The 114,023-nt window shown below is 71.2% G+C and carries 95 protein-coding genes and 2 pseudogenes (1 of these 97 cut by a window edge); 49 read left to right on the forward strand and 48 right to left on the reverse strand.

Annotation, left to right across the window (positions count from 1 at the left end; genetic code table 11):
* From AC07AG_RS31005 to AC07AG_RS31015, 3 genes are all read left to right on the forward strand, one after another.
* Positions 1-459, forward strand: partial view of a glycosyltransferase family 4 protein gene (locus AC07AG_RS31005; RefSeq protein ID WP_478759448.1) — the end only. It extends 822 nt beyond the left edge of the window; only the last 459 of its 1,281 coding nucleotides appear in the window; its start codon lies beyond the left edge, outside the window; it ends in the stop codon at positions 457-459.
* A complete protein-coding gene (locus AC07AG_RS31010; RefSeq protein ID WP_478759449.1) occupies positions 456-1,331 on the forward strand; it encodes a hypothetical protein in 876 nt (291 codons plus the stop codon). Before AC07AG_RS31005 ends, AC07AG_RS31010 begins: the two co-directional genes overlap by 4 nt.
* 91 nt (positions 1,332-1,422) lie before the next feature.
* A complete protein-coding gene (locus AC07AG_RS31015; protein ID WP_478759450.1) occupies positions 1,423-2,493 on the forward strand; it encodes a helix-turn-helix transcriptional regulator in 1,071 nt (356 codons plus the stop codon).
* A gap of 1 nt (position 2,494) precedes the next feature.
* Here the strand turns inward: AC07AG_RS31015 and ctaD are convergent.
* A pseudogene (gene ctaD, locus AC07AG_RS31020) lies at positions 2,495-4,066 on the reverse strand (aa3-type cytochrome oxidase subunit I); the annotation flags it as partial.
* Positions 4,067-4,484: 418 nt separating this feature from the next.
* Between ctaD and AC07AG_RS31025 the strand changes: the two are divergent.
* Positions 4,485-4,700: an I78 family peptidase inhibitor gene (locus AC07AG_RS31025; RefSeq protein WP_478759451.1), complete on the forward strand. Its 216-nt coding sequence runs from the start codon at positions 4,485-4,487 to the stop codon at positions 4,698-4,700.
* Between the two features lie 116 nt (positions 4,701-4,816).
* Here AC07AG_RS31025 and AC07AG_RS31030 read toward each other — a convergent pair whose 3' ends face one another.
* Together AC07AG_RS31030 and AC07AG_RS31035 are read right to left on the reverse strand one after the other, a co-directional pair.
* Positions 4,817-5,836: a phosphatase PAP2 family protein gene (locus tag AC07AG_RS31030; RefSeq protein WP_478759452.1), complete on the reverse strand. Its 1,020-nt coding sequence runs from the start codon at positions 5,834-5,836 to the stop codon at positions 4,817-4,819.
* A 237-nt stretch (positions 5,837-6,073) separates the two neighbouring features.
* Positions 6,074-7,234, reverse strand: a complete 1,161-nt coding sequence (locus tag AC07AG_RS31035; RefSeq protein WP_478759453.1) for a glycosyltransferase family 39 protein — start codon at positions 7,232-7,234, stop codon at positions 6,074-6,076.
* 230 nt (positions 7,235-7,464) lie between these two features.
* Here AC07AG_RS31035 and AC07AG_RS31040 point away from each other — a divergent pair, with 230 nt between their 5' ends.
* On the forward strand, positions 7,465-9,090 hold the full coding sequence (locus tag AC07AG_RS31040) for an MFS transporter (protein ID WP_478759454.1): 1,626 nt from the start codon (positions 7,465-7,467) through the stop codon (positions 9,088-9,090).
* Between the two features lie 132 nt (positions 9,091-9,222).
* The gene (locus AC07AG_RS31045) at positions 9,223-10,419 is read left to right on the forward strand and encodes an acyl-CoA dehydrogenase family protein (RefSeq protein WP_478759455.1); all 1,197 of its coding nucleotides are present in this window, start codon (positions 9,223-9,225) and stop codon (positions 10,417-10,419) included.
* Between the two features lie 13 nt (positions 10,420-10,432).
* Here the strand turns inward: AC07AG_RS31045 and AC07AG_RS31050 are convergent, their stop codons facing one another.
* Positions 10,433-10,876 carry a cell division protein SepF gene (locus AC07AG_RS31050; RefSeq protein ID WP_249590824.1) on the reverse strand — a complete coding sequence of 148 codons (444 nt, stop codon included), beginning with the start codon at positions 10,874-10,876 and terminating at the stop codon, positions 10,433-10,435.
* A gap of 289 nt (positions 10,877-11,165) precedes the next feature.
* Between AC07AG_RS31050 and AC07AG_RS31055 the strand changes: the two genes are divergently transcribed.
* Complete coding sequence (locus AC07AG_RS31055) at positions 11,166-12,428, forward strand: DUF5685 family protein (RefSeq protein WP_478759456.1); 1,263 nt, start codon at positions 11,166-11,168, stop codon at positions 12,426-12,428.
* Between the two features lie 39 nt (positions 12,429-12,467).
* Here the strand turns inward: AC07AG_RS31055 and AC07AG_RS31060 are convergent, their stop codons facing one another.
* Positions 12,468-13,457 (reverse strand): ABC transporter substrate-binding protein, encoded by a 990-nt coding sequence (locus AC07AG_RS31060; protein ID WP_478759457.1) that lies wholly within the window; start codon positions 13,455-13,457, stop codon positions 12,468-12,470.
* A gap of 447 nt (positions 13,458-13,904) precedes the next feature.
* Between AC07AG_RS31060 and AC07AG_RS31065 the strand changes: the two genes are divergently transcribed.
* The 9 genes from AC07AG_RS31065 to adhE all read left to right on the forward strand — a co-directional run bounded on the left by AC07AG_RS31065 (position 13,905) and on the right by adhE (position 24,707).
* Positions 13,905-14,762: an amino acid ABC transporter permease gene (locus AC07AG_RS31065; RefSeq protein WP_478759458.1), complete on the forward strand. Its 858-nt coding sequence runs from the start codon at positions 13,905-13,907 to the stop codon at positions 14,760-14,762.
* Positions 14,759-15,637 carry an amino acid ABC transporter permease gene (locus tag AC07AG_RS31070; RefSeq protein ID WP_478759459.1) on the forward strand — a complete coding sequence of 293 codons (879 nt, stop codon included), beginning with the start codon at positions 14,759-14,761 and terminating at the stop codon, positions 15,635-15,637. The genes AC07AG_RS31065 and AC07AG_RS31070 overlap by 4 nt, the downstream gene beginning before the upstream one ends.
* Positions 15,634-16,395: an amino acid ABC transporter ATP-binding protein gene (locus AC07AG_RS31075; RefSeq protein WP_478759460.1), complete on the forward strand. Its 762-nt coding sequence runs from the start codon at positions 15,634-15,636 to the stop codon at positions 16,393-16,395. The genes AC07AG_RS31070 and AC07AG_RS31075 overlap by 4 nt, the downstream gene beginning before the upstream one ends.
* 34 nt (positions 16,396-16,429) lie before the next feature.
* The gene (locus AC07AG_RS31080; RefSeq protein ID WP_478759461.1) at positions 16,430-17,401 is read left to right on the forward strand and encodes an ABC transporter substrate-binding protein; all 972 of its coding nucleotides are present in this window, start codon (positions 16,430-16,432) and stop codon (positions 17,399-17,401) included.
* A gap of 70 nt (positions 17,402-17,471) precedes the next feature.
* Positions 17,472-18,302 (forward strand): DUF1684 domain-containing protein, encoded by an 831-nt coding sequence (locus AC07AG_RS31085; protein WP_478759462.1) that lies wholly within the window; start codon positions 17,472-17,474, stop codon positions 18,300-18,302.
* A gap of 257 nt (positions 18,303-18,559) precedes the next feature.
* Positions 18,560-19,459 carry a S1 family peptidase gene (locus tag AC07AG_RS31090; protein ID WP_478759463.1) on the forward strand — a complete coding sequence of 300 codons (900 nt, stop codon included), beginning with the start codon at positions 18,560-18,562 and terminating at the stop codon, positions 19,457-19,459.
* Positions 19,460-19,620: 161 nt separating this feature from the next.
* Complete coding sequence (locus tag AC07AG_RS31095; protein WP_478759464.1) at positions 19,621-20,523, forward strand: slipin family protein; 903 nt, start codon at positions 19,621-19,623, stop codon at positions 20,521-20,523.
* 285 nt (positions 20,524-20,808) lie between these two features.
* Positions 20,809-21,894: a S1 family peptidase gene (locus tag AC07AG_RS31100; protein ID WP_478759465.1), complete on the forward strand. Its 1,086-nt coding sequence runs from the start codon at positions 20,809-20,811 to the stop codon at positions 21,892-21,894.
* 206 nt (positions 21,895-22,100) lie between these two features.
* A complete protein-coding gene (adhE, locus tag AC07AG_RS31105; RefSeq protein WP_478759466.1) occupies positions 22,101-24,707 on the forward strand; it encodes a bifunctional acetaldehyde-CoA/alcohol dehydrogenase in 2,607 nt (868 codons plus the stop codon).
* A 68-nt stretch (positions 24,708-24,775) separates the two neighbouring features.
* Here adhE and AC07AG_RS31110 read toward each other — a convergent pair whose 3' ends face one another.
* Positions 24,776-25,924, reverse strand: coding sequence for an AAA family ATPase (locus AC07AG_RS31110; protein WP_478759467.1), 1,149 nt, complete (start codon positions 25,922-25,924; stop codon positions 24,776-24,778).
* Positions 25,925-25,986: 62 nt separating this feature from the next.
* The gene (locus tag AC07AG_RS31115; protein WP_478759468.1) at positions 25,987-27,042 is read right to left on the reverse strand and encodes an ABC transporter permease; all 1,056 of its coding nucleotides are present in this window, start codon (positions 27,040-27,042) and stop codon (positions 25,987-25,989) included.
* A 186-nt stretch (positions 27,043-27,228) separates the two neighbouring features.
* On the opposite strand from AC07AG_RS31115, the gene AC07AG_RS31120 reads away from it, so the two are divergent.
* Together AC07AG_RS31120 and AC07AG_RS31125 are read left to right on the forward strand one after the other, a co-directional pair.
* Entirely contained in the window at positions 27,229-30,741 is a 3,513-nt protein-coding gene (locus AC07AG_RS31120; protein WP_478759469.1) for a DNA polymerase III subunit alpha, read from the forward strand.
* Positions 30,738-31,712 (forward strand): DNA polymerase Y family protein, encoded by a 975-nt coding sequence (locus AC07AG_RS31125; RefSeq protein WP_478759470.1) that lies wholly within the window; start codon positions 30,738-30,740, stop codon positions 31,710-31,712. The genes AC07AG_RS31120 and AC07AG_RS31125 overlap by 4 nt, the downstream gene beginning before the upstream one ends.
* Positions 31,713-31,727: 15 nt before the next feature.
* Here the strand turns inward: AC07AG_RS31125 and AC07AG_RS31130 are convergent, their stop codons facing one another.
* Together AC07AG_RS31130 and AC07AG_RS31135 are read right to left on the reverse strand one after the other, a co-directional pair.
* Positions 31,728-32,579, reverse strand: a complete 852-nt coding sequence (locus AC07AG_RS31130) for an ABC transporter permease (protein WP_478759471.1) — start codon at positions 32,577-32,579, stop codon at positions 31,728-31,730.
* Entirely contained in the window at positions 32,576-33,484 is a 909-nt protein-coding gene (locus tag AC07AG_RS31135) for an ABC transporter ATP-binding protein (RefSeq protein WP_478759472.1), read from the reverse strand. Before AC07AG_RS31135 ends, AC07AG_RS31130 begins: the two co-directional genes overlap by 4 nt.
* A 134-nt stretch (positions 33,485-33,618) precedes the next feature.
* Here AC07AG_RS31135 and AC07AG_RS31140 point away from each other — a divergent pair, with 134 nt between their 5' ends.
* From AC07AG_RS31140 to AC07AG_RS31150, 3 genes are all read left to right on the forward strand, one after another.
* On the forward strand, positions 33,619-34,938 hold the full coding sequence (locus AC07AG_RS31140) for a sensor histidine kinase (RefSeq protein ID WP_478759473.1): 1,320 nt from the start codon (positions 33,619-33,621) through the stop codon (positions 34,936-34,938).
* A complete protein-coding gene (locus AC07AG_RS31145) occupies positions 34,935-35,603 on the forward strand; it encodes a response regulator (RefSeq protein WP_478759474.1) in 669 nt (222 codons plus the stop codon). The genes AC07AG_RS31140 and AC07AG_RS31145 overlap by 4 nt, the downstream gene beginning before the upstream one ends.
* A 162-nt stretch (positions 35,604-35,765) precedes the next feature.
* Positions 35,766-36,629, forward strand: coding sequence for an esterase/lipase family protein (locus AC07AG_RS31150; RefSeq protein ID WP_478759475.1), 864 nt, complete (start codon positions 35,766-35,768; stop codon positions 36,627-36,629).
* 65 nt (positions 36,630-36,694) lie between these two features.
* On the opposite strand, the gene AC07AG_RS31155 is transcribed toward AC07AG_RS31150, so the two are convergent.
* On the reverse strand, positions 36,695-37,690 hold the full coding sequence (locus AC07AG_RS31155; protein WP_478759476.1) for a lytic polysaccharide monooxygenase auxiliary activity family 9 protein: 996 nt from the start codon (positions 37,688-37,690) through the stop codon (positions 36,695-36,697).
* A gap of 250 nt (positions 37,691-37,940) precedes the next feature.
* Positions 37,941-38,627 (reverse strand): response regulator, encoded by a 687-nt coding sequence (locus AC07AG_RS31160; protein ID WP_478759477.1) that lies wholly within the window; start codon positions 38,625-38,627, stop codon positions 37,941-37,943.
* A 247-nt stretch (positions 38,628-38,874) separates the two neighbouring features.
* Here AC07AG_RS31160 and AC07AG_RS31165 point away from each other — a divergent pair, with 247 nt between their 5' ends.
* Genes AC07AG_RS31165 through AC07AG_RS31180 form a run of 4 tightly spaced genes read left to right on the forward strand, consistent with a single transcriptional unit; the run spans position 38,875 to position 42,344 of the window.
* Positions 38,875-39,858, forward strand: a complete 984-nt coding sequence (locus AC07AG_RS31165; RefSeq protein WP_478759933.1) for a Bug family tripartite tricarboxylate transporter substrate binding protein — start codon at positions 38,875-38,877, stop codon at positions 39,856-39,858.
* Positions 39,855-40,394 carry a tripartite tricarboxylate transporter TctB family protein gene (locus AC07AG_RS31170; protein ID WP_478759478.1) on the forward strand — a complete coding sequence of 180 codons (540 nt, stop codon included), beginning with the start codon at positions 39,855-39,857 and terminating at the stop codon, positions 40,392-40,394. The genes AC07AG_RS31165 and AC07AG_RS31170 overlap by 4 nt, the downstream gene beginning before the upstream one ends.
* A 1-nt stretch (position 40,395) precedes the next feature.
* Positions 40,396-41,904 (forward strand): tripartite tricarboxylate transporter permease, encoded by a 1,509-nt coding sequence (locus tag AC07AG_RS31175; RefSeq protein WP_478759479.1) that lies wholly within the window; start codon positions 40,396-40,398, stop codon positions 41,902-41,904.
* Positions 41,901-42,344: a GNAT family N-acetyltransferase gene (locus AC07AG_RS31180; RefSeq protein ID WP_478759480.1), complete on the forward strand. Its 444-nt coding sequence runs from the start codon at positions 41,901-41,903 to the stop codon at positions 42,342-42,344. The genes AC07AG_RS31175 and AC07AG_RS31180 overlap by 4 nt, the downstream gene beginning before the upstream one ends.
* A 33-nt stretch (positions 42,345-42,377) precedes the next feature.
* Here the strand turns inward: AC07AG_RS31180 and AC07AG_RS31185 are convergent, their stop codons facing one another.
* Entirely contained in the window at positions 42,378-42,518 is a 141-nt protein-coding gene (locus AC07AG_RS31185; RefSeq protein ID WP_478759481.1) for a hypothetical protein, read from the reverse strand.
* A 108-nt stretch (positions 42,519-42,626) separates the two neighbouring features.
* Here AC07AG_RS31185 and AC07AG_RS31190 point away from each other — a divergent pair, with 108 nt between their 5' ends.
* Positions 42,627-43,727, forward strand: a complete 1,101-nt coding sequence (locus AC07AG_RS31190) for a methyltransferase domain-containing protein (protein ID WP_478759482.1) — start codon at positions 42,627-42,629, stop codon at positions 43,725-43,727.
* Between the two features lie 53 nt (positions 43,728-43,780).
* On the opposite strand, the gene AC07AG_RS31195 is transcribed toward AC07AG_RS31190, so the two are convergent.
* Both AC07AG_RS31195 and AC07AG_RS31200 read right to left on the reverse strand, forming a co-directional pair.
* Positions 43,781-44,320, reverse strand: coding sequence for a ribonuclease FAU-1 family protein (locus tag AC07AG_RS31195; protein ID WP_478759483.1), 540 nt, complete (start codon positions 44,318-44,320; stop codon positions 43,781-43,783).
* Positions 44,301-45,230 carry an N-acetyltransferase family protein gene (locus tag AC07AG_RS31200; protein WP_478759484.1) on the reverse strand — a complete coding sequence of 310 codons (930 nt, stop codon included), beginning with the start codon at positions 45,228-45,230 and terminating at the stop codon, positions 44,301-44,303. The genes AC07AG_RS31195 and AC07AG_RS31200 overlap by 20 nt, the downstream gene beginning before the upstream one ends.
* Before the next feature lie 70 nt (positions 45,231-45,300).
* On the opposite strand from AC07AG_RS31200, the gene AC07AG_RS31205 reads away from it, so the two are divergent.
* Positions 45,301-45,690, forward strand: coding sequence for a GntR family transcriptional regulator (locus AC07AG_RS31205; RefSeq protein WP_478759485.1), 390 nt, complete (start codon positions 45,301-45,303; stop codon positions 45,688-45,690).
* 144 nt (positions 45,691-45,834) lie between these two features.
* Here the strand turns inward: AC07AG_RS31205 and AC07AG_RS31210 are convergent, their stop codons facing one another.
* Entirely contained in the window at positions 45,835-46,929 is a 1,095-nt protein-coding gene (locus tag AC07AG_RS31210) for a DUF5925 domain-containing protein (RefSeq protein WP_478759486.1), read from the reverse strand.
* A gap of 173 nt (positions 46,930-47,102) precedes the next feature.
* Between AC07AG_RS31210 and AC07AG_RS31215 the strand changes: the two genes are divergently transcribed.
* Complete coding sequence (locus tag AC07AG_RS31215) at positions 47,103-48,527, forward strand: GH39 family glycosyl hydrolase (RefSeq protein ID WP_478759487.1); 1,425 nt, start codon at positions 47,103-47,105, stop codon at positions 48,525-48,527.
* 28 nt (positions 48,528-48,555) lie between these two features.
* Here the strand turns inward: AC07AG_RS31215 and AC07AG_RS31220 are convergent, their stop codons facing one another.
* The 6 genes from AC07AG_RS31220 to AC07AG_RS31245 all read right to left on the reverse strand — a co-directional run bounded on the left by AC07AG_RS31220 (position 48,556) and on the right by AC07AG_RS31245 (position 57,046).
* Positions 48,556-52,443, reverse strand: coding sequence for a lipopolysaccharide biosynthesis protein (locus AC07AG_RS31220; RefSeq protein ID WP_478759488.1), 3,888 nt, complete (start codon positions 52,441-52,443; stop codon positions 48,556-48,558).
* Positions 52,436-53,236 carry a polysaccharide deacetylase family protein gene (locus tag AC07AG_RS31225; RefSeq protein ID WP_478759489.1) on the reverse strand — a complete coding sequence of 267 codons (801 nt, stop codon included), beginning with the start codon at positions 53,234-53,236 and terminating at the stop codon, positions 52,436-52,438. Before AC07AG_RS31225 ends, AC07AG_RS31220 begins: the two co-directional genes overlap by 8 nt.
* A gap of 31 nt (positions 53,237-53,267) precedes the next feature.
* A complete protein-coding gene (locus AC07AG_RS31230; protein ID WP_478759490.1) occupies positions 53,268-54,302 on the reverse strand; it encodes a glycosyltransferase family 2 protein in 1,035 nt (344 codons plus the stop codon).
* Positions 54,299-55,132 carry a glycosyltransferase family 2 protein gene (locus AC07AG_RS31235; RefSeq protein ID WP_478759491.1) on the reverse strand — a complete coding sequence of 278 codons (834 nt, stop codon included), beginning with the start codon at positions 55,130-55,132 and terminating at the stop codon, positions 54,299-54,301. The genes AC07AG_RS31230 and AC07AG_RS31235 overlap by 4 nt, the downstream gene beginning before the upstream one ends.
* A gap of 380 nt (positions 55,133-55,512) precedes the next feature.
* On the reverse strand, positions 55,513-56,613 hold the full coding sequence (locus AC07AG_RS31240; protein ID WP_478759492.1) for a GNAT family N-acetyltransferase: 1,101 nt from the start codon (positions 56,611-56,613) through the stop codon (positions 55,513-55,515).
* Position 56,614: 1 nt separating this feature from the next.
* A complete protein-coding gene (locus tag AC07AG_RS31245) occupies positions 56,615-57,046 on the reverse strand; it encodes a hypothetical protein (protein ID WP_478759493.1) in 432 nt (143 codons plus the stop codon).
* Positions 57,047-57,280: 234 nt separating this feature from the next.
* Between AC07AG_RS31245 and AC07AG_RS31250 the strand changes: the two genes are divergently transcribed.
* The gene (locus AC07AG_RS31250) at positions 57,281-58,105 is read left to right on the forward strand and encodes an SGNH/GDSL hydrolase family protein (RefSeq protein ID WP_478759494.1); all 825 of its coding nucleotides are present in this window, start codon (positions 57,281-57,283) and stop codon (positions 58,103-58,105) included.
* Here the strand turns inward: AC07AG_RS31250 and AC07AG_RS31255 are convergent.
* From AC07AG_RS31255 to AC07AG_RS31270, 4 genes are all read right to left on the reverse strand, one after another.
* Positions 58,072-59,709 carry a serine/threonine-protein kinase gene (locus AC07AG_RS31255; RefSeq protein WP_478759935.1) on the reverse strand — a complete coding sequence of 546 codons (1,638 nt, stop codon included), beginning with the start codon at positions 59,707-59,709 and terminating at the stop codon, positions 58,072-58,074. The two genes, AC07AG_RS31250 and AC07AG_RS31255, sit on opposite strands and share 34 nt — an antisense overlap.
* Before the next feature lie 110 nt (positions 59,710-59,819).
* Positions 59,820-61,175, reverse strand: coding sequence for a nickel transporter (locus AC07AG_RS31260; protein WP_478759495.1), 1,356 nt, complete (start codon positions 61,173-61,175; stop codon positions 59,820-59,822).
* A 326-nt stretch (positions 61,176-61,501) separates the two neighbouring features.
* Positions 61,502-62,827 (reverse strand): tetratricopeptide repeat protein, encoded by a 1,326-nt coding sequence (locus tag AC07AG_RS31265; RefSeq protein ID WP_478759496.1) that lies wholly within the window; start codon positions 62,825-62,827, stop codon positions 61,502-61,504.
* A 178-nt stretch (positions 62,828-63,005) separates the two neighbouring features.
* A complete protein-coding gene (locus AC07AG_RS31270; RefSeq protein WP_478759497.1) occupies positions 63,006-64,583 on the reverse strand; it encodes a DUF4331 domain-containing protein in 1,578 nt (525 codons plus the stop codon).
* A gap of 129 nt (positions 64,584-64,712) precedes the next feature.
* On the opposite strand from AC07AG_RS31270, the gene AC07AG_RS31275 reads away from it, so the two are divergent.
* From AC07AG_RS31275 to AC07AG_RS31290, 4 genes are all read left to right on the forward strand, one after another.
* Positions 64,713-65,339, forward strand: a complete 627-nt coding sequence (locus AC07AG_RS31275) for a sigma-70 family RNA polymerase sigma factor (protein WP_478759937.1) — start codon at positions 64,713-64,715, stop codon at positions 65,337-65,339.
* Positions 65,340-65,347: 8 nt separating this feature from the next.
* A complete protein-coding gene (locus AC07AG_RS31280; protein ID WP_478759498.1) occupies positions 65,348-66,268 on the forward strand; it encodes an anti-sigma factor in 921 nt (306 codons plus the stop codon).
* Positions 66,269-66,384: 116 nt separating this feature from the next.
* A complete protein-coding gene (locus AC07AG_RS31285; protein ID WP_160504136.1) occupies positions 66,385-66,651 on the forward strand; it encodes a hypothetical protein in 267 nt (88 codons plus the stop codon).
* A 199-nt stretch (positions 66,652-66,850) separates the two neighbouring features.
* On the forward strand, positions 66,851-68,578 hold the full coding sequence (locus AC07AG_RS31290; RefSeq protein ID WP_478759499.1) for an amidohydrolase: 1,728 nt from the start codon (positions 66,851-66,853) through the stop codon (positions 68,576-68,578).
* A gap of 31 nt (positions 68,579-68,609) precedes the next feature.
* Here AC07AG_RS31290 and AC07AG_RS31295 read toward each other — a convergent pair whose 3' ends face one another.
* Together AC07AG_RS31295 and AC07AG_RS31300 are read right to left on the reverse strand one after the other, a co-directional pair.
* Positions 68,610-69,392: an ABC transporter permease gene (locus AC07AG_RS31295; RefSeq protein ID WP_478759500.1), complete on the reverse strand. Its 783-nt coding sequence runs from the start codon at positions 69,390-69,392 to the stop codon at positions 68,610-68,612.
* A 115-nt stretch (positions 69,393-69,507) separates the two neighbouring features.
* Entirely contained in the window at positions 69,508-70,446 is a 939-nt protein-coding gene (locus AC07AG_RS31300) for an ATP-binding cassette domain-containing protein (protein ID WP_478759501.1), read from the reverse strand.
* 63 nt (positions 70,447-70,509) lie between these two features.
* On the opposite strand from AC07AG_RS31300, the gene AC07AG_RS31305 reads away from it, so the two are divergent.
* Positions 70,510-71,220 carry a TetR/AcrR family transcriptional regulator gene (locus AC07AG_RS31305; protein WP_478759502.1) on the forward strand — a complete coding sequence of 237 codons (711 nt, stop codon included), beginning with the start codon at positions 70,510-70,512 and terminating at the stop codon, positions 71,218-71,220.
* 28 nt (positions 71,221-71,248) lie between these two features.
* On the opposite strand, the gene AC07AG_RS31310 is transcribed toward AC07AG_RS31305, so the two are convergent.
* The 4 genes from AC07AG_RS31310 to AC07AG_RS31325 form a co-directional block, all read right to left on the reverse strand.
* Positions 71,249-74,023, reverse strand: a complete 2,775-nt coding sequence (locus AC07AG_RS31310) for a helix-turn-helix transcriptional regulator (RefSeq protein ID WP_478759503.1) — start codon at positions 74,021-74,023, stop codon at positions 71,249-71,251.
* A 308-nt stretch (positions 74,024-74,331) separates the two neighbouring features.
* Entirely contained in the window at positions 74,332-75,270 is a 939-nt protein-coding gene (locus AC07AG_RS31315) for an NADP-dependent oxidoreductase (RefSeq protein ID WP_478759504.1), read from the reverse strand.
* Positions 75,271-75,325: 55 nt separating this feature from the next.
* Entirely contained in the window at positions 75,326-76,309 is a 984-nt protein-coding gene (locus AC07AG_RS31320; RefSeq protein ID WP_478759505.1) for a zinc-binding dehydrogenase, read from the reverse strand.
* 50 nt (positions 76,310-76,359) lie between these two features.
* The gene (locus AC07AG_RS31325; protein ID WP_478759506.1) at positions 76,360-76,938 is read right to left on the reverse strand and encodes an NADPH-dependent FMN reductase; all 579 of its coding nucleotides are present in this window, start codon (positions 76,936-76,938) and stop codon (positions 76,360-76,362) included.
* Between the two features lie 210 nt (positions 76,939-77,148).
* Between AC07AG_RS31325 and AC07AG_RS31330 the strand changes: the two genes are divergently transcribed.
* The gene (locus AC07AG_RS31330) at positions 77,149-78,537 is read left to right on the forward strand and encodes an MFS transporter (protein ID WP_478759507.1); all 1,389 of its coding nucleotides are present in this window, start codon (positions 77,149-77,151) and stop codon (positions 78,535-78,537) included.
* 62 nt (positions 78,538-78,599) lie between these two features.
* On the opposite strand, the gene AC07AG_RS31335 is transcribed toward AC07AG_RS31330, so the two are convergent.
* Genes AC07AG_RS31335 through hmgA form a run of 3 tightly spaced genes read right to left on the reverse strand, consistent with a single transcriptional unit; the run spans position 78,600 to position 81,935 of the window.
* Positions 78,600-79,808 (reverse strand): type ISP restriction/modification enzyme, encoded by a 1,209-nt coding sequence (locus AC07AG_RS31335; protein ID WP_478759508.1) that lies wholly within the window; start codon positions 79,806-79,808, stop codon positions 78,600-78,602.
* 15 nt (positions 79,809-79,823) lie between these two features.
* Complete coding sequence (locus tag AC07AG_RS31340; RefSeq protein ID WP_478759509.1) at positions 79,824-80,573, reverse strand: GntR family transcriptional regulator; 750 nt, start codon at positions 80,571-80,573, stop codon at positions 79,824-79,826.
* A 12-nt stretch (positions 80,574-80,585) separates the two neighbouring features.
* The gene (hmgA, locus tag AC07AG_RS31345) at positions 80,586-81,935 is read right to left on the reverse strand and encodes a homogentisate 1,2-dioxygenase (RefSeq protein ID WP_478759939.1); all 1,350 of its coding nucleotides are present in this window, start codon (positions 81,933-81,935) and stop codon (positions 80,586-80,588) included.
* Positions 81,936-82,037: 102 nt separating this feature from the next.
* On the opposite strand from hmgA, the gene AC07AG_RS31350 reads away from it, so the two are divergent.
* From AC07AG_RS31350 to AC07AG_RS31365, 4 genes are all read left to right on the forward strand, one after another.
* Positions 82,038-82,670, forward strand: a complete 633-nt coding sequence (locus tag AC07AG_RS31350; RefSeq protein ID WP_478759510.1) for a TetR/AcrR family transcriptional regulator — start codon at positions 82,038-82,040, stop codon at positions 82,668-82,670.
* A 146-nt stretch (positions 82,671-82,816) separates the two neighbouring features.
* Positions 82,817-85,123: a molybdopterin-dependent oxidoreductase gene (locus AC07AG_RS31355; protein ID WP_478759511.1), complete on the forward strand. Its 2,307-nt coding sequence runs from the start codon at positions 82,817-82,819 to the stop codon at positions 85,121-85,123.
* A 129-nt stretch (positions 85,124-85,252) separates the two neighbouring features.
* Positions 85,253-86,695, forward strand: a complete 1,443-nt coding sequence (locus tag AC07AG_RS31360) for a CitMHS family transporter (protein ID WP_478759512.1) — start codon at positions 85,253-85,255, stop codon at positions 86,693-86,695.
* A complete protein-coding gene (locus tag AC07AG_RS31365; RefSeq protein ID WP_478759513.1) occupies positions 86,695-87,936 on the forward strand; it encodes an MFS transporter in 1,242 nt (413 codons plus the stop codon). The genes AC07AG_RS31360 and AC07AG_RS31365 overlap by 1 nt, the downstream gene beginning before the upstream one ends.
* A 76-nt stretch (positions 87,937-88,012) precedes the next feature.
* Here the strand turns inward: AC07AG_RS31365 and AC07AG_RS31370 are convergent, their stop codons facing one another.
* The 5 genes from AC07AG_RS31370 to AC07AG_RS31390 form a co-directional block, all read right to left on the reverse strand.
* A complete protein-coding gene (locus tag AC07AG_RS31370; RefSeq protein WP_478759514.1) occupies positions 88,013-90,229 on the reverse strand; it encodes a beta-xylosidase/alpha-l-arabinosidase in 2,217 nt (738 codons plus the stop codon).
* 13 nt (positions 90,230-90,242) lie between these two features.
* Positions 90,243-91,130 (reverse strand): carbohydrate ABC transporter permease, encoded by an 888-nt coding sequence (locus tag AC07AG_RS31375; protein WP_478759515.1) that lies wholly within the window; start codon positions 91,128-91,130, stop codon positions 90,243-90,245.
* Positions 91,127-92,029 carry a carbohydrate ABC transporter permease gene (locus tag AC07AG_RS31380; RefSeq protein ID WP_478759516.1) on the reverse strand — a complete coding sequence of 301 codons (903 nt, stop codon included), beginning with the start codon at positions 92,027-92,029 and terminating at the stop codon, positions 91,127-91,129. The genes AC07AG_RS31375 and AC07AG_RS31380 overlap by 4 nt, the downstream gene beginning before the upstream one ends.
* A complete protein-coding gene (locus AC07AG_RS31385) occupies positions 92,026-93,351 on the reverse strand; it encodes an ABC transporter substrate-binding protein (RefSeq protein WP_478759517.1) in 1,326 nt (441 codons plus the stop codon). The genes AC07AG_RS31380 and AC07AG_RS31385 overlap by 4 nt, the downstream gene beginning before the upstream one ends.
* A 138-nt stretch (positions 93,352-93,489) precedes the next feature.
* Positions 93,490-94,482 carry a LacI family DNA-binding transcriptional regulator gene (locus tag AC07AG_RS31390; protein ID WP_478759518.1) on the reverse strand — a complete coding sequence of 331 codons (993 nt, stop codon included), beginning with the start codon at positions 94,480-94,482 and terminating at the stop codon, positions 93,490-93,492.
* Between the two features lie 142 nt (positions 94,483-94,624).
* Here AC07AG_RS31390 and AC07AG_RS31395 point away from each other — a divergent pair.
* A pseudogene (locus tag AC07AG_RS31395) lies at positions 94,625-95,665 on the forward strand (endo-1,4-beta-xylanase); the annotation flags it as partial.
* A gap of 124 nt (positions 95,666-95,789) precedes the next feature.
* Here the strand turns inward: AC07AG_RS31395 and AC07AG_RS31400 are convergent.
* Positions 95,790-97,004: a S8 family peptidase gene (locus AC07AG_RS31400; protein ID WP_478759519.1), complete on the reverse strand. Its 1,215-nt coding sequence runs from the start codon at positions 97,002-97,004 to the stop codon at positions 95,790-95,792.
* 339 nt (positions 97,005-97,343) lie between these two features.
* On the opposite strand from AC07AG_RS31400, the gene AC07AG_RS31405 reads away from it, so the two are divergent.
* The 3 genes from AC07AG_RS31405 (at position 97,344) to AC07AG_RS31415 (ending at position 101,538) form a co-directional block, all read left to right on the forward strand.
* The gene (locus AC07AG_RS31405; protein ID WP_478759520.1) at positions 97,344-98,732 is read left to right on the forward strand and encodes an aldehyde dehydrogenase family protein; all 1,389 of its coding nucleotides are present in this window, start codon (positions 97,344-97,346) and stop codon (positions 98,730-98,732) included.
* Positions 98,733-98,832: 100 nt separating this feature from the next.
* Positions 98,833-99,915: a Zn-dependent alcohol dehydrogenase gene (locus tag AC07AG_RS31410; RefSeq protein WP_478759521.1), complete on the forward strand. Its 1,083-nt coding sequence runs from the start codon at positions 98,833-98,835 to the stop codon at positions 99,913-99,915.
* Positions 99,916-100,182: 267 nt separating this feature from the next.
* A complete protein-coding gene (locus AC07AG_RS31415) occupies positions 100,183-101,538 on the forward strand; it encodes an MFS transporter (protein WP_478759522.1) in 1,356 nt (451 codons plus the stop codon).
* On the opposite strand, the gene AC07AG_RS31420 is transcribed toward AC07AG_RS31415, so the two are convergent.
* The 3 genes from AC07AG_RS31420 to AC07AG_RS31430 form a co-directional block, all read right to left on the reverse strand.
* Complete coding sequence (locus AC07AG_RS31420; protein ID WP_478759523.1) at positions 101,504-102,544, reverse strand: urea transporter; 1,041 nt, start codon at positions 102,542-102,544, stop codon at positions 101,504-101,506. The genes AC07AG_RS31415 and AC07AG_RS31420 overlap by 35 nt on opposite strands.
* A 68-nt stretch (positions 102,545-102,612) precedes the next feature.
* Positions 102,613-103,320, reverse strand: a complete 708-nt coding sequence (locus AC07AG_RS31425; RefSeq protein WP_478759524.1) for an ArsR/SmtB family transcription factor — start codon at positions 103,318-103,320, stop codon at positions 102,613-102,615.
* 117 nt (positions 103,321-103,437) lie between these two features.
* A complete protein-coding gene (locus AC07AG_RS31430; protein WP_478759525.1) occupies positions 103,438-104,088 on the reverse strand; it encodes a TetR/AcrR family transcriptional regulator in 651 nt (216 codons plus the stop codon).
* A gap of 84 nt (positions 104,089-104,172) precedes the next feature.
* Here AC07AG_RS31430 and AC07AG_RS31435 point away from each other — a divergent pair, with 84 nt between their 5' ends.
* The 3 genes from AC07AG_RS31435 to AC07AG_RS31445 all read left to right on the forward strand — a co-directional run bounded on the left by AC07AG_RS31435 (position 104,173) and on the right by AC07AG_RS31445 (position 106,430).
* Positions 104,173-105,324 (forward strand): acyl-CoA dehydrogenase family protein, encoded by a 1,152-nt coding sequence (locus AC07AG_RS31435; protein WP_478759526.1) that lies wholly within the window; start codon positions 104,173-104,175, stop codon positions 105,322-105,324.
* A 110-nt stretch (positions 105,325-105,434) separates the two neighbouring features.
* Entirely contained in the window at positions 105,435-105,725 is a 291-nt protein-coding gene (locus AC07AG_RS31440) for a YiaA/YiaB family inner membrane protein (protein WP_249590892.1), read from the forward strand.
* A gap of 69 nt (positions 105,726-105,794) precedes the next feature.
* Entirely contained in the window at positions 105,795-106,430 is a 636-nt protein-coding gene (locus AC07AG_RS31445; RefSeq protein ID WP_478759527.1) for a TetR/AcrR family transcriptional regulator, read from the forward strand.
* A 7-nt stretch (positions 106,431-106,437) separates the two neighbouring features.
* On the opposite strand, the gene AC07AG_RS31450 is transcribed toward AC07AG_RS31445, so the two are convergent.
* Positions 106,438-106,902, reverse strand: coding sequence for a MaoC family dehydratase (locus AC07AG_RS31450; RefSeq protein ID WP_478759528.1), 465 nt, complete (start codon positions 106,900-106,902; stop codon positions 106,438-106,440).
* A gap of 141 nt (positions 106,903-107,043) precedes the next feature.
* Here AC07AG_RS31450 and soxR point away from each other — a divergent pair, with 141 nt between their 5' ends.
* Positions 107,044-107,511: a redox-sensitive transcriptional activator SoxR gene (gene soxR / locus AC07AG_RS31455; protein ID WP_478759529.1), complete on the forward strand. Its 468-nt coding sequence runs from the start codon at positions 107,044-107,046 to the stop codon at positions 107,509-107,511.
* On the opposite strand, the gene AC07AG_RS31460 is transcribed toward soxR, so the two are convergent.
* Both AC07AG_RS31460 and AC07AG_RS31465 read right to left on the reverse strand, forming a co-directional pair.
* Positions 107,468-108,856 (reverse strand): uracil-xanthine permease family protein, encoded by a 1,389-nt coding sequence (locus tag AC07AG_RS31460; protein WP_478759530.1) that lies wholly within the window; start codon positions 108,854-108,856, stop codon positions 107,468-107,470. The genes soxR and AC07AG_RS31460 overlap by 44 nt on opposite strands.
* Positions 108,857-108,860: 4 nt before the next feature.
* Positions 108,861-110,000 carry an aryl-sulfate sulfotransferase gene (locus AC07AG_RS31465; RefSeq protein ID WP_478759531.1) on the reverse strand — a complete coding sequence of 380 codons (1,140 nt, stop codon included), beginning with the start codon at positions 109,998-110,000 and terminating at the stop codon, positions 108,861-108,863.
* A gap of 80 nt (positions 110,001-110,080) precedes the next feature.
* Here AC07AG_RS31465 and AC07AG_RS31470 point away from each other — a divergent pair, with 80 nt between their 5' ends.
* Entirely contained in the window at positions 110,081-110,695 is a 615-nt protein-coding gene (locus tag AC07AG_RS31470) for a helix-turn-helix domain-containing protein (protein WP_478759532.1), read from the forward strand.
* Positions 110,696-111,560: 865 nt separating this feature from the next.
* On the opposite strand, the gene AC07AG_RS31475 is transcribed toward AC07AG_RS31470, so the two are convergent.
* Positions 111,561-112,631 carry an RNA ligase (ATP) gene (locus AC07AG_RS31475; RefSeq protein ID WP_478759533.1) on the reverse strand — a complete coding sequence of 357 codons (1,071 nt, stop codon included), beginning with the start codon at positions 112,629-112,631 and terminating at the stop codon, positions 111,561-111,563.
* 102 nt (positions 112,632-112,733) lie between these two features.
* Positions 112,734-113,456: a 3-keto-5-aminohexanoate cleavage protein gene (locus tag AC07AG_RS31480; protein ID WP_478759534.1), complete on the reverse strand. Its 723-nt coding sequence runs from the start codon at positions 113,454-113,456 to the stop codon at positions 112,734-112,736.
* Positions 113,457-113,496: 40 nt separating this feature from the next.
* Here AC07AG_RS31480 and AC07AG_RS31485 point away from each other — a divergent pair, with 40 nt between their 5' ends.
* A complete protein-coding gene (locus AC07AG_RS31485; RefSeq protein WP_478759535.1) occupies positions 113,497-114,015 on the forward strand; it encodes a hypothetical protein in 519 nt (172 codons plus the stop codon).
* Positions 114,016-114,023 lie beyond the last annotated feature (8 nt).

A 114,023-nucleotide genomic window follows, 5' to 3' on the forward strand; every position in this document is an offset into this window, starting at 1 on the left:
TGGGCCAAGGGCTCCATCGCGGCCGTCACCTCCAGCCTGGAGTCCTTCGGCATGACGATCGTCGAGGCGATGCGCTGCGGCCTGCCCGTCGTCGCCACCGACTGCCCGCACGGGCCCGGCGAGATCATCGACAACGGTGTCGACGGACGCCTCGTCGAGGTCGGCAACCCCGACGCGATAGCGGGCGGACTGCTCGAACTGATCAACAACGACTCACTGCGCCAGCGGATGGCGGGCGCCGCGCTCCATGACTCCGAGCGCTTCGACCCGGCCCGCATCGCCGAGCGCTACGACGCGATGTTCACCGGGATGCTCGCCCGCGGCGGCTCCTTCGGCGGCCGGGTGCGCGGCACGCTGCACCGCACCCGTGGCGCGCTCCTCGGCGGCGCGTACGCGGTACGGGACATGGGACACGGGGTACCGACCAGCGGCATACAGACGAAGGGATCCACCGCATGACGGCCTTGGCCACCTCGGACGCCTCATCGCCCTGCGACGCCGGTACCGATCAGGACGTCGCCGCGGCACCGCGCGCCGACTGCATAGCCGACTCCGCGGGTGGCCTCACCTTCGACGTCACCGACCCCGGCGGCAAGGGCGCCGCCTACCTGCTGCTGCGCCGCCGTGACGCCGCGTCCGCCGACGAGGACGTGCGCCTGCCGCTGTCCCCGGCCGCCGACGGCAGGCTGCGGGCCGCGCTCCCCAGCAGCGTCGAGCTGGCCGAGGGACGCTGGAACGCCTACGCGGAGGTCGGGGGCGGCACCCCCCGCCGCCTCGCGCCCGGCGTCAACGACCTGCGCTCGCTGGTCGACCGCGCCCCCAGCGGGGCCCGCGGCCACATCGCCGTACGCATTCCGTACGCGACCAAGCAGGGCAACCTCTCCGTACGCAGCTGGCTGCGCGCCCCGCACGCGGAGATCGGCGAGCTGCGGATCTCCGGCACCGCGGTGACCGCTCAGGGCCGCGTGTACGGCACCGCGCTGACCGGCGCCGCCTACGCCGAGGCGTCCCTGCGCGCCGAGCCCGACCGGATCGAGCGCTCCGAACTGACCGCGGAGGGCGTGGAGTTCAGCTTCGGACTGCACTGCGACGTGCTCGCCGACAGCGGCCCGGGGCCCTGGGACCTGTGGCTGCGCCCGGCGGGGGAGAGCGGGCCGCGGATCCGGCTCGCCCGGCTCCTGGACGACGTGCCGGACAAGAAGCAGATCTTCACCTACCCGGCGGTGCGGCTCGACACCGCGGTGCACGGACCGCTCGACGCGGGGCCGTACTACACGAACGACAACGACCTCTCGGTCCGGATCCGCGAGGCGAACGCGATCGAGGACTGATCCAGGGGCACGTCGTCACGAGCTGACGTCATCACGAGCTGGACGTCATCGCGGACCGTGGCTGTCCGCGACGCCGTGCACAATCGGCCCCATGTTGGAGACCTCCGCACGACTGCTCCGCCTGCTCTCGCTGCTGCAGGCCCACCGCGACTGGTCGGGCGCGGACCTGGCCGACCGGCTCGGCGTCACCCCGCGCACCGTGCGCCGTGACGTGGACCGGCTCCGCGAGCTCGGCTACCCCGTCAACGCGAGCCCCGGCACGGGCGGCGGCTACCAGCTGGGCGCGGGCGCGGAGCTGCCGCCGCTGCTCCTGGACGACGACGAGGCGGTCGCCGTGGCCGTCGGCCTGCGCACCGCCGCGGGGCAGGGCATCGAGGGCATCGGCGAGACCTCCGTGCGCGCCCTGACCAAGCTGGAGCAGGTCCTGCCGAGCAGGCTGCGGCGCCGGGTCGGAGCCCTCACGGCGTTCACCGTGCCGATGCTCAGAACCCCGCAGCAGCAGGGCGTCGACCCCTCGGTCCTGACCGAACTCGCCCACGCCTGCCGGGACGCGGAGCGCCTGCGCTTCGACTACCGCGACCACGGCGGCAGTTCGACCCGCCGCACCGTCGAACCGCACCGCATCGTCTGCACCGAGCGCCGGTGGTACCTGGTCGCGTGGGACGTCGACCGCGACGACTGGCGTACGTTCCGCGCGGACCGCATCACACCGAGGCCGCCGCACGGACCGCGCTTCGCGCCGCGCACCCCGCCCGCCGATGATCTCGCCGCGTACGTCTCCAAGGGCGTCTCCACCCGCGCGTACGCCGCCCAGGCGGTGTTCCGGCTCCTGGTGCCCCTGGAGGATGCGGCCCAGCGGGTCACCCCGTCGGACGGCACGCTGGAGGCCGAGACCGGGAGCAGCTGCCTGTTGCGCACGGGCGCCATGAGCCTGGACGTCATGGTGATCCATGTGCTCCTGATGGGCTTCGAGTTCGAGGTCGTCGAGCCCGCGGACTTCACCGAGCGGATCAGCTCGGCGAGGGACCTCCTGAGCCGGGCCCTGGACCGGGGTGTTCGGTCTGCGGATCCGGGTGCTGTGTCCCCGGCGGCTGGAACGCCGCGTACTCGGGATGGTGCAGATCGAACGCCGGGGACTCGGAGCGGATCCGGGGCAGCGTGACGAAGTTGTGGCGCGGCGCCGGGCAGGCGGTGGCCCACTCCAGGGAGCGGCCGAAGCCCCAGGGGTCGTCGACGTCGACCTTCTCGCCGTACTTGGCGGTCTTCCAGATGTTGTAGAGGAACGGCAGCGTGGACATGCCGAGCAGGAACGCCCCGATGGACGAGATGGTGTTGAGCGCCGTGAAGCCGTCCGCCGCCAGATAGTCCGCGTAGCGCCGTGGCATGCCCTCGGCGCCCAGCCAGTGCTGGACGAGGAACGTCACGTGGAAGCCGACGAAGAGCGTCCAGAAGTGGATCTTGCCGAGCCGCTCGTCGAGCAGCTTCCCGGTGAGCTTGGGCCACCAGAAGTAGAAGCCGCCGAAGGTCGCGAAGACGACGGTGCCGAACACCACGTAGTGGAAGTGCGCCACGACGAAGTACGAGTCGGTGACGTGGAAGTCGAGCGGCGGCGAGGCCAGGATGACGCCGGTGAGCCCGCCGAAGAGGAAGCTCACCAGGAAGCCGACCGCCCACAGCATCGGCGTCTCGAACGACAGCGAGCCCTTGAGCATCGTTCCCGTCCAGTTGAAGAACTTCACGCCGGTGGGGATCGCGATGAGGAAGGACATGAAGGAGAAGAAGGGCAGGAGCACCGCGCCCGTCGCGAACATGTGGTGCGCCCACACGACGACCGAGAGCCCCGTGATGGCCATCGTCGCGCCGATCAGGGGCAGATAGCCGAAGATCGGCTTCCTGCTGAACACCGGGATGATCTCGGAGATGATCCCGAAGAACGGCAGCGCGATGATGTAGACCTCCGGGTGCCCGAAGAACCAGAAGAGGTGCTGCCACAGCAGCGCGCCGCCGTTCTCCGGGGCGAACACCATGGAGCCGAAGCGGCGGTCCGCCTCCAGGACGAGCAGCGCGGCGGCGAGCACCGGGAACGCCATCAGGACCAGGATCGAGGTGAACAGGACGTTCCAGGTGAAGACGGGCATCCGGAACATCGTCATGCCGGGCGCCCGCATCCCGATGATGGTCGTCAGGAAGTTCACCGAGCCGAGGATCGTGCCGAACCCGGAGAGCGCGAGCCCCATGATCCACAGGTCGGCGCCGATCCCGGGCGAGCGCTCCATGCTGTTGAGCGGCGCGTAGGCGAACCAGCCGAAGTTGGCGGGGCCGCCGGGCACCAGGAACGAGCCGAGCACCATCAGGCCGCCGAACAGGAACAGCCAGTACGACAGCATGTTGAGCCGCGGGAAGGCGACGTCGGGCGCGCCGATCTGCAGCGGCATGATCTCGTTGGCGAAGCCGGCGAAGGTCGGCGTCGCGAAGAGCAGCAGCATGATCGTGCCGTGCATGGTGAACATCTGGTTGAACTCGTTGTTCGACATCAGCTGCAGCCCGGGGCGGGCGAGCTCGGCCCGCATCATCAGGGCCATCAGGCCCGCGGCCAGGAAGAACACGAAGGACGTGATCAGGTACAGATGGCCGATCTTCTTGTGGTCGGTGGTGGTCAGCCAGTCCACGAGGACCCGGCCCGGACTCTTGTGCCGGACCGGCGGTGCCGCCGCCGTTGCGGTCTCGGTCCCCATTGCTCGCCCCTTCGCCGTCGTGCGTCCTGGGCCTGCCTGAAGCACCCGCCATGATGCTCGCGTCACACCCGGCTCCGACAGGGGGCGTACCGGACCGCTGTGCTGGAACCGTGAATTCCCTATGTGGCGTCACATCCCGTCGGGCGTCGAGGATTCGGGAATTGCGCAGGGTCCGCAAAGGTGCCTCGTCCACTTTTCCGCCGTGCTATTACGGTCGTTTCTGGGCGCCGCAGTGAGGCTCGGGGGAAATCCGGGAATCACGTCGGAACAACTCCGGAACCGCCCGTACGTGTGACGGAGTTAAGGCGAAACGCCGGTCGTGATGCTGTGACAAAAGCGTGACCGGAGAGGGACCGGTGACGCATGGTGTCCGGCTACGGCCTTCCCCGGCCGGGCCGCGCCGCCTAACGTGGCGGCCATGGCACCTATTCCGACTCCTCCCGCCGAACCCCAGGACACCTTGGACGCCTACGTCGGCCTCGTGGCCGACGGCGCCGAGCAGCAGGCCCGCGAGCGCGGCTGGTCCACGGTCAGGTCGCTGCCGCCGGGCGCGATCATCACCATGGAGTACCTCGCGGGGCGGCTCAACTTCGAGGTCAAGGAAGGCGTCGTGATCCGCTGCTGGAAGGGCTGACCGCGCCCCGGCGACGTATGACGACGGCACGGCGAAAGGCCCCGGTTCCTGGACGGAACCGGGGCCTTCGCGATGCGGGGGATGGGTTGTGCGTACCGACCCCCGCTGTCCTTGGGCTAGCCGCCCGCCACCGGGCGGGGCGACGTGGCGGCGCGTGAGGCGCGCTCGGAGTGCGGCGGGCGGCGGCTGCCCGCCGGGGTGACCGGGCTGCGCTCGGAGCGCGGTGTGTGCGGGCCCGGCGCGAGGTAGGCCGGGGCGCGGGCGGGGCGCGGGGCGCCGACCGGCTCGCGGACCTGGGGCTCGTCGGCCGGTGCGGCGGCGGGCTGCGGCGACATCGCAGGGACCGGGGTGGCCGGGGCCGGGATGCCGGCGCCCGCGCGGCGGTCGCGCCAGAGGTCCCGCAGGCTGAAGATCCAGCCCTCGACCCGGGTGAGCAGCGGCTCCACCCAGGGCAGCGCGAGCAGGACGAGCAGACCCGCGGCCCAGCCGAGGAAGACGTCGCTCAGCCAGTGCGTGCCGAGGTACACGGTGGTCAGGCCGACGCTGAGGGAGACCACGGCGGAGAGCGCCGAGAGATAGCGGCGGGTCCGCGGGGTGGAGGCCATGTAGGCCAGGATTCCCCAGGTCACCACGGCATTGGCGGTGTGGCCGGAAGGGAATATATCGCCGCCGAGCCACATCTCGTTGGCGCCGATCGTGGTGGCGTAGTGCGGGCCGAGGCGGCCCATGCCGATCTTGGCGGCGCCGACCGTGACGTTCAGGAGCAGCAGGGCGGCACCGAACGTCAGGAGCGGGCGGATGGTGTGCTGACGCCAGGAGCGCCAGCCGAGCCAGGCCGCGACCATCACGGCGGTCGGGCCGCGCTGGCCGAGGACCACCCAGTAGTCGAGGAAGGCGTGGATCTCGGGCCACTGCTGGTAGGGCCGGAAGAACATGACCTGCCAGTCGAACCGCACCAGCCACGAGGTGGCGAGCACGGCGACCACGATGGCGAGGTAGAAGGCCAGGGTCGCGCTGAAGAGCACGATCCTGTGCCTGCTCATCCTCGGTACATCGAGGCCGGCCGGTCGTTCCGGCTCACGGTCAAGACGGGCGAAGACCCGGTCCAGACGGGTGAGGTTTCGTTCGGTACGCACCCAATCGACGTTACAGCGAGTGAGTGCATCACTAGGCCGAATCAGTGGCTTTGTGATGACGATGTGATGTGGCATTGATCTCAGACGGGGGTTTATTCCCGCGGCTTCCCTATTCCACGGAGAGCCCCTTACTGAATTCGTTGATCATTGGTGTGGCCGTTTTATGGCGCTTATGAATTCGTTCACCGGGGCCTGGTGCGGAATTTCCCCCGCGCTCACCGGGGGCCCGGGAAATGATCATGGCGGACCCGAGCCGTTCAGCCAGAACGCCCCGTACACCGCGCTCGCCGCCGCCACACCCGCAAGGACCAGCGCCGACCTGGACGTACGCAGCCGGGCGAGGGCCACGGCGAGGGGCAGGAGCAGCGGGAAGGCGGGCAGCAGGAGGCGCGGCTTCGAGCCGAAATAGCCCGCCGCGCACAAGGCGAGCGCCACGACGATCCCGCTGTAGACGAGCAGCGGCAGCGGCTGCTTCCGCCGTACGCCGATGACGTACAGCCAGACCACGAGGGCGACCCCGATGATCAGGCCGACGCCCGCGAGGGCCGCGGGGAAGGCGGTGAACTTGTCGCCGATGAAGCGGGCGAAGGCGTAGCCGAAGTCGAAGCCGTTGCCCCAGCCCGCCTGGACGTCGAGATAGCCGAGGAGGCCGTCCCCGGTGCGGTGGCCGACCCACAGGACGTAGCCCGCGGCGCCGAGCGGGGCGAGGACCACCCCGAGGATCATGCGCAGGTCGGCCTTCCGCTCGCTGCGGATCCGCAGCGCCGCCGTCACCCACAGTGCCGCGACGACCGCGGCGCCCACGGGACGGGTCAGGCCCGCGAGGGAAGCGAGCGCCCCCGCCCATACCCAGCGTCCGGTGAGCACCGCGTACAGCGACCAGGCCGCGAGCGCCGTGAAGAGGGACTCGCTGTACGCCATCGACTGCACGATCCCCACGGGCAGGACCGCCCACAGGGCGACCGCGCAGATCCCGGCCCGTCGCCCGTAGAGGTGATCGGCGATCGCGAAGATCCCCGCGGCGGCGCAGAGCGAGGCGAGCCAGCTCACCACCAGGCCGGCATCGGCGTACGACAAGGGGCTGATCGCCGAGACGAGGCGCTCCAGCCAGGGCAGCAGCGGGAAGAACGCGAGGTTCGAGTGGACGCTGCCGTCCGGGAGCGTCACCTCCCAGCCGTAGCCGTGCTCGGCGACGCGGGTGTACCAGAGCGAGTCCCAGCGGGCGGTGAGCAGCGTGTGCGGGCTCTTGTCCGCCGCCGCGCTCCACGCAGCGAGCACCGCGACGCCCAGGGCGCGCACCCCGGCGTAGGCGAGCAGTGCGGGCGCCGCACGGCGCAGCGCGGCGCCCGCGCGGGCGCCGTACGAGGGCGGCGGCAGGCGTTGATCAAGGTCGGTCACGGGCTCGATTATCGGCGCAGGAGGGAACCGGCCGCCCGCCCGGGGGCGTGGTCCATGCGTGGGCAGCGTGGCGTACGCCACACCGTCTCCGCGCAACCGTGAGAGGTCCGCCACGCGCCACAGCCGTGAACTCGCGTACTCTGACGGCTCACTCGCCTTTCGCCGCCGCCAGCTGGGAGATCACGTCCCGCAGGGCCGCCGATGCGAGGGATCACTGGGAGGTATCGCACATGTCGGGTTCAACCACGGCCACCGCTCCTTCCGGCCGTCGGGTACCCGGGTCGCAGGGTGGCGCCAACCGCTGGCTGGTGCTCGTCGTTCTCTGCGTAAGCCTGTTGCTCGTCGCCGTCGACGCCACCGTTCTGCACGTGGCGGTGCCCGCCGTCACCGAGGACCTCAAGCCCGGCGGCATCGAGCTGCTGTGGATCGTGGACGTCTATCCACTGGTCTGCGCCTCGCTGCTCATCCTCTTCGGCACCCTCGGTGACCGCGTCGGCCGCAGACGCGTGCTCCTGCTCGGCTACGCCCTCTTCGGTGTGGCCTCGGCCGTGGCGGCCATGGCCGACAACGCCCAGGTCCTGATCGCGGCCCGCGCCCTGCTCGGCGTCGGCGGCGCGATGATCATGCCGGCGACCCTCTCGATCCTCCGCCAGGTCTTCCCCGACCGGCGTGAGCGAGCCGTCGCCATCGGTGTGTGGAGCGCGGTGGCCGGAATCGGCGCAGCGGGCGGACCGCTGCTCGGCGGCTTCCTGCTGGAGCACTTCTGGTGGGGCGCGGTCTTCCTGATAAACATCCCGCTGATGCTGGTCAGCCTGCCCATCGGACGCTGGCTGCTTCCCGAGTCGACGGGCGACCGCGACGGGCCGTGGGACGTGGTCGGCGCGCTGATGGCCGCGGGCGGTCTGTTCGGCCTCGTGTTCGCGGTGAAGCGGGCCGGCGGCGGAGAGTCGCCGTTCGGCATGACGACCCTCCTCTCGTTCTTCGTCGGCGCGGCCCTCCTGGTCGGCTTCGTCCGCAGGCAGCGGCGGCGCAAGCACCCGCTCATAGACCTGTCGATGTTCGCGCGGCCCGCCTTCAGCACCTCGCTCGGCTGCATCGTGCTCGCGATGCTCGCCCTGGTGGGCCTCGAACTGGTCGCCGCGCAGTATCTCCAGCTGGTGCTCGGCCTCTCCCCGCTGGAGACCGGCATGCGGCTGGTGCCGCTCACCGTGGCCGCGATGGCCGCGGGCCTCGCCGGATCCAAGCTCCTGCACCGCTTCGGGCCGCGCACGATGGTCGCCTCCGGCTTCACTCTGACCGCGGTGGCCGTGGTGATCCTCACCGGCATGGGCGACCGGGCCAACGACCCGCTCCTGCTCACCAGCTTCGTGCTGCTCGGCCTCGGCCTGCAGACCACGCTCTTCGGTTCGTACGAGTCGATGCTCAGCGAGGCCCCCCAGTCGCAGGCGGGCGGCGCCGCCGCGATCGGCGAGACCTCGTACCAGCTGGGCGCCGGCATCGGCATCGCGCTGCTCGGCAGCGTCATGAACGCGGCGTACGCGCCGGGCCTCTCGTCCGTGCAGGGCGTCCCCGCCAAGGAGAGCGCCGCCGCGAGCCACTCGCTCGGCGAGGCGTACGAAGTCGCTTCGGGGCTCGGTGGCGGGGCGGGCGAGGCGCTGCGCAGCGCCGCTCGGGAGTCCTTCGTGCACGGGCTGCATGTGACCCTGCTGGTCAGCGCGGGGCTGCTGCTGCTCGGTGCGCTGATGGCGCTGAAGCTGCCGCGGACCATGGAGTGCGGGACGCCCGCGGCGCGGCCCGAGCAGGGGATACCGGCGCCCCGCGGCGAGGCGGGAGTGCCCGCGGAGTCCGTCCGCTGACGCGATTTCCCGGCCCGCGGCCGGGGAATTCCCTCACCCACCCGCCCTTGTTCCCGCATGACCCCGCGTCGTAACGTCAGCCGAGCCGTAAGTAACTACCACTGCTAGTTTTTGCGCCGCCGGAGGCCCGAGATGTCCGCACGCAGCCGTACGCCCCTGCCGCCCTTCGACCCCACCGACCCGCTCGGCATCGACGACCTCCTGGAGCCGGAGGACCTCGCGATCCGGGAGACCGTCCGCACCTGGGCGGCCGACCGCGTCCTGCCGCACATCGCCGACTGGTACGAGAAGGGCGAGCTGCCCGGCATCCGCGACCTGGCCCGCGAACTCGGCTCGATCGGCGCGCTCGGCATGTCCCTGGAGGGCTACGGCTGCGCGGGCGCCAGCTCCGTCCAGTACGGACTGGCCTGTCTGGAGCTGGAGGCCGCCGACTCCGGCATCCGCTCGCTCGTCTCCGTGCAGGGCTCCCTCGCCATGTACGCCATCCACCGCTTCGGCTCCGAGGAGCAGAAGCAGCGCTGGCTGCCCGGCATGGCCGCGGGCGAGATCATCGGCTGCTTCGGCCTGACCGAGCCCGACCACGGCTCCGACCCGGCCTCCATGCGCACCTTCGCGAAGAAGGACGGCACGGACTGGGTGCTCACCGGCCGCAAGATGTGGATCACCAACGGATCCGTGGCCGGGGTCGCCGTGGTCTGGGCGCACACCGACGAGGGGATCAGGGGCTTCGTCGTCCCCACCGAGACCCCCGGCTTCTCGGCGCCCGAGATCAAGCACAAGTGGTCGCTGCGCGCGAGCGTCACCAGCGAGCTGGTGATGGACGAGGTACGGCTGCCCGCCGACGCCGTGCTTCCCGAGGTCACCGGGCTCAAGGGCCCCCTGAGCTGCCTCTCCCACGCGCGCTACGGCATCGTCTGGGGAGCCATGGGCGCCGCCCGCTCCTCCTTCGAAACAGCCGTCGAGTACTCCAAGACCCGCGAGCAGTTCGGCAGGCCCATCGGCGGCTTCCAGCTCACCCAGGCCAAGCTCGCCGACATGGCGGTCGAGCTGCACAAGGGCATCCTGCTCGCGCACCACCTCGGCCGGCGCCTGGACGCGGGCAGGCTCCGCCCCGAACAGGTCAGCTTCGGCAAGCTCAACAACGTACGAGAAGCGATCGAGATCTGCCGCACGTCCCGGACGATCCTGGGCGCGAACGGGATCTCGCTCGAGTACCCCGTGATGCGGCACGCCACGAACCTCGAATCGGTGCTCACCTATGAGGGCACCGTCGAGATGCATCAACTCGTGTTGGGCAAGGCGCTCACCGGTCTCGACGCCTTCCGGTGAGCGGCCTCGCCCGCTAGCTCTGGTTGAAGAAGCCGTCCGACGGACGGCTCGTGGCCTCCCCGTTGACAATCTGTGTGTTGGCGGGGGTGAGCAGGAAGACCCGCGTCGCCACGCGCTCGATGGAGCCACGCAGACCGAAGGTCAGGCCCGCCGCGAAGTCCACGACGCGCTTGGCGTCGCCGGGCTCCATCGACGTGAGGTTGATGATGACCGGGACACCGTCCCGGAAGAGCTCGCCGATGCCGCGGGCATCCCGGAAGCTGTCCGGGGTCACGGTCCCGATCCGGCGCCCTTCCTCCTCGGCGGCCTCGGCCACCACCCGCACCCGCGGGTCGGTCACCCAGGCATCGCCGGGCCCCTCGGCCCCGTCGTCGTCGTAGCCGTCGTAGTAACGCTCGTCATTGTTGTTGTCGTCGACGAGGCCAAGCCAGGCACTCGCCTTGCGCACCGATCCCATGGACGCCTCCTCTCGCAGCGGGCTTTCTGCAGTCCCTATCCCCATGTTCGTCCATGATGCGGATAGTGCGCCAAGTGGATAGTCGCCGCGCGGGGTTTTCGTGACGGTACTGGTGCAGAGTCAACACCGCGTTTCGCGTGGTTCCCCAAGGGTCCTGCTGTGTACGGCTGCTGACAGTGAGTGAAATATGATTCTTCACGGCGTATGGGTGACGACCGGTGCGTCCGGGTGAACGGACCCCTCGATACGATGCCCGAGTTGATCGTCAACAGGCTCACGGGGGAGTCGCATGTTCGGAATCGTCAGGCCCTGCAGCCATCGTCTCGGCGAGGGGCTCAAGACGCAATGGATGGCGCATCTGTGCGGGCTCTGCCTCGCGCTGCGCAGTGATCACGGGCAGTTCGCCAGGGTCGTGACCAACTACGACGGCCTGATCATCTCGGTTCTGACGGAGGCTCAGGCCGCCAGGTCGACCGGCTGGCGGCGCACCGCCGGGCCCTGTCCGCTGCGTGGGATGCGCACCGCGTCCGTCGCCCAGGGCGAGGGAGCGCGGCTCGCCGCCGCCGTCTCGCTGGTGCTCGCATCGGCGAAGGTGCGCGACCACGTCGTCGACGGGGACGGCCTCTTGGCGCGCAGGCCGGTGGCCGCCGCCGCCCGGAAAGTGGCACAGAGCTGGGACAGAGCGGGTGCGCGCACCGGCGCCGATGTGGGCTTCGACACGGCGGTCCTGCTCGACGCCGTCGAACGGCAGGTCGGCATCGAGACCTTGGCGGGCCCCGGCACCTCCCTGCTCACGGTCACCGAGCCGACCGAGACCGCGACCGCCGCGGCCTTCGCGCACACCGCCGTCATCGCGGGCAGGCCGGGCAACGCCGAGCCGCTCGCCGAGGCCGGGCGGCTCTTCGGCCGGCTCGCACACCTCCTGGATGCCGTGGAGGACAAGGAAGCTGACGCCGCGTCGGGTGCGTGGAACCCGCTGACGGCCACGGGCACCGGCCTCGCCGAGGCCCGGCGCCTCGCCGACGACGCGCTGCACGGCATACGCCTCGCACTGCGCGACGCCGAATTCACGGACGGCAAGCTCGCCCACATGCTGCTCGCGCACGAGCTGGGGCGCTCGGTGGACCGCGCCTTCGGCACCGACGCCTGCGGGCACGCCCACGAGGTGACGGCCCATCAGGGCGGTTCCTTCGGGCCGCCGCCGGGCCAGGGCGGGCCGTACGGACCTCCCTCCAGCGGTCCGTACGGCCCGCAGTCCCCGTACGGAGGTGGCAATCCGTACGGAGGCGGGGTGCCCGGCGGACCGGGCGGGCCTGGCGGGCCCGGCGGCCCCGGTGGTGGGCCGGCCTTCGAGCCGCAGCCGCCGAAGCCGGGCAAGCGGGGGTTCTGGGCGGGGTGCGCGGTCGCCATCGGGCTCTGCTGCACCTGCAAGCTGTGCTGTGCCGATTCGTACGAGGGCCCCTGGTCCCGCAAGAAGCGCGAGGGCTGCTGCAACGACTGCGGTGACTGCGGCTGCTGCGAATGCTGCCAGTGCTGCGACTGCGGGTTGTAGGAACGGGCGACCCGCCACAACGGACCCGCGGACGACTGATCAGTCCTTGATCTCCGGCGGGGAGATCCGGGACTCCTCGATCGCGGAGCCACGGGTGCCCCACTTCTTCAGGATGCGGTCGTAGGTGCCGTCCTCGATCAGCTGATTCACCGCCGCCTGGAAGGCGGGCGCCAGCTTCGTGCCCTTCTTGAAGGCGAAGCCGACGTCGAGACGGTGGTACTCGCCGAGGAACTTCAGCCCCTCCTGCTGGTCGACCGCGTAGCGCAGACCGTTGATCGTGGACATCACCACATCGGTGCGGCCCTGCTGGAGCGAGCCCCAGATCGCGCCCTGCTCCGCGTACGTCTTCACGCTGTACGGCTTCTTGCCCGCGTCCTCGCACACGTGCTTGTTGTCCTCAAGGGTGACCTCGAAGGTGGTGCCCGCTCCGGTCGCCACGTTCAGGCCGCACAGCTGCCTGAAATCGGTGACCTTCTTCAGCTTGCTGTCCTCACGGACGGCGAAGCCCTGGCCGTCGTTGATGTACGTGACGAAGTCGATGGTCTTGCGCCGCTCCTCGGTCACGCCGAAGTTGCCGGTGCCCAGGTCGTACTTCCCGCTGTCCAGGGCCGGCAGGATCGCCTCGAAGCTCGCGGCCTCGCGCTTCAGCTTCAGGCCGAGCGCCTTGGCGACGGCCTCCGCGAAGTCGGCGTCCTGGCCGACGATCGTCTTCCCGTCCTCCAGGTAGGTGTTGCCGGGCGGGCTGCCGCCGACGGCGGTCGCGAGACTCAGGGTGCCCCGCTCGCGTACGTCCGCAGGCAGGAGCTTCGCGGCCGCCGCGTCCTTCTTGACCGAGGAGACCACGTCCTGCGTCGGGATCTTGGCGCTCCTGCCCGCGGGCGCCGCGCCGCCCGTGGTGTCGGCGGAGTTCCCGGAGCCGCAGGCGGTGAGCGTGAGAGTGGCGGCGGTGATCAGGGCGAAGGCGGCAGGGATGCGACGGGAACGCGGAGGGCGGGAGTGCGGGGAGCGGGCATGCGGGTACGTGCTCATGGCGTGACGTTCTCCATCAGGCAGCAGGGCAGGGCGAAGCGGGACGTGCGAGGGGAGGGGTGCCGCTGCTCATGGCGGTACAGCAGTGGCGTACGCGTGTGAAGGCGAGGTCAACGGCGCGCGAGCGCGCGGGAGATGCAAGGCGGGAGAGACCCGGGAACAGAGAAGGGCTCAGCGCGCAGGGGGTCGGCTCAGAGAGTCGTCGAACACGACGCCGACCACACTCGACCGAAGTCGATGTGGGAGCGCGTGACCAGCCACTGCTGCGAATGCATGGGGCAAGTGGAACAGGCATCCGTTTGCGCGTCAACTGCCCTGAGACGTAACGCTCACATCCTGGACGGCCTTGACAGGGCGCGTGAACCGCCCCTTACTCTCAAGGCGGATCGTGCTGAGGGGCTCGGTCCGTGTGAAGGCATCACCTCCCGTATCCACGGAGCCTTCGCCATGTCTTCCGACACGCTCGCCAAAGCCGCGACCGCCCCTCCTCATGACCCACCTCCCGATGTCCCGCGCATCGTTCCGCAGCGCCGTGCCGGACAGTGGGTGGCCGCCGCCGCGGTCCTCGTGCTCCTCGCGCTCGCCGTCAACTCGGTCGTGCGCAACGACGCGTTCCAGTGGGATGTGGTCGGCGACTACTTCACCTCCGCGTCCGTGCTGCGCGGCCTGTGGCTCACGCTCTGGCTGACCGCCGTCGTCATGGCGCTCGGCTTCGCGCTCGGCGCGGTGCTCGCCATGGGGCGGCTCTCGTCCAACCCCGTTCTGCGCGGGGTCAGTTGGGGCTACGTCTGGCTCTTCAGGTCGATGCCGATCCTGGTGCAGCTGCTGTTCTGGTTCAACATCGGGGCGCTGTACCCGTACCTCTTCGGCGTGAAGACGGTGAACCTCCTCGGGCCGATCACCATCGCCGTCATCGGGCTCACCCTGCACGAGGCCGCGTACGCCGCCGAAGTGGTGCGCGGCGGCATCCTCTCCGTCGACCGGGGGCAGATCGAGGCCGCGCAGGCGCTCGGACTCAGCCGGTGGCGCCGATGGCGGCGGATCGTGCTGCCGCAGGCCATGCGCTCCATCGTGCCGCCCGCGGGGAACATGCTGATCGGCACGCTCAAGGGCACGTCGATCGTCAGCGTGATCGCGGTGCAGGACCTGCTCTACTCCGTGCAGCTCGTCTACCACCGCACCTACCAGGTCATCCCGCTGCTCCTGGTCGCCACCATCTGGTACGTCGTGATCACCTCGCTGCTCAGCGTCGGCCAGTACTACGTGGAGCGCCACTACGCGCGCGGTTCGGAGCGCACCCGATGAGCGTGACGGAGCGCGAGCCGGTCAGTGACCTCGTGAAGGACGACGACCACGACGCGCTGAAGGTCGTCCCCGTGCGCCATCCCTGGCGCTGGGCGGCCGTCGTCGCCACGGCCGTCCTCGTGGCCCAGTTCGCGCACGGCCTCGCGACCAACTCCGGCTGGGAATGGGAGGTGTTCGCCGAGTTCTTCACCGCCGACGTGATCCTCAAGGCGGTCTGGGTCACCCTCCAGCTCACCTTCTACGGCACGGCTCTCGGCTTCGCGCTCGGCATCGTGCTCGCCTTCATGCGGCTCTCGGCGAGCCCGTTCCTGAAGGCGGTGGCCTTCGCCTACATCTGGGCGTTCCGCTCGATCCCGCTCATCGTGCAGCTGCTCTTCTGGTTCAACCTCGCCTATCTGTACAAGGAGTTGCAGTTCGGGATCCCGTTCGGGCCCGGGTTCTTCTCCTTCGACACGATGGGGCTCGTCGGCGCGATGAGCGCGGCGGTCCTCGGGCTCGCCCTGCACCAGGCCGCGTACGCCGCCGAGATCGTGCGCGCGGGCGTACTGTCCGTCGACAGCGGCCAGTTGGAGGCGGCGGCCGCGCTCGGCATCCCCCGGCTGCGGCAGATCCGCCGCATCGTCCTGCCGCAGGCGATGCGCTCGATCCTGCCCAACGCGGCCAACGAGATCATCTCCCTCTTCAAGGGCACATCGATCGTCTCCGTGATGGCGATCGGCGAGCTCTTCTACCAGGTCCAGGTCATCTACGGCCGCAACGGCCGCGTCGTGCCGCTCCTGATGGTCGCCACCGCCTGGTACGTCCTGCTCACCACCGCCCTCTCCGTCCTCCAGCACTACGTCGAACGTCACTTCTCGAAGGGGGCATCGCGATGAGCGCGATGGTCGAACTCCGGTCCGTACACAAGTCCTTCGGGTCCCTGGAAGTCCTGCGGGGCCTCGATCTGGAGGTCCGCAAGGGTGAGGTCACCGTCATCCTGGGTCCTTCCGGATCCGGCAAGTCCACGCTCCTGCGCGCCATCAACCACCTGGAGAAGGTCGACAAGGGCTGGATCAGCGTCGACGGTGCGCTCGTCGGCTACCGGCGCTCCGGCGACAAGCTGTACGAGCTGCGCGAACGCGATGTGCTCAAGCAGCGCACCCAGATCGGCTTCGTCTTCCAGAACTTCAACCTCTTCCCGCATCTGACCGTCCTGGAGAACATCGTCGAGGCACCGATCTCGGCGCTGAAGCGTCCGCGCAAGGAAGCCGTCGCCCAGGCCGGGACGCTGCTCGACCGGGTCGGGCTCGCCGACAAGGCGGACGCCTACCCCAAGCAGCTCTCCGGCGGGCAGCAGCAGCGCGTGGCCATCGCCCGCGCGCTCGCCCTGGAGCCGAAGCTGCTCCTCTTCGACGAGCCGACGTCGGCGCTCGACCCCGAACTGGTCGGTGAAGTCCTCGACGTCATCAAGGACTTGGCGAGCCAGGGCACCACGATGATCGTCGTCACCCATGAGATCGGCTTCGCGCGTGAGGTCGCCGACACGGTCGTCTTCATGGACGAGGGACTCATCGTCGAGCAGGGCGTCCCCGGCGACGTACTCGACCGGCCGCGGCACGAGCGCACCCGCGCTTTTCTCTCCAAGGTTCTCTAGCCTCCCCGCCCCAAGATTCTCCAGGAGCTCCCGCATGCTTTCCCGACGTACCCTCTCCGCCTCCGTCGCCGCCCTGGCCCTGATGCCCCTGCTCGGCGCCTGCGGCGGGGACAGCGACGCCGCGACCGGCGGAGGCGAACCCGGCACCAAGAAGGTCGGCAACATCAACATCGGGCCCGACCAGAACCGCGTACGCGGCAAGAAGGTCGACGCGCTCGCGAAGCTGCTGCCCGCGAAGGTGCGCGAGCGCGGCACGCTGCGGCTCGGCGGCAGCGCCGACTCGGTCGCGCCGCTCGGCTTCTACGCCACCGACGACAAGACGCGGATCGGCTCCGAGGTCGACATCGCGAGCCTGGTCGCCGACACGCTCGGCCTGAAGCCGAAGTTCGAGCAGGTCTCCTGGGAGAACCTCTTCGTCGGTCTGGACAGCGGGAAGTTCGACGGCGTCTTCTCGAACGTCACGGTGACCGAGGAGCGCAAGGAGAAGTACGACTTCGCGACCTACCGCCACGACAACATCGCCTTCGAGGCCCGCAAGGACGCCGACTGGACGGCGAAGAAGCCGGCCGATGTGGCGGGCAAGGCGATCGCGGTCTCCTCCGGCACCAACCAGGAGAAGATCCTCGTCGACTGGAGCGAGCAGAACGAGAAGGCCGGGCGGAAGCCGGTCGACATCAAGTACTTCCAGAAGGACTCCGACTACTACCTGGCCCTCCAGTCGGGCCGCATCGACGCGTACCTCGGCCCGAACCCGTCGGCCGCCTACCACGTCGCGTCCTCGGGGCAGACGAAGATCATCGGGACCCTTTCGGGCGGCGGCCCGAGCATCCAGGGCGAGATCGCCGCCACCACCAAGAAGGGCAGCGGGCTCGTCGAGGCCTACGCCGCCGCGCTCAACCACGTGATCAAGGACGGCAGTTACGCCAAGGTCCTGGCGCGCTGGGACCTGACGAGCGAGGCCGTGAAGGAGTCGCAGATCAACCCCAAGGGCCTGCCCAAGCCGTAGGGGCCCGTCGGCGGAAAGCCGCAAGGGGATGATCGTATGCCGCACATACCGGTTTGAAAGGGTTGATCACATGACCACGGACGGAACGTCGGACGGAACGACGGACGCTTCACGCGACTGGAAGCACTGGCACGAGCAGCGGACGGAGACGGTGTCGGCGCCCTATGGCCCGCTCTCCCTCACCGGCACGCACTGGCTCGCGGACTTCCCGGACGGGTCGCTTCCGGACATCCCTGGGCGCTGGACCGAGGCGGGCGACGAGATCGTCCTGACCGCGGAGACCGGCGACGGGCTCACCCTCGACGGGCAGCTCCTCACCGGAGAGGCCCGTCTCGCCGCCGATCCAGGACCGGTCGCCGCGGCCCGCGTCGGGCACGGCGACCGCCGCTTCGTCGTGCTGCGGCGCGAAGGGCTCTGGGCGGTACGCGACTTCGACCCGGACTCCGCCACGCGCCGCGCCTTCCGGGGCATCGAGGCCACCGAGTACGACGCGCGCTGGGCGGTGCAGGGGCGCTTCACGCCGTACGCCGCCGAGAGCACCGTCGACGGAGTGCGCACCGTCCGGGTCGGCAACGCGGACGGGGTGGAGCGAGGGCTCGGCCTCGGCGGTGAGCTGGCCTTCAGCCTGGCCGGAAAGGAGCACACGCTCCAGGTGTCGGTGGAGGGCGACGGCTCCCTGTGGGCGGTGTTCGACGACGCGACCGGTGGGGTGTCCAGCTACCGGTTCCGGTTCCTGCGGCCCGCCGCGCCGGACGCCGAGGGGCGCACGACGGTCGACTTCAACCGCGCGCTGCTTCCGCCGTGCGCCTTCGCCGACCACTTCATCTGCCCCTTCCCGCCGCCGGGCAACACCCTTGACGCCGAGATCGCCGCGGGGGAGCGGAACCTTATCGACCGCTGACACGTCTGAATCAGAGCCGATGACCCAAGCCCCGGCGGCGTACGACAGGTACGACAGCCGTCGGGGCCGGTCTTCGTGTATCCGGCTTACGGCCGAAAGGCGCCCTTGTGCGCGGTGTCCCCGGCCCGAATACTCCCGAGCAGCGCTTGTCAGGAGCACGGCGTATCCGGAATCCGGCTTGCCTTTTGCTCATTGGCTGCGCCTCACGGGCCCCAACCCACACGGGCCCACTGACTTCCCCCCGGGAGGAACAACAAGTGAGGAACAAGCGCACCACCCCCCGCAGCGGCATAGCGAGACGTTCTCGTCTGCTCGCCGTGGCCACCGGACTTGTGGCCGTCGGCGCGCTCGCCGTCCCCGCCGCGAACGCCAATGACGTCACCACCTTCAGCTCGGCGCAGCTCACCAAGGCGAGCGACGCGGTGCTCGACGCGGATGTCGCAGGCACCGCATGGAGCGTCGACAAGGCGACGAACCGTCTGGTCGTCACCGCCGACAGCACCGTCTCCAAGGCCGAGATCGCCAAGATCAAGGAGGCGGCGGGCAGCACCGCCGGCGCCCTCAAGGTCGAGCGCACTCCCGGCAAGTTCAGCAAGCTGATCTCCGGCGGCGACGCCATCTACGCGTCCAGCTGGCGCTGCTCGCTCGGCTTCAACGTCCGCAGCGGCAGCACCTACTACTTCCTCACCGCCGGTCACTGCACCGACGGCGCGGGCACCTGGTGGGCCAACTCGGCGAAGACCACGGTCCTCGGGTCCACGACGGGCTCCAGCTTCCCGACCAACGACTACGGCATCGTCAAGTACTCGAACACGTCGATCACCAAGTCGGGCACGGTCGGCAGCCAGGACATCACCAGCGCGGGCAACGCCACCGTGGGTCAGAACGTCACCCGGCGCGGCTCCACCACCGGCACCCACAGCGGCAGGGTCACCGGCCTGAACGCGACCGTGAACTACGGCGGCGGCGACATCGTCTACGGCATGATCAAGACGACGGTCTGCGCCGAACCCGGCGACAGCGGCGGCCCGCTCTACGCGGGGACCAAGGCCCTCGGCCTCACCTCGGGCGGCAGCGGCAACTGCTCATCGGGCGGCACGACCTTCTTCCAGCCGGTCACCGAGGCGCTGAGCGCGTACGGCGTGAGCGTCTACTGATCGGATCCACGTACGGCCGACCTGCAGCCAGCAGCAGGAGAGCCCCCGCCCGGAGTTCCGGGCGGGGGCTCTCTCCTGTCTCCCGTCTCCCTTTGTGCGCCGCGCGGCGCTACCTTCGAAGTGCACGCCCAACACGCCCAATTCGGACCCTGGGGGCCGGCATGGTCGAGGAGCTGGTGGCGACGGGAGTGGCCGTCGGATGTGCTGGAGCGGTCTATGTGATGGCCGCGGCGCGTGTGGTCAAACAGTACGAACGGGGTGTGGTGCTGCGGCTCGGGCGGCTGCAGCGTTCGGTGCGCGGGCCCGGGTTCACGATGATCGTGCCGTTCGTGGACCGGCTCCGTAAGGTGAACATGCAGATCGTGACGATGCCGGTCCCGGCGCAGGACGGCATCACCCGGGACAACGTCACGGTGCGCGTGGACGCGGTCATCTACTTCAAGGTGATCGATGCCGCCGAGGCCGTCATCCAGGTGGAGGACTACCGCTTCGCGGTCTCGCAGATGGCGCAGACGTCGCTCCGGTCGATCATCGGCAAGAGCGACCTGGACGACCTGCTCTCCAACCGGGAAAAGCTCAACCAGGGCCTGGAGTTGATGATCGACTCGCCCGCCGTCGGGTGGGGCGTGCAGATCGACCGGGTCGAGATCAAGGACGTGTCGCTCCCGGAGACGATGAAGCGCTCCATGGCCCGGCAGGCCGAGGCCGACCGTGAGCGGCGGGCCCGTGTCATCAACGCGGACGCCGAGCTGCAGGCCTCCAAGAAGCTGGCCGAGGCCGCGCACGAGATGGCGGAGGAGCCCGCGGCGCTCCAGCTGCGGCTTCTGCAGACGGTGGTGGCGGTCGCCGCCGAGAAGAACTCGACGCTCGTACTGCCCTTCCCCGTCGAGCTGTTGCGCTTCCTGGAGCGGTCCACGCAGGCGCCGCCGCAGCCCGCCCCGGTGTCCGACGCGCCGGCCGCCGTGGCCGGTCCGCCCGCTGTCGCACTCCCGGAATTCGGTACGGCGGATTCGGAAGCCGGAGAGCCGGACGCGCCAGGAGCGTCGAAAACCGGACAGGACTAGTCCTTACCCGCTGCCGATCACCCGCTCGCACGCGGTGTTTGCAGCGGGAACCGACGTGGTGGGACCGGCGCCGGTGAAGACACGTGAAGACGCGGGGGGCACGCGGTGACCGTCGCGTGCGCGTCCTGAAGTAGACCTTGTGTGCTACCAGGCGGTATCGGGATAGTGGGCCGCACCATTTGGCATGGACGCGGCTGTTGCAGCGTGTGCGACTCCCTGCCGGTACGCCTTCCGGTCCCCAGGTCCCCACACCGAACGGGCCGACCCCCCACAGGAGGACGTGACTTGAAGCACCGACGCATATCCAAGCGACGTGCAGCCGTGGCAGGTGCGGGCATCACCGCACTGATCGCCGCCGGAATCACCTTCCAGACTGCGAACGCGAGTGAGAGTGCCCCGACCCCCACGCCGGACACCCTCTCGGTCGCGAAGGCCGGAAAGCTCGCCTCGTCCCTCGGCAAGGACCTCGGTCTGGACGCGGCCGGAACGTACTACGACGCCAAGGCCAAGAACCTCGTGGTGAACGTCCTCGACCAGAGTGCGGCCGACGCCGTCGAGTCGGCGGGCGCCAAGGCGAGAATCGTCGAGAACTCCCTCGCCGAGCTGAAGAGCGCGCGCTCGACGCTCAGCGACAAGGCGTCCATTCCCGGCACCTCGTGGGCGGTCGACCCGGCCACCAACAAGGTCGTCGTCACGGCGGACCGCACGGTCAAGGGTGCCCAGCTCGACAAGCTCGGCGCGGTCGTGAAGAAGCTCGGATCGAAGGCCGAACTCCAGCGCAGCAAGGGGGAGTTCAAGCCCTTCATCGCGGGTGGCGACGCCATCTGGGGTGGCGGCGGCCGCTGCTCGCTCGGCTTCAACGTGGTCAAGGACGGTGCGCCGCACTTCCTGACCGCGGGCCACTGCACCGAGTCGATCACGAGCTGGTCCGAGGAGCAGGGCGGACCGGTCATCGGTGAGAACGCGGGCTCCAGCTTCCCGGACAACGACTACGGCATCGTCAAGTACAGCGGCGACACCGCGCACCCGAGCGAGGTGAACCTCTACAACGGCTCGACGCAGGCCATCACCAAGGCCGGCGACGCGACCGTGGGCCAGAAGGTGCAGCGCAGCGGCTCGACCACGCAGCTGCACGACGGCTCGGTCACCGGCCTCGACGCCACCGTGAACTACGGCAACGGCGACATCGTCAACGGGCTCATCCAGACCGACGTCTGCGCCGAGCCCGGTGACAGCGGCGGCGCGCTCTTCGCGGGCGACACCGCCCTCGGCCTGACCTCGGGCGGCAGCGGTGACTGCTCTGCCGGTGGGGAGACCTTCTTCCAGCCGGTGCCGGAGGCGCTCTCCGCGTTCGGTGCGGAGATCGGCTGACGCTGACGGCAGGCCCCCGGCAGGGGGCGGCGGGACTTGGGGCCGGTTCGCCGACGGGCGGACCGGCCCCTTTCCGCGAGCCTTGTGAAAGTTTTCACAAAAGGACCTTCGGCCTGCCCTCGAAGGCCCTTCTCGGCGCCTGGGGCGGGATGTGCGGGTGTGCAATGGAGACATAAGCGAAAACGTCTCAGTGAAGGAGCCCCGCCATGGAGGCCGACGAGATGGTGGACGGACTGGTCGGGAGGGCGCTGACCGCGCTCGGCCGGTTCGCGTCGTACGACCAGGAACAGGTCGACCACATCGTCAAGAAGGCCTCACTCGCCGCACTGGGCCGGCACGGGGAACTGGCGAAGCTGGCCGTGGAGGAGACCGGTCGCGGGCTCTTCGAGGACAAGGCCGTCAAGAACCTCTTCGCCTGCGAACACGTCGTCAACTCGATGCGCGGCCTGAGGACCGCGGGCGTCATCTCCCGCGACGAACTGAACGGCATCACGGAAATCGCCGAACCGGTCGGCGTCGTCTGCGCCATGACCCCGGTGACCAACCCGACCTCGACGACCCTCTTCAAGGCCCTCATCGCCCTGAAGACCCGCAACCCCATCGTCTTCGCCTTCCACCCCAGCGCCCAGCGCTGCTCCGCCGAGGCCGCCCGCATCGTGCGCGACGCCGCGATCGAGGCCGGTGCCCCCGCGGACTGCGTGCAGTGGATCGACGAGCCCTCGATGGAGGCGACGGGGCTGCTCATGAACCACGAGGGCGTCTCCACCATCCTCGCCACCGGCGGCAACGCCATGGTCAAGTCCGCCTACTCCTGCGGCAAGCCCGCGCTCGGCGTCGGCGCCGGCAACGTACCCGCGTACGTCACGCGCAGCGGCAGGCTGCGGCGCGCCGTGCACGACATCGTGCTCTCCAAGGCCTTCGACCACGGCATGATCTGCGCCTCCGAGCAGGCCGTGATCCTCGACAAGGAGATCTACGACGAGTCGATCGCGGAGTTCGAGCGGCTCGGCGCGTACGTCGTCACGGCGGCCGAGAAGACCAAGCTGGAGGAGTTCGTCTTCGGGGCGACGGCCTTCGGCGCCGACTGCTCGGGCGCGAAGCTCAACGCGGCCGTCGTCGGCAGGTCCCCGCGGTGGATCGCCGAGCAGGCCGGGTTCGAGGTCCCCGACGGCACGTCGGTCATCGTCGCCGAGTGTGCGGAGGTCGGCGACGCCGAGCCGCTGACCCGCGAGAAGCTCTCCCCGGTCCTGGCCGCGCTGAAGGCCGACTCCACCGAGCAGGGCCTCGAACTGGCGGCCCGGATGGTCGAGTTCAACGGTCTTGGCCACAGCGCCGCCATCCACACCGAGGACGAGGAGCTCGCCGAGGAGTTCGGCAGGCGCGTCAAGGCGGTCCGCGTCATCGTCAACGCGCCCTCGACCTTCGGCGGCATCGGCGACGTCTACAACGCGTTCCTGCCCTCGCTCACCCTCGGCTGCGGCTCCTACGGGCACAACTCGGTGTCGAACAACGTCTCCGCGGTCAACCTCATCAACGTCAAGCGGATCGGACGGCGCAACACCAACATGCAGTGGTTCAAGGTCCCGCCGAAGATCTACTTCGAGCGCAACTCCCTGCGCCACCTGGGCGAGATGGACGGCATCAGGCGGGTCTCGATCGTGACGGACAAGACGATGTCGACGCTCGGCTTCGTCCAGAAGGTGACCGACATCCTCGCGGCCCGCCCCGAAGCCGTCACCGTCCAGGTCATCGACGACGTCGAGCCCAACCCGGAGCTCGCGACCGTGCAGGCCGGGGCGGCGCGCATGCGGGACTTCGAGCCGGACACGATCATCGGGCTCGGCGGTGGCTCGCCGATGGACGCCGCCAAGATCATGTGGCTGATGTACGAACACCCGGAGATCGAGTTCGCGGACACCAAGGAGAAGTTCTTCGACATCCGCAAGCGGGCCTTCAAGTTCCCCGGCCTGGGCGAGAAGGCGCAGATGGTGGCCGTCCCGACCACATCGGGCACGGGCAGCGAGGTCACCCCCTTCGCCGTCATCTCCGACCCGAAGGCCGCGCAGAAGTACCCGCTCGCCGACTACGCCCTCACCCCGAACGTCGCGATCGTCGACCCGGCCCTGCCGATGAAGCTCCCCGCGACCGTTACTGCCGACTCCGGCTTCGACGCGCTGACCCACGCCACCGAGGCATACGTCTCGGTGTACGCGAACGACTACACCGACGGGCTCTGCCTCCAGGCGATCAAGCTCATCTTCGAGAACCTGGAGCGGTGTGTCGTGAGCGGGGCGCAGGACCCCGAGGCGCGCGAGAAGATGCACAACGCCTCGACCGTGGCGGGCATGGCTTTCGCCAACGCCTTCCTGGGCCTGGTGCACGCGATGGCGCACACCCTCGGCAACACCTTCCACGTCTCGCACGGCCGCACCAACGCGCTGCTCCTGCCGCACGTCATCCGGCACAACGGCACGGTGTCGGCCAAGGCGACGCCTTGGCCGAAGGCCGAGGTCTACCGGGCGCCGGAGCGGTTCCAGGAGATCGCCCGGATGCTGGGCCTTCCGGCGGATTCCCCGGAGCAGGGGGTGGAGTCCTACGCCCGTGCGGTCGAGGAGCTGCGTTCCAAGTGCGGTATTCCGGGCTCCTTCGCGGAGGAGGGTGTCGATGAGGCCGCCTTCATCGGGGCCCTGCCGGAGCAGGCGATGAACGCGTACGCGGATCAGTGCGCGCCTGCCAACCCCCGGATGCCGATGCTCTCCGAGATGGAGCAGTTGATGCGGCAGGCCTACTACGGCAACGGGGTGGGTGCCTGACTCCGGTCGCCGTCCGCGGGCCGTAGGCGGCTTGTCGCGCAGCTCCCCGCGCCCCTTCGGGGGCGCGGCTAGCGTTTGGGCCAGTACCAGAGTGGCTCGTCGAGCATGCTCTCCCGGCCTGCGACGTCCGTCTCGCCCGACTCCTTCACCAGCTCTATGGAGTTGACGTCCATCCGGTGGCGCACCGCCCCCTTGGCCACGGCTTCGGCGAGGGGGCGGGCATGGGTCACCAGGACGACCTGCGTGTCCTTCGTCGCGGTCAGGATCAGGTCCGCGAGCGGGCGCAGGAGGTCGGGGTGCAGGCTCGTCTCCGGTTCGTTCAGGACGAGGAGGGACGGCGGCCGGGGCGTGAGCAGGGCCGCGGTCCACAGCAGATAGCGCAGTGTGCCGTCGGACAGTTCGGCGGGGCCCAGCGGGCGCAGCAGTCCGCGCTGGTGCAGCTGGAGTTCGAACCGCCCTCCGTTGTCGACGATCCGCACGCTGCTGCCCGGGAAGGCGTCGTCCACCGCCTCGTCGAGCGCACGGTCGTCGCCGATCTCCCGGATGGTCTGCAGGGCGGCCGCGAGGTCCGCGCCGTCATGGGCGAGGACGGGGGTCCGGGTGCCGATGCGGGCGGCGCGGGCCGGTGCGTCGGCGTCGGTGCGCACGTGGTCGTAGAACCGCCAGGAGCGGATCAGCTCGCGCAGCCTGAGCAGGTCGGGGGCCAGCTGCGGATCGGCGAACTCGCTGAGCATGCTGTCGTACGGCCGGATGCCCTGGGAGCGGTGCCAGCCGCCGTCGGCGGTGCGGGTGCGCACGGCGGGGCCCGCGCGGTCGCAGAGCAGCGCGGCGGTCCGCAGCACGGGACCGGCCCAGGTGGACTCGCGCTTGATCTCCGGGTCGAGGCCGAACATGGAGGGGGCACCGCCCGGACCCGCGCCGCTGGACTGGGGGACGCCGAAGTCGACCGCGTACCCGAACTCGTCGCCCGCGAAGCCCAGGCGCAGGGCGGCGGGCTCCGCCTTGCGCTCGCCCGCCCACATCGCGGAGGGCAGGCCGCCCTCGCGGGCCAGGGCCGCGACCGCGCCGCCCGCCGCGGAGTCGGCGAGCAGCCGCAGCGCGCGGTACAGGCTGGACTTGCCGGTGCCGTTCGCGCCCGTCACGACGTTCAGGCGGTCCAGGGGGACGATCAGTTTGCGCAGGGAGCGGTAGTTCTCGACTGCCAGGGTGGTGATCATTGCTCAAGACTCGCACCCGGGTCTGACAACGGCCGGGGAGCGGCGGCCGGGGGAGCGGGCCGTCACCCGAGGTGGGCGCCGCTGTCCGGTTCCGCTTCCTGCGTCGCGGGCTTCTGGCCCGGCTGCCGGTCCCCGCGCAGCGCGGACATGACCAGGGTGACGGCGGTGCCCACGACCGCCCAGGCGGCGAGCACCAGCATCGGTCCGGTGATCGCGTTGCCCTTGAAGTACGCGATCGAGCGCGCCACCCAGGTGCCCGCGCCCGGCGGCAGCCAGGGGCCGATCTCCTTCCAGAACGGCGGCAGCATCGGCAGCGGGAAGGCGCCGCCCGCGCTCGGGTTGCCCGCGATGACGACGAGCAGGACGGCGAGGCCGATGCCGACGATGCCGGTGAGCGACTGCAGGGCAAGCGTGATCATGCCGACCCCGAAGACGACCAGCGAGCCGAGGCCCCACAGGCCCATGATGCTGCCGGGCAGGGCGCCCAGGATCGGCCCGATGATGAGCGCGCCGCCGAGGCCGCCCGCGATCGAGTAGAGCGCCATGACGCCGGTCCTGATCAGTGCGCGCGGGCCGTTGGCGGCCCGGGAACCCGCGCTGATCGCCAGGATCGAGGCGCACAGATAGCCGCCGACGCACCAGCCGACGACCAGGTAGAACGACGAGAGCCCGTCGAAGTCCTTGGCGGACGCCGGGGCCACGTCCACGGTCCTGACCCCCCGCTTCTCGGCCATGCCGACCTCGGTGGCGATCTTCTCCAGCGCGGTGGCGAGCACGGTGCCGCCGCCCGAGCCGACCAGCAGGGTGTCGGTGGTGCCCCGGGGGTCGACGACCAGGGCGCCGTCGATGTCGCGGTTCATGATCTGGTGCCGGGCCGTGGCCTCGTCCTCGACCACGCGCGGGTCGAGCGGTTCACCGGGGAGTTTCCCGAGCTTGTCCGAGGTCTCCTCGGCCGCGGGCCCCGGAGCGACGACTCCGAAGGGCACGTCTTTCGGCTTCGGGTCGTGCAGGGCCCCTACGTAGGAGGCGATGAACAGCAGCTGCAGGGCCAGTACACCGATGACCAGCAGGGCTGCTCGCGGGGTGACGGCGCTCTTCAACTCATCGGTGAAACTCATGCCCCCACGCTCCGTGGCCCCTGTCGTTCCCGCAGGTGGGCGGGGCCGAATGGGCGAAGAGGGGTGCGGGCCGACCCGGGTGCCGGAGGGGGCGCGGATCGAGTGTCGTACGTACGTTCGAAACGTGGTCTATGGTGGAGGCGGGGGATGTGAGGTCGGATCGGTTCAGGGTTTCAGGAGGTGCGTGTGCCAGGGTTCACGCATCTGCACACCGTCTCCGGGTTCTCCCCGCGGTACGGGGCCTCGCACCCGGAGCGGCTCGCCGAGCGCGCCGCCGAGCGGGGCATGGACGCCCTCGCGCTCACCGACCGGGACACCCTCGCGGGAACCGTCCGGTTCGCCAAGGCCTGCGCGAAGGCGGGGGTGCGGCCGCTGTTCGGCACCGAGCTCGCGGTGGGGGAGCCGGTGCCCGCGAGCGGTGCGCGGCGCCGGACCCCGGTGCGCGGAGGTGCCTTCATCGACGAGTCGACCCCGCGCGTGACCTTCCTCGCCCGTGACGGCGCCATCGGCTGGGCCGCGCTGTGCCGCCTGATCACCGCGGCGCACCGGAGCGGCGAGGGGCAGCCCGTGCTCCCGTGGGAGGAGAACCACGGCGACGGCATGACCGTGCTGCTCGGCCCCGCGTCCGACGTGGGGCGCGCGCTCGCCGCCGGACGCCCCGACCGGGCCGCCCGCCTCCTGGCCCCCTGGCGCGAGCGCTACGGGGACGCGCTGCGCCTGGAGTCCGTGTGGCACGGCCGCGAAGGCACCGGACCCGGCTCGCTCCGCCTCGCCGCCCGCACCGTCGGCTTCGCCGCCGAGCAGGGCGTCCGCCCCGTCCTGAGCAACGCCGTCCGCTACGCCGACGCGGGGCTCGGCCCGGTCGCCGACGTGCTCGACGCCGCGCGCCGCCTCGTCCCCGTCGACCCGACCAGGGAACTCGACGGCGGGGAGCGGTGGTTGAAGGGCGCCGACGCGATGCTGGGCAATGCCGAGCGGATCGTGGAGGCGGCAGGCTTCCGCCGCGACACCGCCCACCGCCTCGTCGAGCAGACCCGGGCGGCAGCCGCCGAGTGCCTCGTCGACCCCGAGGACGACATCGGCATCGGTTCCGTGCGCTTCCCCGAGCCGCACCTCGTCGGCGCGGGGCGCCGCACCGCGCAGCGCGTGCTCGCATCGCGGGCGGCTGCGGGGATGGTGCTGCGGGGATACGACCGCTCCCCGGGCGCCCACGGCTACTGGGAGCGGATGCACCACGAGCTGGACGTCATCGCGTACCACGGCTTCGCCTCCTACTTCCTCACCGTGGCCCAAGTGGTCGACGACGTACGCGACTTGGGGATCCGGGTCGCGGCGCGCGGCTCCGGCGCGGGGTCCCTGGTCAATCACCTCATCGGCATCGCGCACGCCGACCCCGTCGAGCACGGCCTGCTCATGGAGCGGTTCCTGTCCACGCGGCGTGCCGTCCTGCCGGACATCGACATCGACGTGGAGTCGGCCCGCCGCCTTGAGGTCTACCGCGCGATCATCGGCCGCTTCGGCACCGAGCGGGTCGCGACCGTCGCCATGCCCGAGACCTACCGCGTCCGCCACGCCATCCGTGACGTGGGCGCCGCACTCTCCATGGACCCGGCCGAGATCGACAGGATCGCCAAGGCCTTCCCGCACATCCGCGCGCGGGACGCCCGCTCGGCGATGGAGGAGCTGCCCGAACTGAGGGAGGTGGCGGGGGAGGCGGAGAGCCACGGGCGCCTGTGGGAGCTGGTCGAGGCCCTGGACGCGCTGCCGCGCGGGATCGCCATGCACCCATGCGGTGTGCTGCTCTCCGACGCCTCGCTGCTCGAACGCACGCCCGTCGTGCCCACCAGCGGCGAGGGCTTTCCCATGTCCCAGTTCGACAAGGAGGACGTGGAGGATCTCGGGCTGCTCAAGCTCGACGTGCTCGGTGTGCGGATGCAGTCGGCGATGGCGCACGCGGTGGGGGAGATCGAGCGGGCCACGGGCACGCGGGTGGACGTGGACGCGGTGCCGCCGGGCGATCCTGCGACGTATCAACTCATCAAGTCCGCCGAGACGTTGGGCTGCTTCCAGATCGAGTCGCCGGGCCAGCGTGACCTGGTCGGGCGACTTCAGCCCGCGACCTTCCACGACCTGGTCGTCGACATCTCGCTCTTCCGGCCGGGTCCTGTCGCCGCCGACATGGTGCGGCCCTTCATCGAGGCCCGGCACGGCCGCGCGCCCATCCGCTACCCGCACCCGGACCTGGCGGGGCCGCTCAAGGAGACGTACGGCGTCGTCGTCTTCCACGAGCAGATCATCGAGATCGTGGACATCATGACCGGCTGCGGACGCGGCGAGGCGGACCGGGTGCGGCGCGGGCTCTCCGACCCCGAGTCGCAGGGGCGGATCCGGTTCTGGTTCGCGCAGCAGGCGGCGGCGAAGGGATACGACGCCGAGACCATCGGCCGGACCTGGGAGATCATCGAGGCCTTCGGTTCGTACGGCTTCTGCAAGGCGCACGCGGTGGCCTTCGCCGTGCCCACCTACCAGTCGGCGTGGCTGAAGGCCCATCACCCGGCCGCTTTCTACGCCGGGTTGCTCACGCACGACCCCGGCATGTACCCCAAGCGGCTGCTGCTCGCGGACGCGCGGCGGCGGGGGGTGCCCATCCTTCCGCTGGACGTGAACCGGTCCGCGGTCGCTCACCGTATCGAACTGGTGTCTGGTTCTGCGGGTTCGGAGGGCTCTCCCGGCGCTCCGGACCGGTGGGGCCTGCGCCTCGCGCTCAGTGATGTCCACGGCATCAGCGAGGCCGAGGCGGCGCGGATCGCCGACGCCCGGCCCTACGCCTCGCTCCTGGACTTCTGGGAGCGGGCAAGGCCGAGCAAACCGGTCGCGCAGCGCCTCGCGCAGGTCGGCGCGCTCGACGCGTTCGGCGCCAACCGCCGCGACCTGCAACTGCACCTGACGGAGCTGCGGCGGGGCTCGCGGGGCTCCTCGGGGGCCCAACTACCGCTGTCCGGAGGGCGCAAGACGGCCCCCGCGGGGCTGCCCGACCTGGACGACGCGGAACGGCTCAGCGCCGAGCTCGGCGTCCTGGGCATGGACTCCTCGCGCCATCTCATGGGCGACCACGCACAGTTCCTGCGCGAGCTCGGCGTGCTGACGGCCCGTCGCCTGCGGGATGCCGAACACGGGGCGACCGTCCTGGTCGCGGGCGCCAAGGCGGCCACCCAGACCCCGCCGATCCGCTCCGGGAAGCGGGTCATCTTCACCACCCTGGACGACGGCACCGGCCTGGTCGACCTGGCCTTCTTCGACGACGCCCACGAACGGTGCGCGCACACCGTCTTCCACTCCTGGCTGCTCCTCGTCCGCGGAGTGGTGCAGCGGCGCGGCCCGCGCAGCCTCAGCGTGGTCGGCGCCGCGGCATGGAACCTGGCGGAACTGGTGGAGCTGCGCCAGGAGGGCGGGCTCGACGCGGTGGGCGCGCGCCTCGCCGAGCCGGGACCCGAGGGGGAGAGCGAGGGTGACAGGGCCCCGGCGGACGGCGGCGCCCCGCATCCGGACGGCGGTTCCTCGACCCCGGCGGACGGCGGCCGGCGCATCCGGATGTCCACGGGGTACGAGATGCACCCCTGGGCCGACCTCCAGCCGCCCGGCGAACGGGCGGCAACAGGGCGGAAGTTGTGGCACCAGAGCCCAGGGAGCGCGGGATGAGCACCCTGTGCGTACGGTTCCTCCTGCCGCCGATGTACGAGGCGGCCCTGCCCCGACTGCTCCTGCTGCTCGGCGAGTTCAGCCCTGTCGTCGAGGCCCTGCCGCCCGACGCCGCGCTCGTCGACGTACGGGGAGCGATGCGCTACTTCGGGCGTGACGCCGTCGAACTCGCCTCGGTGATACGGGTACGGGCGCTCGCCCTGTACGGGGTGGACTGCGTGATCGGCGCAGGTCCAGGACCGATGCTCGCGCGGATGGCCGTGCGGGAAGCCGGGCCGGGCGTGACCCGGGTCGTGGGCCCGGAGCCCGACGCCGTCGCGGAGTTCCTCGGGCCGAAGCCGGTCGCCGAACTGCCGGGGGTCGGCCGCGCCACCGCCCGCACCCTGTGCTCGTACGGCCTCGACTCCGTCGGCAAGGTGGCCGCAGCGCCGCTGTCCACCCTGCAGCGCCTCGTCGGCGCCCGCGCGGGCCGCGAGCTGCACGAGAAGGCGCACGGCATCGACCGCGCGCGCGTCGTGCCGAACGCCGCCGCCCGCTCCCTCGCATCCGAACGCCCCTTCCCCCGCGACGAATTGGACCCCGCGCGACACCGCAGGGCGCTGCTCTCGCTCACCGACGAACTCGGTGCGCGGATGCGCGACGAGGACCAGGTGTGCCGCTCCCTGACCCTCACCGTGCGGTACGCGGACCGCTCCACCACGACACGCACCCGTACGCTGCCCGAACCGACCGCGCACTCGTCCGCGCTGACCGGATCCGCGTACCGCATGTACGAGGCGCTCGGCCTCCAGCGGGCCCGGGTGCGCGGCATCTCGCTGCGCGCCGAAGGGCTCGGACCCGCCGAACACGCCGCCCACCAGCTGATGTTCGACCCGGTGGACGACAGGGCCCGCAAGATCGAGGCGGTGGCCGACCGGGCGCGGGCGAAGTTCGGTCCCGGCGCGATCGTGCCGGGGACGCTGGCGGCGTAGCACCGTGCTCCGAGGTCACAGATCCCTGCGGTGCACGGCCGCCACCATGACGGCCACCGCTGCCACCGGCCACGCCGCGAACACGATCCACGCCTCGGTGACCGACACCGGGTACTTGCCCTGCGGGAAGCCCATCGAGGGATTCTCGATGAGGGCGTTCCACGCCGTGACCGGCATCGTGTTGCCGAGTTCCTTCACCCACCGGTACGTGTCGCCCTGGAGGAAGGCGGGGACGAGGATCAGCGTCACGAGGGACGTGACGATGCTGCCCGTGGCGTGCCGGACGAGCGCACCGACGGCCATGCCCACCAGCGCGCTCAACGGAACGAGCAGCGCGGACGCCACGACGGCCCGCAGCGCGCCCGGATCGCCGATCGACAGACCCCCGTGCTCGCGCAGGATCGCCTGCGTCACGCCGAACGAGGCCACGGAGACGACCGTGCCGAGCGCTGACATCACCACCGTCATGACGACCGCCTTGGCCAGCATCACCGCACGCCGGTCTGGGACGGCCGTGAACGTCGTCCGGATCAGGCCGCTGGTGTACTCGCCGAAGACCGTGAGAGCGCCCACGCTTCCCGCGACGACCATCAGGATCTGCCAGGCGGGGTCTACGAACGCGCTCGACAGGGTGTCGAACTCCGGTCCCTGCCCGGCCGGGACGGCCGGATCCGGACGCGAGAGCCAGCCGAGGTTGGACAGCGCGGAGTTCACGTTGATCCCGGTGACGGCCGGCGCACCCACCGCGAGGACCCAGTAGGTCGAGCGCAGCGACCACAGCTTGATCCACTCGGCGGCGACGAGGTGGCGGAAGCGGGCCCGGGGTTCGGCGGCCCCGGTGACGGCTGGGAGGGTGGCGGTCGTCATCGGGCGTCTCCCGCGAGGTATTCGACGCTGTCGGCGGTGAGTTCCATGAATGCCTCTTCCAGGGACGCGGAGCGGGTGGCGAGTTCGTGGAGCCGCATCCCGTGCCGGAAGGCGAGGTCCCCGATCCGGGGGGCGGGCAGGCCGGTGACGGTGAGGGCTTCGCCGTCCGCCTGGACGCAGGCGCCCTCGGCCGCCAGGAGCTCCGTCAGGGCGGGGGCGTCGGGCGTGCGGACCGTGACGCTCGGACGGGTGCCGCGGGCGGCGAAGGCGGTGACGCTCTCGGCGGCGATGAGTTCGCCGCGGCCGATGACGACGAGCTGGTCGGCGGTGTTCTCCATCTCGGACATGAGGTGACTGGACACGAAGACGGTGCGGCCCTCGGCGGCCAGGCGCCGGAAGAGCCCGCGTACCCACAACACCCCTTCCGGATCGAGGCCGTTGAGCGGCTCGTCGAAGAGCAGCACCGGCGGGTCGCCGAGCAGCGCGGTGGCGATCCCCAGGCGCTGCCGCATGCCGAGCGAGAAGCCGCCCACGCGCCGCCCCGCCACCTCGGTGAGGCCGACCTCGTGCAGCACCTCGGTCACCCGGCTCCGAGGGATGTCGTTGCAGCGGGCCAGCGCGCGCAGATGGGCACGGGCCGTGCGGCCGCCGTGCACATCGCCCGCGTCGAGGAGCGCGCCGACGTGGCGCAGGCCGCGCGGCCGGGTGGCGAAGGCACGGCCGTCGATGGTGGCGCTCCCGCCGCTGGGTCCGACCAGGCCGAGCAGCATCCGCAAGGTCGTCGTCTTGCCCGCGCCGTTCGGGCCGAGGAACCCGGTGACCTGACCCGGGCGCACGGTGAAACTCAGGTTGTGTACGGCGTTCTTGGTGCCGTACCGCTTCGTCAGTTCGTTGACTTCGATCACGCGGACCACGGTGCCGCGGGCCGGGGCCGCCCGGCATCGGGCCGTCGGCCACACCCGCCGCCGGCTCCGGTAGCCCCTGGGCGTACGACCGCGGGCCAATACCCCCGCGAGCGGCGCACGCATACGATCGGCGCATGGACGTCACACCAGGTCAGCAGCTGTCCGCGAAGGGCCGGAACAAGGGCAGCCGCAAGCTCGCCCCCGGGCGGCCGTGGCCTGCCGTACGCACGGGTCTGGCCTGGAGCGGGGCCGCTCTCTTCCCCGCCGTCACGTACGTCACGTTCTCCGACGGACAGCAGGGCTTCGACCTCCTGATGGTCCTCGCGTCGCTCGTGCTCGCGGCCGTGGTCGCCTCGCTGCTGCGCCGCCGTCCGCTTCCGGCCCTGACCTTGCTGCTCCTGGGCGGGGTCACCGCCACGATGGAGATGCGGACGGCGGAGGTCAGCTATCTGCAGGTCTTTGCCGGGGTCTGCGCCGTCGGCTATCTCGCGGCCGCCCGCCCGCGACGCACGTCGGTCACCGCCGCCCTCATGGCGTTCACGGCACAGATGGGCTCCCTCTTCGGCTTCCCGACCGACCAGGGCTGCCTTCCCGGCCGGTACGGGATGAATCACTGCCCGACCTCCGCGTGGGCCGCCAACAGCGGCCAGAGTGCCGTGCTCGTCACCGTCCTCCTCATCGCCGCCTGGATGGCGGGCAGTTCGGCCCGCGAGCGCCGCACGCACGCCGACGCGCTGCGCGCCCAGGCCACGGCCCGCGCCGTCACCGCCGAACGGCTGCGCATCGCAAGGGAGTTGCACGACATGATCGCGCACAGCATCGGCGTCATCGCCATCCAGGCGGGCGTGGGCAGCCGGGTCATCGACACCCAGCCCGCGGAGGCCCGCAACGCCCTCGCCACCATCGAGGCCACCAGCAGGGAGACCCTCGCCGGGCTGCGCAGGACTCTGGTCGCGCTGCGCAGGCCGGAGTCGGAGCCAGAAGCCGACGGCGGGCCGCCGGACCCGCCCCGCGACACGTCCGCGCCGCCGCCGCGCGACACCTCCGCGCCGCCCCGCGAACCCGCCCCCGGGCTCGCCGACGTCGACCGTCTCGCCGCTTCGGCGCGGGACGCCGGGGTCCACGCCGAGATCCGCAGGCGGGGGGAGCACGGTCCGCTGCCCGCCGACATCGACCTGGCCGCGTTCCGCATCCTGCAGGAGGCCCTCACCAATGTCGTACGGCACGCGGGGACGGACACCTGCCGGGTGACCGTCGAGCGGCGGGACGGCGAGCTGTCCCTGGAGATAGAGGACGACGGCCGGGGCGGCCTGCCAGCGGGCACCGGGTTCGGTCTCGTCGGCATGCGCGAGCGAGTCGCCCTGCTGCACGGCACATTCACCGCGGGGCCGCGCCCCGAGGGCGGGTTCCGGGTGACGGCCCTGCTGCCCCTGCCGCCGGTGGAGGTCCGATGACCGGGCCGGTGGTCAGGGTCGTCCTCGCCGACGACCAGCCCCTCGTCCGCGCGGGCCTGCGCGTCCTGATGGCCGACACCGCCGACATCGAGGTGGTGGGGGAGGCCGGGACGGGCACCGAGGCGGTCCGGCTGGCGCGGGACGTGCGCCCCGACGTCGTCGTCATGGACATCCGCATGCCCGGCATGGACGGCATCGAGGCCACCCGGCTGATCACGGCCGACGGCGGGTCGACACGCGTCCTCGTCCTCACCACCTTCGATGACGACGACTACGTGTACGGGGCGCTGCGCGCGGGCGCGAGCGGGTTCCTCGTCAAGGACATGGCGCTTGAGGACATCCTCGCGGCGATCCATGTGGTGGCCGCCGGGGACGGCCTGATCGCGCCGAGCGTCACCCGGCGCCTGATCGAGGAGTTCGCGGCGCGGCCCGAGTCCACGCCCGCGGTGCGCAGGACGGCCGGCGGCATCACCGACCGCGAGTGCGAGGTGCTGACGCTGGTGGGCCGTGGCCTGTCCAACTCGGAGATCGCGGCCGAGCTCGTCATCACCGTGGCCACGGTCAAGGCGCACGTGGCGCGGCTCTTCACCAAGCTCGACTCCCGTGACCGGGTCCAACTGGTCATCATCGCCTACGAGTTGGGGCTGGTGGAGCCTCCTCGGTAGGGGGCCGTGGGGGACTGTGCCAGTGATTGCTGGAAGTTTTACCGACGCGTAACTTCACACTTCTACGACCGGCCCCTAATTTGGCGTGTGCACGGCATCCTCGTGATCCGGATCACAGGGCTCATCCATCGCAACTCCCTTGAGCCGCAAGGAGATCACACGATGCTGCCCTGGAGACGAGCGCTCAGAGCGCTTGCCGCCGCCCTGCTCATGACGGGCGCGCTCACCCTCACCCCCGCCGCCACGGCGTCCGCCGCACCTGCCGCCACCGCCTCGTCGCGCGGCTGGAACGACTACGACTGCAAGCCGTCGGCCGCCCACCCCCGCCCCGTGGTCCTGGTCCATGGCACCTTCGGCAACTCCATCGACAACTGGCTCGTCCTGGCGCCCTACTTGGTGAGGCGCGGCTACTGCGTCTACTCCCTCGACTACGGCCAGCTGCCCGGAGTGCCGTTCTTCAACGGGCTCGGCCCGATCGACAAGTCGGCCGAGCAGCTCGACGGTTTCGTCGACAAGGTGCTCGCCTCGACGGGCGCCGCGAAGGCGGACCTCGTCGGCCACTCGCAGGGCGGCATGATGCCCCGCTACTACCTGAAGTTCCTCGGCGGCGCGCAGAAGGTGAACGCCCTGGTCGGACTCGCGCCCGACAACCACGGCACGACCCTGCTCGGCCTCACCAAGCTGCTGCCCTACTTCCCGGGCATCGAGGACCTGCTCACCACCAAGACCCCGAGCCTCGCCGACCAGGTGGCCGGATCACCGTTCCTGACCAAGCTCAACGAAGGCGGCGACACCGTCCCCGGCGTGCGCTACACCGTCATCGCCACCAAGTACGACGAGGTGGTCACCCCGTACCGCACGCAATTCCTGAACGGCCCCGGCGTGCGCAACGTGACCGTCCAGGACCTGTGCCCCGTCGACCTGTCGGAGCACGTGGCGATAGGGATCCTCGACCGGGTCGCGCACCACGAGGTCGCGAACGCGCTCGACCCGGCGCACGCGACACCGAGCACCTGCTTCTCCTGACGGCAGAGGGCCGCCGTCCTCCCCTGACGCACGGGAGGACGGCGGCCCGTCGATGCTCAGCCGGTTCAGCGGCCGTGGCGCGCCGTCCGGCGGCGGGCCGTGCCGAACATGGCCGCGGCACCGATGGCGAGCGCGGCGGCGCCGCCGATCGCGATGTACGGGGTGTTGCTGTCGCCGCCGGTCTCGGCGAGGTTCTCGTCGGCCGCAGCGACGGGCTTCTCGGCGCCGCCGTTCACCTCGGGCTGGTTGGCCGCGGCGTCGTCACCCGCCGCCGGGGCGGCCTCGGAGGCCTCGGCGCCCGTCTTGGCGTCGCTGTCGCCGTGGCCGTGGTGCTCGACGGTGGACTTCTCGGCGCCCGCGGCGATGTCCTTCTCGGAGGGCGCGGAGGCGGTCGGGGCCGGAGCCGCGGCGGCCTCGCCACCGCTGTCCTTGCCGAAGACGACGTCGGAGCAGGTGTAGAAGGCCTCGGGGGAGTCCGAGCGCTGCCAGACCGAGTAGATCAGGTGGCGGCCCGACTTGGCCGGGACCTTGCCGTCGAAGACGTAGTCGCCGTTCTCCATCTTGGGGTCGGCGACGTCGACGAACGGCTTCTCCTCCAGGTCCGACCACTTCAGGGGCTTGGTCGGGTCGTACGAGTCCTTCGTGATGTACAGCTCGAAGGAGCCCTTGTGCGGTGCGGTGCCCTTGTAGCGGAAGGTGTGGTTGCCGCCGGACATCTTGCTGGACGGCCAGTCGGCGCGCGGCAGGTCGAGGCCCTTGTACTTGTCGTTGCCCGCGCTGCAGAGCTTGCCGTCGGGGATGATCTCCTTCGACTTGCCCGCGGCGTTGGCGATGTTCACGCCGTTCCAGTCGTAGAAGGCCTGCGTGCCACTGGCCGCCACGGCCGCCTTGCAGGCAGCCGAGGTCGGCGACTCCGGGCCTTCCTGGAAGCACGCGGAGACACGGCTCACCGGGTCCGTCATCGAACCGTGCGCGGCGGCGGGGGCGGCCGACAGGGCGGTCAGGGCGAGCGGGGCGATCCCGGCGGCGGCGATCGCGGCGACCTTGCGACGTGCGGTCATGAGTGGTTCTCCTCAGCGGCGGTTCTGGGGGGTGGGGGACACGAGACGGTTGCGAACGGCCGGTGCCGCCCCCCGATTGCGTGCGGCGCCGACGGTTCGTAACCGGCCCGGCGACGAGAAAACTAGCCGCTGAAAACCCCGAATTCGCCTGCTGGGAGGGGGTGATGGCGATCTTTATGGTGGGGTTAAGGGAGCCCTCAGGCTCCGCTCAGGTCGTGCCCGAATTGCCCCAGGCGAGCGGTCCGGTCCCCTACCGCACCCACCGATACCGCCGCTCCGGCCGCCCCGTCCCCCCGTACTTCAGCGTCACCTCGACCCGCCCCGTGTCCGCGAAGAACTCCAGGTAGCGGCGCGCGCTGACCCGTGACAGTGCGCCCTCCTGCGCGCACTCCGAGGCGGAGAGGCCGCCCGGGTGCCCCCGCAGTGTCTGCTCGACCAGGTCCGCTGTGTGGGCCGCCAGGCCCTTCGGGAGTTCTCGGGAGCCGGGCGGGCGGGGGCCGAAGATCTGGTCGATGTCCTCCTGGCGCGCCTCGTCCAGGCCGTCCAGTCGGGCCCGCACCGCCGCCACGTGCAGCAACTGCTCCCGCAGCGCCGCCTGGTTGAACGGCTTGATCAGGTAGTGCAGCGCACCGGCCCGCAGCGCCGCCCGCACGATCTCCGCGTCCCGTGCCGCCGTGATGAACAGCGCGTCCAGCGGCTGCCGGTCCCGGTCGCGCTCCTCCACGGCACGCAACTCCCGTAGCACCGCGATGCCGTCCATATCGGGCAGATAGACGTCAAGGAGTACGAGATCGGGGCGCAGCCGCTCCACCGCGGCCAGCGCCTCCGTGCCGCTGTGCGCCACTCCCACCACCGAGAACCCGTCCACCGCGGACACATAACGGCTGTGCAGTTTGGCGACCATGAAGTCGTCGTCCACGACCAGCACCCTTGTCATCGCCGCAGGCTAAGGGCGCGACCACAACGACCACAACGTCCGTTGATTCCGGAAGAGAGACAGCTTCTTAACGCGCAGGCAACATGTGGGCCACCTCACAGGTATCCCCGTCCCCGCGGACGGCGGCCGGGTTCCCGCCCCCACGGGGAACCCGGCCGCAGCAACTCCCCAGCAATGACTACGTATCCCCGTTCCCCGTTTCCCCGTATCCCCAGCAATGACTACGTACCGACAGGTGGTGGCACACGTGCGTCTGCGCACACCCCTTGCCCTGCTCGGGGCCGCGCTGCTCGTGCTCGCAGGGCCGCCGCTGCTCTCGACGGGCAGCGACGCCGAGACCGGCACACAGATCCCCGGCCTGCGCCTCATGGTCCCCAACACGCCCGGCGGCGGCTACGACATCACCGCCCGCACCGCGGCGAAGAACGCCGAGGACGCAGGACTCACCCACAACATCGAGGTGTTCAACCTCCCCGGCGCAGGCGGCACCGTGGGCCTCAGCCGCCTCGTCGGCGAGCACGGCAACGGCAAGCTCGCCATGTCCATGGGCTTGGGCGTCGTGGGCGCCGCACGCTCCAACGACTCGCCCAAGACCCTCGCCGACACCACTCCCATCGCCCGCCTCACCGAAGAGCCGGACGTCGTCGTGGTCGCCAAGGACTCGCCGTACAAGGACATCAAGCAGCTGGTCACCGCCTGGAAGAAGAACCCGGGCAAACTCCCCGTCGGCGGCGGCTCCTCCCCGGGCGGCCCCGACCACCTCGCGCCCATGCTGATGGCGCGCGCCGCCGGGATCGACCCGAAGAAGGTCAATTACGTCCCCTTCGACGGCGGCGGCGAACTCCTCGCCTCGATCCTCGGCAAGAAGGTCGCCTTCGGCGTCTCGGGCGTCGGCGAGTACCTCGACCAGATCAAGTCGGGCGAGCTGCGGCTCCTCGCCACCACCGGGCCCAAGCGGGCCAAGGGCCTGGACGGGCCGACCCTCAAGGAGTCCGGCTACGACGTGGACTTCACCAACTGGCGCGGCATCGTCGCACCGCCCGGCCTCTCCGACGCGGAACGCAAGAAGCTCACCGGCCTGGTCAGGAAGCTGCACGACTCCCCTCAGTGGCGCAAGTCCCTCAAGACCAACGGCTGGGACGACGCCTTCCTCACCGGCGACAAGTTCGGTGACTTCCTGGCCGCCCAGGACAAGAGCGTGGTGTCCGTGCTGAAGGAGCTGGGACTGTGACGACGAGCACCGAAACCCCGCTGGACGAGCGCGGCGGCGGTCGCCGGTCCTGGCTGCGCGAAAACTCCGAACTCGGCGTGTGCGTCATGCTGTTGGCCCTCGGCATCCTCGTCCTCACCGACGCGCTCACCATGGACGTCGAGATCGCCCAGCGCGGCCCCATCGGCCCCAAGACGGTCCCGATCGCCGTGGGCGTCGGACTCCTCGTCGTCGCCGTGATCCTCGCGATCGACGTCCTGCGCGGCGGTCGCGGCGAAGCCGAGGGCGGCGAGGACATCGACCTGTCCGAACCCGCCGACTGGCGCACCGTGCTGCTCCTCGCCGGAGTCTTCCTCGGCGCCGCCGTCCTCATCGAACCGCTCGGCTTCCCCATCGCGGGCGCCCTGCTCTTCTGGGGCGCCGCGTACGCCCTCGGCAGCCGTCACCTCGACCGCGATCCGCTCATCGCGGCAGGGATCTCCCTCCTCACGTACGTCGTCTTCAACAACCTGCTCGGGGTGCCGCTCCCCGGCGGACCGCTGATGGGAGTGCTGTGACATGGACGCCTTCAACTCCCTGATGGACGGCTTCGGCACGGCCCTCACCCCCATGAACCTGCTCTGGGCCGCCGTCGGCGTGCTCCTGGGCACCGCGATCGGCGTCCTGCCCGGCATCGGCCCCGCGATGGCGGTGGCACTCCTGCTGCCCGTGACGTACGGCCTGGAGCCGACCGGCGCGTTCATCATGTTCGCGGGCATCTACTACGGGGCGATGTTCGGCGGCTCGACGACCTCCATCCTCCTGAACACCCCAGGTGAGAGCGCCGCGGTGGTGGCCGCCATGGAGGGCAACCCGATGGCCAAGGCGGGGCGCGGCGCTCAGGCGCTCGCGGCCGCCGCCATCGGGCACTTCGCGGGCGGCATCATCGGCACGATCCTCCTGGTGGCGCTCGCACCGACGGTCGCCGACCTCGCGGTCGACATCGGGGCGCCCGACTACTTCGCCATCATGGTCCTCGCGTTCATCGCGGTGACGTCCGTGCTCGGCTCCTCGCGCGTACGAGGACTCGCCTCGCTCCTCATCGGCCTCACCCTCGGCCTGGTCGGCCTCGACCAGATGACCGGACAGCAGCGCCTGACCTTCGGCTCGCTCCAACTCGCCGACGGCATCGACGTGGTGATCGTCGCGGTGGGCCTCTTCGCGATCGGCGAGGCCCTGTGGGTCGCGGCCCACCTGCGCCGCACCAGCGGCGAGGCGATCCCCGTCGGCCGCCCCTGGCTCGGCAAGGCCGACGTCAAGCGCACCTGGAAGTCCTGGCTGCGCGGTCCGCTCATCGGCTTCCCGTTCGGCGCGATCCCGGCCGGCGGGGCGGAGATCCCCACCTTCCTCTCGTACGTCACCGAGAAGCGCCTGTCCAAGCACAAGGACGAGTGGGGCAAGGGCGCGATCGAGGGAGTGGCGGGCCCCGAGTCGGCGTCATCGGCGTCGGCGGCCGGAACACTCGTCTCCATGCTGACCCTGGGGCTGCCCACGACAGCCGTGGCGGCCGTGATGCTCGCCGCCTTCCAGCAGTACGGCATCCAGCCGGGCCCGCTCCTCTTCGAACGCGAACCGGACCTGGTCTGGGGCCTGATCGCGTCCCTCTTCGTGGGCATGGTCCTGCTCCTGGCCCTGAACCTGCCCCTGGCCCCGGTCTGGGCGAAGCTCCTGCGCATCCCGAGGCCCTACCTCTACGCGGGCATCCTCTTCTTCGCGGCGGTGGGCGCGTACGCGGTCGGCGGCGAGGCCCTCGACCTGGTGATCCTGCTGATCATCGGCCTGATCGGCTTCGGCATGCGACGCTACGGCCTGCCGGTCCTGCCCGCGGTCATCGGCGTCATCCTCGGCCCGAACGCGGAACAACAGCTGCGCCGCGCCCTGCAGATCAGCGACGGAAGCGTCAGCGGCCTGTTCGACACGGCCTTCTCGATCACGGTGTACGTGATCATCGCGCTGATCGTGCTCTGGCCGCTCCTGAAGAAACTGCTGGTGCGGGGCAGGAGGACTGACGTAGACGTAAAGGCATGACAGCTGACATCCGCCTCGCCACCGCCGCCGACGTCCCCGCCGTGAAGGCGGTGACGGACGCCGCGTACCACCCCTACATCGAGCGCATCGGTGTCGTGCCCGTCCCCATGGAGGCGGACCACGCGGCGGAGGTGTCGGCCGGGCGGGTGTACGTCACCGGGGATCCGGTGGTGGGTGTCCTGGTCCTCGTCCCGCACGAGGACCATCTGTTCCTGGACAGCATCGCGGTCCACCCCGAGGCCGCGGGCCAAGGGGTGGGCCGCCGCCTGCTCACCTTCGTGGACGAGCGGGCGCGGGAGCTCGGTCTCCCCGAGATCAGGCTCTACACGAACGCGATGATGTGGGAGAACCAGAAGATCTACCCGAGATACGGCTACGAGATGGTGGAGCGCAGGGTGGACGGCCCGTACGACCGCTACCACTACAGGAAGACCCTCTAGCGGCTCGTGTCCCGCGCCTGCGGGCGCCGGCTCTCACCCGTCGGGCCACCAGGTCCGCTGGATGTCCTTGCGGACCTCCGGGCGCTCGCGGGGCCGGTCCTCGGATTCGTGCTTCTCCCGGATCTGCCGATTGGTGGGCTTACCGACGGTCTTGTGCACGGTCACACGGCGCATGGCTGCCTCCCTGTACTACCGATGTCCAAGGTGGGACGTCTGTAGACCTCCGCGGGGAGGGTTTCTCATCCGATTCGGATTGTCAGTGGCGAGTGTCACCATCGCCGGATGAGCATCGACTGGGACGCGCAGGCGGCCACCTTCGACGAAGAGCCGGACCACGGGCTGCGGGACGCGGAGGTGCGGGAGGCGTGGGCACAGCGCCTGGGGGACTGGTTGCCGAAGACCCCCGGCGACGTCCTTGACCTGGGCTGCGGCACCGGAAGCCTGTCCTTGCTCGCGGCCGAGCGGGGGCATCACGTCACGGCGGTGGACCTGTCGCCGAAGATGGTGGAACGGGCCCGCGAGAAGCTGTCGGGGCATGAGGCGGAAGTGCTGGTCGGTGACGCGTGGGAGCCGCCGGTGGAGGGGCGCCGGTTCGACGTGATCCTGGCCCGGCACGTGCTGTGGATGGTGCCGGACCCGGAAGCGACGCTGCGGCACTGGTGCGGGCTGCTGCGACGGGGCGGACGCCTGATCCTGATCGAGGGCGTGTGGGGCACGACGAACCCTTCCGGCGTCCCCGCGTCCCGCCTGATCAGCGCACTGACACCCATGGCAGGCCGCCTCCACTCCGAACGCCTTTCGGGCGACGAGCGGTTGTGGGGGAAGAGGGTGGAGGACGAGCGGTACGCGATCATGGCGCACGTCGCCGGTCCCCGCCGCCACAAGGAGGTGGTGGACGTCCACCTCATCCTGCGCCGCGGCGATGAGGTCCTCCTCGCCCGCCGCGCCAACACCGGTTACGGCGACGGCCTGTTCAACACCCCCTCCGGCCACGTGGAGCCCGGAGAGGACGTCCGTATGGCGGTGATCCGCGAGGCGAGGGAGGAGATCGGCATCGACCTCGCCCCCGAGGACGTGAGCGCCGAACTGGTCATCCAGCACCGGGGACCCGGTGGGAACCCCCGCATCGGCTGGTTCTTCGAGGCGACGTACGGCGCGGGCGGCGAACCGTTCAACGCGGAGCCGCACAAGTGCGACGACCTGAGCTGGCACAGGACGGACGCGCTGCCGGACGACATGGTGGCGTACTGCAGGGCAGGGCTCGAGGCATGGCGGGTGGGGGAGCGGTTCGTTCTGCACTGGCAGGAGGAGGGGGATGCGGTGGCGTACGAGGCGGGTGGGGCCGGGAGGGCGGTCGCTCTCGGGCCGCAGGCCGACGGCTGAGTTCTCCCGGTCGGCCGGGCCGGAAGCGTCCGGCCCGGCCGAGCCGGTGGCCCTTACGGTGCGGTGGGATCCGTCCCGGGGAAGGGCGGGGAGAGGGAGGCTCCCGTGCGGGCCAGGTGTTCCAGGGTGTTCAGGGCCGACAGGGCCTGGGACGCTGCCTCGGGGTCACGTTCGGACAGGCCGCTCTCCGCGAACTCGTCCTCGTCCAGGCGCAGGATCGTCCCGCCGTCCGCCGAGCACCACAGGTCCAGGTCCAGGTCCTCCACCGTGAGCGTGGCGCCGTCCCGCACCGCGGGGCGCGTCACGTCGCAGTACCAGCCCTTCAGGACGCCTGCGGACGTGCGGACCTCCTTCACGGCGTACCAGCGGTCACGCCAGTAGTGCTCCGTGAAGACGTCTCCCGGCTCGAAGCGTACGAAGCCGAAGTCCCGCACCCCGGCGGCCGCCCACGGCGCGCGGACCGTCACCACGGTGCCGTCGTCCGCGACGACCTCCGCCGGGTAGCGGATCTTCGTCCGGCCCGCCTTCGTCAGGATGACGTCCACCTTGTCGGCCGTCTTGTCCACTGCCGTGTCAGCCGAGGTCTCGGACATGGCGTACCTCCGTCGCGCAGATCTCGTAGCCGAACCACTTGTTGATCGCCAGCATCGGCTCGTTGCCGGCGTCGTTCCCGGTGAATGCCTCGGTGCAGCCCACGGTCCGCGCCCGGTGCAGGGAGTCGTTCTTGGCGAGCTTGGCAAGCCCGCGCCCACGGAACGCGCGTCCGGTGCCGGTCATGCCGCTCGCGTAGCGCGACGCGTCGTCCGTGCGGGCCAGCGTGAAGGCCGCGGGCCGGCCGTCCACCACCGCCACAGAGGTCAGCTCGCGGTTCACCAAGGGGTGGTTCCAGGTCTCGGCGAGCCAGTGTTCGTAGTCCGTGAACTCCGCCGCTACATCGCTCGGTTCGTCCGCCACCGTCTCCGCGTCCAGGTCGAAGAGGGCGCGCGGGTCCTCCCCGAACTCCGCTCCCGTACGCAACTCCACTCCGGCGGGCAGCTCTTGGCGGGGCGGCAGGGTGCCGCCTGCCAGGTCGAGGCGGAGGAAGTGGGCCGAGCGGCTCGCGCGGTAGCCGCGTGCGGCGGCGAAGGCGCGGTTCGCCGGCTCGTCGAGGACCCAGGAGAAGACCGTGGTGGCGCCTTCCGCCGCCAGGTACTCCTCCGCCGTCCGCAGGATCAGCGAACCCGCGCCAAGACCGCGCCGCTCCGGGAGTACGTAGACGTTGGCGAAGCCCTGTCCGGGGTCGGGGCTGTCATAGGCGATGCCCACCTGCGCCGTGCCGATGATCTCTCCGTCGGCCTCCGCGACCAACTGGCGGTAGCGGGAGTCGGGATGGGCGTGCGCCAGGTCGAACCGGATCGAATCGGCGGTGGCGAGCATGGCGGGCACGCAGGCACGGCGGACGACGGCGAAGGCCTCGGCATCGGGTCGGCTGTCGGGGCGCAGGGCGCGGACTAGGACGGTCATGGGGCCGCACGCTACGCGCGGGGCGCGTCGGGGTGCCTCTTATTTTCCGGGGGTGCGGGACAATCGCCGCGTGACTTTGAAGATCGAGATCGACGGTGGCGCGGCGGAGAGTGGCATGCCGCCCTACGAGCAGGTGCGGGCCCAGATCGCCGAGCAGGCGCGGGGCGGGACGCTGCCCGTGGGGTACAAGTTGCCGACCGTGCGGGGGCTCGCCCAGGAGCTGGGGCTCGCCGCCAACACGGTGGCCAAGGCGTATCGGGCCCTTGAGGCGGACGGGGTGATCGAGACGCGGGGACGTAACGGGACGTTCGTGGCGGCGGCCGGTGACGCGGCGGCGCGGGAGGCTTCGGCCGCCGCCCAGGCTTTCGCCGAGCGGGCTCGGCGGCTCGGGCTCTCCGAGGCGGCGGCGCTTTCCGCCGCGCGGGACGCGTTGCGCGCGGCTTACGGGGACTCGGGGTGAGCGTTGCCCTTGGCAGGGGCGGCAGGGGCGGCAGGGGCGGCAGGGGCGTTCGTGGCCCCCGCACTGCGGGGTGAACGGGCGGGTGGCGGGAGAGAATTGCCGCGAAGCGGCGGCTGGGCAGCCGCCCGGGCAGCCGCCCCCGGCCTACAGGTACAGCCCCGCGTCCGCCCCCTCCCGGGGGTCCGGGACCGACGTGGGGGAGGTTCCGCGCCGCAGCGCGTAGAGCTCGGCCAGCGTCGCGCCCTCGCGGGAGACCCCCTCGTCCGTGCCGAGCCAGTCGACCGACTCCGCGCGGGTCAGGCCGCCGACCTCGATCCGGGCGAGGCACCGGCCGGGCCGGACCACCGCAGGGTGGAGCCGCTCCAGGTCCTCGTTGGTCGTGACGCCGACCAGGACGTTGCGGCCCTGCCCCAGCAGCCCGTCCGTCAGGTTCAGCAACCGCGACAACGCCTGCCCGGCGGTGTGCTTCGCCTCCCCGCGGATCAGCTCGTCGCAGTCCTCCAGGAGCAGCAGCCGCCAGCGGCCCTTCGCCGTCCCGTCGTCCTCGCCGATCGCGATGTCCATCAAGTAACCGACGTCGCTGAACAGCCGCTCCGGGTCAAGGACACAGTCCACCTGGCACCAGTCCCGCCAGGACCGCGCGAGCGTCCGCAGCGCCGACGTCTTGCCCGTGCCCGGCGGTCCGTGCAGCAGCAGGAGGCGGCCCGAGATGTCCTCGGGGGTCGTCTTCATCAGGGAGTCCATCGCCTCGGCGACCGGCGCGGTGTAGTTCTCCCGCACCTCCTCCCACGTACCGGCGGCGATCTGCCGGGTGGTGCGGTGCGGGCCGCGCCTCGGGGAGACGTACCAGAACCCCATGGTCACGTTGTCCGGCTGCGGTTCGGGCTCGTCCTGCGCGCCGTCCGTCGCCTGCTTCAGGACCTTCTCCGCGAGGTCGGCGGTCGTCGCCGTCACCGTGACGTCCGCGCCGCGGTTCCAGCGGGAGATCAGGAGCGTCCAGCCATCGCCCTCGGCGAGCGTCGCGCTGCGGTCGTCGTCGCGGGCCGCGCGCAGCACCGTCGCACCCGGCGGCAGCAGCGTGGAGCCGGACTTGACGCGGTCGATGTTGGAGCTGTGCGAGAAGGGCTGCTCGCCGGTGGCGAAACGGCCGAGGAAGAGGGCGTCCACGACATCGGACGGAGAGTCGCTGTCGTCGACGTTGAGCCGGATCGGCAGGGTGTCCTGAGGGTTCGCAGACATGCCGCCATGATCCGGCACACAAGTGCCCTCGTGCATCCCGGTTTACGTACTCCGCCGTACTCCGTTCAGGTGCACCAACGCGCCGCGTGCGCCCGCGGAAGCCGCCGGGGTGCAGCAATCCCGTGACGCGGAACCCGTGCTACCGCCAACTGCCGGGGATACTCTTGTCCTTGATGGGACGTCATGGGTGGAATTCGGGGGCACAGCGGTGGCGGCTCACCGCGCTGCTCGGCGTTGCTCTGGCCGCACTGGCCCTGATCCTGACCGTCGTCAACACGCTCCCCGGTGACGGCACGGGCACCGAGGGCACCACGCGCGACGGGGACAAGGTGCACGGCACCCCCGCCGTCCCGCCCGACGAGGCGAAGCCGGCCGTCGGCTGGGGCTTCACCCACACCCAGTACAGCGCGGACGAGGGCACCGACGCCGCCACACGGCGCGCCGAGACGATGCTCGCCGAGCAGCCGCGCGCGCTGCCGCAGATCCAGCACATCATGGGCTGGGGCGCGGGCAACCCCGAGCCGGTCAAGGGGCGTTACGACTTCGAGGCGATGGACCGGCGGATGGACTTCATCCGCGCCACCGACGCCACGCCGGTCGTCACCCTGTGCTGCGCCCCGGACTGGATGAAGGGCGGCAAGCCCGGCGCGGACAGCACCGACTGGAGCCAGCAGGCCCTGGAGACCGCCCCGGACCGCGCCCACTACAAGGACTACGCGAAGCTCGCGGCGACGGTCGCCAAACGCTATCCGGACGTACGGCACTTCATCGTCTGGAACGAATTCAAGGGCTTCTGGAACAGCGAGAAGGCCCGCTGGGACTACGAGGGCTACACCGAGCTCTACAACCTGGTCTACAAGGAGCTCAAGAAGGTCAACAAGGACATCATGGTCGGTGGCCCCTACCTCGTCATGGACAGCGTCGACCCGCGCCAGACCGAGGGGGCGTCGACGAAGGTCGAGGGCGCCTGGGGCCGCATGGACCAGCGCGTCCTCGACGCCTTCGACTACTGGAACAAGAACAGGACGGGCGCGGACTTCGTCGTCGTGGACGGCTCCAGCTACACCGTCGACGACGAGATGCTCCCCGACGAGTTCAAGGCCACCGACAAGCTCACGGCGGTCGGCAAGTGGGTGCGCTCACGCACCGGCGACCTTCCACTGTGGTGGGCCGAGTACTACGTGGAACCGGGCGACAGCAACGACGACCGTGACGACTGGTCGGAGCCGCACCGCGTCGCCGTCCAGGCGTCCGGCCTGATGGCGATGGCCCGCGGCGGCGCGACCAGCGGCTTCTACTGGAACCCGCAGAACAGGGGCGAGGACTGCGCGGGCTGCCTGTGGCGCTCCACCGAGCTGGAGGACGGCGGCACGGAGCTGCCGATGCTGAAGATGCTCTCCCGGTTCAACGAGGAGTTCGGGCCCGGCACGAAGTTCGAGGAGGTCTCCGTCGCCCCCGACGACGTACCGAACGTCCGTGTCCTGGCCGACGAGGAGACGGTGCTCGTCGTGAACACCCTCGACCGCACGATCGACGCGAAGATCGACGGGAAGCGGTTCGAGCTGAAGGGGTACGGGGTGAAGTGGCTGAAGCGGTGACCCGCCTCAGCCACCACCCCCCCCCACGTCACGCCATCGTCAGGAACCGCTGGATCAGCGAGGCGAGCAGCACCGCGAGCAGCGGCAGTGAGAACCAGAAGCTGCTCTGCAGCCAGCGCAGCTGCCGCACGCTCGGCTCCACCGCCACCCGCACGACCTCACGGGTGGTGAGCAGCAGGATCACGGCGATCGCCGCGAGCGCGCCGATCACCGACCACGGAGTCCACGTCACCTGCGGGCCGATCGGGCCGGGAGCGGCCTTCTCGACCGGGCCGTTCGGCTGCTTGCGCAGTGTGTAGAGGGTCGCGTCGTCGTTCGTGAGGACCTTCTTCAGCTCCTGGCGGTTGTCGAGGTTCGTGATCAGCCGGGAGTCCCAGGTCCTTGAGTAGCCCACGTCCATCTGGAGATAGACCGTCTGGCCCTTGTTGATCATCAGATACGAGTTGGGGCCCGCGTCCTTGAGCGCCTTCACCAGGCTGGAGACGAGGACCGGGTCGGCCGGGGCGAGGGTCGGGACGTACTGGACCTTCTCCATGTCCCGTGTGCCCCAAGGCATCGCGGGCGTCACGTTGTTGACCGTGTCGTCGCTCATCCACAGCAGCCGCACCGTCGGGTCGTCGTGCTCGTACACGTACTCCATCGCGGCGACCTCGCCGGCCCGGGTCCGCTCGAAGGGTTCGTTGCCCCAGCGCGCCACCAGGAAGCCGCCCATCAGGACGAGGCCCGCCATCAGCGCGGCAAGGGGCGCCAGGCTCACCCGGTCGCGGTCCCGCTCCTTCGCGGTGATGCCCGCGCGCGGGAAGAGCGCGAGCCCCGCCAGGAGCGCTGCGCCCGGCAGCGCGAACATGAAGACCCGCAGGGCCATTTCGCCGCCGTACGACTGCATGCCGAAGCCCAGGAACGGCACGAAGGTCAGGACGAGCAGCGAGCGCTCGGTGTACTTGTGGTCGCGCCGCCGCCACCAGCCCCAGCAGGCTAGGGCCATGACGCCGCCGGCCAGCGCCACGCGCGCGTACAGGACGAGTTGGTGGGTCGAACTGCCGCCCTCGATCCGTCCGGACACCGACGACGACACATTGCCGCCGACGCCGCCGATGCCGCCGAACAGCTCGTCGAAGTGCCCCGACCAGTACGGCTCCGCGAGGAAGCCCACCCAGACGGCGACGAGGACCGCGAAGAGGATCGGCAGGCCGCGCAGCTCCGAGCGGCCCACCAGGACGAGCAGGGCCAGCACGCCGAGCATCACGAACGGCGTGAGCTGGTGCGCGGGGACCGTCGCCGCGAACAGGGCGATCAGGACCACGAGGAGCACCGCGCGCTGGCGCCGGTCGACGGGCTCGACCTCCAGCTCGCCGGGGCGGCGCTTGGCCCACAGCACGTGGGGCGCGCGGAACCACACCAGGAGCACCGCGACGAACACCAGATAGAGCAGATACGTGAAGCCCTGCGGGGAGAAGTAGTCCTGGCCGACCCAGCCGCTCAGGGCGAAGATCCACAGCCCGGCCCACTTGGCGCGCCAGGACGCCCGCATGGAGCGCACGAGCAGGAACATCGGTGCCAGATAGAGCAGTTGCATGGCCAGCGGCCACCAGCGGATGACCTCGGTCATGTCCGAGACGCCGCACGCCTTGGCCACGAACGTGGCCGCGGCGAAGAACCCGGGCCAGCTCCAGCGCGCGTCCAGGTCGGGCACCGCCGAGCCGGTCCTGTCGATGTACTCCATGAAGCCCAGGTGCTGCCAGGCCGTCGCGAACCGCGGCACGTCCTCGAGCACGGCGGGCAGCGCGTGCAGGCACACCACCGTGGAGATCAGCGTCACCAGGAGCAGTGCCTTGTGCGGCCGTTCCATCCAGAGCAGCGAGGCGAAGACGACGACGAGCAGCGCGGCCCCGAGCAGGGTCGGCACGGGCAGGACGGAGATGAGCCCGAGGCCGCCCATCGCGTCCAGGTCCGCCTCGGTGAAGCCCACGACGGGCAGCCAGTAGAGGGCGAGCGCGAAGGCGAGGAGCAGCGCCATGAAGAGGGTGCGGCGGCGGGGGAGCGGCTCGGGCGTGACGGCGGACCCGGTCGACGGCTCCACCGCGTGTGCGTCGGTGCCCGGCTCCTCGGCGGGCGCGGTGACGGCCGAGGAGACGGAGGCGGGAATCGGTGAGGACGGTCCCGGTTCGCGTGGCTTGAGCGGTGTTCTCAGCGCCCAGGTCGGCCGGTGCTCCATGTCGTCCCCCTCGTCCCCCGTGCCCGCGGACCTCTCGGAAGCGGGCTTCCCGGCAGCAGGCCCGCCGGAAGCGGCCTTCCCGAAGGCAGGTGTTCCGGACGCGGGAGTTCCGGGTCCGGGACGCATGTCGGGCCTGCGCTCCGGATGCTCGAAGTCGGTCTGCACGGCCAGCTGCAGGGTCTCCGAGTCCAGTGTCTCGCGCAGCGCCCACGCAGGCCCGCGCCGCTCCTTCTTCTGCTCCGGCTCCTGGTCGGCGGCGGCCGGATGCGGTGCCTCGGGCGTCCCCAGATCGGCGAGGTCGCCGTCCGGTGCCCCGCCCTCGTCCGACGCGGAGGCGGGCACCCCCCGCGCCACCCGGTACAGCTTCGGCGCCGCGATCGCCACGATCACCGCGAGGCTGGAGATCTCGGCGACACCCGCACCCGTCAGCCCCATCCGCGGCAGCAGGATCAGCGTCAGGCCGAGCACGAGGACGCACAGCAGGCCCTGCAGCCAGGCGATCCCCGACGTACGGCTCTGCGCGCGCTGCACCGCGAAGTAGGTCTCCATGACGACCCGCAGCGCCGCGCCCACCGCGAACCAGCGCAGCAGCGGCGTCGCCGCGTCCGCGTACCCCTGGCCGAAGACCCGCAGGATGAAGGGCGCGCCGATGAAGAGCAGACCGCACACCGGCAGCATGATGCGCGCCATGCGGCGCAGCGCGGCACGGGTGTTGGCCGCGAGCCGCGCCGGGTCGTGCGCGCCCTCGACGGTCAGCGAGGCCCCCATGTTGATGGCGAGCAGATTGACCGTGCCGCCGATCGTGGTGGTGATGTAGAAGTACGCATTGTCGACCGAGCTGACCTGTGAGGCGACGATCACCGGTACGAGATAGACCACGGCGAGCGAGAAGAGCGAGCCGGTGTAGTCGCCCGCGAGGAAACGGCCGATCTCGCGCAGCGTCGGCGGCTGCGCCTTGTCCTGGGTGGCCTTCACATGCCGTGGCACGAGCCGCCGGAACACCAGATAGCCGAGCGGGATGACCGAAAGGGCGATCGCGGCGACCCACGACACGAACACACCGGCCGTCGGGATCGCCGCGGCGAACGCGATGAGCAGCCCCAGCTTGACGACCGAGAAGATGGTGTTGCCGACCGGCACCCACAGCGCGCTGCGCAGCCCCGTGAGCACCCCGTCCTGCAGGGTGAGCAGCGACCAGGCGACGACCGCGGCGATGAAGCCGAGGCCGTTCAGCGGACCGTGCAGGAATCTGTACGAGGGTCCCCACAGGTCGAGCGTGAACAGGAAGATCAGCGCGGCGCACGCCACGACCAGCGAACTGCCCGCGTACGTACGGAAGATGAACCGGCCCGTGGCGCGCCCCGCGACGGGGATGAAGCGGGCGAGGGCCCCCATCAGAGTGAGGGCGGTGAGCCCCGCCAGGAACTTCATGGCGGCGATCGCCGCCGAGCCCTGGCCGACGGCCGACTCCGAGTAGTACCGAGCGGCGGCCAGCCAGAACCCGAGGCCGAGCACGCCGGAGATGCCGGTGTTCAGCATCAGGGCGTAGGCATTGCGGAACAGCGGACTCCCGCCGCCGGAGCCGCCGCCCCCGCCGGGCAGGCGTAATCTGCGCGGCCTGCCCGGCTTGCCGGACGGCGGCTGCTGTTCGGTGCTCGGAGTCCCAGAGACGTCTGCCTGGGCGGTCGACGTGTCAGACACGGGTACGAGTTGCCTTCCGGCGGGCCTGGCGGACTCTGCGGACCACGGCGTACCCCTTGGTGTGGGCACGGTCCCTGGCGAAATTGCGGGCGATCGCACGGCCCTCGACGAGCCGCTCGAACTCCTCGATGCCGGTGGAGCGGCGCACGGTCACCCGCTGCAGGGCGTAAGGACCCTGGGTGCGCCGTGCGAGGCCGTTGCCGACCGCGAGCGACTGGGCGAATCCGGCGCTGCGCACCATGCGGCGCACCCTGCGGCTCGAATAGCCGTACGGGTAGGCGAAGGAGGCGGGGTCGGTGCCGAGTTCGTCGGTGACGATCTCCTTGCAGCGGCGGAGCTCGAACCAGAGGTCGTCGTCGTCCAGCTGGTCGAGCTGCGGGTGCGTGTGGCTGTGCCCGCCGATCTCCGTGCCCGCGGCGGCCAGTTCGCGCACCTGGTCCCAGCCGAGCATCACGTCGAGGCCGCCCCCGGTGTCGTGCGCGCCGCGCAGCCAGCCGGTGGAGACGAAGAGCGTCGAGGCGAAGCCGTGCTTGGCGAGCACGGGCAGGGCGTGCCGGTGCACGCCTTCGTAGCCGTCGTCGAAGGTGATCAGGACGGGCCTGGCCGGCAGCGTCCGGCCGGGGGTGCGCCAGATCGCGGCGAGCCCGGCCGTGCTCAGCGGCGTGAACCCGCGTTCGCCGAGCAGCTCGAGCTGCTCGGCGAACGCCCCTGGAGACACGGACAAATCCCGTGTCTCCAGGGTCGGTTCATGCGCGATCGAGTGATACATGAGTATCGGGACGGGAGCGTTCATGGCGGCCCCCCTCGGCCGATCGGTGCCGTGCTCATGCGGCAGCCCCCTTCTCACCGTCCGCATCCCTCTCGATCTCCACGATCGAGAAAGTGGCGCCTCCCCTGCGCGCGCGGACACTGCCGAGGACGTACCCCCCGGCCGCCGCCACCACGCCCGCCACGATGGCTCCCGCGCGGCCCGCGCCGCCCGGACGGGCGAGCAGCGCGTCACGCAGCCCCCGCCCGACACCGGCGGGCAGGACACGCGTGGCATAGCGCCGCTCGGACTCAAGTCCCTTGTCGGCGCCGACGCTCCGGGCCACGAGGGCCTTGGAGAGTCCCTCCGCGTACGTCCGCGTGCGGAAGTAGTGGAAGCGCTCCCGCGCCGCGGGGACACGGTGGTGGATCACCGCGCGGTCGTCGATGAGCAGGATCGCGTCCGGCCGCGCCCGGGTGAGCCGGATGCACAGCTCCGTCTCCTCGCAGCCGAGCGGCCGCTTGTCGCCGTCGCGTCCGATGCCGGTCGCGAAGCCGCCCGCCGCCTCGAACGCCGTACGGCGGAAGGAGGCGTTGCCGCCCAGGACGTTGCGCACCCGCACACGGCCCTCGGGCAGCCCCTTGTACGTACAGCCGACGACCCAGTCGAACTCCTCGGGGAACCAGGCGGGCCTGCGCCGGGACTCCCAGATCGGCATGGTGCGCCCGCCCACCGCGAAGACCGTCGGGTCGGTGTACCCCTCGGCGAAGTGGTGCAGCCAGTCCCGCTCGGCGACGGCGTCGTCGTCCAGGAACGCGATGACCTCGCCGCTGGATGCGGCGATGCCGGTGTTGCGGCCCGCGGAGAGGCCGCGGGGGCCCGCGTTGGCGAGCACCCGCACCCCTTCGGTCTCCTTGTACTCCTTGGCGAGCCGGTCGAGCAGCGAGGTGTTGTGATCCACCACGAGAAGCGTCTCCAGCGCCGCCAGTGACTGCGCCCGCACCGAGGCGACCGCCGCGAGGATGTCCTCCCAGCGGTCCTCGGTGTAGACGCAGATGACGACGGAGATGCCCGCGACCGTGCTTCCCCCGTGGCGTCCGGAAACGCTCAAGACACCTCTCCCTGGCGCGTGCGGAAGGGGACACTGCGTGTGCGGCGGCGCTGCCCACGGCGGTTGGAGCGCTCCGTGAGGATCACCTTCAGGACCCGCAGGCCGTCGCGCACGGCGCTGAGGTTGCTGACGCCGTGGATGCGCAGGTACTCGTGGCTGGGGATCTCCTGCACCTTGAGCCCGGCCTTGACCACCCGGATGTTCATCAGGGTCTCCACCTCGAAGCCGGTGCAGTCGAGGTCGATCTTGTCGAGGCAGTGCTTCCAGAAGGCGTTGTAGCCGTAGCACAGGTCGGTGTAGCGGGCGCCGAACTTGGCGTTCACGACGGAGCACAGGACGTGGTTGCCGAGCTTGCGGATCGGTGTCATGTCGTCCGTGGCACCGCCGTTGGCGAAGCGCGATCCCTTGGCGAAGTCCGCGCCCGAGACGAGGGCGGAGACATAGCTGACGATCTCGTGCCCGTCGGCCGAGCCGTCCGCGTCGACCATCACGATGATGTCGCCGGTGCACGCCTCGAATCCGGTGATCAGGGCGTCGCCCTTGCCCTTGCCGAGCTGTCTCACGACCTTCACGTCCGGCCACAGCTCGCGTGCCACGGCCACCGTGTCATCGGTGGAATTGCCGTCCACCAGGACGACCTCGTGGATCCAGTCGGGCAGCGTCTTGAAGACGTAGGGAAGATTCTCCGCTTCGTTCATCGCGGGAATCACGACGCTCACCGGCGGTGTGATCGCCAAGTGCGTGGAAATCGCCCGGTAGTTCCCGGACAGCATCGGCTGGTTTAACGGGTCTTGGCCCGGCTCTGCCGCCGGGCGCACAAAAGAACTCATTGAGTCTGATCCCTCTCGTCCGGTGGACCGCCCACCCCCGGGCGGTCCGGATATGTATCCGGTTCGAAAGGGGGGTTCTCACTTGCGCATGACGAAATAGATCTCCGTACATGCCGGGTGAGCTGGCATTGCGCGGGACGTGACTCGGCAAGAAATCAGTCGCCGAGCACGGCACCCCCCTACCGCGCCCCGCGCCGGATCCACCGCGATCTTGAGCCCTCCCCTAGATCGCACTGCGTGATGGACCGATGCGGGTGGATGTACGACGGTATTGATGATTGAGACCGTATGGCAAGACCTGGAACGCGGCCTCACCCTTTTGATGATTTGGCCGGTCTTGGTGGACACATATGGAGTGCCCCGTTCCCTGCTCCGCCCCCTTATTCCTTCTTTCTTGATCGAATTTGACCCATGCGTTTCAGCAGCTTGTCGGCCGGTTCGAACAATTCCGGTCGCGACAAGACGGTGTTGCGCAGGGCCCGTACCGGAGCGCGCCGCGCCCGGTGTCCGATCGCTGCTGGATGGCGCAGAGCCACCCACCCCTCGGACACGGTGAGTTCGCGTGTCTTCAGGGAGTCCTTGTACTGCTTCTGGCCCCGCCCCAGATCCATGTACGCGATGCCGTCGGCGGCGGCCGCCTCGGCCATGCGCAGATGCAGGATCAGGCCGGGCGAGTATTTGGCGAACGCCGGGTCGTAGGCCGGGAACCACTGGGCGAAGACCCGCTCGGAGCGCAGCCCGAAGTGCCCGGCGACCGGCACGTCGTCGACGTACAGCACGGAGAGGATGCCGGCGAACTGATCGGACCTGGTGTGGAAGAGCTGCCGCACGAGCTGGCTGATCCAGGTGTGTGCGAAGCGGTCGCTGCGTCCTGTCCTGCGGTACTGGGCCGACTTCCACCCCATCAGGGTGCGAAGGGCCGCCGGGTCGCGCTCGTCGTGCACGTAGCGAACGGTGCCGTGGTCGCGGCTGAGCCTGCGCTCCTTGGCGAGTGTCGTGCGGGTGAACTTCGGCGACTTCACCTTCAGCTGGCGCAGATATGCCTCGTACCCCTGGTCGATGTCCATGACGGGGGAGGCGAAGGAGCCGGAGGCGCCTGCCTCGAACGGCTGCTGGCCGCCGGCCAGATGGTCGAACTCGTACATCGCGAGCCCGCAGGCCCGCAACAGCTCCCGCGCGTCCCAGGTGAAGCCGGGCCGGTGCACCAGGCCCTGGCAGTCGGAGACGCCCAGGCCGATGGCCCGGCCGATGCCGGTGATGGATCTCTCGAACGGGAAGAACGCCGCGGGCTCACCGGCCTCGCGTACGACCGCGATCCGCACCCCGCGCCGCCATTGGCCCACCGAAAGGGTGAACTCGGGGGAGAGGAATGGATTGGCCAGCTCGGGCGAGCCGTTCAGGTGGGCCTTGGACTGCAGCGCCGTCCAGGCCGCCCGGTCCGCAGCGGTGAGTTCTCCGGGGCGGTGCACGGTGATGTCCACGTCAGGAGGTCCGCCTCGTCGGGGTACGGCTTCGCAGCCGCCGTACCAGTACCAGCAGATGGATGAGCGAGCCGATCACGGTGAGGGCCGCGACCCCGCCGCGTACCGACCACATGTGCAGCGCCAGCATCGCCTGGGCCACCAACAGGTTGACCGCCACGGCCCCGGAAACGGAAGCAATGATCCGGCCCCATGGGTCAAGTCCCTTGAGGGCGGCGGCAATCGCGCTGCCGGGGGCGGCCAGGAGGAAGAACAGGGTGAAGGGGGCGCGCAGCGGCGAATCGATGTCCGTGAGCGCGAGCATCGCGCCGACCGCGCCCACCGCCACAGCCATGCCCGCGAGCAACAACAGCGCGTCTTCGCGACGGCTCGACGGGTCCCCGGGCGTACGCCCGGTGTCTGATGACGGTGCCTTGATCCCGATGGTCTGCATTGGCGACTTTGCCCCCCGACGCGCCGGATGCCGGGCTTCAATGTCGCGCAGTCGACGGCAGCGCGTCAAGATGCGGAGGGAGTGTGGAGATGTTCGCCGCCGGGCCCTTGAACCGTAAGGGAACTCACTGTGCGGGCAAGGGAATTGCAGGCGAACTCATTGACATGGACACTACCGGCGACCTGAGGGGAGTGGTACCACAGTCGTGGCAGAAATCCTGCTAAGGGAGGTTCCATGAGATTGTCCCGAATCACGGCATACGCTTCCTCACTCCTCCTCGCCACCGCCTTCGCCCTCACCGGGGCCGCAGCGGCACAAGCGGACCAGCAATCCGACCGACAGGCCGCGGCCACCGGGTATGTGGCGCTCGGCGACTCCTACTCGTCCGGTGTCGGAGCCGGCGCGTACGACAGCGGAAGCGGCAACTGCAAGCGCACCCCGCGCGCCTACCCCGCGCTCTGGGCAGCCGCCAACTCACCCTCCAGCTTCAACTTCACGGCTTGCTCGGGCGCTCGTACGGGTGATGTCGTGGCCAACCAGCTCGGCCCGCTCGGCTCCGGAACAGGTCTGGTCAGCGTCTCCGTGGGAGGCAACGACGCCGGCTTCGCCGACGTCATGACGACCTGTGTCCTGCAGTCCGAGAGCAACTGTCTGGCGCGGATCGCGACGGCGCGCAGTTACGTCGAGACGACGCTGCCCGGCAACCTCGACAAGGTCTACACGGCGATCAGCGCCAAGGCACCGGCCGCCCAGGTCGTGGTGCTCGGCTACCCCCGCTTCTACAAGCTCGGCGGCGGCTGCCTCGCCGGCCTCTCCGAGAAGGAGCGCAGCGCCATCAACGGCGCAGCCGACCTCCTCAACTCCACCACGGCCAAGCGCGCCGCCGACCACGGGTTCGCCTTCGGCGACGTGTCCTCCGCCTTCACCGGGCACGAGATCTGCTCGGGCGACGCATGGCTGCACAGCGTGAACTGGACCAACATCGGCGAGTCCTACCACCCCAAGGCCGCGGGCCAGTCCGGCGGCTACCTCCCTGTGTTCAGCGCGGCGGCGTCCTGACCACCTGAGTCCGGCGCATAGGAGGAGGCCCCGCCCGTCGGGGTCTCCTTCTCGCATGTCACCGAGTACGCGACGGAGTTCGACGTGGCCCCGACCGGGCTGCGCACCTCCACACTGATCGAGTTCTGATACGTCGAGCCGGGCTCGCCGTCGACAGGCTCCGCGTGGTGCACCTGCTTGGACTTGCCGCCGCCGGAGGCGAAGCCGAGCGTCTTCCAGCCGGGGTCGCTCGGCTCGCCCGACTTGGTCACCCAGCGGTAGTCGACGGTCACCGGGACCCGCCCCACGGTGAACGTCGCGGTGAACGAAGGGGCCTGCCCGGCGGCGGGCGGGCAGGCGCCGCTGTACTGCGTGTTCGCGCCGACGACCGAGACCTTCACGGACTGAGGCGGGTGGGTGGTCGACCCTCCGCCGTTCCCGCCGCCGTCCGTGGAGCCACCGCCGGTGGAACCGCCGTCACCGCCACTGCCGCCGCCGTCGCCCGACCCTCCGCCGTCACTCCCGCCCGTCGTGCTGTTGCCGCCGCTCTTGCCCCCGTCGGAGCCACCGCCGCCGCTCCCGCCGCTGTCACCGCCCCCTGAGCCCTCGGACGAGCCGCCGCTACTGCCACCCCCGCCGCCGTCGTCACGATTGACCAGGGCGTACGTCAGCCCGGCCAGCGCGAGCGCGAGGGCGACCAGGCCCGCGGCGAAGACGAGCACCGAGCGGCGCGAACGTGCCGGATCCGTGGTGGTCGTCGTGGCGACGAGAGGCTCCTGCCCGCCCGGCGGAGTCGGCGCCGAGGGCTGCTGATGCTGCTGCTGCGACGTGACGGTGGGCATGTACGGGAGGGGGGTCTCCACCCGCGGGGTGCCACCCGCCGCGACGAGCCGCAGCTGGTTCTCGGCCTCGGCGGCGGAGATCCGGGCGGCGGGGTCCTTGCGCAGCAGCCCTTCGATGACAGGGACCAGCGGCCCCGCGTTCCGGGGCGGTGGCAACTCCTCGTCGACGACCGCGCGCAACGTACTGAGCGGGGTGTCCTGCCGGAAGGGCGAACTGCCCTCGACGGCCGCGTAGAGCAGCACGCCCAGCGACCACAGATCGGACTCGGGTCCCGGCCTGCGCCCCAACGCCCGCTCCGGGGCGAGGAACTCGGGGGAGCCCACCACCTCACCGGTCATGGTGAGGGCCGAACTCCCCTCCACCATGGCGATCCCGAAGTCGGTGAGCACGACCCGGCCGTCGTTCGCGATGAGTACGTTGCCGGGCTTGACGTCGCGGTGCAGGACCCCGGCATCGTGGGCGGCGCGCAGGGCGGCGAGGACCTCGGCGCCGATGTGGGCGGCGCGCTGCGGGGGCATCGGCCCCTCCGCGTCCAGGACGTCGGACAGCGAGAGCCCCCGCACGATCTCCATGACGATCCACGGCCGCCCGTCCTCGCTCGCCACGTCATAGACCGTCACCACATTGCGGTGCGGGATACGGGCAGCGGCCCAGGCCTCGCGCTCCAAGCGGGCGTACAGCCGGTCGACCTCACTGGCCGGGAGCCCGGCGGGGGCGCGCACTTCTTTGACCGCGACCTCGCGGCCGAGGACTTCGTCGCGGGCCCGCCAGACCGTGCCCATGCCGCCCTCGCCCAGAGGCGAAAGGAGGCGGTAGCGCCCCGCGATCACACGCTCGTCGTCGCTCACGGGGGTCCCCCATCCGCAGCCGTGCGATTCTCCACAAAACTATCTCAACCGAGCGCTGTTGCAGCCCCTTTGAACACCAATCCACACCCGAGGGCGAGCACGACACAGGCGGAACCGACCGGCAGGAAGCGCTGCGTGGCCCGGTGCAGCCACCGGGGCCCGTGGACCCGCCGTCCGGCGAGGGACCCGACCCGCACCACGAGGAACCCGGCGGCCGTCAGCGTGACGGCGAGCCCCACGCCGTACGCGAGGACGAGCAGCAGCCCGAACCAGGCCTCGCCCAGGGCGGCGGCGCCGACGAGCACGACGACGGCGGACGGGCTGGGCACGAGGCCGCCGGCGAAGCCGAGGAAGAGGGCGCCGCGGAGGGAAGGGGGCGCGTGCTGGTGCTGATGGGAATGCTGATGCACATGCCTGTGCCGCCGCCAGGCCCTCCGCAGGAGCAGGGCCCCCGCTCCGGTGACGAGGACGCCGCTGACCACTCCCAGCCAGGCGATGACGGACGGGGCGGCGGCGGAGCCTCCCGCCACGAGCAGGCCCAGGGCGGTCACACCGAGGGTGTGCGTGACGGTCACGGAGGCGGCGAGGGGGAGGACGTCCCGCAGGGAGGCGCGCCCCCTCGCGGCGGCGCTCGCGGCCATCAGCGTCTTGCCGTGCCCCGGCGCGAGGGCGTGCAGGGCTCCCAGCAACAGGGCGCTGGCCAGGGCGAGTCCGGCGAAGCCGGGGGTGAGGTCGTGGCGGGCCACGAGGCCGGTGAGGGCCTGGGTCCACCGGTCCGCGCCGCGCGGCAGCACGGAGGCCGGCGCTTCCGGCTTCTCCTCGCTCAGGGCGGGGCCGCCGGGGGTGATGCGCAGGGTGGCGGATTCCTCGCCGGGCGGCGAGTCGAGCAGGCGCTCCGGGTAGCGGGTGAGGCGCTTGGAGAGGGAAGCCGCCGGTACGTCTGAGGAGCTCAGGGTCTTCCGATCCCCCTGGGCGGTGACTTCGCGCCACCCGGGTCCCGGCTGTCCGGCGGCTTCGAAGCGGGCGGCGAGCTCGGCCTCCCGGGGGAGCGGGGTGCCGAGCTCGCACTCCACGCGGAGGGTGGGCAGACCGGCCTGCCCGTCCCGGGTGACCGCCCGAGCCTGCTCCACGCGGAGCTCCGCCGCCCGCCCGTCCACCCGCAGCCGGCTGCCGCGGGCGGCGTCCGCGCACCGCTCCTTGGCCCAACGCTCCATCCCTATGCGCTTGATGCGGGGCATGGCCTGAGTGGCCGGTATCTCGGCGAGGTCCTCGACGTGGTCGACCCGAAGGCGCTCAGGGCTCACCACGAGCCCGTCGTACCGATTGACGGTGAAGTTGCCCAGGGGGTGGGCGGTTGCCTCGGCGGCGGGCAGCAGCAGGGAGAGGGCCAGCGCCGCCATGAGGGCGCCCCCGTAGCCGAGGGCGCGGCGCTTCTTGGGCCCCCGGCAGCGCCTGCCGCCCGAACGGGCCTCTCCCGCCCACCCGCCCGTGACCCCGCATGCGCCCCCGGACGAACAGGCTTTTCCCGCCCACCCGCCCGATTGCCCCGTGGTGAAAGTCCCACCGGCTCGCAGGCGCCATCGTGACCTGAGGGGACGTGCCGGTATGTCCGCCCGGAGCACGGTTCGCGGCGCTCCAGCAGCGAAGCAGCAACGCGGCCACCGGACGATAGCGAGGACGGACATACCGGCGCGGCCCCGCCCCCACAGACGGAGTGAAGGCGACCTCACGACGCTGCCCCCAGATCCCCCGGACCCCGCAGATCCCGCGCCGCCGCCTTCCAGCGACGAGCCTCATCCGCGTCACCCGCAGCCCCCTCGATCACACCCCGGTGGTACATGAACGACGCCTCGCGGAACCCCGTGGCCGTGGCCCGGCGCGCATACGGCAGGGCCTCCTTCGAGCGGCCCGCCGTATGCAGGGCCCAGGCCAGCGCATCCGCCGTGTGGACCGTGTGCCGCCTGCCCCACTCCGCCCGCGCCGCCCGCAACGCCGCCTTCCGCTCCTCCCGGGTCCCGTGATCCGTCAACGCGACCGCCGCGTCCAGATCCGCGTTCACCCCGTTGGCCCGAGCCAGCGACACCCACGCGGACACCAGCGCGTACTGCTCCCGGGCCTTCGCCCCGTCACCCCGCTCGCCGCGCGCCTCGTACAGCTCGCCCAGCGCGACCAACGGCCCCGGCAGCGGCGCCCGCGCCACCACGTCCCGCAGCGTCCGTATCGCCTGCCCCGTCCTGCCCTGCCCGGCCCACGCACGGGCCTGGCACTCCAGCGCCGGAAGATACGAAGCGTCCGCCCGCAAAGCCCTCCCGCACTGCTTCAACGCCTCCCCGTACTCGCCCTGCCGCCAGGCGAGTTGCCCCAGCGCAGTGGTCACGTACGCGACATCCCCGCCACCGCCACCGCCACCGGACCCCAGCCCTGCCCCGGAGCCGACCGCCTGGGACAGCGCCCGCCGAGCCCCCGCCACATCGCCCCGGAGCTCCCGCACATACGCGTACCGCGTGAACACCGGCACCCCGGGCCGCCGCGCGTCCGCCTCGTCGGCGGCCCGAGCCGCCGCCCCGTACCGCCCGAGCTCGACCAGCGCATCGATCCGGGACGCCAGCGCCCCCTCGCTGTAGGGGTTCACTTCGAGCGCGGCCTCCGCGTGGCGCAGCGCCCCCGCGAAGTCGTGCCGCGCCGCAGCCAGCGCCGCCCGCCCCGCGAGCCCCGCGTCATTGCGGGGCCGAAGCTCCAGGGACCGGTCGAGAGCGCGTTCCGCCTCGCGGTACCGCGACGGGTCGCCCCGGGTGCGGGCCTGCTCGACGTAGGCGGTCCCCAGCGACGCCCACGACCCGAAGTCCCTCGGCTGGTCCCGCAGATGGGACTGCAGTGCCTCGATGCCGCGATCGAGATCGGCACCCCGCAGCGCGCCGGGCGCGACGGCGGCGGACGACGACGGCCGGTCAGGCCCGTCCGCACCGCCGGCCACGACGGCGCCCCCGGTGATCGCGAGCGCGAGAGCGACCGCCGCCACCACGGACCGACCGCCAGGACGAGGTAATGCCATCACTGGACTCCTAGCTTCAGTAGGACGAGAGACGAGAGATCAAAAGACGAGAGACGAGAGACGAGAGACGAGGGGACGAGAGCAAAGAGAGGCAGAGAGGGCGCGACCCGCAGGGGGATGAATGCGGGCCGCGCCGGTCATGAAGGGGAGTCAGCCATCCGGTCAGCCGGTCAGCCGGTCACCCGCTCAGCCCGCCACCCCCCGTGGCCCCCCGCCTGCGCCACCACGCAAGCCCAAGCCCGACAAGGAGAACCCCGGCAACCCCCGCGGCCCCGGAAGCGACCAGCACCGCATCGGTGTCATCGCCGCCCCCGGACCCCGGACGTCCGGGCACGGCCCCGCCGTTCAGCGCGTCGCGAGCCGAGCTGTCGGAGCCGGATCCGGAGCCGGAGCCCTTGGCCAGCGGCCCACGGGACCCGGACGTGGGCAGTGCCACGTACGGGAAGGTCCCGCCGAACTTCTGGTCGTTGACGTCCACCGCGTCGCCCAAGTCGTTCTTGTTGCCGGTGAGCTCGCCCTCGACGGCCTGCAGTTCGATGTCGACGACGTCATCGGCGAGCCGCCGCCCGTTCGGGAACCCGGCGTTGTCACCGTCGAGAACCCCGAGCCGCTTCGGCGAATCCGCGGGCTTGACGGACGTGTTGAGCCGCAGGGCCTCTGCGGGCCTGACACCCGGCGGCTGGTTGAGACCCTTCACGCCCGTCAGGAACACCGACACGAGATCGTTGCGCGGCTCGGCGGGCGCCTTCAGCTTGTAGATCTTCTCCAGGAGCTTCGGCATCTCGGGCTTGGTCACGTACTTCAGGAAGTCCGCGTCGTTCCAGGGCGAGGACGCGTTGAACTTGTCCTTGTCCTTCTGCGGCACGACCACCTCGTTGACCAGCGGATTGCCCAGGCGCGAGACCTGGGTCCACTTGCCGCTCGCGTTCTTGCGCTGCGTCGTCGACCAGATGCCGACGGTGGGCTGCTTCTCCGACTGCCGTATCTGCTCGGTCGGCACCTGGAGGGCGAGCGAGTTCACGTTGTAGCCCTTGAGGGTGTCGTTCCCGACCTCCGACAGATCGCCGCCGTACAGCAGGTCGAACACCCGCAGATCCAGGAAGAACGGATCGTCGGCCTGCCCCGCGAACGTCGAGCCCCCGCCCTTGACCGGGCGCACGGCCTGATCGCGCAGCTTCTTGTAGTTCGGCATGGACGCCTTGCCGACGTGCGAAGGTGCCGCGGGCACATCGTCGGCGATCTTCGTGGTCGAGACGACCTTCTGGTCCTTGAGCTTGATCAGCTCCAGGTCGTACGTCTGCGTCACGTTCAGGTCGGGATCGTCGAGGCTCGTCACCGGCCCGGTGTTGTAGAGGAACGTGTCGCCGTTCTTGGTCTTCGTGTCGAACGTCCATCGGTAGAGCAGATCGCCCTGCGCGTCGCCGTCGCTGTCGATGTGGACGTCGTACTGGGCGTCGTCGGCCCACGGATAGAAGTTGGGACCGCCCGCGGGCTCCTCGAAGGGCAGCCAGTTCGCCACGATCGTCGTGGAGTCGGGCTTGTCCGGGCTCACGAACGCGTACACGTCCGTGTTGTCGTACTGAGGCTGCCCCGAGATCAGCGGAGCCTCCCGGTGACTGGAGGCGTCGGCCGCCTCCGGTTCCAGTGCCGTCACGCCGGCGGCTGCGAGCCCCCCGGCGGCCAGCGCGCCACACACGAGCGCGGCGAGGCCGCGCCTGCTGCGACGCCCCGCTCGGCTCTTGGCGATAGCTGTCATCGCGTCCGTCCTTACTGTTCCTCGCGCGACCCCGCGCGCAGTGCGCGCAAGCCGCCTGACGCACCCCATTCGCGGCCAACGGCCGGACGGATTGCCCCTGTTGCCAATCCGGGACGTCCTCGCGCCCGAATCCCCGGGCGAGAGGCAAGAGAGAGCCGCCCGGCCCGTGGGGCGACGAGCCACCGGGCCGGGACGAGGGGGAGGGGGACCCGCATGGAGCCCGACGAACTGCTGCCACTGGTCGCGGAGGGCGACCAGCCGGCGTTCGAGAAGCTGTACGGCCTGGTCTCGGGGCCGGTCTACGGACTGGTCCGCCGCGTCCTCCGCGACCAGGCCCAGTCCGAGGAAGTGGTCCAGGAGGTGCTGCTCGAACTCTGGCGGACGGCGGGCCGCTTCGACCCGGCGCGCGGCAGCGCCCTCTCCTGGATCCTTACGCTCGCCCATCGCAGGGCGGTGGACCGGGTCCGCAGCGCCCGCGCGGCGAGCGACCGCGAACGGCGCGTGGCCGAGCGCGGCGAAGTGCCCGCCTTCGACCAGGTCGCCGAGGCGGTCGAGGGCAGGCTCGAGCGCGAATGGGTACGCCGCTGCCTGAGAAGGCTCACCGACCTCCAGCGCCAGGCCGTCACCCTCGCCTACTACGACGGCTATACGTATCGCGAAGTGGCCGGACGTCTGTCCGTCCCGCTCGGCACCGTCAAGACACGGATGCGGGACGGCCTGCTGCGCCTGCGCGACTGCCTCGGGGCCGCCACATGAGGCACGGCATGAAGCGCGGCATCAAGCGCCGCATCGAGCGCTGCATGCGGCGCGACGCGGGGAGGGGCGTACGGCGGCACCCTGACACGCCCGCGCCCGCGCTCGCGCCTGCTCCCACCGCCCGGAGCCCGCGCCTTCGCCGGGCCGTCCACTCCCTGGCCGTCCCCTACTCCCTGGACGCCCTCGACCCTCGCGAACTGCGCCGCTTCGAGCGGCATCTGGTCCGCTGCGCGCCCTGCCGGGCGGAGACCAGGGAGATGAGGGAGGGCGCCGTACGCCTCGCGGGCGCGGCGGCGACACCCGCGCCGCCCGCCCTGCGCGAGCGGGTCCTCACCGCCGTACGCGCGACGGAGCAGGAGCCGCCCCCGCGGGCGCCCGTCACTTCGAGCGCGCCCCCGCGCGCCCGCGCGCTTCTTGTTCCCTCAGGTGTTCCAGTCGTTCCCTCAGGTGTCCCCGTCGGAGCCTTCACCGCGCTCGCGTCGCTCGCGCTCGCACTCGCGCTGGCCGCGTCCGCGATCCTCGCCCTCCAGCTGGTCCGTGCCGAAGGCCGGATCGACCGCGAGCGCGCCGATGCACGTGAGATCGCCCACGTCCTTGCCGCTCCGGACGCCCGCGCGAGCGTGGAGAGGGACGCGCGGGGGCGCGGCATCAACGTCGTCGCGTCGGAGTCCAGGCGGCGCGCCGTGGTGACCGTCACAGGGCTCGGGGCGCCGCCCCGGGGCCGGGTGCACCAACTGTGGGTGATGCGGGCCGCCTCGGCGCCCCGTTCCCTGGGCCCGCTCGACGGCGAAACGCCCGTGATCGCCGTGGGTCTGGGTGCGTCCGCGAGGTCACTGGCCGTGACCACCGAACCCGATGGAGGCTCAGAGAGGCCCACTTCCGCCCCTCTTGTCCAACTCGCCCTGGAATCAGTTGGATTCGGAGAGTAATCGTCAACCTCCTTACTGGGTAGGTGAATCCTGTGACCGGGATACACGGGTGTCGGGACGGGGCGATAGGGTTAACCTGCCCTGGGCCGGGTGCCCTCGTACGGGTGGGGAGTGACATGGAACAGATAACGGTGCGCAGCAGGGCGCGTGTCCCTGCGATCACCTGCGGGAGCAGCGCGACCAGCTCGCGTCTCGACCGCCATCTCGCAGTGCTGGGCGGTCCCGCCGTTCCGCAGCGTGAGACGGCGGAGGCGACGCTGCTGATGCGTGAGCTGACCTCACGGGGTGCGCATGACCACAGTGGCCGAGGTGCACGTGTGCGGAGGGTCTCCCTCTTCGCTCCCTTGCGCAGGCTGCGGCGGTCGCTCTTTGGGGGTCGCTGACCGCGGGTGGTCGGGGGTTCGGCCGCCGCTCAGCGGCGGATTGCTCCCATCCACCCGCCCCTTCCCGCACAACACACGTCACTCATCTCGTCCCACGCGTAACACCTGTGTCATGCGCACCTGTTGACGCCGCAACTTTCCGGCCCCAATGTGGCTGATTGTTTGGCCGATACACCCAACCTCACCCCCGGAGGTGCGCGTGTGTGACCTGCACGATCAGCATGAGCATGAGGCACTCCCCGCGAGCGGCCCGCCCCTGAGCCGCCGCCGCATCATGCAGCTCCTCGGCGCGGCCGGTGTCACCGCCGGTGTCATGACCGCCGAAGCGGACCCGGCGATGGCCGCAGGAGCCGACGACAGCCCCGCCGCCTACGAAGCCCCCGACGGCCTCGCGGCCGACACTCCCGCCAAGCGCGCGGCGCTCGACTGGATCACCTCCCACGACGACCGGATCACCGGCCTGAACGCCGAGATCTGGGACAACGCCGAGCTGTCCCTGCGCGAGTGGAAGTCCTCCATCGCGGAGGCCGATTTCCTCGAACGGGCCGGATTCGACGTGAAGTTCGGCACCGCCGGCTTCCCGACGGCGTTCACCGCGACGTTCACGCACGGCAAGGGCGGCCCCGTCCTCGGCTTCAGCGGCGAGTACGACGCGCTGCCCGGCCTCTCGCAGAACAAGGGCGTGGGCCACCACGATCCGCGCGAGTACATCCACGACCCCTTCGCGCCCGGCTACGGCCCCGGCCACGGCTGCGGCCACAGCGCGCTCGGCACCGCGGCGGCGGCAGCGGCGGCGGCCGTCGCGCAGGCCGCCAAGAAGCACCGGCTCCCCGTCACCGTGAAGTTCTTCGGCTCCACGGCCGAGGAGATGCTGATCGGCAAGACGTACGCCGTCAGCAAGGGGGTGTACGACGGCCTCGACGCGTTCCTGGACTGGCACCCCTCCACGGCCAACGCGACGGGCTGGGGCAGCACCACCGCGATGACCGCCGTCACCTTCACCTTCCTCGGGGTGGCAGGGCACGGCGGAACCCCGCTCGGCAACAAGTCCGCCCTGGACGCGGCCGTGATGATGGCGACGATGTCGGAGTTCCTGCGCGAGGAGAACCTCGCGCCGAGCGGCCGACTGCACTGGGTGATCAACAACGGCGGCGACATCCCGAACGTCACCGCGGAGATCTCCGAGATCTCGTACTACGTACGCGAAGGCAGCCCCGCCCGCGTGCAGGTCCTCCTGGACAAGGTGATCGCGGTCTCCGAGGCGGCCGCGAAGGCGTCCCAGACGACCGTCCGCCACCGCGTCACCTCGGCCTGCTGGAACCAGCTCCCGGCCAAGGCTTTCGCCGAACTCCTGCACGCGAACATGCGGGAGATAGGCCCGCCTCAATTCTCCGACGAGGCGCACGAGTTGGCCAAGGAGCTGCAGGAGTCACTCGGTCTTCCCCAGAAGGGCATGCACGACAAGGTCGGTGAACTGACCCCGCCCAACCCGGTGTTCATGGGCGGCGGCTCGACGGACGTCGCCGACATCAGCTGGAACGTCCCCACCGTCTCGATGGGTGCCGCGCTCGCCCCCATCGGCACCAAGATGCACACCTGGTCCACCGCGGCCTGCGCGGCGGCGGCACCCGGCCAGGCCGCGGTGATCGCCGCGGCGAAGTATCTGGCGGCGACCGCGGTCGACCTGATCACGCAGCCCGAGCGCCTCAAGGCGGTCAAGGACGAGTTCAAGGACCGTACGAAGGGCGTCAGTTGGAAGACCGCGCTGCCGGACGGCTATGAGCCGCCGATGTACGAACCCCCGGCGTGGTTCCTGAAGAAGACGGGCCAGAAGTGGCCGCCCGCGAACATCACGTGGCCGCCGAAGCGGGTCGTCTCCCAGGAGAAGTTCTCCTCGCTGGGGCCGGAGCTCGAACCCCAGAAGTAGTCCGCCCCCGAAGGAGAGCGCGGCCGTCCGCTCACCGTCCGCCGTGCGTGTACCGGCGGACGGCGAGCGGCACGCACACGGCGAGCAGCACGAGACACCAGGCGATCGACCCGGCCACGGGATGCGCCACAGGCCAGGCGGCACCCTCCGGCACGGGCGCGTTGCCGCACAGATCGCGCACCGCCGTGGCCACCGCGCTGATCGGATTCCACTCGGCGACGGTGCGCAGCCACCCGGGGAGCCCGTCGGCGGGGATGTACGCGTTCGAGAGCAGTGGCAGCATGAACGTCGCACCGCCCAACTGCCCCGCCGCCTCCTCGCTCTGCGAGGCGAGCCCGAGCAGGATGCCGATCCAGGTCGTCGTGAACCGGAAGAGCAGCAACAGGAAGAAGGCGCCAAGGGCCTGGAGCGGGCCGCCCTCGATCCGCCAGCCCATGGCGACCCCGACGAGCATCAGCGGCACGAGCCCCACGGAGGTGGTCAGCAGATCGGCGGCAGCCTGCCCGAGCGGGACGGCCGAGCGGCTCATGGGCATCGTGCGGAACCGGTCCATGACGCCCCGGTGGGAGTCCTGGGCGGCGGTGAACATGCCGGTCATGATGCCGTTCGCGGCGGTCGCGACGAGCATGCCAGGGACGAGGAAGGCGCGGTAGTCGGCGCCGGGCATGGCGAGGGCGCTGCCGAAGACGTAGCCGAAGAAGAGCAGGAAGACGATGGGCATCGTCTGCGTCATGACGAGGATGGCGGGCGCGTGCTTGATGCGCTGCAGATGCCGGCCGAGGACGGCGGTGCCGTCGTAGAGGATGGCGCTCAAGGGGGACCTCCAGGGGTCAACGAACACCCGCCCGCCCCTGAACGCGGGTGTTCGCGTTCGGAGCCGCGGGGTGATCGGGTGGGTGGGCGGGAAGCATCCGCCGCGCAGCGGCGGTTCAGGAGACGCGCGCGACGAGCCGCAGGAAGACCTCGTCGAGGGTCGGGGCCCGAAGCGTCGCGTCGACGACAGGCACTCCGGCCGAGTCCAGCTCACGGACGATCCGGGGCAGCGTCAGCGAAGGGTCGAGGGCGACCGCCCCCGCGGTCCGGCGCCCGGCGTCGAGGACGGGCTCGGCCCCGGTGAGCTGATCCAGCACGACCGCGGCAGCGGCCAGCGCCTCCGCCGCCGCGTCCTGCGCCAGGACGACCTCGACGTAACTCCCGATCTGCGCCTTCAGCGCGGCGGGCGTACCGCGATGCGCCGCCCGCCCCCCGTCGATCAGGACGACCTCGTCGGCGAGCTGATCCGCCTCCTCCAGATACTGCGTGGTCAGCACCACGGTCGTCCCCTCGGCGGCCAGTTCCCGTACGGCGTCCCAGATGCCGCCACGGCTGTGCGGATCGAGCCCCGTGGTGGGCTCGTCGAGGAAGAGGACGCGGGGCCGCACCAGAAGACTCGCGGCGAGGTCGAGCCGCCGTCGCATGCCGCCGGAGTAGGTGCGAGCGGGACGGTCGGCGGCGTCCACCAGGCCGAACCGCTCCAGCAACTCGTCGCCCCGCGCGAGCGGCGCCCGCAGCAGCCGGGCGAAGAGCCGCAGATTCTGCCGCCCGGTCAGATCCCCGTCGACGGAGGCGTACTGCCCGGTCACCCCGATGAGCCGCCGCACCGTGGCGGCCTCCCGGACCACGTCGTGCCCCGCGACGAGCGCCGTCCCGGCATCCGGTGTCTGGAGCGTGGTGAGCAGCCGCACGGCGGTCGTCTTGCCCGCTCCATTGGGGCCGAGCAGCCCGCAGACAGTGCCCTCGGGAACGGCGAGGTCGAGCCCCCGCAGGGCATGGACGTCCCCGAAGCGCTTCTCCAGACCTTCACTAAGTACAGCGTACGTAGAAGTCATGCCCGCACGGTACCTCACTACGTACGCTGTACGTAACTAACATGGGGGGCGAGGTGATGATCAATGACGGGCCGAGCGGCCGAACCGGAAGTGATCTGGGCGCGCCCCGAGCGTGCGGGCCGTGGCCCGAAGCCCGCGTACAGCAGGGCGGACATCGCGGCGGCAGCCGTCCGCATCGCCGACGCGGACGGCATCGAGGCGGTCTCCATGCGGAGGGTCGCGGGCGAGCTCGGCTGCGGAACGATGTCGCTCTACAACTACGTACCGCGCAAGGAAGACCTGTACGAGCTGATGGTCGACGCGGTGAGCGGCGAGTACGAGCTGCCCGCGGGACCGCGGGACGGCGACTGGCGTGCGGAGATGATGGCGCTCGGCCGCCAGACGCGCGCCCTCATGCGGCGCCACCCGTGGCTGCCGCGGATCATGTCCGCGCTCTACGGCTTCAGCCCGAACGCCCTGCGCTACCTGGAGCACTGCCTCGGCGCCCTGGAAGGGCTCGACGCGCCCTACGGCACCAAGATGGAACTCATCGGGATGGTCAACGGCTCGGTCATGACGTACGTCGTCAACGAGTTCGCCATGGCGGAGCGCGCGCGGGCCCTGCCGTGGACGGAGGAGCAGGAGCAGCGGGTGCGGTACGCGTATCTCGCCGGGCAGGTCGCCGGAGGGGCCTATCCGCGGCTCGCGGCTGCGCTCACGGAAGGGCCTGAGCCGGGGGACGCCGACGAGCTGTTCGAGCGGATGCTGAACCGGCTCCTGGACTCGTTCGCCTGAGCGGCGCCTTCGGGCCCGACGCCGCCGCTCAGGCCGGGGCCGCCTCCTCCTGGTCCCGGAATTCGAGCCGGCCGAGCTCGCCGCGCGATGCCACGCCCAGCTTGGGATAGGCGTTGTAGAGGTGGTAGCCCACCGTGCGCGGCGACAGGAAGAGCTGGGCGCCGATGTCCCGGTTGGTCATGCCGGTCGCCGCGAGCCGTACGACCTGCCGCTCCTGCGGGGTGAGCCGTTCCAGGGGTGCCGCTTCGCCGGTGTGCCGCGCCCGGCTCTCGCCGGTGGCCCGCAGTTCGGCGCGGGCCCGCTCGGCCCACGGCGGCGCCGCGAGCAGCTCGAAGGTGTCGAGGGCCGAGCGCAAGGGCGTACGGGCTTCGCTCCTGCGGCCCGCGCGGCGCAGCCACTCCCCGAAGAGCAGCTCCGTGCGGGCCCGTTCGAAGGGGCGGCCGTCGTCGGTGTGCAGCGCGATGGCTTCCTCGTACGCCGCTCCTGACTCGGCCTCCGGGGCGAGCAGCGCACGGCAGCGGGCGGCAAGGGCCCGCGCCCAGGCCGCCCCCGTGTGGTCGGCCCACTCGGCGAAGACCCTCGCCGGCTCCCGCACGGAATCGGCCCGTCCGGTCCGCACGGCGGCCTCGACCCGGTCCGGGACGCAGTACAGGACGACGATGGTGTGGCCGGACGGGCTCGCCGCGACGTCCTCGTACGCACGCAGGGCGGATTCATAACGGCCGAGTCCCAGCTCCAGCATGGCGATCGCGATCCCGCCCCACACCTGGCCCGGCATGACCTGTCGCAGCTCGCCCTTGGCGGCGAGCTCACGGCAGCGCTCCTCGTCGCCGTCGAGCGCCGCGAGATAGGCGAGGACGCCCGACAACTGCCCTACGTAGTGCGGTTGTCCGGTGTCCTGTGCGATCCGCAGCCCTTCCGCGGCGCCCGTCAGGGCGCAGCCGTGGCGGCCCAGGAAGATCCGCGCGCGGGTACGCATGAGCAGCACGAGCGGCAGCGGGCCGAGCGCGCCCTGCTCGCGGCACTCGCGGTCCAGCTCGGCGGCGAGGTCGTTGCCGGTCTCCAGCTCGCCGAGCGGCGCGAACCAGGAGGCGATCGAGACGCGTTCGCGCAGGGTGTGCCCGCGGTCGTGGCGCTCGGCCCGCAGACTGTCGAACAGCGCGCGCAGCGGCGGGAGTCCGCTGCCCGGGTCGCCCGCCGCGAGCCGGGCGAGCCCCTGTGCGGCGGGCAGATAGGGCAGGGCGTGCGGGGGAGTCTTGAGGTCGAGTCCGGCGAGCCGGGCGCTGATCTCGTCGATCGACTGCCGGTGCCCGGAGAGCCAGGCGGCGGTCATCGCCTCGTACGCCATGAACGCCGCCGTCTCGGGCGTGTGCGGGGCGATCTCGGCGGCCGTGTCGAGAAGCACCGAGTACGAGGCGTCGAGGCGCCCCTGCTCGCGGGCGACGGCGGCGCGCACCTGCGCGAGCTGCGCGAGGACGGCCGGGTCGGTCAGGTGCGGGGCGGCGCGCAGGGCGAGTTCGGCGGCGCGTTCGTTCTGGCCCGCGTCCGCGGCGGCCGACGCGGCGAGCGCGAGACGCCGGGCGCGGTGCGTGCCGTCCGGGCTGAGCTGGGCCGCGCGCTCGCAGGCCGCGGCGACGGCCGCGTAGCCGCCGCGGGCCCTGGCGTGTTCGGCGGTCTGCTCAAGGATGCCGGCGACGTACTCGTCGGGCTCCGTGGTGGCGGCCGCCAGATGCCAGGCCCGGCGGTCGATGTTGCCCACGCAGGGCAGCGCGTCGGCGAGCGCGCGGTGCGCGGCGATGCGGTCGCCGACCGGGGCGCTCTGGTAGGCGGCGGCGCGGATCAGGGGGTGGCGGAAGGTGAGCCGCCCGCCGTCGAGACTGAGCAGCTCCTTGTGCTCGGCGGGCTCCAGATCGGTGACGGTGGCGCCGAGTCTGCTCGCGGCGGCGGCCGTCACGGTCAGATCTCCGGTGCCTTCCGCCGCCGCGACCACCAGCAGGGACCGGGTGGCCCGTGGCAGCGAGGACATCCGGTCCGCGAAGGTCCGCAGGAGGCGGGAGTGGCTCGGCAGGGAGCTCAAGTGATAGCCGTAGGCGGGTATGTGGCCCTCGCGCTGGGCGGCGGGCAGCTCGCGCAGGGCGAGCGGGTTGCCGCCGGACTCGCTGCGGATCTGCTCGCGTACGTAGGCGGGCAGATCCCCCGCGTGCTCGGCGAGGAGCTCGCCCGCGGCCTCGTCGTCGAGCCCGGTGAGCCGCAGCTCGGGCAGGCCCTGGGCGGGGAAGGGCGGTGCGTGCGCGTCGCGGGCCGCGAACACCATCACGACGCCTTCGGCGGCGAGGCGCCGGGCGGCGAAGAGGAGGGCGTCCGCGGAAGCCTGGTCGAGCCACTGGGCGTCGTCGACGAGGCAGAGGAGAGAGCCCTCCTCGGCGGGGTCCGCCAGGTCCGCAAGGAGGGTGAGCACCGCCAGGCCGATGAGGAAGCGGTCGGCCCGCGAGTCGCCGGTCGCGAGGCCGAGTGCGGCGCGCAGGGCCTTGGCCTGCGGCTGAGGCAGGTCGTCGATCCGGTCGGTGACGCGGTGCAGGAGCAAGTGGAGTCCGGCGAAGGGGAGTTCGCTCTCGGCCTCGATGCCGGTTGCCTGCAGCAGGCGCATGCCGTGGGTGGTGGCCTGGAGGGCGGCGTGTTCGAGGAGCCCCGACTTGCCGATGCCGGCCTCTCCTCGTACGACGAGGGCACTGCTGTGGCCCTGCCGGGCCTTGGCCAGCAGTTCTTCCAGCTGAGTGGTCTCGCTGCCGCGTCCGTAGAGCATGAACTGACCCTAACGGGCGGGGTAGGCCTGGCGGTGGGCTGCGGGTTCGGGCCGGGGGCCTTTGGGGTGCCGGATCCGTGCCGGGGGCATTGCTGTGCGCGGCCGCGTCGTGCCCGGGGTGCTTTTCAGTCCGCCGCTTCGCGGCGAGTTTTTCCCGCCCACCCACCCGATTGCCCTGCGGGGTAAACGGGTGGGTGGGCGGGAGACATCCGCCGCGAAGCGGCGGTCCAGGCGGCCACAGCGGTCCAGGGGCGAAGCCCTGGTGGCCCCGGGGCAGAGGCGCAGCCCCGGGGCAGCAGATCCGTGGGTCAAAGGCGCCCCGCCAGAACCACCTTGCCGCGGCCATGCCCCCGCTCCACATCCCGCTGCGCTTCCCCCGCCCGCTCCAGCGCGTACTGCGCGCGGATGTGCAGCCGCAGCGCCCCCTTCGCGTACAGCTCGGCCATCTCCGCCAGGCGGGACGCCGATCTCGCGCCGGTGAGTTCGGGCAGGCCCAGGCGGCGGGCCTCCTCCGTCGCGACCATCGTGATGACGCGGTCGGGGTCCTTGGCCACCGCGGCCGACGCGCGCAGCGCTTCCGCTCCCGCACCGTCGAGCGCCGCGTCCACGCCCTCCGGGGCGATCGCGCGCACCCGCTCCTCCAGGCCGTCGCCGTACGTCACGGGAATCGCGCCCAGCGCCCGCAGATGGGCGTGGTTGGGTTCGCTCGCCGTGCCGATGACCGTCGTCGCGCCCCACGCCCTCGCCAACTGCACCGCCAGCGTGCCGAGTCCGCCCGCCGCGGCGTTGATCAGGACCGTGTCGCCGGGACCCACGCGCATCGCGCCGAGCGCCAGGTGCGCGCCCTGCGCGTTCCCGGAGAAGCCGCCCGCCTCCGCCCACCCCATCGCGTCCGGCTTGGCGACCAGATTCTCCTGCGGGACCACGACGTACTCCGCGTACGAACCGAGCAACGAGAAGCCCAGCACCGGATCGCCCGGCCCGAACCCGCTCACCCCGGAGCCGACCGCGTCGACCGTCCCCGCGAACTCGTTGCCCGGCACGACGGGGAACACCGCCCCCGGCGGCCTGATCACCCCTTTCCGCAGCCCGATGTCGAAGGGCATCACGCCCGCCGCCCGTACCCGCACACGGACCTCGCCAGGACCTGGCTCGGGGACGGGAAGGTCCACCGGGCGCAGCACCTCCGCCGCGCCGTAGGCCGTGAACGCCGCGGCGCGCATCGTCGTCGGAGCAGTGGCAGTCATGAGGTTCCCCTCTTGAGTTGGCTGAGTCATCGGAGCCATCGGAGTCGTCGCGCGGTCACGGTTTCAGCACCACCTTGCCGACCGTCCCCCGCCCCAGCAGCGCCGCGTGCGCCGCCCCCGCATCCCGCAGCGGGAACGTCGTCACCGCCGGTACGAGCGTGCCGCGCGCCGCCTCGTCGAGCGCCCGCTCCTGGAGGCCGCGCAGGCCCCCGGGGACGCGCGCGATCCGCGGGCCCAGTGCGTACGTCGCCGTCAGGAGACGGCTGTGGAGGTCCTTGGTGCCCAGCTCCGTGGGCGTGCCCGACGACCAGCCGTACACCACGAACCGGCCCCCGAAGCCCAGGAGTTCGAGCGCGGCACGCCCCGCTTCGCCGCCCACGCTGTCGAAGGCGACGCTCACCTCGCGGCCCCCGAGCGCCGCACGCACCTTCTCCGCCCAGTCGGGCTCGTTGTAGTCGACGGCCACGTCCGCGCCCAGGTCCCGCACCCGTGCCTTCTTCTCGGGGCCGCCCGCCGCGCCCACCACGGTCGCGCCCGCGTTCCGCGCGGCCTGCACGAGGAGCGTGCCGATGCCGCCCGCCGCGGCCGTCACCAGCGCCACGTCGTCCGGTTCGAGCGCGGCGACGTGCAGGATGCCCAGCGCCATCCGGCCGGTGCCGACCATGGCGATCGCCGCCTCGTACGAGAGCGAGTCGGGCAGCCGGAACAGCGCGTCCGTCTCGCGCACGGCCAGCTCCGCATAGCCCGCGTTGACCAGGCCCAGGTGCGTCACCACCCGCCGCCCGAGCCACTCCTCGTCCACTCCCTCGCCGAGGCCGTCGACGACGCCCGCCACCTCCCGGCCCGGCGTCATCGGCAACTCGGGGATCGGGAACGGGAGTTCGTCTGCCGCGCCCTTCTGGAGCGCGGTGTCCAGGAGGTGAACTCCCGCGGCCTCGACGGCGATACGGACCTGGCCGGGGCCCGGGACCGGGTCGGCGACCTCCTCGTGGCGCAGGTTCTCGGGCCCGCCGAAGGCATGCAGTCGGATCGCTCGCATGGTCAACTCGCTTTCGTCGTACGAAGGAAGAAGGGGAGAGGAGCGCGGGGCTACGCCGTGTAGGCGCGGGCCGCCTTGCCGTCGCGCAGCGTAACGGCCCACCAGGCGAGCTGGTCGAGCATGACCTTCGCCGCGCCGGCCGGGCCCTCCTCGTCGTGCGGCCGGCCGTCCGGGCCGAACCGGTGCCACGCGCCGTGGAAGCTGACCGTGTCGCGCATGGTCGGCGCGTGCAGTTCGGCGAAGACCAGGCGCAGTTGCTCCACCGCGCGCAGGCCGCCCGCGACACCGCCGTACGAGACGAAGCCCACCGGCTTCGCCCGCCACTCGTCCAGGTGCCAGTCGATCGCGTGCTTCAGGTCGGCGGGGAAGCTGTGGTTGTACTCCGGCGTGATGACGACGAACGCGTCCGCCGCCGCGAGCCGCGGGGTGATCGAGCCGACGACGGGGGCGACCTCGCTGCCGAGGATCTCCGGGCGCTCGCCGCCCGCCAGGTCGATCACGTCGATGTCGATGTCGTCGCGCTGCCCGGCGACCGAGACGAACCAGTCGCGGACGGTCGGCGCGAAGCGGCCCTCGCGGGTGCTGCCGACGATGACCGCCACCTGAAGTCGCTGCGGGCTGGTGCTCATGGGGTTCCTCCCTGGTTCCGCGGCTGCCGGGATTCCGGCTGCCGTGCCGACACCGGGAAATCTAGGGAGCGACCGAGGTCCGCGGCCTCTGTCGGACGACCGGGATCATGACGGGGCGGTGACCGGGGTGCGACCGGGGTCCGCACGCCCGGTCATTCCCAGTCGTACGACAGAGGCGGCGCACAGGCCCCTGTTCCTAGCGTCGACCCCATGACGCACGCGACCTGTGACACCACGCCCCCCGCCGAGACCGCCCTCACGAAGACCCGCTGGACGCCGGTCGCCGTCATGGCCCTCGCCATGCTGATGGTCACCCTGGAGCTGAGCCTCTCCTCCGTGACGCTGCCCGCGATCGGCACCGACCTCGGCGTCGGGACCTCGGCGACCCAGTGGGTGCTCCTCGCCTACGCCCTGCCGACGGCCGCTCTCGCGATCCCCGCGGGGCGGTGGACGGACCGGGTCGACCTCCGCGCCGTGTTCCTCTTCTCCGTACCGGCGATCGGGCTCACCAGCATCCTCGCGGCCCTCGCGCCCAACCTCCCTGTGCTCCTCGCCGCCCGCGTCCTGCAAGGCGTCGCGGGAGCCGTGGCCGTCTCGGTCTACCTGCCGGTGGTCGCCGCGGTCGTACGGCCCGAGCAGCGGGGCCGCGCGATGGGCTACATCGCCACGATCATGCCGATCGGCTCGATGGGCGGCTCGTCCCTCGGCGGGTTCGTCGCGGACGCGTACGGCTGGCGGCCCGTGATGCTGATGAAGGTGCCGGTGCTGATCGTGGTGATCTGGCTCGGGGCGCGCTTCATCCCGTCCACGGGCGGCGGGCTCACCCGGCCCGACCGGTCCCTGGTGGGCGACGGCCTCGTCCTGGGCGGCTCGGTGACCGCGCTCCTGGTGGCCTTCGACCGGATCGAGGCCGAACAGCCTCTCGTCGCCGCGGTGTTCTCGGTGGCCGCCGCCGCGCTCGCGGTGTGGTGGACCCGACTGCGCTCTGCGCGGCCGGTGACCGGGCTCCTGCGGCGCAGGGCCATCGGCCTGCCCGTCCTCTCGCTCCTGCTGACCGGCACGTTCGTGGGGCTCTCCTACTTCCTGCTGCCGTTCTACGTCGCCGACGTCCTGCACGAGAGCGCCTCGACGACCGGCCTCGCGATGGTCTTCTTCATCGGCGCAGTGGCCCTCTGCTCGCCGGTCAGCGGCCGGCTCGCCGACCGGCTCCCCGGCAGGCTCGTGGGGTCGGCGGGTCTGCTCCTGGTCATCGGTGGCCTGCTGGGCATGCTGACGCTCGGCTCCGGCGCCGGGCTCTTCGACATCGCCTGGCGGCTCGCCCTGATCGGCGTGGGGCAGGCGCTGTTCGGCACGCCGGTCAACGCCTCGCTCCTGTCGGCCGCGCCGCCCGACCTGGTGGGCACCATCGGCGGCGTCGGCAACACCTTCCGCACCCTCGGCTTCACGGTCGGCCCGGCGATCGCGGCCCTCGCGTACGGCGTGGGCGGCGGGGGAGCGGCGGGCTTCCGTACCGGGGTCTCCGTGCTCGCCCTGTTGCAGGTGGCCGGTCTGGTGGCGCTGCTCGGGTCGGGCGGGGTCCGGAAGGCCGCACAGGGGTAGCCGCACAGGGTTAGTCGCACAGGGTTGGCGGAGCGCCCCGAAGGTGCGCGGCGCCAGGCGGCTCAGATCAGGGCGAACTGGCCGCCGGGGCCTTCCTCGTGGTGGTCGAGCACCGACGCGGGGCGCCGCGCGGCGTCGGGCGCGGGAAGCACGCCCGCCCGGCGCAGCGTCTCAGCCGGGATGCCGGGACCTGCCTCCTTGAGTGATGTCGTCAACTCCTCCTGCATCGGCCGGAGTTCTGCCAGCAACGCAAGCACCGTGATCAGTTCGAGCAGCTCGGACGTCCATGCCTGCGGCCACTGCGCGGGACGGATCGCCTCCAAGGAGCCCGCCTCCCCGGCGGCCATGCGCCGCTCGAACCACAGCTCAAGGACGCGCACCCCGCTCACCTCGAAGTCCCACGCCTCCTGCGGCACGGGCGAGATGCGCCCCTCGTCCACGCACAGCGCTTCTTCGTCGGCGTCGTACGAGATCTCCGCGGGACGGGCGGGCAGCGGAGCCCGTACGTAAGGCCGCCGTCCGCCCGGTAGCTTCGGCCGCGCCCCGTCACCGCGCGCCTGGAGCGCGAGCACCCGGCGCCCGAGCTCCGTGCCCCGCGCCCAGATCGCGGCGTCGGACGTCAGCGGCACCCGGCACCCGGCCGGCGACGCCCCCGCCACGGCCAGCGTCCAGGCCAGCAGATCCCCGGCGCCGACGTCCTGGCCGAGTACACCGGAGAGATGGGCGAGCAGCCCCGGCGTCACATTGGGTTCGAGCCCGCCGGGGCGGCGGAACAGCGGACGGATGCGTCCGGGCCGCCCGGCGGGGGAGCGGCCGTCCGGCAGCACGGAGGAGGCGAGCACCGCGGGGCCCGCGGAGCCGGTGACGTACCCCTGCTCGACGAGGAACAGCTGCCCTTCGCCCGCGACCCGCCACAGCTCCGGGCGGGCGGCGTCGATGAGCCGGTGGTCCGGGATCAGCCACTGCTCGTCGAAGGGGCCGTGCAGGACGCGCACCGGATCGGGGCAGGGACCCGACGCGGCGGCCAGCGGGACCGTCGCGCCCTGGTGGCCGGGGAGCTGGGCGACCGCGGTGTGCAGGGTGCGCGAGCGCGAGGGGGAGAGGAGCTTCTCGCGCTCCTCGGCGTCCGCCCGCACGAACGCGGCCCAACGGGCTCTGAGGGATGCGGCGTCCGGTCCCATCGGCCACCCGCGGCCCGGCCGGAGCGGTGCGACGGACCACGGCATCAGGTCGGCGAGCAGCGCCGCTTCGTCGTGCGTCACGCCCGGCATCGTACGTCGAGACCCTTACGTCGCGTCGAGGGTGACCGTGAAGGAGAAGCGGTCGCCGCGGTAGTGGATGCGCGCCACGTCCAGGGCGCGCCCCTCCGCGTCGTACGTGATGCCCGTGTAGTGCAGGATCGGGCTGAGCAGCGGGACTTCGAGCAGGCGGGCCGTCTCCGGGTCGGCGAGCGTGGCCTCGACGGTGTCGGTGATGCGGCTGATGCGGACACCCACGACATCGCGCAGGACCTTCGTCATGGGCCAGCGCGCCAGATCGTCCAGGTCGATGCGGTCCGCGAGCTCGGGGCGGATGAAGTTATGGGCGTGATTGGTCGGTTCGCCCGTCTTCTCGTCGCTGCGCAGCCGGTGGTAGGTCGCCACCTCGGCCAGATCCGGGAAGTGCTCGGCGAGTTCGCCGGAGACCGGAGCCGTGCCGTGCGCGAGCAGCCGGGTGCTCATGCCCGACTGCTGGGCCACGATCGCGTCGACCGAGCCGAGCAGCCGGACCGGGGAGCCGCGCTGGGCGCTCGGCTCGATGAACGTGCCGCGCCGCCGGTGCCGGGTGATCAGACCCTCGTCCTCGAGCTCCTTGAGCGCCTGGCGCATGGTCAGGACGCTCACGCCGTAGTGCCCCGCCAGCTGCTCCTCGGTGGGCAGCCGGAGCGGGGCGTCGGGCACGCGGCCGAGTATCGAGGCGCGCAGGGACTGCGACACCTGATACCAGAGCGGCAGCTTGCGATTCAGGACGATCGAGTCCGGGGCGAAAGCGGTCACGGTCTCTCCGAATCAGTCTCGAAAATGGCGCTCCAGACCTTCCCACACATCGTCGTACCCGCGCTGCAGATGGGAGGCCTGAGCTGCTTGTTCGGTCGCCGTCACCGGCCACCGTGTCTCGAACATGAAGGCAAGCCCGTCGTCGATCTTCTGCGGCTTCAGCTCGGCGGCCGATGCCTTGTCGAAGGTGTCCCGGTCGGGGCCGTGCGCCGACATCATGTTGTGCAGCGAGCCGCCGCCGGGCACGAAGCCCTCCGCTTTCGCGTCGTACGCGCCCTCGATCAGGCCCATGTACTCGCTCATCACGTTCCGGTGGAAGTATGGCGGCCGGAAGGTGTCCTCACCGACGAGCCAGCGCGGTGCGAAGACGACGAAGTCCACGCCCGCGAGGCCCGGGGTGTCGGAGGGCGAGGTGAGCACCGTGAAGATCGACGGGTCCGGGTGGTCGTAGCTGATGGTGCCAAGGACGTTGAAGCGGCGCAGGTCGTACACGTACGGGACGTGGTTGCCGTGCCAGGCGACGACATCGAGCGGCGAATGGTCGTACGTCGCCTGCCACAGGTTTCCGCAGAACTTGTTCACCGCCTCGACCGGCCGCTCGGCGGCGTCTTCGTATGCGGCGACCGGGGCCCTGAAGTCCCGTGCGTTGGCCAGGCCGTTCGCGCCGATCGGCCCGAGGTCGGGGAGCTGGAAGGACGCCCCGTAGTTCTCGCACACGTACCCGCGGGCGCTCTCGTCGAGCAGCTCCACGCGGAAGCGCACCCCGCGCGGGATCAGCGCCACCTCGCCGGGCTCCGCGCGCAGCAGCCCGAACTCGGTGCGCAGCAGCAGGCCGCCCCGCTCGGGGACGACGAGGAGTTCGCCGTCCGCGTCGCTGAACACCCGGTCCGTCATGGAGGAGTTGGCGTGGTAGAGGTGCACGGCCATGCCCGTGCGCTGGGTGGCGTCCCCATTGCCGCCCAGGGTCCACAGGCCCGCGAGGAAGTCCGTGCCGGGGGCGGGCTCGGGGAGCGGGTTCCAGCGCAGCCGGTTGGGGTCGGGGACCTGCGTGAACGGCGCCGTGCGGATCGCGCCGTTGTCGACGCGGGTGAACGCCGGGTGCGCGGCGGAGGGGCGGATGCGGTAGAGCCACGAGCGGCGGTTGTGCGCGCGGGGCTCGGTGAAGGCGGTGCCGCTCAGCTGCTCCGCGTACAGCCCGAGCGGTGCGCGCTGGGGTGAGTTGCGGCCGTGCGGCAGGGCGCCGGGCACCGCTTCGGAGCTGTGTTCGTTGCCGAAGCCGGAGAGGTACGTCAGTGCCTCCGCCGTCTTGCGCGCCCCGCTGGTGTCCGCACGGCTCGCGTCGCTGGTGTGTTCCCGGCTCATCATCGCTCCCTCGTCAACGATTCCTATGGGTCACCGTAGGATTCACGTTTTCCTTCCGCAAGGGGGATCCATGGATGTGAACAATGCTCTACTCTCCCGGGGATGTCCCACCGTGATCGGCAGAAGCCTCCGCCGCCCCCGAAATCCCTGCGCCGCGTGCCCGTGCAGGAGCGCAGTGCCGAGCGTCTGACCCGGATCCTCGATGCCTGCGCCGACCTCCTGGACGAGGTCGGCTACGAAGGCCTGAGCACCCGCGCCGTGGCCCAGCGCGCGGGCGTCCCGATCGGCTCGGTCTACCGCTTCTTCGGCAACAAGCGGGCCATGGCCGACGCCCTGGCCCACCGCAATCTCGACGCCTACGGAGAGCGCGTGGCGGCGCGCATGACCGGGGTGGAGCGCGGCGACTGGCGCGGCGCGGTCGACGCTGCCTTCGACGAGTACCTCGCCATGAAGCGCAGCGTCCCCGGCTTCGGCCTGGTCGACTTCGGCGTCCCCTCGGATCTCGACGCGATGCCCGACGCCAACGCGGACGTCGCCGAGCGGGTGGCGGGGCTGCTCGCCGCCCACCTCGACCGGCCGCTGGACAAGAAGCTGAGCCGCACGGTGCTCGTCGGTGTCGAGGCGGTGGACGCCGTCCTCCAACTCGCCTTCCGTGCGCACCCGTCGGGCGACCCCGACCTGATCGACGAGACGCGGATCCTGCTGCACTCGTATTTCGCGGGCTCGCTGGACTGAACCGGGGGCCAGAGGGCGGGGCAGGGGTCAAGGGCCGGGGGCTCGCGGTTTCGCGACCTGACCCCTCAGGGGTCCTGACGGCATGCATACCGGTCGGTATGGTGAGAGCGCACGTGCGCCGTCGCCGCCGCCCTGGAGGGTCCTCCATGCCCAGCACCGCCCGCACCGCCCTGCGTATCTGTCCCCTCTGCGAAGCCACCTGCGGGCTCACGCTCACCATCGAAGGGCCCTCCGACGGCGCCGACGGCGCGCGCGAGACCGGTGCGCGCGTGACCGGTGCGCGCGGAGACCGGGACGATGTGTTCAGCCACGGCTTCATCTGCCCCAAAGGCGCCTCCTTCGGAGAGGCCGACTCCGACCCCGACCGCCTGAAGGGCCCGCTCGTACGCAAGGACGGCGTACTCCAAGAGGCAAGCTGGGACGAGGCGTTCGACGCCGTCGCCGCAGGGCTTCGCCCCTTGATCGAGCAGCACGGTCCGCAGGCGGTCGGCGTGGTGCTCGGCAACCCGAACGTGCACACCATGGCGGGCGGCCTCTACCCGCCCGTCCTGCTGAGCTCCATCGGCACCCGCAACGTCTTCACCGCGAGCACCGTCGACCAGATGCCCAAGCACGTCTCCAGCGGGCTCCTCTTCGGCGACGCGTTCGCCATCCCCGTGCCCGACCTGGACCGCACCGACCATCTGCTCCTGCTCGGCGCCAACCCCCTGGACTCCAACGGCAGCCTGTGCACCGCGCCCGACTTCCCCGGCAAGCTGAAGGCGCTGCGCGCGCGGGGCGGCACGCTCACCGTCGTCGACCCGCGCCGCACCCGCACCGCGAAGCTCGCCGACCGGCACCTCGCGATCCGGCCCGGCGCGGACGCACTGCTGCTCGCGGCGATGGTCCAGGTCCTCTTCGAGGAGAAACTCACCGACCTCGGCGCCCTTGAGGAACAGGTGGAAGGGGTCGACGCCGTGCGCGATGCCGTACGCCACTTCACCCCCGACGCCGTCACCGCCGCCTGCGACGTGCCCGCCGACACCATCCGCGCCCTCGCCCGCGAGCTGGCGGCGGCGCCCACCGCCGCCGTCTACGCCCGCGTGGGCGCGAGCACCGTCGCCTACGGCACCCTCACCAACTGGCTCGTCGACGTCCTGAACGTCCTGACCGGCAACCTCGACCGCCCCGGCGGCGCCCTGTTCCCGCTCTCCGCCACCGACCGCGCGCCCCGCCCGGCGGGCCCCGGCAAGGGATTCGCGCTCGGCCGCTGGCACAGCCGCGTGAGCGGTCACCCTGAGGCCAAGGGCGAACTGCCGATCGCCGCGCTCGCCGAGGAGATCGACACCCCCGGCGACGGCGCGATCCGCGCGGTCGTGGCCATCGCGGCCAACCCCGTCCTCTCGGCGCCCGACGGCGACCGCCTCGACAAGGCGCTGGCCTCACTCGACTTCATGGTGAGCGTCGACCCGTATCTGAACGAGACCTCGTGCCACGCCCACGTGGTCCTGCCGCCGCCCCCGCCCTCCCAGAGCGCCCACTTCGACTTCGCCTTCAACGGCTTCGCCGTGCACAACCAGGTCCGCCACACCCCCGCCGCGCTGCCCCTGACGGGCGGCAGGATCGCCGAGACGGAGATCCTCGCGCGGCTCGTCCTGGCCGCGAGCGGCATGCACGGCGCCGATCCCGCCGCCGTGGACGCGATGGTCGTCGACAGGACACTCGGCAAGGCCGTCACCGAGCCGCACTCGGCCGTGCACGGCCGCGACCCCAAGGAACTCGCCGCTCTCCTCACCGGTGAGAGCGGCCCCGAGCGGCGGCTCGACCTCATGCTGCGGCTCGGCCCCTACGGCGACGGATTCGGCGTACGCGAGGACGGCCTGACCCTGGAGCGGCTCCTCGCCCACCCGCACGGCATCGACCTCGGCCCGCTGGAGTCCCGCCTCCCGCAGGTCCTCAGGACGCGCAGCGGACGCGTGGAACTCCTCCCGGGACCGATCGCTGACGACCTGCCCCGCCTTGCGGGCGCGCTGCGAGCCACCCCGGACGAGCTCGTCCTCGTAGGGCGTCGTCATCTGCGCTCCAACAACAGCTGGATGCACAACGTGCGCTCCCTCACCGGCGGCTCCAACCGCTGCACCCTGCACGTCCACCCCGATGACGCGGCCCGCATCGGCATCGAGAACGGCGGCCACGCGCGCGTGGAGGCCGCCGGCGGGCAGCTCACCGTCCCCGTGGAGGTGACCGACGCCGTGCGCCCCGGCGTGGTCAGCCTGCCGCACGGCTGGGGCCACGACCGCCCCGGCACGCGCCTCTCCGTCGCGGCCGAGAACCCCGGGGCCAACGTGAACCAGCTCCTGGACGGGACACTTCTCGACCCGCTCTCCGGGACGTCCGTGCTCAACGGCTTCCCGGTGTCCCTGACGCCCCTCGCCCCGGCAAAGGCTCCGGCGTCTGGGGCCGCACCGCGTTAACTCGTTGACCTGGAGTTTTGCGCTTATTGCTCGCACGTCAACATCTTGTTAACGCTGGAGAACGGGTCCTAACGTCAACCGGACCGCCAGACCTGGTGGGAGTTCGATGGTGAACGTTAGGTAGCCCCCATGCTGACAATCCTCGGATTCGTCATGATCGCCACCTTCCTGGTGCTGATCATGATGAAGAAGATGTCGCCGATCGCGGCACTGGTGCTGATCCCCGCGCTCTTCTGCGTGTTCGTAGGAAAGGGAGCCCATCTCGGGGACTACGTCCTCGAAGGCGTCGGGAATCTGGCGCCCACGGCGGCCATGCTCATGTTCGCCATCGTGTACTTCGGCGTCATGATCGACGTCGGCCTCTTCGACCCGATCGTCCGGGGCATCCTGCGCTTCTGCAAGGCGGACCCGGTGCGCATCGTGGTGGGCACCGCCCTGCTCGCCGCCATCGTCTCGCTCGACGGCGACGGCTCGACGACCTTCATGATCACGGTCTCGGCGATGTATCCGCTCTACAAACGCCTCAAGATGAGCCTCGTCGTCATGACGGGCGTCGCGGCCACCGCCAACGGCGTCATGAACACCCTGCCCTGGGGCGGGCCGACGGCCCGCGCCGCGACCGCCCTCAAGGTCGACGCGGCCGACATCTTCGTCCCCATGATCCCGGCGCTCGCCATGGGCCTCGTGGCCGTGTTCCTGCTCTCGTACGCACTGGGCCTGCGGGAGCGCAAGCGGCTCGGCACGCTCTCCCTCGACGAGGTCCTGGAGAAGGAGACGGCGCCCCAGACGGTGCTGGTGGGTGCCGGCGGTGCCACCGGCGGCGGGCGCATGTCGCTCACGAAGAAGACCACCGGGGGAGCGGGTTCGGGAACGGACGCCGACGCCGACGCCGATTCCGGTGACGGCGGCGACGCCGACGAGGACGACGGCTTCCAGGGGCTCGACCCCAACCGCTCCACCCTGCGCCCCAAGCTCTACTGGTTCAACGCCGGTCTCACCGTGGTCCTGCTCACCGCCATGATCATGGAGTGGCTGCCGATCCCGGTCCTCTTCCTGCTCGGTGCCGCGCTGGCCCTGACGGTCAACTTCCCGCACATGCCCGACCAGAAGGCCCGCATCGCCGCCCACGCGGAGAACGTCCTCAACGTCACCGGCATGGTCTTCGCGGCCGCCGTCTTCACCGGCGTCCTCCAGGGCACCGGCATGGTCGACAGCATGGCCACGTGGCTCGTCGACGCGATCCCCGAGGGCATGGGCCCGCAGATGGGCCTGGTGACCGGCCTGCTGTCGCTGCCGCTCACGTACTTCATGTCGAACGACGGCTTCTACTTCGGCGTCCTTCCGGTCCTCGCCGAGGCGGGCCAGGCGCACGGCGTCAGCACCCTGGAGATCGCCCGCGCCTCGATCGCGGGCCAGGCCCTGCACATGTCGAGCCCGCTGGTGCCCGCCGTGTACGTCCTGGTCGGCATGGCCAAGGTCGAGTTCGGCGACCACACCAAGTTCACCGTCAAATGGGCCGTGCTCACCTCGCTCGTGGTGCTCGGCTCCGGAATCCTCTTCGGCATCATCTGATGCCATCGACACCGGGCCGGGCCTGGTTGCTGCGCCTCGTCATCGCCTTCAGCTTCGCGCAGGGGGCGGTGTCGATGGCGCGTCCGGCCGTCTCCTACCGTGCCCTCTCGCTGGGCGCGGACGAGCGGGCGATCGGCGTCATCGCCGGTGTGTACGCCCTGCTGCCGCTCTTCGCCGCCGTGCCGCTCGGGCGCAGGACCGACCACGGGCGGTGCGCGCCGCTCCTTCCGGTCGGCGTCGTCCTGATCGCCGGAGGCTGCGCGCTCAGCGGCACGGCTGGCTCGCTCGCGGCGCTCGCCGCCTGGAGCGGCGTGATGGGCCTCGGCCACCTCTGCTTCGTGATCGGGGCCCAGTCGATCGTCGCGCGGCAGTCCGCCCCCGACGAACAGGACCGCAACTTCGGGCACTTCACGATCGGCGCCTCGCTCGGGCAGCTGATCGGTCCTGTCGCCGCGGGCTCCCTCATCGGCGGGGACATGGGGCGCACCAGCTCCCTCGCCCTGCTCGTCTCGGGAGCGGTCGCTGCGGTCTCGCTCACCTCGCTGTGGCGCATCGAGCACGTCCGTCCCGCCGGAGCCTCGCCCGCGCGGGGCGACAAGGTCCCGGTGCTCGGCATCCTGCGCACCCGTGGCGTGCCCGCGGGGATCTTCATCAGCCTCGCGGTGCTCTCCGCCACGGACATCCTCACGGCCTACCTGCCGGTGGTCGGTGAGCACCGGGGCATCGCGCCCGCGACGGTCGGAGTACTGCTCTCGCTGCGGGCCGCCGCGACGATCGCCTGCCGCCTGGTGATGACACCGCTGATCAACCTGCTCGGCCGTACGGTGCTGATCGTGGTCACGTGTCTGCTGGCCGCCGTGCTGTGCGCGGGGGTGGCGCTGCCGGTGCCGGTGTGGGGGCTCGGGGTGATGCTGGTGCTGCTCGGGTTCTGTCTGGGGGTCGGGCAGCCGCTGTCGATGACGACGGTCGTGCAGGCGGCTCCGGAGGGGGCGCGTTCCACCGCGCTCGCGCTGCGGTTGACCGGGAATCGGCTGGGGCAGGTGGCTGCCCCAGCCGGGGCGGGGCTCATCGCCGGGGTGGCGGGGGTTGCGGCTCCCTTCGTGATGCTGGGTGGGCTCTTGCTGGTGGCGGCCGGGCTGGGGCTGAGGCGGAGCCCTGCGGGGCCATCCGCGGTCCCGCCCCATCCCGGGACCGAGGGCTCCGCTCCCGGACCTTCGCTCGTCAAACGCCGGAGAGGCTGAAAGGGCTGGCCCGTCCGGCGATTGAGGACGAACCCGGCGGAGCCGGTGATCGACGGTCACCGCGCGGCAGGGCCACTCACTTCACCCGCACCTCGCACCGCATCCGCCGCTCATGGCCCACGGCCCGCTCAGGTCCCGTCAAGGTCAGCCGCACCCGGTCGTGGACCACCGTGCTGGACGCGGCGACGCGGAGTTCAAGCGCTCCCGGTTCCACGATCCGCCGGCCGTCGGGGCCCGTGTACGACGCCAGGTCGGCGTGGAACGTGGCGTGGACCTCCGCGGACTCGCCGGGGGCGAGCGGCACCCGGGCATAGCCGACCAGGCGGGCCACGGGGCGCGCGACGCGGCCCACCGGGTCGTGGAGGTAGAGCTGGACGACCTCGGCTCCGGGGCGATCACCCGTGTTGGTGACCGTGACGCGCAGGGTCGTCTCGCCGTCCGTGGGCAGATCGGCGGGGACCGGAGACACCTCCCACGCGAACGTCGAGTACGACAGGCCGTGTCCGAAGGGGAACAGCGGGGTCGGATCGAGGTTGCTGGCCTCGCCCCGGTGGCCGAGCGGGGGAGCCAGGTACGTCCAGGGCTGGCCCGTCGGCTCACGGGGCACGCTGACCGGGAGCCGGCCCGACGGATTGACCCGGCCCGACAGCACGCCCGCGACCGCACCGCCCCCCTCCTCTCCCGGGAAGAACGCCTGCACCACCCCGGCGACGCGGTCGGCCCAGCGCCCGAGCGCGTAAGGGCGGCCGGTGAGCAGGACCAGGATCACGGGGGTGCCGGAAAGGACGGCGGCGTCGATCAAATCGCCCTGGTCGTCGGGGAGTTCGAGGTCCGGCGCGTCGCATCCCTCACCCGACGTGCCACGCCCGAAGAGCCCGGACCTGTCCCCGGCCACGACCACGCAGACCTCCGCGTCGGCCGGGTCGTCGACGAACACCGCACCCGGGAACTCTGCCCGCAGCGCCTGGAGCAGCGTCGGCACGGCGACGCCCATCGGCAGCCGCGGGTGCTCCACGCCCACATGGCGCGGAAAGGTGTAGCAGCCGAGCATCGCCGCCGGGTCGTCGGCGAGCGGGCCCGTCACGGCGATCCGGGTGCCGGGGGCCAGGGGGAGCACCCCGGCCGCGTTGGCGAGCAGGACCACCGACTCCTCGGCCAACTCGCGTGCGAGCAGCCGCATATGGGGCGGATCGAGATCCACGGACGGCGTGGGCGGGGGTGACGCCCACTGCGGGTCGAGCAACCCCAGCTCGCACTTCTGGGTCAGTACGCGCAGGGCGGCCCGGTCCACCGTGTCCTGCGGTACGGCCCCCGTCCCGAAGCACCGCACCGCCGGAAGCTCGATGTCCACCCCCGCCGCAAGGGCCAGCGCGGCAGCACCCGCCCTGGAGTCCGTGACCCCATGGGCGGACTCCAGGAAGGACACCCCGAAGTAGTCCGAGACGACGGTCCCGGTGAACCCCCAGTCCTCGCGCAGGAGTTGGGTGAGCAGCGCATGGTGGGAGTGGGCCGGAAGACCGTCCAGGTCGTTGTACGCGGGCATCACCGAGCGGGCGCCCCCGTCCCGTACCGCCATCTCGAAGGGCGGCAGGACGACGTCCGCGAGCTCGCGCGGGCCGATGGACACCGGGGCGTGGTTGCGGGCCCCGCGCGAGGCCGCGTAGCCCGCGAAGTGCTTGAGCGTGGCGACGATCCCCGCCGATTGGAGGCCTCGTACGTACGCCGTGCCGATGGTCGCCACCAGGTAGGGGTCCTCGCCGATCGACTCCTCCGTGCGGCCCCAGCGCGGGTCGCGCACGACGTCAAGGACCGGGGCGAGACCCTGGTGGATGCCGACCGCGCGCATCGACGCACCGATGGACTCGGCCACCCTGCCCACCAGTTCGGGGTCGAAGGAGGCACCCCAGGCGAGCGGTGTGGGGAAGACGGCGGCCTGCCAGGCGGTGAAACCGGTGAGGCACTCCTCGTGTGCGACGGCGGGCAGGGCGAAGCGGTTCGCGGCCCGCACGCGCTCCTGGAAGGCGGCGAGCCGGGCCGCGCCATCGGCCGGTGCCACCGGGGACGTGCCGAAGGGGCGCGTGAGCTGGCCGAGTCCGTGCGGGAGCAGCTCGTCCAGGTCGACGCGCTGCGCCACCTCGTGCTGGAGCGGCGCCACATCGCCGGTCTCCTGGGCGTCCGAGCCCGGCCAGACGCTGGAGAGCTGGGCGAGTCTCTCCTTCGCGGTCATCCGGGCGAGCAGGTCCGCGGCCCGCTCGGACGCGGGCAGCGTGGTGTCCTGCCAGGGGTGGACCATGAAACTCCTCAAGTCAGCGGCCGCCCGCGCCCATCAGACCGTCGACCAGCTGACGGCGGGCGAAGAGATACACGGCGAAGATGGGCACGATGGAAAGGACCACGGCGGCGAGCAGCGCCGACACGTCGACGCGGAACTCGCCGACGTAGTCGTAGAGGCCGAGGGTGAGCACCCGGGACTCGGGGGACTGGGTGAGGATCAGCGGGAAGAGGAAACCGTTCCAGGCCTGCAGGGCGGTGTACACGGCGGCCGTGGAGATGCCGCCGCGCGCCATCGGCACGACCAGGCGCAGCAGGATGCGGGCAGGGCCCGCGCCGTCGAGAGCCATCGACTCGTACAGCTCCTCGTCGATGTCCCGCATCGAACCGGCGAGGATCAGCACGCTCACGGGCAGCGAGAACGCGGCCGTCGGCAGGATCACCGCGAGCAGCGAGTCGTACAGCTGCAACTTCGTGATCAGCAGGAAGACCGGGATGATCACCGCCTGGGCAGGGATCGCGAGACCGAGCAGGAACATCTGGAAGAGGCGCTGGGCGCCCCGGCCCCGCGCCCGCACCACCGCGTAGCCGACGCACACCCCGAGCACCAGGACGATGGCGACACAGGCGGCCGTCACCACCGCGGTGTTCAGGAGATAGGTGAAGAAGCTGCTGTCCAGGACGCGCCGGTAGTTGTCGAGGGTCGGCTCGGTGGGGACGGAGAGCGGGCCGCGCTCGAAGTAGGCGTCGCGCGACTGGAGGGTCGTGGCGATCAGGACGTACAGCGGCAGCGCGATGATCACGAGCCAGAGGAGCGAGGCGAATCCGGCGGGGACGTTGGGGCGTTCGCGCCGACGGCGGGTCCTGTGAGGAGGCCGCGCGGGGCCGCGGGTGTCGGGACGCCGCTCCAGGGTGCTGGTCACAGGCCCTCCCGGGTCGAGCGCATGGCCGCGAAGCCGGTGAGCCGTACGAGCAGCAGTGAGATGCCCGTCGAGACCACGACGAGCGCCGTGGCGATCGCACTGGCGTAGCCCATGTCACGGGAGACGAAGCCGGTCTCGTACATCCAGTAGGGGACGATCGTGGTGTCCGTGCCGGGGCCGCCCTCGGTGAGGATTAGGACGGTGTCGAAGAACGTCAGCGCGCCGACCACCATCAGGACGGACGAGGTGATGACGGTGTTGCGCAGCTGCGGCAGCGTGATGTGGAAGAACTGCCGTACCGTGCCCGCCCCGTCGATCGACGCCGCGTCGTAGAGGGAGCGCGGGATCTGCCGGGCGCCGCCCTGGTAGAGCAGCGTGTGGAACGGGATGAACTGCCAGGTCGCCACGAAGAGCACCGCCCCGAACGCGCCCCGCGAGGAACCGAGCACGTCGCCGTCCTCGAAGCCGATCCACGGCCCGATGTCGGCGATCAGGCCGAAGTTGGGGTCCAGGAGCGTCTTCCAGAGCAGCGCGAGCGCCACGGACGAGGCGAGCAGCGGCAGGAAGAAGACGGTGCTCAGGACGGCGCGGTTCTTCTGCCGTCCGGCCGCCCAGACGCCGAGCAGCAGCGCGACCGGCGTCTGCACGAGCCAGGTCAGCGCGGTCAGGAGCAGGCTCAGGACCACCGCACCGCGCATGGTGGAGTCCTGCCACAGGCGGCTCCAGTTGCCGGTGCCGCTGAAGGAGGGGAGCCCGCCGAGCCCGTCCCACTCGGTGAAGGAGAGATAGCCGACGAGGACGAGCGGGCCGAGCGCGAAGCAGAGGAAGAACAGGGCGCCTGGCGCGGCCCACAGGAGGCCGGGGCGGCCGGGGCCGCGGGGATGGCGGGCCGGGCTCACTTCACTTCCCGCATCGCGTCGGCGAAGCCCTTCGGGCTCAGGTCGCCGTTGAAGAGCTTCTGCAGGTTGTTGGTGAGCGGCGCGGTGAACCTGGCGGGCAGCGCCTGGTCCCAGGAGAGCGTGAAGGAGGGGGCCCGGCTCACCATGTCGTACTGGTACGTGGCGTAGTCGGGGTTCTCGTGCGCGGAGAGCTGCGACTTCGCGTCCGCGGTCGCCGGCACGTCTCCGTTGGCGACGAGGTCCTTGGCGTAACTCTGCTGGGACGCGAACTTCAGGAACTCCACCGCCGCGTCCCGCCGTTCGCCCTTCTTCACCCGGGTGGCGTTGACGGACCAGTAGTTGGTCGGGTTGCCGACGACGTCCTTGGGGTCGCCCTTGCCGCCCGGGACCGCGGGGAAGGCGGTCCAGCCGAGGCCCGACTTGGCGAACTCCTTCTGGTTGGCCTGCTGGTTGGCGTACTCCCAGCTGCCCATCAGGTGCATGGCGGCCTTGCCGCGGGCGAAGAGGGTGGAGGCGCCGTCCGCCGTGTAGTTGACGGACTTGTAGTTCTTGCCGAAGGCCCCGCGGTCGACCAGGTCGCGGATCGTCCCGCCCGCCTTGATCATGGACGGGTCGTTCCAGGCGGACTTGTCGCCGTCCACGATCTTCTGGAAGACCCCGGGGCCGCCGAACCGGTCGAGGAGGTACTCCAGCCACATCAGCTCGGTCCATGGGTCGGCGCCCGCGAGCGCGAACGGCGTGACGTCCTTCTCCTTGAAGGTGTCGATCAGGTCGAGCATGTCGTCCCAGGAGGCGGGGGGCTCGGCGCCCGCCTCGCGGAAGACCTTCTTGTTGTAGAAGAGGATCACCGGCTGCATGCCGCGCATCGGAACGCCGTAGTACGTCCCGTCGATGCGGCCCGCGTCGAGGATCGAGGGGATGAACGCCTTTTTCAGGGCGGGGTCCTTCTTCATGTACGGACCGAGGTCGACGAGCATGTCCTTGGCCGCGAAGTCGCTGATGGAGCCGCCGCCCCAGTTGAAGAAGATGTCGGGGGCGTTGGCGGTGCCCATGGAGGTGCGCATCTTGTCCTGATAGCCCTCGCCGGGGATCTCGACGAGCTTCACCTTGACGTCCGAGGTCTTGTTGAAGCGGTCGACGACCTTGCGCTGCACGGCGGCCGACGGGTCGCCGTAGACCCAGGCCTCCAGCGCGGCGCCACCACCGCCCGCGCTGTCCTGCGGACCGCCGCTGCCACAGGCGGAGAGGCCGGTGGCGGCGAGCGTCAGGGCCGCGGTGGCCAGGGCCGTACGTATGCGTCGGCGCAGAGGAGGGGTAGGCATCGCAGCGCACCTTCCGGAAGAGTTCCGAAAACTATCGGTCGATGCGCACGGAAGTTACGGGCGGCGTTCGTACGTGTCAACGCTCCTGACAGGAAAGGGAGTTGGCGGTAAGGGTGAGGGAGGGGCCTCGGAGGCCGCTCAGACCCGCGGCGCGGTGCTCGCCCGCACCACGAGCTCCGTGGCCAGCTCGACGCGGGGCGACGCGGGCTCCTCGCCGAGCGCGAGCCGCAGCACCGTGCGCGCCGCCAACTTCCCCATGTCGGACAGGGGTTGGCGCACGGTCGTCAGGGGCGGCGCCGACCAGCTGACCTCCGGCAGATCGTCGAAGCCCACCACGCTGAGGTCCTCGGGGACACGAAGGCCGCGCCGCCGCAGGGCCTCGATCGCGCCCAGGGCCATCTGGTCGCTCGCGGCGAAGAGCGCGGTCGGCGGCTCGGCAAGGCCGAGGAGTTCGCCCGCTCCGGCGAACCCGGACGCGTGGTAGAAGTCGCCCGGCACGATCAGCGCGTCGTCGACGGGCACGCCCGCGCTCTCCAGGGCCGCACGGTAGCCGTCGAGCCTGGCCCGGGAGCACAGGAGCCTCGGCGGTCCCGCGATGAAGCCGATCCTGCGGTGGCCCAGGGAGAGCAGATGCTCCGTCGCGGCCATGCCGCCCGCCCAGTTGGTGGCGCCCACGGTCGGTGCGTCGAGGGCCGGTGAGCCCGCCGGGTCGATCACGACGAGCGGCACGCCGAGGCGCCGCAGCTCGTCGTGGAGCACCGGTTCCAGGACCGAGGTCACCAGGATCACGCCGTCCGACGCGCGGGCCCGCAGGTTCTTCATCCACTGCCGGGCGGAGCCCGACGCACCGTGGATCGCGGAGACGACCGTGCCCGCACCTGCCGCGTGCGCCACTTCCTCCACACCGCGGATGATCTCCACGGCCCAGGGGCTGTCGAGGTCGTTGAAGACCAGGTCGACGAGGGCGGCGCGGCTGCCGGGCGCGGTCGGCCTGCGTTCGTAGCCGTGCTCGCGCAGCAGGTCCTCGATGCGCGCGCGGGTCTCCTCCGAGACGTCGGACCGGCCGTTGACCACCCGCGAGACCGTCGGCACCGAGACGCCCGCCTGCCGGGCTATCTCCGTGATGGTCACCTTGCTCCTTGACCGGCTCACTTCCCCACCTCCATTGACGAGTCCCCGTCACGCCCTTACCGTTCCGGACGCATTCTCGAAACTTTGCAGAAGTCTTCCGGAACACCGGAGTTGACGTGAAGCCTAGAGGAGAGGGACATCCATGAAGCTACAGAACTTAACCAGAGCCGCGTGCGGCCTGCCGGTCGTCGCGGCACTGATCCTGTCGGCCACGGGAACGGCCACGGGGCACACGGCCGCCGCCGACCCGCGACTGAAGCAACTCGCCGCCGCCAAGGGCATCTACTACGGGACCGCCGTCACCGGTTCCAAGCTCACCGGCACCTACGCCTCGGTCGCCGCCGACCAGTTCGGCTCGATCACCCCCGGCAACGAGATGAAATGGGAGTCGGTCGAACCGCGGCGCGGCACGTACGACTGGTCCGGCGCCGACCGCGTGGTGGAGTTCGCCGAGGGGCACGCGCAGCAGGTCCGCGGCCACACCCTGGTCTGGCACAGCCAGCTCCCGTCGTGGCTGAGCTCCGGAAACTGGTCGGGCGCCGAGCTGCGCACGATCATGAAAGGGCACATCGCGGCCGAGGCGGGCCGCTACAAGGGCCGCGTCGACCACTGGGACGTGGTCAACGAGCCGTTCGACGAGGACGGGTCGCGCAGGCAGTCGATCTTCCAGACCGAGCTGGGGGACTCCTACATCGCCGAGGCACTGACCGCGGCACGTGCCGCCGACCCGCAGGCCGACCTCTATGTGAACGACTACAACGTCGAGGGCGTCAACGCGAAGTCCGACGCCCTGTACAACCTGGTCAAGTCCCTGAAGGCGCAGGGCGTCCCGATCGACGGCGTCGGCCTCCAGGCGCATCTGATCGTCGGTCAGGTGCCGTCCACGCTCCAGGCGAACATCAAGCGGTTCGCCGATCTGGGCGTCGACGTCGCCGTCACCGAGCTCGACATCCGTATGCAGGTCCCGGCCACCGACGCGAAACTCGCCCAGCAGAAGGCCGACTACAAGGCCGTCACCAGCGCCTGCCTCGCGGTGTCGCGCTGTGCGGGCATCACCGTCTGGGGCTTCACGGACTCCGACTCCTGGATCCCCGACTGGTTCGAGGGTGAGGGCGCCGCGACTCCGTACGACGAGAACTTCCGGCCCAAGCCCGCCTATTACGGCATCGCCGAGGCGCTCGGCTGGTCCGGCCGCCGAACACGCTGAACGCCCTGACGAGCGCGAGTTCCCCGGAGGCGCCGGCTGCCTCCGGGGAACGGGGTACTACGGGGTACTACGAGATGCTACGAGCCGATCGGACCGGCCACTACGGGACGATCTTGAGCAGCTTGTTCGGCGAGCCGGTTCCCGGGCTCGTGACCTTGCCCGATGTGGCTCCGTTCACCAGCGCCGACGAGACCTGCGCCGGCGTGGCCGAGGTGTGGCCCGCCAGGTAGACCGCCGCGGCGCCCGCGACGTGCGGAGTGGCCATCGACGTACCGGAGATGGTGTTCGTTGCGGTGTCGCTGGTGTTCCAGCCCGCCTTGATCGAGACACCCGGCGCGAAGATGTCCAGGACCGAGCCGTAGTTGGACCAGCTGGCCTTGGCGTCCGTGTTGCTGGTGGCGCCGACCGTGATGGCCGCGGGGACCCGCGCCGGGGACGACGAGGAGGCGTTGACGCCCTCGTTGCCCGCGGCGACCGCGTAGCTGACGCCGTCGGCGATGGAGTTCTTCACCGCGTTGTCCAGCGAGGTGGATGCCCCGCCGCCCAGCGACATGTTGGCCACGGCGGGTGCGCCCGCCGCGTGGTTGCCGGTCACCCAGTCGATGCCCGCGATGACACCGGCGGTCGTGCCGGAGCCGTTGTTGTCGAGCACGCGGACGGCCACGATCTTGGCCTTCTTGGCGACGCCGTACGTCTTGCCCGCGATGGTGGTGGCCACGTGCGTGCCGTGGCCGTTGCCGTCCTGGGCGGTGGTGTCGCCGTCCACGGCGTCGTAGCCGTTCACCGCGCGCCCGCTGATCTCGGAGTGCGTGATGCGCACACCGGTGTCGATCACGTACGCGGTGACGCCCGAACCCGCGGTGTCCGGGTAGGTGTAGGTGCCGGACAGCGGCAGGCTCGTCTGGTCGATGCGGTCCAGACCCCAGGGAGCGTTGGTCTGGGTCGCGTCGGCCGTGACCCGCTGGTTCTGCTCGACCGTGGCGACCGCGGGGTCGGCGGCGAGGCGTCTCGCCTCCGCCGCGCTCAGCTCCACGGTGTATCCGTCGAGGGCGGACTTGAAGGTCTTCTTCACCGAGCCGCCGTACTCCGATATCAGGCCCTTGCCCTGGGTCGAGGCGGCGCTGAAGTCCGAGTTCTTCTTCAGGGTGACGATGTAGCTGCCCTTGACGGCGTCGGCCGAACCGGCCCCGATCACGGTGCCTTCGGCGGGAGCGGCCTGGGCCGGAAGGGCGGTGACCGCACCGAACAGCGTGGCGGCGGTGGCGGTCGAGATCGCCGCGGCGATCACAGTCTTCTTGCTGCGCAGCATTGCCATTACGAGGGAGTCCTCCTCATAGGCGGCGCGCGCCCTGGGTCGGGCGGCGCAACTGTGGGGGCGTGTGCGTGATCGCACACACAGCCGGGAGCGGTGCGTTCCGCTCCCGGCGCGAACAGCAGACTGGCGGCTCTACGGGCGTAGATCAAGGGAGTTGGCGTCTTGACATGTGTCTGTCACATGCACGAAATCGAACTTGCGCGGAACTCTTGGGGGGTAGGTGTCGAGCCGCGGCGTATGCCCCGCCCCGACGCCCCTGGTGTCAAAAAACTATCAGCGCTAGTTTGGGGTGCGGACGGGGTACGGACGACTACCTGTGACGACCACCTGAGGAGTGCGATGAAGGCCCACGACGGCATGTACATCGGAGGCGCCTGGCGGCCCGCCGCCGGCACGGACACGATCACGGTCCTGAACCCGGCCGACGAGCAGCCGATCGGCCAGGTCCCCGCCGGAACGGCACAGGACGTCGGCGCGGCGGTGCGAGCCGCCCGCGAGGCCTTCCCCTCCTGGGCCGCGACCCCGCCCGCCGAGCGCGGCGCGCTCATCGGGGCGCTGCGTGACCAGCTGGTCGCCCGCAAGGACGAGATCGCCGAGACGGTGACGGCGGAGCTCGGCTCCCCGCTCCCGTTCTCGCAGATGGTGCACGCGGGCGTGCCGATCCTGGTCTCCGGCTCGTACGCCGACCTCGCGGCGACGTACGCCTTCGAGGAGAAGATCGGCAACTCCACCGTCTACATGGAGCCGGTCGGCGTGGTCGGCGCGATCACGCCCTGGAACTACCCCCTCCACCAGATCGTCAACAAGGTGGCCCCCGCGCTCGCCGCGGGCTGCACGGTGGTCCTGAAGCCCGCCGAGGACACTCCGCTCACCGCCCAGCTCTTCGCCGAGGCCGCGCACGAGGCGGGCATCCCCGCAGGCGTCTTCAACCTCGTCACCGGACTCGGCCCGGTCGCGGGCCAGGCGCTCGCCGAGCACGAGGGCGTCGACCTGGTCTCCTTCACGGGATCGACGGCGGTCGGCAAGCAGATCGGCGCGACCGCGGGCGCCGCGGTCAAGCGCGTCGCCCTGGAGCTCGGCGGCAAGTCCGCCAACGTCATCCTGCCCAGCGCCGACCTGACCGCGGCGGTCAAGGCGGGCGTCGCCAACGTCATGTCCAACTCCGGCCAGACGTGCAGCGCGTGGACCCGCATGCTGGTGGACTCCGCGCGGTACGACGAGGCGGTCTCGCTCGCCGCGGAGGCCGCGGCCAAGTACGGCGCCCGCATCGGCCCCGTCGTCAACGCCAAGCAGCAGGCGCGCGTGCGGGGTTACATCGACAAGGGGGTCGAGGAGGGCGCCCGCGTGGTCGCCGGCGGCTCCGAAGCGCCGCGCGAGCAGGGCTACTTCGTCCAGCCGACGGTCTTCGCCGACGTCACCCCCGAGATGACGATCGCCCAGGAGGAGATCTTCGGCCCGGTCGTCTCGATCATCAGGTACGAGGACGAGGACGAGGCCCTGCGGATCGCGAACGGCACCGTGTACGGCCTCGCGGGCGCGGTCTGGGCGGCCGACGACGCGGAGGCGATCGCGTTCGCCCGCCGCATGGACACCGGACAGGTCGACATCAACGGCGGCAGCTTCAACCCCCTTGCCCCGTTCGGGGGTTACAAGCAGTCGGGAGTGGGCCGGGAGCTGGGCCCGCACGGGCTCGCGGAGTACCTCCAGACGAAGTCGCTCCAGTTCTGATCCCCGGTTCTGACCCCCGGTCCTGATCCCCGGTCCTGATCCCCAGTTCTGATCCTCAGTTCTGGTCCCCCTTCCGTCCGCACCCAAGGAGTACGTCACCGTGGTCCGCGCCGCTGTTCTGCCCGCCGTCGGCTCTCCCCTGGAGATCACCGAGATCGACCTGCCCGAGCCGGGCCCGGGTCAGGTGCGGGTGCGTCTCGCCGCCGCCGGGGTCTGCCACTCCGACCTGTCCCTGACCAACGGCACGATGCGGGTACCCGTGCCCGCCGTGCTCGGGCACGAGGGCGCGGGGACGGTCGTGTCCGTGGGGGAAGGGGTCACGCACGTCGCACCGGGCGACGACGTGATCCTCAACTGGGCGCCGTCCTGCGGCAGTTGTCACCCCTGCTCGCTCGGTGAGGTGTGGCTGTGCGTGAACGCGCTGGCCGGTGCGGCCGACGTGTACGCCAAGCGTGCGTCCGACGGCGCCGACCTCCACCCGGGCCTGAACGTCGCCGCCTTCGCCGAGGAGACGGTGGTCGCGGGCAACTGCGTGCTGCCGGCCCCCGACGGCATCCCGCTGACCGATGCGGCGCTCCTCGGCTGCGCCGTGCTCACCGGGTACGGCGCCGTGCACCACTCGGCGAAGGTCCGCGAGGGTGAGACGGTGGCGGTCTACGGAGTCGGGGGCGTGGGTCTCGCGACGCTCCAGGCGGCACGGATCGCCGGAGCCTCGCAGATCATCGCGGTCGATGTGTCCCCGGAGAAGGAGGAGTTGGCGCGGTCCGCGGGGGCGACGGAGTACGTGGTCGCCTCCGAGAAGACGGCGAAGGACATCCGCAAGCTGACGGGCGGCCAGGGTGTCGACGTGGCGGTGGAGTGCGTGGGGCGTGCGGTGACGATCCGTACGGCCTGGGAGTCCACGCGCCGCGGCGGGCGTACGACGGTGGTCGGCATCGGCGGCAAGGACCAGCAGGTCACCTTCAATGCCCTGGAGATCTTCCACTGGGGCCGGACGCTCTCGGGGTGCGTGTACGGGAACTCGGACCCCGTGGCGGACCTGCCGGTCCTCGCCGGGCATGTCCGGGCGGGGCGCCTCGACCTGAGCGGCCTGGTGACCGACCGGATCGCGCTGGACGGGATTCCCGCGGCCTTCGAGAACATGGTGGCGGGCAAGGGCGGACGGGCGCTGGTGGTGTTCTAGGCACCTTTCAGCCCGTCCGGCTGCCCAGCTGACTGGCTGTCCGGCTGTCCGGCTGCCCGGCTGTCCGGCGTTCGAGGACGAACTCGGCGAAGCCGGTGACCGACGGAACGCATCGGTCCCGGTGGAGCCGGGTTTTCGGGGCGGGGAGGGGTCGGGGAAGGAACCTCCTGTGTGAACCGTTGACCACATACCCACCGGTCGGTACGGTCCCTGCAATCACACGCCCACCCCCTGTCCCGTCCCCGGACCCACCGGAGTGTGCACCGCATGGACCCCGCACCGTCCTCCGCAGCCCCCCTGGTTGCTCCCGCTCCCGCGTCACCGGCGGACCCCCACCGCCGCAAGGTGGCCACCGCGGCGGCTCTCGCCTCGGCCGTCGAGTGGTACGACTACTTCGTCTTCGGCATCGCCGCCGCCCTCGTCCTCGGCGACCTCTACTTCCCCTCCGGCAGCTCGTCCGCCGGAGTGCTCGCCGCGTTCGCCACCTTCGCCGTCGGCTTCCTGGCCCGCCCCATCGGCGGCATCATCGCGGGCCACCTCGGCGACAAGCGTGGCCGCAAGCCCATGCTGGTCCTCGCGCTGACCCTGATGGGCCTGTCCACCACGGGCATCGGCCTGCTCCCCACGTACGAGACGGTCGGCATCGCCGCGCCGATCCTCCTCGTCACCCTCCGCGTGTTCCAGGGCATCGCGGTCGGCGCGCAGTGGGGCGGCGCGATGCTGATGGCCACCGAGTACGCCCCCGAGGGCAAGCGCGGCCTCTACGGCAGTCTGGTCCAACTGGGCGTCCCCATCGGCGTGGTGACCGCCAACACGGTCTTCCTGATCGCCGGGGCCGTCACCAGCGAGAGCACCTTCGAGGCATGGGGGTGGAGGGTGCCCTTCATGGTCGGCCTCCTCGTGCTCGTGCTCGCCTGGTACATCCACACGCGCGTGGAGGAGACGCCGGAGTTCCGCGAGGCGGAGCGCGCGCTCGCCGAGAAGGAGAAGAGCCAGAAGGGCGCGGGCGCCGAAGGGGGCAACTCACCCCTGCGCACCATCCTCCGCCACCACCTCGGCACCGTGTTCCTGGCCGGCGGCTCCTTCGCGGTGAACACCGCGACGTTCTACATCATCATCACCGGCGTCCTCGACTACACCACCCGCGAACTCGACATGAAGCGCAGCGCGGTCCTCACCGTCTCGCTCTGCGTCAGCCTCACCCAGCTCGCCCTGATCCCGGCGTCCGCGGCGCTCTCCGACCGCATCGGGCGGCTGAGGATCTACGCCCTGGGTGCCGCCGGTCTCGCGGTCTGGGCCGTGCCGATGTTCCTGCTCATCGACACCGGTTCACTGCTGTGGCTGGCCGTCGGCACCTTCGTGACCAGCTGTTTCCTCAGCATCATGTACGGGCCGCAGGCCGCGCTCTTCGCGGAGCTCTTCACGGCCGAGATGCGTTACACCGGAGCCTCGCTCGGCTACCAGATCGCGGCCGTGTTCGGCGGCGGGCTCGCGCCGTTCGTGATGGTGCTGCTCCTGGAGGCGACGGGCACGTCGATGGCCGTCTCCGCGTACATCATCGGGCTCGCGGTGATCGCCCTGATCTCCATCAAGGTGCTTGCGGGGCGGGCGAGTTCCCGCTGACGGGACCGGCCGCCGACGACACATCCGCATCCGGCGCCGTCACGCCCGACGGCGCCGGATGCGCCGTACGCAGCCGTGAGAAGGACTTGGCCGCCGCCAGGAACGCGAGCGTCGTCAGGACGAACGGCCAGGTGAAGGTGTGCCCGCCGGACGGCGCGAGGAGCGCCGACATCGCCGAGCTGACGGCGGTCGCGGTGGCCGCGCCCACCGTCGCGTACGCGAGCGTCGCGCCCCGCGCCGGAAGGAAGACGCCGCACAGCGCGAGCGCGACGAGCACCGAGTTGTATCCCATCGAGCCGTCCGCGATCTGCGCGGCGGGCGCCCCCAGCGCCCACGCCGAAGCGATCCCGACCGCGCTGCCGAGGCACGCCACGGCCCCCGCGCGACGGCTCGCGACGAAGAGGCCCACGAGCAGCACCGCGCCGACGTACCACTGCGGCATGAAGAAGATCTGCGCGAAGCCCGCGAAGAACGCCCGTGCCAGGTCGTCGAGTTGGAGCGAGGTCGGGCCCGTCGCCGCGCGCGTCAGCGCGGCCAGGGCGTCCCCGTGGTGCCAGACCCGCTCGAAGCCGGGCGCCGCGATGGTCGTGGCGCTCGCGAGCAGGCAGTACGGCAGCGTGAGCGAGGGCAGGTCCCAGACGGCGAGGAGGTTGGCGGCCGCCGCCGTCACGACCGTGACCACCACGCAGCCCGCGAGGGCGAGCGCGGCCGTGGACAGATGTCCGGCGCCGAGGAACACGGCGAAACACAGGGCGGTGAGGCAGGCGTTGAAGCCTTCGAGGCCGGTCGACACGCGGTCGTGCGCCGCGCCGAGGAGCCGTGCCGTGGCCGTGCCGACGGCCGTTCCTGCCAGACCGTAGAGGCCGTACTGCCAGCCCGCGGCGAAGAGCGCCACGCAGAAGAGGGCGCCCGCCGTCGCGCTGGGCAGGAAGGTGACCTGTGCCTGGCCGCGCAGGACGTGAGCGGCGAAGGGCAGGGCCCCAAGTGGCCGACGCCTGGCATCCATTGAGGGCCCCATGGCTCGCTCCCGTGTTACGTCCATGTTTCACCCGACAAGACGGATGCACTTTACATCTACTCGTCGGGTGCGGCGATACCGAGGTGCGTCTCCAACGCCAGGGCCCCCGCCGGTGTCACCTTGACCGCCCGCTCCGAACCGATCCGCACGCACCATCCGGTGTCAAGGGCGTGGCGGCACAGTGCCGCGCCCGCGACCCCCGCCAGGTGCGGTCTGCGCTCCGTCCAGTCGAGGCAGGCGCGGGCCAGCGGGCGCCTGCCGGTGCGCTCCAGGGCGATGCCCAACTCCCCGAACCAGCCGACCCCTTCGTCGGTCAGGGCGAAGCCCGTGTCCTGTCGCAGCAGCCCGCGCTCCGTCATGGCCCGGGTGATCGTGATCCCCAAGTGGCCCGCCAGATGGTCGTAACAGGTGCGCCCCCGCGCCATCGCCCCGCTCGCACTGGACTCCCGCAGCGTGCGCGGTGGCCTGGCCGCGGCCCCGCCCGGCCGTACGTACGAGGTCAGGTCCTCGACCAGCTGCGCCACCCGCGCGTCGGCGAGGCGGACGTAGCGGTGGCGCCCCTGCCGCTCCTCGGTGAGCAGTCCTCCCGCGACCAGCTTCCCCAGGTGCTCGCTCAGCGTGGAGGCGGCGACCCCCGCGTGCCGCGCCAGCTCGCCCGCGGTCCAGGCCCGTCCGTCGAGCAGCGCGAGCAGGCAGGCGGCGCGCGTCTCGTCGGCGATGAGCCCGGCGAGCGCGGCGAGGCGTGGGGTGGCGGGATCCGTCATGGCTCAAGGATGCGCCGGGAACCGTTCGGTGTGCGCCGAACGGTCAACCGGGCGTCGCAGGGCGGTTGTCGAGTGGTCGTCCCGGTGGTCGTCCCGGTGGTCGCGGTCGCGGGACCGTCATCCGGTGGGCGCCGCCACCTGCGCGTACTGGAGCGCGAGCCCGTCGAGCAGTGCCCGCAGTCCCGCCTCGAAGGCCCGCTCGTCGATCTCCTGCTGGCGCTCGGCCAGGAGGTGGGCCTGGCCCAGGTGCGGATAGTCGGCCGGGTCGTAGGCGGTCTCGTCGTCCACGAAGCCGCCGGCGAAGGAGCCGAGGGCCGAGCCCATGATGAAGTACCGCATCAGCGCGCCGATCGACGTGGCCTGCGCGGCGGGCCAGCCCGCGTCGACCATCGCGCCGAACACCGCGTCCGCGAGCCGCAGTCCGGCCGGGCGGCGGCCGGGCCCCGAGGCGAGCACCGGAACGATGTTGGGGTGCAGGGTGAGTGCCGCGCGATAGGAGACAGCCCAGTCGTGCAGTGCCGTACGCCAGTCGCGCTCGTCGGCGGGCTCGAACATCGACAGGTCGACCTGCGCGCTCACCGAGTCCGCGACGGCCTCCAGGATCTCGTCCTTCGTGCGGAAGTGGTTGTAGAGCGAGGGCCCGCTGACCCCGAGCTCGGCCGCGAGGCGGCGCGTCGAGACGGCGGCGAGGCCCTCGGAGTCCACGAGCGCGCGCGCCGTCCCGACGATGCGATCTCTGCTGAGGAGGGGCTTGCGCGGTCGGGCCATGCGGCACATAGTAGGGCTGCCGTAAGAAACTAGCAGTGCTAATTTAAATCCGGTCCGCAGAGTCGACCCGAAGAGGTGCCCCCGATGAATCTGGAGCTCAGCGAGGAGCAGTCCGCCGTCCGGCAGCTGGCCAAGGACTTCGTGGCCCGCGAGATCGCCCCGCACGTCATCGAGTGGGACCGCGCCGAGAGCGTCGACCGGTCCATCGTGAAGAAGCTCGGCGAGGTCGGCTTCCTCGGGCTCACGATCGACGAGGAGTACGGCGGCTCGGGCGGCGACCACCTCGCCTACTGCCTGGTGACCGAGGAGCTGGGGCGCGGCGACTCGTCCGTGCGTGGCATCGTGTCGGTCTCGCTGGGCCTCGTGGCCAAGACCATCGCGTACTGGGGGAGCGAGGAGCAGAAGCGGCAGTGGCTGCCGGGGCTCACCTCCGGGGAGCTCGTCGGCTGCTTCGGTCTCACCGAGCCGGGCACCGGGTCCGACGCGGGAAACCTCTCGACGAAGGCCGTGCGCGACGGCGACGACTACGTCATCAACGGCTCCAAGATGTTCATCACGAACGGCACCTGGGCCGATGTCGTGCTGCTCTTCGCTCGGACGAACGACGCCCCCGGCCACAAGGGCGTTTCCGCCTTCCTCGTGCCGACGAGCACCCCCGGCCTGAGCCGCCGCACCGTCCACGGCAAGCTCGGCCTGCGCGGCCAGGCCACCGCCGAGCTGGTCCTTGTGGACGTCCGCGTCCCGGCCTCGGCCATGATGGCGCCCGAGGGCAAGGGATTCTCGGTCGCCATGTCGGCGCTGGCCAAGGGGCGGATGTCGGTCGCCGCCGGGTGCGTGGGCATCGCCCAGGCCGCCCTCGACGCGGCCGTGACGTACGCGACCGAGCGCGAGCAGTTCGGCAAGCCCATCGCGGGACACCAGCTGGTGCAGGAGCTGATCAGCGACATCGCGGTGGACGTGGACGCCGCGCGCCTGCTGACCTGGCGGGTCGCCGACCTCATCGACCGCGGGCAGCCCTTCACCACGGAGTCCTCCAAGGCCAAGCTGTTCGCATCGGAGGCCGCCGTACGCGCCGCCAACAACGCGCTGCAGGTCTTCGGCGGCTACGGCTACATCGACGAGTACCCCGCGGGCAAGCTGCTGCGCGACGCACGCGTGATGACGCTCTACGAAGGCACGAGCCAGATCCAGAAGCTGGTCATCGGACGGGCGCTGACGGGGGTTTCGGCGTTCTGAGCGCGCCGGTCGAGCGTGTGAGGGAGTACGTGACCGAGTACGTGAGCTGAGTACCGGAGCTGAGTACGGGAGCGGATGTGGCGCAGCCGCTCCCGGGCGAGGCTCTGATCATGAGTGAGACACCGGTCAAGCAGCAGAGCACCACCGCCTACTACGGTCAGGCGGTCGCGTCGTTCGCCGTGGCGCTCGGCGCGACGGCGGTCGGCATCTACAGCCTCGACGTCAGCGGCTGGATCCGCGCCTTCCTCGCCATCTCCGTCCTGTACCTGACGACGTCCGCGTTCACCCTCGCCAAGGTGATCAGGGACCGGCAGGAGGCGGACCAGCTCGTCAGCCGTGTCGACCAAGCCCGCCTGGAGAAGATTCTCGCCGAACACGACCCGTTCAAGCCGGTGGCCTGACCGGCGTCCTAAGCGCTTGCTCACCGTCAGGGGTATGGTGTCCCTCCCGACCGGCGGAAGGAGTGGGCGATGAGCACGGCGGAGAAGACCGAGGGCGATGACCTGCCATGGGGCGAGGTCACGCCTGATGCGGCGCGGCGGCTGCTGATCGCCGCCGTCGAGGCCTTCGCCGAGCGTGGGTACCACGCGACGACGACCCGGGACATCGCGGGCCGCGCCGGCATGAGCCCGGCGGCGCTCTACATCCACTACAAGACCAAGGAAGAGCTGCTCCACCGCATCAGCAGGATCGGCCACGACAAGGCCCTGCTGGTCCTGCGCACCGCGGCCGACGGTCCGGGCAGCGCGGCGGAGCGCCTCGCGGAGGCCGTACGCTCCTTCGTCCGCTGGCACGCCGACCACCACACCACCGCCCGAGTGGTCCAGTACGAGCTGGACGCGCTCGGCGATGAGCACCGCACGGAGATCGTCGCGCTGCGCCGCCAGTCGGACGCCGCCGTGCGGGACATGATCAACGACGGGGTGCGGGACGGGGAGTTCGACGTCCCCGACGTGCCGGGCACCACGCTGGCCGTGCTCTCGCTCTGCATCGACGTGGCCCGCTGGTTCAACGTCGCGGGCCACCGGACGCCCGACGAGGTCGGCGCGCTCTACGCCGACCTCGTGCTGCGCATGGTGGGGGCTCGGACAGCGGTTCAGAAGTAGTAGCGGTTCAGAAGTAATAGCGGGAGACCGACTCCGCGACGCAGGCGGGCTTCTCGCTGCCCTCGCGCTCGACGGTGACCACGGCGGTCACCTGCACGCCGCCGTCCTTGGTCTGCTCGACCTCCTTGAGCACGGCGGTCGCCCGTACCCGCGAACCCGAGGGTACGGGGGAGGGGAAGCGGACCTTGTTGGTGCCGTAGTTGACACCCATCTTCATGCCCTCGACCCGCATGACCTGCGGCACCAGGCTCGGCAGCAGCGACAGCGTCAGATAGCCGTGCGCGATGGTCGTCTTGAAGGGGCCCTGCGCCGCCTTCTCCGCGTCCACGTGGATCCACTGGTGGTCGCCCGTGGCGTCGGCGAACAGGTCGATCCGCTTCTGGTCGACCTCGAGCCATTCGCTGTGCCCGAGCTGCTCGCCGACTCCGGCACGCAGGTCGTCGGCCGACGCGAAGATCCTCGGCTCTGCCATGTCCCTGGCCTCCTCAAAGTATTCGAACTAAGCGCTTGCTCAGCATGCTGTGTGCGCCGACGTGTGTCAACGGACCGGTCACGGACGTGTGTCAACGGACCAGTCACGAGAGCCGACGGATCAGCCATTAGGGTGTGAGGGGTGCCCCAGATCCCAGAGAAGATCCACGAGCTCACGGTCGGCCAGTTGTCGGCCCGCAGTGGCGCGGCCGTGTCCGCCCTGCACTTCTACGAGTCCAAGGGCCTGATCTCCAGCCGCCGCACGTCGGGCAACCAGCGCCGCTACCACCGTGACGCGCTGCGCCGCGTCGCCTTCGTCCGCGCGGCCCAGCGCGTCGGCATCCCCCTCGCCACGATCCGCGAGGCACTCGACTCGCTCCCCGAGGAGCGCACTCCCACTCGCGAGGACTGGGCGCGCCTGTCGGAGGCCTGGCGCTCGGAACTGGACGAGCGCATCAATCAGTTGGGCCGTCTGCGCGATCACCTCACGGACTGCATCGGCTGCGGCTGTCTCTCCCTGGAGAACTGCGTGCTCTCCAACCCCGACGACGTCTTCGGCGAACGCCTCACCGGCTCCCGTCTGTTGGTGGAGCGGCGCCCTCGGGCTTAGCGGTCCGGGGCGTCGTGACCTCGGGTGCCGTTGCCTCGGGTGTGGTGACCTCGGGGGGTGTGGTGACCTCGGGCCGTTCGCGCGGCCCCAGGTGGCGGAAAGCCACGCTCAGGATCACCGCGGCGAGCGCCCCCGCCGCCACCCCGCTGCCGAAGATCGTGTGCGCCCAGGGCGGCAGCGGTGCGTACAGGCCCGGGGTCATCACCGGCAGCAGCCCCGCGACCAGGGCGAGGGCGACGACGATGCTGTCGGTGCCGTGCGTGAGGTCGACCCGGGACAGCATGCTGAAACCGAGCACGGCGATCACCGCGTAGATGACCAGGCCCGCGGCGCCGACCACCGGCTCGGGGATGGCGGCGAGCAGCCGCGTCAGCGGGGTGAACAGACCGCAGACGATCAGCAGCACGCCCGCGCCGGCCGTGACGAACCGGCTGCGTACACGCGTCAGTTGGACGATGCCGATGTTCTCGGCGCTGGTCACCATCAGCGAGGTGCCGAAGACACCGGCGCCCAGCGAGACGAGGGCGTCGGCGCGGGCGATGCGCGGTACGTCCCTGCCCGCGTCCGGGGTGCGGCCGACCGCCTCGCTGTTGAGCACCGTCTGCCCGGTGGCCTCGGCGAGCGAGGCGAGCGCGAAGACGAGCAGCGGGATCGCGGCGAGCAGGTCGAAGTGCGGGGCGCCGTAGGGGAACGGGTCAGGGAGCGCGAACGCGGCGCCGGACGCGAGATGGATGTCCGTGCCGAGGAGGAGCGCGATGGCGGTGCCGCCCACGAGGCCCAGGAGCACCGCCATCTGCCGCCATACGCCCCGCAGGACGAGGAAAAGGACCGCGATGACGCCGAGCGTCGCGAAGCCGGGGCCGGGGCCCGACGCCACCATCGGCGCGGTCACCTTGATCATGTTGACGCCGATCAGGACGACGGTCGTCCCCATCACCAGGGGCGGGAACAGCCGCACGATGCGGCCGTAGAAGGGCAGTACGCAGATCAGGAAGGCGGCGGCGACCAGTACGGACCCCGATGCCGTCGCAGGCCCGTACTCCTTCCCGATCTGCAGGAAGATCGCCACCGCGGCCCCGCCCGGCAGCATCAGGAACGGCAGCCGGGCGCCGACGCGCAGCGCCCGCACGCCGAGGGACTGGAGCAGCGCCCCGATGCCGCACAGCACCAGCGTGGCGCTGAGCAGCGATGCCGTCTGGGCGGCGGTCAGGCGCAGCGTCGTGCCGATCAGGATCACCGAGGAGACGGGTGCGGCGATCCCGGCGAGCAGGTGCTGAAGGGCGAGGGGCGCGAGGCGCGCGACGGGGAGACGCTCGTCGACGGGGGCGATCACGGGGGCGACCACGGGGTCATCCCTTCGCTGGTGCGGGAGCGGGGGTGAGCCAGGGGAGTTCGGACGCGGCGTAGCGGTAGGCGCGGAAGACGGCGTTGGGTTCGGAGGGGAAGAGCTTGCGGACTTCTTCCTCGTCATAGCCGCCGAAGAACGGCACGACGTACTCCCAGCAGAGATAGCCGTCCGCGGTGACCTCGAAGAGGCGGCCCGCGGGGGAGTCGGTGACCAGGGTGTTGCCGTTCGGCAGGCGCTGGGCGCTGCCCATGAAGGGCGCGAAGAAGGCTTCGCGTGCCGGGTCGTGGTACTCCCAGACGACCTTTCCGCTCGCCCGCTCGATCTCGATGACCCGGCTGAACGGCACGTCCCAGTGCGGCCGGAACACGCCGTTGTCGAAGACGAGGAAGTTGCCGCTCGGCAGTTCGGTGGGGCAGTGCTGCTGGGAGACGACGCCGGGCTCGGAGCGCCAGATGATGTCGCCCGTCTCGCGGGATATGACGACGACGGCGGAGACCGAGCGGAAGCTGGCGAGGATGTTGCCGTCGCTCGTCGGCAGCACGCTGTTGATCAGGGGGTAGTGCTCGCGGGCGTAGTCCGGGTGGAGGGGGAAGTCCGCGCGGCCGAGGTGCTCGGAGACCTTCCACTCCCAGGTGGTGTTCCCCTCGGCGTCCACCTCGACGATGGTGTCCGCCCAGACCGTGCCGCCCTCGGCCTCGGATCCGGGCACGCCGCCTCGTACGGCTGCCGCGTCCGCGCCGGTGAGGGGTTCGAGGGCGGTGTAGAGGAGCCGCCCGTCGCCGTAGTGGTGCGCGTCGTGGTGCTGGAAGCGGTCGCGGTGCTCGCGCAGGACCGTGCCGTCCGGGGCTATCTCCTGCATGATCCCGCCGCGGTACTTGTGCCACATGGGGAAGAGCGCGGGCTCGTCGGGCAGTACGCCGCTGTAGGCGAGGTTCCCGTTCGGCAGGATCCGTGCGTGGCGTCCTGGGCGGTGCGGGAGGTTCCACTGGTGGGCGATGTCGCCGTGGGCGTCGATGAGGTAGACCTCGCCGTTGCCGGTGAGCGGTGCGAAGAGGGTGTAGCCGCCGTAGCTGGCGTCCGCGTCCAGGGCCATCAGGCCGGTGCCGCGGCGGCGGCGCTGGTTCTGGTCCACGGGGGGCATGGGTGTGTCCTTTCGCTGTCGGCTACTTAAGTTTCTTAAGCAGTGCGGAAGAAGTTAACCCAAGGGATAGGCTTCGCGATATGGGTACGACTGAGTCGAGCAAGTCGAGCGAGTCGAGCGAGGCTGGCACTCCGCGGATCGGTCCCGGGATTCGCAGGCTTCGCCGCGCCCTGGATCTGACGCTGGCCGATGTGGCGGCGCGGGCGGGGGTCTCGGCGCCGTTCCTCAGTCAGGTGGAGAACGGCCGCTCCCGGCCCAGCATGGGGTCCCTGCAGCGCATCGCCGACGCCCTGGAGACGACGGCCGTCCAGCTCCTGGCCGCGGCGGATCCGCCGCGGCCGGTGGACGTGGTGCGCGGCGGATCGGCTTCCGTGAGGGAGGGGGAGGGGGAGGGCGGGCGCGAGGCCCGGATGCGCCCGCTGGTGCGGGGCCATCAGCGGCTGCACGCGCTGGAGTTCACCGGCGACCACGACTGGGGCCGCGAGTACCGCCACCGCAACGACGAGATCCTGTACGTGGCCGACGGCTCGGCCGAGGTGGAGGCGGACGGCTCGGTGTACCACCTGGAGCGCGGCGACACCCTGTACTGCGCCGCCGAACTGCCGCACCGCTGGCGCCCGTTGGAGGAGGGGACGCGAGTACTGGTGGTAGGGATCGCGGACGGGGTAAGGGTGACGGACGACAGGGGCTGCTGAGATACACGGCGGGACCGCGCTGAGGTGGCCGCAGGCTGCGGTGCTGGTCTGCCTTGGGTGCGGGGCCGTGCCGGTATGTCCGTCCTCGCTATCGTCCGGTGGCCGCGTTGCTGCTTCGCTGCTGGAGCGCCGGGAACCGTGCTCCGGGCGGACATACCGCCACGTCCCCTCGCGTGCGTGGCCGTCTGCGGGTGCGTGTGGGCTGCGGGGGCGGTCTGCCTTGGGTGCGGGGCCGTGCCGGTATGTCCGTCCTCGCTATCGTCCGGTGGCCGCGTTGCTGCTTCGCTACCGGAGCGCCGGGAACCGTGCTCCGGGCGGACATACCGCCACGTCCCCTCACGAGCGCTGCCGACTGCGAGTCCGTGGGCCCCGGGTCCCACGGCCCCCACCCCGCTGGTACGCCCCCCACCCCGCTGGTACGCCCCCCACCCCCGCCGGTACGGCCCCCACCCACCCCACTCTCGTACGCACTCCCCCCCCCACCCAGTGTTGGTTCCGCCCCTCCCCCCCCACCCCGTGTGGGTCCCCCCCCCACCCACCCCCCTGCCATGCACCCCACCCCACCCACCCTTCGTCGCTGCGGGGTAATCGGGTGGGTGGGCGGGAAAGCTTGTTCGTTCGGGGGTGGATGCGGGGTGAGCGGGCGGGTGGGTGGGAGAGGTCTGTTCAGGGGGAGCCGCTGCCGGGACGGGTGAGACCGGGCACCCACCCCGGCAGCGGGGTAAAGCGCGCCCCCCCGCTGCGGGGCGGGGCAAGGCAGGCACCCACCCCGGCAGCGGGGTACAGCGCGCCCCCCGCTGCGGGGCGGGGCAAGGCAGGTGCCCGCCCCGGCAGCGGGGTACAGCCGCGCCCCACCCCGGGAGGGCTACTCGTACTCCGTGCCGCCCTTTCGCGTCAGGTACGCGGGACTGACCGCCTTCGCGATCGCGCGACCCCCCGTCACGGGCGAGTACCGCTCGGCCGCAGGGCGGATCACGACCCCCTCGCGCAGATGCAGGGCCCGGCCCGACACCGTCTCGCGCCCCGTGGCGGTCTCCAGGACGCGGGAGGCGTCGTACGGGCCCTCGTACAGGCGCGGGACCAAGGGGAGTTCACCGGCGAGCACGGTCGCCGGGTCCAGCCAGCGCACCTCTCCGCCGACCTCCGCGCTCACGTCGAAGACCGCGTACCCGAGCGTCTCGCGGCGCCCGTCAGCGCCGTAGGCGAGGTCCTGGACCCCCGCTCCGTACACCTCACCGAAGATGCCGACCCGCCGCGCCCCGAGCCGCTCGGCCAGCGCGGCGGCCACCCCCGCGACCCCGTGGCCGTGGACCGCTCGCCAGTAGAGATTGCGCGGATCCTCCTTCAGGGCGAGGGACTTCGAGCCGAAGCCCTTCGACGAGACGTGCACCCTGCCGCCCTCGTCCGCGACGTACGTCAGCAGGCAGGCGGAGCCGTGCAGCTTCTCCGTGACGACCACCGGCTCACCGGGCGTGAAGATGTCCGGGTAGCGCTGGATGTTCTCGATGTCGACCCAGGGCAGCAGATCCGGTGCGGACTCCACGTCACCGCTCATGGTGGGCGGGATCGGGGGCACCCACTTGGACACGCCCAGCCGCTCCGCGAAATCCGTGCCCTGCTCCGCCGCCCGCGCCAGGTCGACCTCCGCGAGCGCACGTGGCCGGCACACGATGCCCTGTGACAGCTCGCCCCGCAGCCGTACCGCCTTCACCCGGTCCGACTTGCCGCCCGCGAGCCGGCCCGTGAGCCCCAACTCCTCGATCAGGGAGGCGGGAAGCACGGACTGCTCGGGGATGTAGAGCGCCGCGTCGCCGGTGCGGTACGCGCCCTTCGCGACGACCGCGCGGTACAGGCCCACCTGGGCCAGTTCGAGGGCGTCGGCGTTGGGATGCTCATGGATGGTCAGCACTTCGGCGGTCACGCGCAGCGTCGACATGGGACGGGCTCCTGGGTTCTACGACGGTCATCGACGTCAACTGTGCCGACGGCAAAGCGCTGGAGCGACCGGATTTGCGGCTGGTAGCGTCGCGCCGCCCCCTCAGTGGGGCGGTCTGCTCAGCAGAGACAGCGCCGCCGCCACCAACTCGGCGTTCGACGCGGCCCGTTCCCCGTCCGGCAGGACCAGCGTGTCCTCCAGGCCGATGCGCGTCGCGAGCCCCAGGCGTCCGGCGAGGCGCAGTACCGGCCAGGTGCCGCCCTCCTCGCCGTGCAGCAGGACGGGGCGGCCGTGTGCCCGGCCGATGGCGGTCAGGAGTGCGCGGGCCGAGTCGCGGGCCGTCGCGGGGTCGGGGTCCGTCACCTCCGCGAGGACCCGCAGGACCCGCGGGCCGAGCGCGGACGCCGTGAACCGCTCCGCGCTCTCCGTGCCGGACCAGATGCCCGCCTCCACGCCCACGCCCCTTTCCAGGAGCGCCTCGGCCACCGCTTCCGCGCCCGGCTCGTGCCAGTTGACCGACGCGTGGTCGGGCAGCACCGTCCACGCGCGGATGTGCGCCACCCGCCCGGCCGGGTCCGGTTCGGCCCACGCTCCCGTGGTCACCCCGACCGGGACGGAGGTCACGGACCGGACGGCTTCCAGCGCGGCCGCAACCGCACGTGGCGCCAACGTGTCTTGTCCACAAGGGGTCTTGGGGTGTACATGGACATCCCGGGCGCCTGCCGCGACGGCCTGTGCCGCGGACTCGGCCATCGCCCCGGGTGACAACGGGATCAACGCACCATCGCCCGCGCCGCGGGCGCCGTTCAGACATACCTGCATCACCACAGGACAGCACAGACGACGACACGCAGGGGGAGCGCCGATGGGAATCGCCATCTGTTCGTTGAAGTGGGACTCCGCGCGCACGGGCCGACAGAAGATCACGTACGACAGCGACGGCTACCACCTCGTGCGGTTTCCGTACACGGACGCCGAGGAGTCGTACGACCCGTGGCACATGCACGACCCGAGCAAGGGGAGCACGAGCCCCTCGCAGTTCCCCGACGCCCGGTCCGGGCTCATCTGGCCGAGCCACGACGGCTGGGGCACCCTGTCGGCGATGATCTTCTGGGAGCCGGACAGCCGGCCCACCGAGTACCGCGCCCGCTATGTGCGCGATCCGCTCGGCGGCTCCACGGGGTACGACTCGACGGCCACCACCGACTGGGTGCCCACCAAGGGCGGGCAGTACCGGACGCACACCTGGCAGATGTTCGTGCACCCGCAGACACCGGTCGGCCTGAAGATATCGGCACGCGGCGCGGGCGACGTGAAGATCGCCGCGCCGCTCATGTTCGCCGAGTTCAAGCTGGCCATCCAGTGGGACGTCGCGACGCCCTAGCCGCCACG

Source organism: Streptomyces sp. NPDC044044 (assembly GCF_056434405.1).

Coding starts and splice junctions, on each gene's coding strand:
- AC07AG_RS31010 (WP_478759449.1), top strand. CDS start 456: ATGACGGCCTTGGCCACCTCGGACGCCTCATCGCCCTGCGACGCCGGT.
- AC07AG_RS31015 (WP_478759450.1), top strand. CDS start 1,423: ATGTTGGAGACCTCCGCACGACTGCTCCGCCTGCTCTCGCTGCTGCAG.
- AC07AG_RS31025 (WP_478759451.1), top strand. CDS start 4,485: ATGGCACCTATTCCGACTCCTCCCGCCGAACCCCAGGACACCTTGGAC.
- AC07AG_RS31040 (WP_478759454.1), top strand. CDS start 7,465: ATGTCGGGTTCAACCACGGCCACCGCTCCTTCCGGCCGTCGGGTACCC.
- AC07AG_RS31045 (WP_478759455.1), top strand. CDS start 9,223: ATGTCCGCACGCAGCCGTACGCCCCTGCCGCCCTTCGACCCCACCGAC.
- AC07AG_RS31050 (WP_249590824.1), bottom strand. CDS start 10,876: ATGGGATCGGTGCGCAAGGCGAGTGCCTGGCTTGGCCTCGTCGACGAC.
- AC07AG_RS31055 (WP_478759456.1), top strand. CDS start 11,166: ATGTTCGGAATCGTCAGGCCCTGCAGCCATCGTCTCGGCGAGGGGCTC.
- AC07AG_RS31060 (WP_478759457.1), bottom strand. CDS start 13,457: ATGAGCACGTACCCGCATGCCCGCTCCCCGCACTCCCGCCCTCCGCGT.
- AC07AG_RS31065 (WP_478759458.1), top strand. CDS start 13,905: ATGTCTTCCGACACGCTCGCCAAAGCCGCGACCGCCCCTCCTCATGAC.
- AC07AG_RS31070 (WP_478759459.1), top strand. CDS start 14,759: ATGAGCGTGACGGAGCGCGAGCCGGTCAGTGACCTCGTGAAGGACGAC.
- AC07AG_RS31075 (WP_478759460.1), top strand. CDS start 15,634: ATGAGCGCGATGGTCGAACTCCGGTCCGTACACAAGTCCTTCGGGTCC.
- AC07AG_RS31080 (WP_478759461.1), top strand. CDS start 16,430: ATGCTTTCCCGACGTACCCTCTCCGCCTCCGTCGCCGCCCTGGCCCTG.
- AC07AG_RS31085 (WP_478759462.1), top strand. CDS start 17,472: ATGACCACGGACGGAACGTCGGACGGAACGACGGACGCTTCACGCGAC.
- AC07AG_RS31095 (WP_478759464.1), top strand. CDS start 19,621: ATGGTCGAGGAGCTGGTGGCGACGGGAGTGGCCGTCGGATGTGCTGGA.
- adhE (WP_478759466.1), top strand. CDS start 22,101: ATGGAGGCCGACGAGATGGTGGACGGACTGGTCGGGAGGGCGCTGACC.
- AC07AG_RS31110 (WP_478759467.1), bottom strand. CDS start 25,924: ATGATCACCACCCTGGCAGTCGAGAACTACCGCTCCCTGCGCAAACTG.
- AC07AG_RS31115 (WP_478759468.1), bottom strand. CDS start 27,042: ATGAGTTTCACCGATGAGTTGAAGAGCGCCGTCACCCCGCGAGCAGCC.
- AC07AG_RS31125 (WP_478759470.1), top strand. CDS start 30,738: ATGAGCACCCTGTGCGTACGGTTCCTCCTGCCGCCGATGTACGAGGCG.
- AC07AG_RS31130 (WP_478759471.1), bottom strand. CDS start 32,579: ATGACGACCGCCACCCTCCCAGCCGTCACCGGGGCCGCCGAACCCCGG.
- AC07AG_RS31140 (WP_478759473.1), top strand. CDS start 33,619: ATGGACGTCACACCAGGTCAGCAGCTGTCCGCGAAGGGCCGGAACAAG.
- AC07AG_RS31145 (WP_478759474.1), top strand. CDS start 34,935: ATGACCGGGCCGGTGGTCAGGGTCGTCCTCGCCGACGACCAGCCCCTC.
- AC07AG_RS31150 (WP_478759475.1), top strand. CDS start 35,766: ATGCTGCCCTGGAGACGAGCGCTCAGAGCGCTTGCCGCCGCCCTGCTC.
- AC07AG_RS31155 (WP_478759476.1), bottom strand. CDS start 37,690: ATGACCGCACGTCGCAAGGTCGCCGCGATCGCCGCCGCCGGGATCGCC.
- AC07AG_RS31160 (WP_478759477.1), bottom strand. CDS start 38,627: ATGACAAGGGTGCTGGTCGTGGACGACGACTTCATGGTCGCCAAACTG.
- AC07AG_RS31175 (WP_478759479.1), top strand. CDS start 40,396: ATGGACGCCTTCAACTCCCTGATGGACGGCTTCGGCACGGCCCTCACC.
- AC07AG_RS31180 (WP_478759480.1), top strand. CDS start 41,901: ATGACAGCTGACATCCGCCTCGCCACCGCCGCCGACGTCCCCGCCGTG.
- AC07AG_RS31185 (WP_478759481.1), bottom strand. CDS start 42,518: ATGCGCCGTGTGACCGTGCACAAGACCGTCGGTAAGCCCACCAATCGG.
- AC07AG_RS31190 (WP_478759482.1), top strand. CDS start 42,627: ATGAGCATCGACTGGGACGCGCAGGCGGCCACCTTCGACGAAGAGCCG.
- AC07AG_RS31195 (WP_478759483.1), bottom strand. CDS start 44,320: ATGTCCGAGACCTCGGCTGACACGGCAGTGGACAAGACGGCCGACAAG.
- AC07AG_RS31200 (WP_478759484.1), bottom strand. CDS start 45,230: ATGACCGTCCTAGTCCGCGCCCTGCGCCCCGACAGCCGACCCGATGCC.
- AC07AG_RS31210 (WP_478759486.1), bottom strand. CDS start 46,929: ATGTCTGCGAACCCTCAGGACACCCTGCCGATCCGGCTCAACGTCGAC.
- AC07AG_RS31215 (WP_478759487.1), top strand. CDS start 47,103: ATGGGACGTCATGGGTGGAATTCGGGGGCACAGCGGTGGCGGCTCACC.
- AC07AG_RS31225 (WP_478759489.1), bottom strand. CDS start 53,236: ATGAACGCTCCCGTCCCGATACTCATGTATCACTCGATCGCGCATGAA.
- AC07AG_RS31235 (WP_478759491.1), bottom strand. CDS start 55,132: ATGAGTTCTTTTGTGCGCCCGGCGGCAGAGCCGGGCCAAGACCCGTTA.
- AC07AG_RS31245 (WP_478759493.1), bottom strand. CDS start 57,046: ATGCAGACCATCGGGATCAAGGCACCGTCATCAGACACCGGGCGTACG.
- AC07AG_RS31250 (WP_478759494.1), top strand. CDS start 57,281: ATGAGATTGTCCCGAATCACGGCATACGCTTCCTCACTCCTCCTCGCC.
- AC07AG_RS31255 (WP_478759935.1), bottom strand. CDS start 59,709: ATGGGCACGGTCTGGCGGGCCCGCGACGAAGTCCTCGGCCGCGAGGTC.
- AC07AG_RS31260 (WP_478759495.1), bottom strand. CDS start 61,175: ATGGCGGCGCTGGCCCTCTCCCTGCTGCTGCCCGCCGCCGAGGCAACC.
- AC07AG_RS31265 (WP_478759496.1), bottom strand. CDS start 62,827: ATGGCATTACCTCGTCCTGGCGGTCGGTCCGTGGTGGCGGCGGTCGCT.
- AC07AG_RS31270 (WP_478759497.1), bottom strand. CDS start 64,583: ATGACAGCTATCGCCAAGAGCCGAGCGGGGCGTCGCAGCAGGCGCGGC.
- AC07AG_RS31280 (WP_478759498.1), top strand. CDS start 65,348: ATGAAGCGCGGCATCAAGCGCCGCATCGAGCGCTGCATGCGGCGCGAC.
- AC07AG_RS31285 (WP_160504136.1), top strand. CDS start 66,385: ATGGAACAGATAACGGTGCGCAGCAGGGCGCGTGTCCCTGCGATCACC.
- AC07AG_RS31300 (WP_478759501.1), bottom strand. CDS start 70,446: ATGACTTCTACGTACGCTGTACTTAGTGAAGGTCTGGAGAAGCGCTTC.
- AC07AG_RS31305 (WP_478759502.1), top strand. CDS start 70,510: ATGACGGGCCGAGCGGCCGAACCGGAAGTGATCTGGGCGCGCCCCGAG.
- AC07AG_RS31310 (WP_478759503.1), bottom strand. CDS start 74,023: ATGCTCTACGGACGCGGCAGCGAGACCACTCAGCTGGAAGAACTGCTG.
- AC07AG_RS31315 (WP_478759504.1), bottom strand. CDS start 75,270: ATGACTGCCACTGCTCCGACGACGATGCGCGCCGCGGCGTTCACGGCC.
- AC07AG_RS31320 (WP_478759505.1), bottom strand. CDS start 76,309: ATGCGAGCGATCCGACTGCATGCCTTCGGCGGGCCCGAGAACCTGCGC.
- AC07AG_RS31325 (WP_478759506.1), bottom strand. CDS start 76,938: ATGAGCACCAGCCCGCAGCGACTTCAGGTGGCGGTCATCGTCGGCAGC.
- AC07AG_RS31330 (WP_478759507.1), top strand. CDS start 77,149: ATGACGCACGCGACCTGTGACACCACGCCCCCCGCCGAGACCGCCCTC.
- AC07AG_RS31335 (WP_478759508.1), bottom strand. CDS start 79,808: ATGCCGGGCGTGACGCACGACGAAGCGGCGCTGCTCGCCGACCTGATG.
- hmgA (WP_478759939.1), bottom strand. CDS start 81,935: ATGAGCCGGGAACACACCAGCGACGCGAGCCGTGCGGACACCAGCGGG.
- AC07AG_RS31350 (WP_478759510.1), top strand. CDS start 82,038: ATGTCCCACCGTGATCGGCAGAAGCCTCCGCCGCCCCCGAAATCCCTG.
- AC07AG_RS31355 (WP_478759511.1), top strand. CDS start 82,817: ATGCCCAGCACCGCCCGCACCGCCCTGCGTATCTGTCCCCTCTGCGAA.
- AC07AG_RS31360 (WP_478759512.1), top strand. CDS start 85,253: ATGCTGACAATCCTCGGATTCGTCATGATCGCCACCTTCCTGGTGCTG.
- AC07AG_RS31365 (WP_478759513.1), top strand. CDS start 86,695: ATGCCATCGACACCGGGCCGGGCCTGGTTGCTGCGCCTCGTCATCGCC.
- AC07AG_RS31370 (WP_478759514.1), bottom strand. CDS start 90,229: ATGGTCCACCCCTGGCAGGACACCACGCTGCCCGCGTCCGAGCGGGCC.
- AC07AG_RS31385 (WP_478759517.1), bottom strand. CDS start 93,351: ATGCCTACCCCTCCTCTGCGCCGACGCATACGTACGGCCCTGGCCACC.
- AC07AG_RS31400 (WP_478759519.1), bottom strand. CDS start 97,004: ATGGCAATGCTGCGCAGCAAGAAGACTGTGATCGCCGCGGCGATCTCG.
- AC07AG_RS31405 (WP_478759520.1), top strand. CDS start 97,344: ATGAAGGCCCACGACGGCATGTACATCGGAGGCGCCTGGCGGCCCGCC.
- AC07AG_RS31415 (WP_478759522.1), top strand. CDS start 100,183: ATGGACCCCGCACCGTCCTCCGCAGCCCCCCTGGTTGCTCCCGCTCCC.
- AC07AG_RS31420 (WP_478759523.1), bottom strand. CDS start 102,544: ATGGATGCCAGGCGTCGGCCACTTGGGGCCCTGCCCTTCGCCGCTCAC.
- AC07AG_RS31425 (WP_478759524.1), bottom strand. CDS start 103,320: ATGACGGATCCCGCCACCCCACGCCTCGCCGCGCTCGCCGGGCTCATC.
- AC07AG_RS31430 (WP_478759525.1), bottom strand. CDS start 104,088: ATGGCCCGACCGCGCAAGCCCCTCCTCAGCAGAGATCGCATCGTCGGG.
- AC07AG_RS31435 (WP_478759526.1), top strand. CDS start 104,173: ATGAATCTGGAGCTCAGCGAGGAGCAGTCCGCCGTCCGGCAGCTGGCC.
- AC07AG_RS31440 (WP_249590892.1), top strand. CDS start 105,435: ATGAGTGAGACACCGGTCAAGCAGCAGAGCACCACCGCCTACTACGGT.
- AC07AG_RS31445 (WP_478759527.1), top strand. CDS start 105,795: ATGAGCACGGCGGAGAAGACCGAGGGCGATGACCTGCCATGGGGCGAG.
- AC07AG_RS31450 (WP_478759528.1), bottom strand. CDS start 106,902: ATGGCAGAGCCGAGGATCTTCGCGTCGGCCGACGACCTGCGTGCCGGA.
- AC07AG_RS31465 (WP_478759531.1), bottom strand. CDS start 110,000: ATGCCCCCCGTGGACCAGAACCAGCGCCGCCGCCGCGGCACCGGCCTG.
- AC07AG_RS31470 (WP_478759532.1), top strand. CDS start 110,081: ATGGGTACGACTGAGTCGAGCAAGTCGAGCGAGTCGAGCGAGGCTGGC.
- AC07AG_RS31475 (WP_478759533.1), bottom strand. CDS start 112,631: ATGTCGACGCTGCGCGTGACCGCCGAAGTGCTGACCATCCATGAGCAT.
- AC07AG_RS31485 (WP_478759535.1), top strand. CDS start 113,497: ATGGGAATCGCCATCTGTTCGTTGAAGTGGGACTCCGCGCGCACGGGC.